Raw genomic sequence first — 110,121 nt, 5'->3', positions numbered from 1 at the left:
CCGCCTCTGCGCCGCCGACGACTGCGAGGCCGTGCTCGTCGACCTCTCCCGCAACCGCTCCAAGCGCTACTGCGACACCGGCAACTGCGGCAACCGCGCGAACGTCGCGGCGTACCGGGCGCGGCGAGCCTCGGAGTAGCGGGACCTAGCCAGCGGCAGCGTGCGCCTGTATACTCCTGCGGTCGGCTCTTGACTCCGTGCGCTGACGCGCGGATGGGTTTGTCAGTCAAGCGGGCCGGATCCACGACAGTCGTCGTCGGATAAATCACATGTGTGAATCGGCCCCGATCAGCGATCGCCCGCTCGGCACTCTCGTCCACGAGAGCAGGAGCGGCCTGTCGCCCGGGTTCTCGCAGGCCTGCGCTCGAACGCCCCCACGAGGGTGCTGATCGCCGCAGTCTGCTCGCGCACGACCTGAACCCAGGAAGCAGCAGTCATGCCCAAGAACAAGAAGCCCGCCGGCGGGCGCCCCGCCAAGAACTTCGAGCCCAACCGCTTCGGCGCGTCCAGCGGCAAGTCGCAGCTCGGAGGCCGCTCTCGCTTCCCCGCCGCGAAGCCCGGTGCGCGCAGCGAGGGCCACCGCGGCTACCGCCCCGTCGACGAGAACGCGCCCAAGAAGGCGCGCTGGAACGCCGACGAGCGCGCCGAGCGCGCGTCCGAGCGGAGCGAGCGCCCCGAGGAGCGCCGCAGCTACGACCGCAGCGAGCGCCCGGCGCGCTCGTTCGACCGCGACGCCCGGCCCGCGCGCTCGTTCGACCGCAGCGAGCGTCCTGGGCGCTCGTTCGACCGCGACGAGCGCCCCGCGCGAAGCTCCGACCGCACCGAGCGTCCGGCGCGCGGCTACGACCGTGACGCCCGTCCGGCGCGTTCGAACTACCGTGATGAGCGCCCGGCCCGCTCGTACGATCGCGATGCCCGCCCGGCGCGCTCCAACGACCGTGATGAGCGGCCCGCCCGCTCGTTCGACCGCGACACCCGTCCCGCCCGCTCGCACGATCGCGGCGACCGCCCGACGCGGAGCTTCGACCGTCACGACAAGCCCTCGCGCCGCGACTCCGGTTCGGACTTCTACCCGAGCCGCACCTCGCGCCCGGGCCACCAGGCCGACGACGTCGTGCTCGAGCGCCTCGAGGCGACCTCGACCCTCGCGGTCGACGTCGAGGGCGTCACCTTCGGCGACCTCGGCCTGGGTGCCAACATCGTTCGTCAGCTGACCGAGATGGGGGCGGCCGCGCCGTTCCCGATCCAGGCCGCGACCATCCCCGAGGTGCTCGCCGGCAAGGACGTCCTCGGCCGCGGAAAGACCGGCTCGGGCAAGACGATCGCGTTCGGCGCCCCCGTCGTCGAGCGCCTCATGGAGAACAACGGAGCCAAGGGTCGCAAGCCCGGCCGCGCACCCCGCGCGCTGATCCTCGCGCCCACCCGTGAACTGGCCATGCAGATCGACCGCACGATCCAGCCGATCGCGCGCTCCGTCGGCCTCTTCACGGCGACCATCTACGGCGGCGTCCCTCAGTACAAGCAGGTCGGCGCCCTCCAGCGCGGGGTCGACATCATCATCGCGACGCCGGGTCGCCTCGAGGACCTCATCGAGCAGGGTCGCCTCGACCTCTCGAGCATCACGATCACGGTGCTCGACGAGGCCGACCACATGTGCGACCTCGGCTTCCTCGAGCCGGTGCAGCGCATCCTCCGCGGCACGGCGACCGGCGGCCAGCGCCTGCTGTTCTCGGCGACCCTCGACAAGGGCGTCGCGACGCTCGTCGAGGAGTTCCTCGTGACGCCGAGCGTGCACGAGGTCGCGGGCGAGGACCAGGCGTCCTCGACCATCGACCACCGCGTCCTGCTGATCGAGCACCGAGACAAGGGCCGGATCATCGAGGAGCTCGCCGCTCGCGCAGGCAAGACGCTGATCTTCGCCCGCACGCGCGCGTTCGCGGAGCAGCTCGCTGAGCAGCTCGAGCACGCCGACATCCCCGCGACGAGCCTGCACGGCGACCTCAACCAGTCGCGTCGCACGCGCAACCTCGCATTGCTCACGAGCGGTCGCGTCGACGTCCTCGTGGCGACCGACGTCGCGGCTCGCGGCATCCACGTCGACGACATCGACTTGGTCATCCAGGCCGACGCGCCGGACGAGTACAAGACCTACCTGCACCGCTCCGGCCGCACCGGCCGCGCGGGCAAGAAGGGCACGGTCGTGACGCTCATCACGCGCAACCGCCGCCACCGCATGGAGGAGTTGCTCGAGCGCGCCGAGATCGAGGCCGACATGGTCTCCGCGTTCCCGGGCGATCGCGTGCTGGCCGAGATCAGCGCGCCCGCCGAGTAAGGGCGACAGGCACGGTGAACGGCGCGGATCCTGCGGGATTCGCGCCGTTCGTCGTCTCGCCGACGCTGGGGCCCGGTCTCAGACCGCCGGCGGTGTCTCGTCGAAGCTCGGTCGCGGCGGTGGCCCCGGCGCCTTCCCGAGAAGCACGGTCGGCCGGGTCGTCACGCGTCTCCCGGTCGGTGTCGTCCAGTCCGCGACGCCGTCGGGATGGAGGACGTACGTCCAGCGATCGCCGTGGCGGACGTGGTGATGTCCGGTGCAGAGCGAGGCCACGTTCTGCAGGGCGGTCTCGCCTCCGTTGCGCCATTCGATCGTGTGATCGGCCTCCGCGGTGGAGGCGGGTCGGGTGCAGCCGGGGAAGCGGCAGGTCTGATCGCGGAGCTGCAGGTGCAGTCGCATGCGCGGCGGAGGGACCCGGTGGGTCCGGCCGACGGAGGTGACGGTCCCGGTGTCCGGGTCGGTCAGGATGCGGGTGAAGGAGGCACCGACTCCGACGAGGTCGCGGGCGACGTCGGCGGGGATCAGTCCGTAGCCGTCGAGGTCGGCCGGCGCGTCGTCGGCAGTGGTGGCGGTGCTCGCGGCGAGCGTCAGCCGCACCTCGGCGCGCACTCCGGACACGAACGTTGCAGCGGCGGTCTCGGGCCCGCTCACGGGGGTCGTGCCGGCGATGTCGCCGTCGGTCAGCAGATCGGCGAGCGCGTCGGCGCGCAGGTGTGCAAGTGTCCGCTCTTCGCTGTCGGTGTGGTCGCGGAGGGTTCTGGCGATGCGGTCGATGCGGTCGATGCGGTCGAAGGCGCCCATCGTGACCGTGGCCGGCAGCACGGCGCAGAATGTCGCCATCCCGTCGATCCTCGGGCTCACCCACACGCTCCGATCGGCGCGGGCGCGCACGTGCCGGGCGGCGAGCGGTTCGTCGTGCAGCTCGTCCCGCATCCGCATGACAGCCCTCTGCAGCTGCGAGGGAGTCGCGGTCAGCGCCACCTCGGCCGCGCGCTCGTCGAACTCGATCAGCGACGCCTGCGGGAGGGTGAGTGCGGTGTCGCAGATCACCTCGCTCGCCTCCCACAGGATCGCGCCGGCCGCGAGAGCGGCGCGGGTGCGCGGGAGCTCCTCGGTCAGCAGCTGCGCATGAGCGAGAGTGCGCGTGATGAGCCGTTCGGTGGTCCGCATCGCGACCGCCAGATCCGCCCTGATCGACCTCTCGAACAGATCATCGGATCCCCTGCGGGGCAGGCGGGTACCGAGCGCGAACGCCTCCGGGATCAACCGCGCCGCCCGGTACGCCGCGTACAGCCCTGTGGCGCGGGTGAGGGATGCGAGAGACGACATGACGCCCGCGGCGACGGCGACGTCGGTGAGCGCTCTGACCGTGTCGGGCGTCACCTCCGCCGCTGCTTCCTTGCCTGTTCTCTCCATGTGGACATCGAATCAGAGAGGTCCGCCACCGGACCGGCCGCCGGCTCCGAACGGGACGACTCGCCCTCGCATCGTGCCTGTGGAGGAGTCCGGGCGCCCTAGCCGCGCTCGACCTGCGACAGCTCTCCCGAGACGTCCTCGCCCGGCACCCGCGCCGTCCGCCAGGTGTCGATCGCGATGACCGATCCGAGCATCACGAGCGACAGCGAGAACGACGCGAGGGTGTCGGTCAGCCAGTGGTAGCCCAGGTAGAGGCGGCTGACGATCTGGCAGACGATCATCCCGAGGGCGAGCGCGTACCCTCCGATCGCCCAGAGGGGCGACGAGCGTCGCGAGGCGAGCAGGAACGTCGTGATCAGGAAGAAGTCGCAGACGCCCATCACGTGTCCCGACGGGTACGAGAAGGTCAGGTCGGGCCCGAGCAGCATGGTCGCGATCGGCGGGCGGGAGCGCTCGACGAGGAACGCGGCGAGCTGCACGCTGATCACGCCGACGAGCATGAAGACGGCGAGGAGCACCGGTCGCCAGAGGTGGCGCGCGAGGGCGATCCACAGCACGAGCACGACGGCGATGATCCCCGGCAGGTAGACCGGCCCGAAGACCGTGGCGAGCACGTCCATCACGACGGTGCCCTCGGCGAACCGCCGCTCGCGGAACCACTCGGCGATCGGGACATCGAGGGCGGCCAGCCCGGAGCGGGTCATCACCTGGGCGGTGAGGGCCGCGAAGGCGAGCAGCCCGACGGCGATCAGCGATCCGGCGGACCTGTTCAGCCGCCTCCGCGCCGGGGCGGGCATGTACCGCTCCTCGACGATGAAGCGCTGGTGGAACCGGGTGCGGCGCGAGAGGGCGGAGTCGGGGGACTGCATCCGCACACCGTAGGGCGGTGCGGCCCCGGGCACACGGAAGGGGCGGACGCTTGCGCGCCCGCCCCTGTCGGTGTTACTGCCGTGGTGACTAGCTGGCCGGGGGGGTCAGCACCGTGTCGATGAGGTACACGGTCGCGTTGGCGGTCTGGACGCCTCCGCAGATGACCGAGGCGTCGTTGACCTTGATGTCGTCGCCGGAACCGGTGACGGTGACGTCGCCGCCCTGGACGGTGGTGTGCGTGCCGTCGATGTCGTCAGGGGCGATCTGGCCGGGGACGACGTGGTAGGTGAGGATCGACGAGAGCGTCGCAGCGCCCTCGGGGGTCTTCAGCGTCTCGAGGGTCGCGGCGTCGAGCTTGGCGAACGCGTCGTCGACGGGGGCGAAGACGGTGAACTCGCTGCCGTTCAGCGTGTCGACGAGGTTGACGTCGGGGTTGAGCGCACCCGAGACCGCAGCGGTCAGCGTGGTGAGCAGCGGGTTGTTCGACGCGGCGGTGGCCACCGGGTCGAGGGCCATGCCGGCGACCGAGCCGGAGCCGTCCGGGACCTGCTCGGCATAGGCGGCGCAGCCGGAGCCGACGAGGTTGGCGGCCGGGTCCATCGTGGCCGACGAGGTCGCCATGGGGGTCGACATCTCGGTAGCGGCGTCGGAGGACTCGGTGGTGCTTCCGCTGCCGCTCGAGCAGGCGGTGAGGCCGAGGGTGGCGGTGCCCAGCAGGGCGAATGCGGCGAGCATGGTGCGCTTGGTGGATCGCATGGGGTTTCTCCTTCGTGAGACGGTCTCCACGGGGGAGCGGAGGACCTGAACTGTGTGGACCGTTTCGCGGCCGTTGTCATGTCTTCGGAGCCCTCCGTGAGGGGGTTTGGAATTCGCTCGTTCATCTAGGTAACGGCTTCGTAACGCGGCCGGATCCCCGGAAAGACGCGGGTCCGGGTCTGCCCCGGCGTCGATTACCCTGGGAGAAGGCCTGCGCACGGTGCGCTCATCGGCCGTCGGACGCAGGAGGCGGGCAGGTGCAGACGCGAGGAGCACGAGTGGCACGCGGCTCCGTCGCGGCCCTCACGGCGACCGCTACGGCCGCCGCCTCCCACACGCTCGCCGGGGCCGAGGCTCCCTCTCTCGCGATCCTCGCCCTCGCGATCGCCTTCTCGGCCGTCGTCTGCGTGCTCCTCTCGGGTCGGCGCCTCTCGCTGACCCGCCTGGCCGTCTCGGTGCTGCTCAGCCAGCTCGCCTATCACGGCCTCTTCCTGATGACGGGCGGCAGCGGAGACGTCAGCGTCGCGGGCTCCACGTCGACGGGCGCGCACTTCCACGACGGCGGCACCGTCGAGCTGATCGCGGCGGGCGGCGGCCACGCGGCGCACTCGCCCGGCATGCTGGGCGCGCACCTGATCGCGGCCGTGCTCACCATCGCCGCCCTCCGGCGCGGCGAGCGCCTCTTCTGGACGCTCGGCGCGGGCCTCCTCCGCGCCGTGGTGCGGATCGTCGCGCGCGCCTCGGCCCTCCTCGCTCCTGCCTCCCCGTCGATCGCCCTCGTCGGCACGCCAGAGCCGCGCGCTCCCCGCGCCCTCGACGCGGTCCTGTCTCTGCTGCGGCACCGCGGCCCGCCCGCGCGCGCACTGCTCGCCGCCTGACGTCGCTCCCGCGCGGGACGACTCCGGTCGGCGTTCCCGCGCGCACCGCGATCCCGCGCTGCGTCCTCCTCTCCGGCGACCCGCCGGTCTCTCTTCAAGGACTCCGCACTCATGACCACGTCTTCCTCCTCCCTCTCCCGTCTGCGCCTCGTCGGTGGCGGCTCGCTCGCCGCAGCCGGTGCACTCGCCGTCGCGCTCTCGGCCCCCGCCGCCGCGAACGCCCACGTCACCGCCGCGGCGAGCAGCACGGCCGCGGGGTCGTACACCGTCGTCACCTTCTCGCTCGCGCACGGCTGCGACGGCTCGCCCACCACCGGGCTGACGATCACGATGCCCGACGGCGTCGACTCGGTCAGCCCGACCGTCAACCCCAACTGGGACGTCGTCAAGAACGAGGTCGCGATCGCCGACCCGGTGACCGACTCGCACGGCAACACCGCGACCGAGCGCGTCTCGGACGTCGTCTACACGGCCAGGACCCCGCTCGCCGACGGCTACCGCGACACGGTCTCGCTGCAGCTGCAGATCCCCGAGGACGCCGCCGGGCAGACCCTCGAGTTCCCCGTGCTGCAGACCTGCGAGACCGGCTCGACCGCTTGGGACCAGCCGACCGTCGAGGGTGAGGACGAGCCCGAGCTGCCCGCGCCGGCCGTCGTCGTGACTGCCGCGGAGGAGGGTGCCGGCCACCACGACGACGACGGCGACGGGGACGACGCGGTGGCGACCGCCGCCTCCGCCACGACCGCCGTGTCCTCCGGTGACGACGTCGTCGCGCGCGTCCTCGGCGTCGGCGGTCTGGTGGTCGGAGCCGTGGGCGTCGCCGTGGCGCTCGCCTCGCGTCGCCGGGGCCCGAAGGCGTCCGCGTGACGCGCAGTCCCCGGACGCGCGGCCGCCTGCTCCTCGCCGCCACCGCGATCGGCCTGCTCGGCTCGGTCGCGGTGGCGACGCCGGCGAGCGCGCACAACTACCTCGTCTCGAGCACCCCGGCGGCGGACTCCACCGTCACGGAGCAGCCCGAGACGCTGTCCCTCACGACGAACGACGACCTGCTCGTGCTCGGCACCGACGGCTCGGCGGCGGCGCTGCGCGTGGTCGGACCCGACGGTCTGTTCTACGGCGACGGCTGCGTCACCGTGCGCGGGCCGGAGGCGTCCATGCCGCTCGAGCTCGGCGCCGCCGGCTCGTACGAGGTGACCTGGCAGGTCGTCTCGACCGACGGCCACCCCGTCTCGGGGGAGTACTCGTTCGACTGGCAGCCCGGTGCCGGCGTCGCACTCGCGGAGGGATCGGAGTCGGTCCCCGACTGCAACGGCACGGTCGACGTGTCGAACCAGTCGGCCGAGGGCTCCGACGACTCCGCGAGCGCCTCGGCGGCGGACCCGGCACTGCTGGGCGACGTGCTCTGGATCGGCGGCGCGCTGGTCGCGGTCGTCGCGGCCGTGGGAGTCACGCTTCTGGTGCTCCGCCGCCGACCGCAGGGCTGAGGCGCCGCGGGCCTCCTGAGCGCGTCAGCTCAGGAGGCTCGCGAGCGGCCCGGAGTCGAGGTCGGCGAGGACCGCTGCGGCGTCCTCGTAGACCGCGACGGCGCCCGCCTCGCGCAACTCGTGCTCCCCGGTCCCGCCGGACATCACGGCCACCGTGGCGAGCCCGGCCCGCTCGGCGGCGATGACGTCCCATGTCGCGTCGCCGACCATGATCGCGTGGTCGGTCGTGACTCCGGCTCGCTCGAGAGCGATGTTGAGGAGGTCGGGGCTCGGCTTGGCCGTCTCGACGTCCTCGCCACTGGTGATCGCGTGCACCGAGTCGCCGAGGTCGAGGACGCGCAGCAGCACGTCGAGCTCCGCTTGCGGCGCCGAGGTCGCGAGCACCACACGGGCGCCGCGGTCGGCGATCGCCGCGATCAGTGCGCGGCCTCCGGGCAGCGGTTCGATGCGCGCCGACAGCTCGGCGTAGTTCTTGGTGTGCAGGGCCTTCAGCTGGGCGCGCGTCGTCTCGTCCACGTCGTCCTCGACGAGCATCCCGAGGAGTTCGCCCGCGTCGGCGCCGATCGCGCGCTGGATCCGCCACGACGCGACCTCGAGGTCGCACTGCCAGAACGCCCGCGCCCACGCCTCGATGTGCAGGAAGTTCGAGTCGGCGAGAGTCCCGTCGATGTCGAAGAGCACGGCGGTGGCCGTCGCGACGCCGGTCGAGTCTGCTGTCATGAGTGTTCCTCTCTTCGTCGGTGCCCGCCGTCACCAGGCCGAAGTGGGAACGCTACGCCGTCGCCCCAATGGCACAGGACCCCCTTGACGGCGTTCGATGGGATGACGCCCGTCGACGGGCGGAGTCGCGTCGCCCGTATCCGGAGGGGTACCTCGCGCGAGCCCGCGGACGAGCGCCGCCACCCGCAGGACGCCGGTGGGATCCGCGGGCAGGATCACCCTCGCGTACTCGAGGTTCACGACGATCTGCTCGGATCCCGCGGCCCAGTGCACGGCCCCGGCTCCGGTCGCCACGGGGAGGAGGCTCGCCTTCCTGCCGCCTTCCACCGGTCGGATGCGCACGGTCGCCGTACTCGGAGTGGAGCGCACCCAGCAGCGCATGCAGACCGGCGACCACCTCCCCGGGCGCCGGCGGGGGCACCTGCCCAATCGCCGGTGTGCGCGGCTCCCGAGGCGGGGGCAGCTCCTCGTCCGCGCCGATCTCGAGGGCGGCGCGCAGGGTCCAGCTGCCGCGCGATCCGTCGAACCCGTCGAACCGCCTCAGGATCCGCTCCGACCGGTCGGACGTCTGCACGCCTTCGCCGATCGCGAGCCGCCTGCCGGTGACCAGCAGCCCTACGAGCGACCTCACGACCCCTGTCACCTCGAGGACGGGAAGCGAGGATCCGTGCCGTTCCTCGAGGTATCGGATCGGGCCGGCCGTGCGCTGCGGGAGGGTCGCCAGTATCCAGGTGACCTCGTCGCCGACCTGGAACGGCTGCCCGCAGCAGTCCAGCGACCAGCCCTCGAGCTCGACCTCGATCAGTCGCGTGGTCTCGATCGTCACCGTCCTCCCCCCTTGGCCGGCTCCGGACTCCGTTCCCCGGACTCCGTTCTCGCTTCGATCCTTCCATCGGCCCTTGCGGAAGCACCGCTGTGCGACTCCCTCTCCGGCAGAACCTTCTCCGGCAGAACCTTCTCCGTCAGAACGGCGGCGGCCCCTCCGCTCCGGGCCGGTCTCGCTCCATTTCCCTTCCTCCTTTCGGTTCTCGTCCTCCTTCCGGTTCTCCTTCTCGCGCGAACGGCTGCTCCGGCTCGACCGGGCGGGTGAGGTGCCTCCGGCCGGTGGGGCTGGTCCACTCCAGGACCCCTCCGGGCCGATGCCGAAGCGTCCAGGTGGTCGTGTGACGGAGGCGGTGGTGGTGCCGGCAGAGGTGGGCGAGGTTCTCGACGTCGGTCCCGCCGCCGTTCTGCCACTCGATGCCGTGGTCGACGTCGCTGTCCGCCGCCGAGCGGACGCAGCCCGGGAAGCGGCAGGTCCCGTCGCGGTGCTGCAGGTGCCGCCGGAGATCCGCGGGGACGCGGTAGGAGTCGCGCCCCACGGAGAGCACCGCCCCGGACTCGGGGTGCGTGAGGATCCGGGTGAACGAGGGAGCGTCCGCTGCGAGCCGGCGTGCGGTCCCGGGGTCGATCGGCCCGTACCCGTCAAGGGTGCCCGGCTCCTCCGAGCGCCCGAGGAGAGTCAGCACGGGAACCGTGACCGACACGCGAGGTCGGATCCCCGCCGGCACGGACGTGATGGTGGTGCGGTGCTCGTCGTCGGACGAGGTCTCGCCGTCCAGCAGGAGCGAAGCCGCGATGTCTGCCCGCAACTGTCCGACCGTCCGCGCCTCCGCCGGCGCCGCTGCGAGCGCACGTGCTGCCCGATCGACGCGGTCGAACGCGCCGTGCGCCTCCGGGGCCGGCAGGTGGAGGTGGAGGGTCGCCATCCCGTCGGCCTCCCCACCGAGCCACACTCCTCGGCGTTCCGCGCACCGCCGGTGCCGCGCCGTCGCCGACTCCGGATGCAGCCGCTCCCGGACCGTGCGGAGCCGGCGCCGCACCTGCCCGGCGGTGAACGCCACCGCCAGCACCGCCGCCTCCTCATCGAGGCGCTCGCGGACCTCCGCGGGGACGTCCCACGCGGCCTTCACGATCACCCGGACGTGCTGCGGGGTGCAGCGCCCCTCCCGCAGCGCGGTCAAGGTGTCGGGCAGCTCGTTCACGAGCAGCGCGCTCTCCTCGATGAGTGCGGCGGCGTCGGCCTCCGTCATCCGCATGCCCGTCGCGATCTCCGCGACCAGCGCACGCTGCGCCGCCTCCATCACCTCGACATGCCTCTGCACGCTCGGATCGACGAGCGCCTCGGGCAGCGCGACCGCCGCCAGCCGCGCGAGCTCGACCAGCTCGTAGCGCTGCGCCTGGGCCTGCGACAGGAACGCGTCCACCGCGCAGGCCGCACCCACCGCCGACACGAGCGCGTCGTCGAAGCGCTCGCGCACCGACACCCCGCCCGGCGGTCTCGCATCCACATCCAGAAGAACCATACGAGGATGACACCACGGACCACTGACACTGGACCGACCGCACAGATCGACCGGTGCATGATTCCGATGAGTCGAGTCTGTGGAGGACGACCGCCCGCTCGCGCTCGTCAGCGCACCGAGAAGTCCCCCGTCGGGCTCGCGCAACTCGCCGAGTCGGGGCAGTGCGAGAAGTCCCACCCGTCGATCCCGCCGAACGCCTCTCCGGCGGGGAAGCCGGGCGGCAGCGGGATGGCGACAGAGAAGCCCTCGTCCAGGTCCGCCGCGACGGTGCTCCGGATCGCGGACTCGAACCGCCCCACCGGTGCGACCATCACCTCCCACCCACCCTCCGGCGCCTCGAGATCGCAGTCATCGTCGACGATCACCGTCACCGTGTCGCCCGGAGAGGCGACCCGCGGCTCGATCCGCACGAGCGGCACGCACGCCGCCGCCCCGGCGTCATCGACCGGTGGCGAGGACGTCGCGCACCCTCCGAGCATCAGCGTGCAGGCGAGCAGGCCCAGCACCCGGACATCCGCGCGACTCCGCATCGTCCCAGGCTACGAGGCCACTCGCCGCGGCACCGTGAAGACCGTCTCGACGCCCGCGGAGTACAGCACCGAGTCGGGCGCGCGCCCAGCGAGCCCGGGGAACCCGGCCGCGTCGAGCAGGCCGTCGTCGAGCGCCAGGAGGGACGCGCGCTGCAGCGGCCACGGGCGGTGCAGGTTGCGGCCGTACCAGGTCGAGCCCAGGTGGGTCTCGTGGTAGGCCCATCGCGAGGTCAGGAACGAGGCGAGCGGATCCTCCGACGCGTCGCTGCCCGGGGTGGGGCGCACCACGATGCGCGAGCGGGCGGCCGGGTCGCCGATGCGCTCGGTGGAGTAGACGACGGCGCCGTGGCGGTGCTCGATGCCCATCCGCGCCCAGCGGTAGGGCAGCCCGAAGACGGCCTGCGCGGTGAGCACGGGCAGCAGGTGCGAGGCGTCGAGCGAGACGAACACCACTCCGCGGCGCCCCTGCTCGTCGACGGAGTAGAGCCGCACGTTGACCTCGGGGAAGGTGCCGAGCCACGGCACCCGGGGGCCGCCGAGGAAGGCCGTGCGTGAGAGCCGGAAGGGGATCAGGCCGACCCAGGACGAGCCGTCGTGCTCGTCGGGTCGCACGCCGCGGGGGAGGTGCGGCGCGACCAGCGACGGGTCCACGCGCCAGTGCAGGAAGGACGCCTCGGTCCAGCGCTGACGGAGGATGCGCGGCCCGCCGAGCGCGGGCGCGGTGCGGGTCAGCGGCTCGACAGGGGTCAGCGGCTCGACAGGGGTCAGCGGCTCGACAGGGGGCACCGGATCGACGGAGGTCACCGGCTCATCGTGCTCCGCGCTGCTGCGAGGACACCTGGGCGGGCGCGGAACGCGGGGCCGCGGGCACGAGACGATAGGGACGTGACCAGCACCACGACCCGCTCCAGCTCCTCCCTGCACGGCGCCACGCTCCTCTGGCTCGCGATCGCGACCACCGTGATCCTCTGGGCGTCGGCGTTCGTCGGCATCCGGATCGCGGGCGAGCACTTCGGCGCCGGCGCCCTCACGCTCGGCCGGATCGCGATCGGCTCGGTGGCGCTCACGATCGTGCACCTCGTGCTCACGGCGCGCAGGTCGGCGGAGGAGCGCCGACCCCTCCCGCGCGGGCGCCTCCTCGCCCTCGTGATCGTCTGGGGAGTCGCCTGGTTCGGGCTCTACAACCTCGCCCTCAACGCCGCGGAGCAGCACGTCGACGCGGGCACCGCCGCGCTGATCGTCAACATCGCCCCGATGATCACCGCGGTCCTGGCCGGCCTCCTCCTCGGCGAGGGCTTCCCCCGGCGACTGCTCGGCGGGATGCTCGTGGCGCTCGTCGGCGTCGCCGTCATCGCGATCTCGACCTCCACCGGGCAGTTCGACGCGATCGGGGTCGTCCTGGCGCTCGCGGCGGCCGTGCTCTACGGCGGCGCCGCGACCCTCCAGAAGCGGCTGCTCGGGCGGATCGACGCGCCGACCATGACCTGGATCGGCTGCCTCGCCGCCACGGTCGCGTGCCTGCCGTTCGCGCCGGAGCTCGTCCAGTCGCTCGCGGACGCCCCGGTCGCCTCGATCCTCGCCGTCGTCTACCTCGGCGTCTTCCCGACCGCGATCGCCTTCACGACCTGGGGCTACGTCCTCACCCGCACCAGCGCGGGACGCACCGCGGCGACGACCTACGCCGTGCCCGCGGTGGTCGTGCTGCTGTCGTGGCTCGTGCTCGCCGAGACTCCACCGCTCGCCGCTCTGATCGGAGGCGTGATCGCGCTCGGAGGCGTCGCCGTCGCGACCCTGCGTCGTCGCTGACCGGGGCCCGCTCGCACCGCCTCGGGATACACTGTCCCGACGTTCATCCGCAGTCGGCGCCGAGCGCCACAGAACGGTGAGGATCCCGATGACCGAGGCCCTGCAGCCGCCCCAGAACGCCCTCTCGCTCACGCCGCCGGCCCCGGTCGACGCCGTGTCGAGGACGTCGGCACCGTCGATCGCGCCGAAGGTGCCCGAGCAGGCTCTGCCCGGCCTCGAGGCCAAGGTCGAGGGCTACCTCGACTCGCTGATGGCGACCGAGGCGCGCAGCCCCGAGTTCGCGGCGAAGGCCAACGACATCCGCACGATGGGCGACGCCGACATCCGCTCGGCCGCCGACTCGTCGAACCGGCTGCTCAAAACTCCGGTGCGCGCTCTGCAGGAGGGCGGCCTGAGCGAGGGCTCGAACATCGGGAAGACGCTGCTGGAGCTCCGCCGCACGGTCGAGGACCTCGACCCCTCCGAGGACAACATCCAGAAGAAGATCCTCGGATTCATCCCCTTCGGCAACAAGATCACCGACTACTTCCGCCGGTACGAGAGCGCGCAGTCGCACCTCAACGCGATCATCCAGGCGCTGTACGACGGGCAGGACGAGCTCCGCAAGGACAACGCGGCGCTGAACCTCGAGAAGCAGAACCTGTGGGACACGATGACGCGTCTCAACGAGTACATCTACGTCGCCGAGCGGCTCGACGTGAAGCTCTCGGCCAAGATCGCCGAGCTCGACGCGACCGACCCCGACCGCGCCCGTGCGCTGCGCGAGGACGTCCTCTTCTACGCCCGCCAGAAGCACCAGGATCTGCTGACGCAGCTCGCGGTGTCGATCCAGGGCTACCTCGCGATCGACGTGGTGATCAAGAACAACGTCGAGCTGATCAAGGGCGTCGACCGCGCCACCACGACCACGGTCTCAGCGCTGCGCACGGCGGTCATCGTCGCGCAGGCGCTCGCCAACCAGCGCCTGGTGCTCGATCAGATCACGGCGCTCAACACGACCACCTCGAACATGATCGAGGCGACCTCGCGGATGCTCGCCGAGCAGTCCGCGAGCATCCAGTCGCAGGCGGCGTCGGCCACGGTCGGACTGCCCCAGCTGCAGGCGGCGTTCGCGAACATCTACCAGACGATGGACTCGATCTCGGACTTCAAGATCAAGGCGCTCGACAGCATGGCCCAGACGGTCGGCGTCCTGCAGACCGAGACGGCGAAGGCCGGCGAGTACGTCGAGCGGGCTCGCCGCAGCAACTCCGACATCGACGCGACCTCCGCGCTCGATCTCGGCCGCTAGCCGATGGGCTGGCTCTCCCGACTGTTCGGCGGCGACGAGCCGGCCGCTCCGGTGGAGACCGCGCCGGCCCTCCCGCGCGTGCCGTCGAGCGACGACATCCTCGCCGCCCTCGACCGGGTCGCGGCGACGACGGCCGGCCGCGTGCCGCCGCTCGTCTCGGCGCGCATCCGCCGGGTCGACGAGACCGTGCGCGAGATGATCCCGCGCCTGGACCGCCTCGGCGGGATGAGCCAGCAGGGGCACACCGTCGTCGCGACGGCCACCAGCTACCTGCCCGAGGCGGTGGAGGGCTACCTCCGCCTGCCGCGCGACTTCGCCGACCGCCGCGCCGTCTACAAGGGGAAGACCTCGCTGATGATCCTCTGCGACCAGCTCGACCTGCTCGGGGCGACGCTCGACCGCATCTCCGACGCCGTCTCGCGCCAGGACGCCTCGGCGCTGATCGCGCACGGGCAGTTCCTCGCCGAGAAGTTCACGGAGTCGTCGCTCTCGCCGAGCGGGCTGGACGCGTCGGGCACCCCCGGCGCGCCGAGCACCCCCGGCTCCCTCCAGCCGCCGAGCGCCTCGTGACCGCGCTGTCCGCGGCGCTCGACGCGCTCGTGCTCACCGGATCCGCGGCCGGCCTCGACGCCGCCGCCGTGCGCGAGGAGGGCGGCCGGCTCGCAGCCGCGGTCGCCGAGTCGATCACCGGCGCGGGCCAGGACTGGCTGGCGCAGACCGGCACGTCCGGCGGTCTCGAGGCCTTCTTCACGGCGGCCTCCCGCGGGCGACGCTGGCGCAGCTCGCCCACCGATCTGCTCGCCTCGCTCGTCGCGGTGCGCTCGGAGCACGCGGCCGCCTACGCCCGGGCGCTCACCGAGGTCGTCTCGGCCGCGAGCGCGCTGGGCGAACCCGGCATCGGAGGCATCGCCTCCGCCTCCGCGACCGCCGCGGCCCAGCTCGGGGCGCTGCCGTCGACGAGCACGCCGGCTCCGCGGACGCCGGCGCCGACGCCGACCTTCCCGACGCCGTCGCTCCCGACCGATCTGCCCGCGGGGGTGCCGGGCGTCGACGAGATCCTGGCGCGACTGCGCCGCACCGAGCACGACGGACCGCAGGACGAGCCCGACCCGGCCGGTCCCGCGGCCGCGTCTCCCGTCGCGCCCGCCACGGAGGAGGAGCCCGAGCCTCTCCCGCCGCCCGAGGCGATCGAGGACCTCCTCGCCGAGCTCGACGCGCTGATCGGGCTCGACCGGGTGAAGAGCGAGATCAAGCGGCAGACCCAGCTGCTCCGCATCGACACGCTGCGGCAGGCCGCCGGCCTCACGACGCCCACGCTCACCCGCCACCTCGTCTTCACCGGCAACCCGGGCACCGGCAAGACCACGGTCGCGCGGCTCGTCTCGCGGATCTACCGCTCGCTCGGCATCCTCTCGAAGGGCGTGCTCGTCGAGGTCGACCGCTCGGAGCTGGTCGCCGGCTACCTCGGCCAGACCTCGATGAAGACCGCGGAGGTCATCGCGAGGGCGCGCGGCGGCGTCCTCTTCATCGATGAGGCCTACGCCCTGGCGCTCGACCAGTACGGCGCGGAGGCGGTGACCACGCTCGTCAAGGACATGGAGGACCACCGCGGCGATCTCGTCGTCATCGTCGCCGGCTACTCCGGCCCGATGCAGGGCTTCCTCGACACGAACCCTGGTCTCGCGAGCCGCTTCTCGACGACGATCGACTTCGCCGACTACTCCGACGACGAGCTGTCGGCGATCTTCGGGCGCCTCGCCGCCTCCGCCGATTTCGAGCCGACCGAGGAGGCGCTCGCCGCCTTCGCCGAGCTCGCCGCGGCCCAGCAGCGCACCGAGGCGTTCGGCAACGGCCGCTGGGTGCGCAACGTGCTCGACGCCTCCATCGCCCGCCACGCCTGGCGCCTGCGCGACACGGAGGAGCCGACGCTCGACGAGCTGCGCATCCTCGAGCCGGAGGACGTGGTCGAGGCCGAGCCGGAGGAGCCCGAGTCCGAGTCCGCGCCCGGGATCGCCCCCACGGAGGAGACCGCATGAGCACCGCTCCCGTCGCGACGGCGACCGCCGCGCCGCCCGCGCCCGCCGCCGCGCAGCAGTCCGCCGCGCAGCCCCCGGCCCGGGCCGGGAAGCCGACCCTGCTCGCCCGCGCGACGTCGACCACGCCGCGCACCCTCCGCCTCCTGCTCGTGCTGACGGCCGTCGCCGCGGTGCTCTTCGGCCTGTTCGCCCAGCAGGCGGGCGCGCTGCAGGCCCGCGCCGCCGCCGAGGCGCGCGAGCAGTCGGCGCAGATCGTCGGCGTGCAGGAGGTGCGGAACCTCCTGGTCGACGCGAACGCGATCGCGGCCAACACCTTCCTCGTCGGCGGGCTCGAGCCGGCCGATCAGCGGGAGGAGTTCACGAGCTCCGTCCAGGCCGCGGCCGCGCAGCTGGCGACGCTCTCGTCGTCGGAGCCCCGCGACGCCGAGGCCCTCGCCGCCGTCGCGCGCGACCTGACCACCTACAGCGGCCTGATCGAGCAGGCCCGGGCGAACAACCGCCAGGGCTTCCCGGTCGGCTCCGCGTACCTCGACCAGGCGTCGGCCGTGCTCACGGCCGAAGACGGTGTGCTCGCCGACCTCAACGAGCTGGTCGAGACGGGCGCCGACCGCGTGGCGAGCGCCTACGACACCGTGCGCTGGAGCGTGCTGCTGCTCGTCGGCTCCCTGGCGATGCTGCTGCTGATGGTCGGCGCGCAGATCTGGCTGGCCCGGCGCACGCACCGCTACCTCAACCGCTCGCTGGCGACGGCCACCGTCCTGCTGCTCGTGCTCGGCATCGCCGGCGGAGTCGCCTTCGGCACGACCTCCTCGAACGCCGCGGCCGTGCGCGGCGACTCCTACCGCGCGACCCTCGCGGTCTCGCAGGCGCTCACCGCGGCGAGCGAGGCGAAGTCGCTCGAGAGCTTCACCCTGATCAAGCGCGGTTCGGGGGCGGCTCTCGAGGCGCAGTTCCAGGCGTCGGCGACGGAGGCGACGACGAAGCTCCAGGACGGCGTCGATGAGGGCATCGTCGACACCGCGCTGGTCACCGAGCTCGAGGCGTGGCTCGAGCTGCACAGGGCGATCCGGGACGCGGACGACGGGGGGACCTGGGAGAGGGCCGTGCAGCTCGCCGTGTCCACCGAACCCGACTCGGCGAACGTCGCCTTCGCGGCCTTCCAGGAGGACGCGAAGAAGGCCGTCGAGGACGGCGCCACCACCACCCGCGCCACGCTCGGCACGTGGGGGGCGATCTCGTCGATCGCCTCGTGGATCCTGCTGGCCGCCGGCCTCGTGGGCGCCGGCCTCGCCTGGCGCGGGGTCTCGCAGCGACTGGAGGAGTACCGATGAACCGCCCGAGCCTCACGCGACTGCGCACCGCCACCCTGGCCCTCGTGCTCGGCGCGACCCTCGCCGTCTCGGGCTGCACGACCGGCGCCGACGACCTCGGCGCGGTCGCGGTCGGCACCGCGACTCCGACCGCGGCACCCACTGCGACCGCGAGCGCCGCGCCGGCAGCCACCGAGTGCTCGCCGTCGGCGGTCACCTCCTACGCGCCCACCGGCGTCACCGACAGCACGCGGCTCGCCGAGATCCGCGCCAACGGCGCCCTCCGGGTCGGAGTCTCGGCCGACACGCTGCTGATGAGCGCGCGCAATCCGCTCACCGGCACGATCGAGGGCTTCGACATCGACATCGCCCGCGAGATGGCCCGCGCGATCCTCGGGAACCCCGACGCGATCACCTTCGTCGTGATCACCTCGGCCCAGCGCCTGCCCGCGCTGACCGGCGGCGAGGGAGCACCGCAGGTCGACATGGTCGCGCGCACCCTCACGATGACCTGCGACCGCTGGAGCAGCATCGCCTTCTCCTCCGAGTACTACGACGCGGGGCTGAAGGTCCTGGTGTCAGAGGACAGCGACGCCACGAGCATCGACGGGCTCGCCGATCAGAAGGTCTGCGCCCCGCGCAGCACCACGACGCTCAGCCGCCTCGAGAACGACTACCCCGATGTCGAGGCCGTCGCCGCCGACACCCACACCCAGTGCCTCGCGCAGTTCCAGGAGGGATCGGTCGACGCCATCGCCGGCGACGACACGATCCTGGCGGGCTTCGTCGCGCAGGACCCGTACGCGAAGGTCATCGGCGAGCCCCTCAGCTCCGAGCCGTACGGCCTCGGCATGCCGGCCGACGACCCCGACTACGTGCGGTTCGTGAACGCCGCGCTCGAGAGCCTCCGCGCCGACGGGCGCTGGCAGAGCATCTACGACCGCTGGCTGGGCGAGCTCGGGGCGGCGTCCCCTCCCGCGGCGACCTACGGGCGATGAGCGTCACCGGAACCGCCGAGGGGAGCCCGGTCGCGCCGGGGCGTCTCGGTGAGGCGGTCCCGCAGCGCGAGCTGTTCGAGTACCTCGCCGCGCTCGGGCGCTGGCTCGACCGCACCACCCGTGAGCTCTCGCGCCTGGATGCGGCCGCGCTCGCGTCCCCGCAGGCCGACAGCTACACCTCCGACGTCGTGCTCGCGCAGTCGCTGCGCGAGGCCGTGACGCGACGCCTCGCCGAGCTCGAGGTCGTCTGGGACTCGGGGCGGGTCGACGTCGTCGCCCGCGAGCGGATGTCGCAGCTGATCTGGGGCCGGCTCGATTCGTCCGGCTCGGGCGCGAGCGCCGCGGTCTCGCTCGTCGAGGCGGTGCGGCTCTGCGACGCCGTCGTCGGGCAGCTGAAGTCGCGCCTCGAGCTCGATCCCAGCGGCACCGATGTGGCGGGGCGGATCGTCGGGGTGCGCGCCGAGATCGAGCGCTGCCGCGACCTCACCCGCGACAACCGGGGGACCGTCGACCAGGACGCCGCGAAGCGCGTCGCCGTGCTGCGCTCGCGCCTCGACGCCCTGGCCGAGAAGGCCGGCAGGGGAGCGGATGTGTCCGGCCCGCTCGGGCAGCTCGAGAGCGACTCCGCCCGCCTCGAGCGCGACCTGATCATCGCCGCCTCCGAGCGGCGCGGCCTCGACCGCGACCGCCGGCGCGCGATCGAGCTGGCCGAGGCGGCCGAGAGGCGCGAGGCCCCGCTGCGCGAGCTCGTCGCGCGCTGCCGGCGCGAGATCGCCGACCCCCCGCGGCTCGCGGTGCCCGATGTCTCGAGACTCGGCGAGCCGCCCTCGAACCGGCAGGCGCTCGACGCGCACCTCGCTCGGCTCACCGCGGTGGGGCGCGCCTTCGACGCCGTCGAGGCCGCGTACACCTCGCCGCTGCGCGAGCGGGCGGCCCTCGGGTTCCGCCTCCGCGCCCTCCGCGAGCGGGCCGCCGCGAACGGCCGCGCCGCCTCTGCGGTGGGAGTCGCCGCCGACGAGGAGGTGCGCGCCGCCCTCGACGCCGTGCCCTGCTCGGTGCCGCTCGCCCGCCATCTCGTCGAGCAGTACGACGTCGTCACCCGCGATCTGCCGAGCCCCACTCCCACCCGGAAGGCCACCCCATGAACGGCGCACCCTGCACCTCGACCCCGGGCTGCACCGGAGTCATCGAGGACGGCTACTGCAACGTCTGCGGGCTGCCGCCCGAGACGGGCACGGCACCCGCCGCCTCGGCTCCGACCGCCCGCCGCTCCGCTCCGGCTCCCGCGACCGCCTCCGCCGCGTTCGGCACCGGCTTCGTCGAGGGCACGCCCGACGCCTCGGCCGCACCGGACGCCGAGGAGGCGGCGACCGCCCGGAGCGGACGCACCTCCTCCGCCCGCCTCGCGACCGCCGCGCTCGGCTCGGCCCGCACCGCCCAGACCGGCTCGAAGGTGACCCGACGGGTCGGCACGACGTCGACGCGCCTGCGCGGACCGCGCCTGGGCGCCGGACTCACCACCGTCCCCTCGCGCCCCGCCGCCGACCCGATGGCGGCGCTGATGAGCGAGGCGGTGCTCCCCGAGCGCAAGCGCTTCTGCTCGAACTGCGGCACCGCCGTCGGCCGCGGCCGCGACGGCAAGCCGGGGCGCACCGAGGGCTTCTGCCCCAACTGCCGCACGCCGTTCTCGTTCACCCCGCAGCTGAAGCAGGGCGACGTGGTCGGCGGTCAGTACGAGGTCGCCGGCTGCCTCGCCTACGGCGGACTCGGCTGGATCTACCTCGCCCGCGACCAGAACGTCTCGGGCCGCTTCGTCGTGCTCAAGGGCCTGCTCAACTCCGGCGACCCCGACGCGTACGCGGCCGCGATCACCGAGCGGCAGTTCCTCGCCGAGGTGGAGCATCCGCTGATCGTCGAGATCTACAACTTCGTGATGCACGACGGCGCCGGCTACATCGTGATGGAGTACGTCGGCGGCCCGAGCCTCAAGCAGATCCTGAAGGAGCGGCTCGACGCCAACGGGGGAGCGGCCGACCCGCTGCCCGTCGACCAGGCGCTGGCCTTCGTGCTCGAGGTGATGCCCGCGTTCGCCTACCTGCACGACCACGGGATGCTCTACTGCGACTTCAAGCCCGACAACATGATCCAGGTCGGCGACCAGGTGAAGCTGATCGACCTCGGTGGAGTGCGGCGGAGCGACGACGAGGAGTCGGCCATCTACGGCACCATCGGCTACCAGGCGCCGGAGGTGCCGGAGGTCGGGCCGTCGATCGCCTCGGACGTCTACACGATCGGGCGCACCATCGCCTCGCTCGTGCTCGACTTCCGCGGGAACCAGACCACCTACGTCGCCTCGCTGCCGCCCGTGTCCGAGACGCCGCTGTTCCAGCGCTACGACTCCTTCTACCGCCTGGTCGCCAAGGCGTGCGCGCCGGACCCGCAGGACCGCTTCGCCACCGTCGACGAGATGCGCGGGCAGCTGCTCGGCGTGCTGCGCGAGGTCGTCGCGACCGACCGCGGGCCGGGGCACCCCGCACTGCACTCGACCGAGTCGGCGCTCTTCGAGGCGCCGGTGGCCGACGTCGTCGACCGGCCGCTGCCGTGGGACGCGCTGCCGCTGCTCAAGATCGACGAGTCGGACGCGGCGAAGGCGTGGCTGGCCGGCGTGAACGTCGCCGACCCGATCGTCCGCCTCCGTGCGCTCGCGCTGGCACCGACGGTCACCGTCGAGGTGCGCCTCTCGCGCGCCCGCGCGGCGATCGAGGCCGAGCGCTGGGACGACGTCGCGCGGGCGACCGGCGAGATCCTCACCGAGGACCCGTGGGAGTGGCGCGCCGTGTGGATGAGCGGGCTCGCCCAGCTGGCGCGGGGCGACTCCGTCGGTGCCCGGGCCTCGTTCAACACCGTGTACGGCCAAGTGCCCGGCGAGCTCGCGCCCAAGCTCGCGCTCGCCGCGGCGTGCGAGGCGAGCGGCGAGCCCGAGGTCGCGGAGTCGCTCTACGTGATCTGCGCGCGAGCGGATGCGAACTACACGGCTCCGGCCGCCTTCGGCCTCGCCCGCGTGCGGCAGCACCGCGCCGATCTCGACGGGGCGCTCGACGCCCTCGACATCGTGACTCCGACGCGCTCCTCCTACGTCGACGCGCGCCGCCGCCGGGCCGAGCTGCTCGCGGGCTCGGGACGCGGTCTCCCGTCGCTCTCGGCGGCGCTGTCGAGCATCGACTCGGTCGCGATCGACCAGCGCACCCGGCTCGAGCTGACGACGGGCGTGCTCGAGTCGGCCCTCGAGCTCGTCCGCCGCGACGGGCCCGCCGAGGGCGCGTCGATCGGCGGAGTCGAGGCGAACGAGGCCGCGATCCGCGACGGCCTCGAGGCGTCGTACCGCGCCCTCGCGAGCTCGACGCGCGAGAAGGACGAGCGGCTCCGACTCGTCGACCGGGCCAACGACGTCCGCCGCTGGACGCTCACGTGAGCGGCGAGCTCGCGACCGCCTGCCCGGTCTGCGGCGAGCCGGTGACCACCGGCGACGCCTTCTGCGAGGCCTGCGGGAGCGCGCTGATCGTGCGCGCGCCCGAGCCGCCGGCGCCCGCCGCCGCGGCGGCCCCGTGCGTCTACTGCGGGGGAGCGGTGGCCGACGACGGCTACTGCGAGCAGTGCGGGCAGCGGGCGCCGACCGAGCGCGAGCACTGGGCCGAGGCGCCGCACCCGCTGGTCGGCGGAGTCTGCGACCGCGGGATCCGCCACGCGGCGAACGAGGACGCGATGGCACTCGGCGCGGTCGACGCGGAGGGTGCCCTGCGTACCGCTCTGCTGGTCGTCTGCGACGGCGTCTCGTCGACTCCCGACTCCGATCGCGCCTCGCTCGCCGCGGCACGCGCCGCGCTCAGCGCTCTGCAGGCCGAGGTCGCCGAGGAGGCCCGCGGGGCCGAGCGCTGGGGCGCGCTGCTGCAGATGGCGGTCGCCCGCGCGGCCGGAGCGATCGACGCCGCCGTGCCGGAGAAGCGCGAGAACCCTCCGTCGTGCACCTTCACGGCCGCGATCCTCGACGGAGCTCTGCTCGTCACCGGCAATGTCGGCGACAGCCGCAGCTACTGGATCCCCGACGCCGGGGAGCCCCGGCAGCTGACCGTCGACGACTCGTGGGCGCAGGAGCAGATCGCCTCGGGCACGAGCCGGGAGGAGGCGGAGTCGGCTCCCGACGCGCACGCCATCACCAAGTGGCTGGGCGCCGACGCGCACGACGAGTCGCCGACCATCGCCTCCACCGTGCTCGACGAGCCCGGCTGGGTGCTCGCGTGCTCGGACGGGCTCTGGAACTACGCCTCGCCCGCCGACGACCTCGCCCGCGTGCTGCACGAGGCCGAGGCCCGGGTCGGCAGCGATCCGGTGACGCTGGCGGAGGCGCTGGTCGCCTGGGCGAACGAGCGCGGCGGCCACGACAACATCACGGCGGCGCTGGCGCGCTTCGCGCCGGAGGTCCCGGGTGCGAACCTGCCGACCGAGCAGCCCGCGAGCTCGCTGATCGAGTAGCGCGCCGACAAGCCTGCTGATCGAGTAGCGCGCGCAGCGTGCGTATCGAGATCCGTCCCCAGCGCGGATCCGTCCAACGAACCCCCACCGCATTGGACGAATCCGTCACACCGCCCTGCCCCGCCCCGCCTACAGTCGACCCCATGAGCATCGCCGAGCCCCGCACCACTCCGTCCACCGACGGCCTGTCCGTCGTCGGCCACTGGATCGACGGGGCGCCGTCGGCGTCGTCGTCGGGCCGCACCTCCCCGGTCTACGACCCCGCGCTGGGAGTCGTGACCAAGGAGGTCGCACTCGCCGACGCCGCCGAGATCGACGCGGCCGTCGCCTCCGCCAAGGCCGCGTTCCCCGCCTGGCGCGACACGTCGCTGGCGAAGCGCCAGCAGATCGTCTTCAAGTTCCGCGAGCTGCTCGAGGCCAAGAAGCAGGAGCTCGCCGAGATCATCACCTCCGAGCACGGGAAGGTCGTCTCGGACGCGCTGGGCGAGATCACCCGCGGCCAGGAGGTCGTGGAGTTCGCGACGGGCCTCGCGCACCACCTCAAGGGCGAGTACTCCGAGCAGGTGTCCACCGGCGTCGACGTGTACTCGACCCGGCAGCCGCTCGGTGTCGTCGGCATCATCTCGCCGTTCAACTTCCCGGCGATGGTGCCGATGTGGTTCTTCCCCATCGCGATCGCCGCGGGCAACTCCGTCGTCGTGAAGCCGTCCGAGAAGGACCCGTCCTCGGCGATCTGGCTCGGTGCGCTGTGGAAGGAGGCCGGCCTCCCCGACGGTGTCTTCACCGTGCTGAACGGCGACAAGGTCGCGGTCGACGGCCTGCTCGAGCACCCGGACGTGAAGTCGATCTCGTTCGTCGGCTCGACTCCGATCGCGCAGTACGTCTACGAGACGGGCACGAAGCACGGCAAGCGCGTGCAGGCTCTCGGCGGGGCGAAGAACCACATGCTGGTGCTGCCGGACGCCGATCTCGACCTGGTCGCAGACTCGGCGATCAACGCGGGCTTCGGCTCGGCGGGAGAGCGGTGCATGGCGATCTCGGTCGTCGTCGCGGTCGAGCCCGTCGCCGACGAGCTCATTACGAAGATCCAGGAGCGCGCGTCGAGGCTGCGCATCGGCGACGGGCGTCGCGGCTGCGACATGGGTCCGCTGGTGACGCAGGTCCACCGCGACAAGGTCGCCTCCTACATCGCGATCGCGGAGGAGGACGGCGCGAAGGTCGTCATCGACGGGCGCGGCATCGAGGTCGACGGCGATCCGAACGGCTTCTGGCTGGGCCCGACGCTGATCGACGACGTGCCGATCACGTCGAAGGTGTACACCGAGGAGATCTTCGGCCCGGTGCTCTCGATCGTGCGCGTGCAGTCGTACGAGGAGGGTGTGGCGCTGATCAACAACGGCGCGTTCGGCAACGGCACGGCGATCTTCACGAACGACGGAGGCGCGGCACGGCGCTTCCAGAACGAGGTCGAGGTCGGCATGATCGGCATCAACGTCCCGATCCCGGTGCCGGTCGCGACGTTCTCGTTCGGCGGCTGGAAGTCGTCGCTGTTCGGCGACACCAAGGCCCACGGCGCGGAGGGCGTCCGCTTCTTCACCCAGCAGAAGGCGATCACGAGCCGCTGGCTCGATCCCAGCCACGGAGGCATCAACCTGGGCTTCCCGCAGAACTGACCGCTCGCCATCTGACGCTGGTGGATCTCGATACGCCCGCTCCGCGGGCTGCGGGCTCGATCAGCATGCAAGGGCAGCGGGCAACGGGCGCAGCAGCAGCCCGCGGCTCCGCCCGCCAGAATGCTGGTCGAGTAGCCGCCACAGGCGGCGTATCGAGACCCACGTCGTACGGACGCCGGGAGGCAGGGCCCCGCGCCCGCGTCCCGACGACGAGGGAACCCCGGACCGTCGAGGGGGCCCGCCCTTCCAGGCGGCCTCGACGGTCCGGGGCTCCCTCGCCCAGGAGGTACCGCCGTCAGCTGCGGATGAAGGCGAGCAGGTCGGGGTTGATGGTGGCGGCGTGCGTGGTCAGCATGCCGTGCGGGTAGCCCTCGTAGATCTTGAGGGTGGCGTTCTGCAGCAGCTCGGCCTGCTTGAGGGCGGCGTCCTCGTACGGCACGACCTGGTCGTCGTCGCCCTGGGTGACGAGGACCGGGACGGTGATGTCCTCGAGGTCCTGGGTCTGATCGGTCTCCGAGAACGCCTTGATGCCCTCGTAGTGCGCCAGCGCGCTGCCCATCATCCCCTGACGCCACCAGTTGTCGATCACGGGCTGCGACACGGTCGCTCCGTCGCGGTTGAAGCCGTAGAACGGGCCGGCGGCGACGTCGCGGAAGAACTCGGCCCGGTTGGCGGCCAGCGCCTCGCGGAACCCGTCGAACACCGAGATCGGCGTGCCGTCGGGGTTCGCGTCGGTCTGCACCATCAGCGGAGGCACGGCCGAGACGAGGATCGCCTTCGCGACCCGGTCCTGCGGCTGTCCGTACCGGGCGACGTAGCGGGCGACCTGTCCGCCTCCGGTGGAGTGGCCGATGTGGACCGCGTTGCGAAGGTCGAGGTGCTCGACGACGGCGGAGACGTCGCTGGCGTAGTGGTCCATGTCGTGGCCGGTCCCGATCTGGGAGGAGCGGCCGTGCCCGCGGCGGTCGCTGGCGACGACGCGGTAGCCCTCGGCCAGGAAGAACAGCATCTGCGCGTCCCAGTCGTCCGACGACAGCGGCCAGCCGTGGTGGAACACGATGGGCTGCGCGTCGTGGCTTCCCCAGTCCTTGTAGTAGATCTCCGCACCATCGTCCGTGGTCAGAAACGCCATGATCAACCTCCACGCTCGCGTCGCGACGAGCCGTCGCGACGATCTCTGCTCGACTCACGATCCCGTGAGACGTGGCCGCGCGCCACGACGGTGGAGCGCTTTCACGACCTCCACCAGCGTGTCCTCGTCCGCTGCGGCGGCCCGCGGAATGCGCGTGACGTCACGCCTCCGTTCGCGCAGGGTCACGAGGTCGAGCGGTCTCGGACCGCGGCGGAGGAGCCCGCATCGTCCCGCCAGGAGCGCGGCGAGCGGCCCGAGTGCTGGGCGAACGCCCGGCTGAACGCCGACGCCGACCGGAAGCCGCTGCGCTCGGCGACCGCGCGGATGCTGACCGCCTCGGGAGCCGAGCGCTCCAGCAGGGCGCGAGCGCGGGCGAGGCGGGCCGACAGGATCTCGGCGGCGACGGTGGATCCTTCGCGCTCGAACAGCTTCTGCAGCGTCCGCACCGACACCGCCATCTGCTCGGCGACGACGGAGGGCGTCGTGGACGGGCTGGCGGCGTGGCGGACGATGTAGTCCCGCGCCCGCCCGAGCAGCAGCCGGCGCTCGATCGACGGCTCCGTGCGCTGGTCGAGGACGTCGTCGACGAAGGCGCGGGTCAGGTCGATCACCGATTGCGCGAAGGCCGCCTCCGATGCCGGGCCCAGCGGCGTCCGGAGGGACATCACGTACGACGCCATCGACCCCAGCAGCCGGGGCGCGCCCTCCTCGACGAGGAACGTCGTCGTCGACATCGCCTCGACCTCCGTGGGGGACAGCGGCAGGGCCGTGCTGGCGATCCGGATCGACAGGCTCCGGAAGCCCGGGGTGAGCTCGAACCCCGACACCTGCGGCATGTGACTCACCGCGAGCTGTCCCGCCTCGCACGGGATCTCGAGCGACCCGCGGTGGCTGATGATCGCGCCCGAGGTGACGAACGCCCACACGAACGCGTCCTTCGGATCGCTGTACCCCGACCCGGCGTCGTCCCGGCCCTTCGGCGCCGTCACCTGCGCGAGCTGGACGGGCCCCAGGGTCTTCGACGCCTTCATCCGCGCCGCCGCCGGCGAGAAGCCCTGCGACGAGCGCTGGGCCTGCTGGAGGAAGACCACCGCCATCTCCTCTCTCCGGAGCCGCTCGCCCCGACGGACGCGGGTCGCCCGCCGGGCCACCAAGAGAAATGTGCCACGTCCGCCGGGGCGCCTCCACTCCGCGGATCGGGGCCCGCGCCGTCAGAGGAAGCGCATGGCGGTCCAGAGCTCGCTGCGGGCGCCGAAGTCGTCGAAGTCGATGCCGAGGGCCCGCTCCACCGCGGTGATGCGGTTGCGGAGCGTGTGCCGGTGCACGCCGAGCTCGCGGGCGGCCGGGTCCCAGGCGCCGTTGCGCCGGAGCCAGACGCGTGCCGACTCGAGCAGCACGGTGCCCTCGGGCGTCAGCAGCGGCTCGAGCATCCGCCGGGCGAGCGGCTCCGCACCGGAGGCGGCGAGCAGGCCGAGCATGCCCTGCTCGGCCACGTCCTCGAAGCGCAGCAGCGGGCGGTCGGGGGTGGCGCGCTCGGCCGCGCGCCGCGCCTCCGCCAGCCCTCGATCGAGGTCGGCCCAGACGATCGGGGCGGATGCGCCGGCGGTCGCGCCGTGGCGCTCCAGCACTCCCGCGATCAGGTCCAGATCGTCGGCGCCGGTGACGACCACGAGGGCGGAGTCGCGCTCGGCGAAGAAGAGGCGCGCACCGTCGTCCTCGGCGAAGACCTCCAGCTCGTCGAGCAGCGAGTCGCCGAGGACCGGCTCGCTCAGCACGCTGATCCGCACCGGCTCGGCGGGGAGCGTGCCCCAGAGCTGTCGCGCGGTGCGGGCGGCGACGTCGAACGCCCCCGCGGCGAGCAGCTCGAGCAGACCCGAGCGCAGCTGTCGGCGGGAGGTGTCGAGCGCCCGCCGCTGCTCGAGAGCGATGCTCGCGAGTCCGATCACACTCGCGACCAGGTCGTTGCCCGCCGGGTCGAGCGGAGTCCCGGTGCCCACCGCGAGAACGCCGCGCAGGTGGTCGCGCTGCCCCAGGGTCTGCAGGGTGACCCCTCCGCCGTCGTCGAGGCGCAGGCCCGCGCGGCTGCCGCGGGAGAGGGCGTGCCGCACCGCCGCGGCGACCGACGCCTCCGCCGCCTCCGGCACGTCGAGTCGCGTCGGCAGGTGCACGCGCTGCCCGACCGCGTCGTAGAGCGCGACCCAGCAGTCGAGCTGGCGCTCGAGCTCCGAGAGGATCGCCGCGAGCCCGTCGGGGCGCAGCGCCGCCCGCGCGACGCGCCGCTGCGCCTCGAGCGACCACTCGAGCCGTTCGCGCTGCTCGCGCGAGATGACGTCGGCCACGAAGCGGATGATGCCCATGAACGGGGTCCGCTCGGCGACCTCGAGCAGCGGCAGGCCCTGCCGCTCGCACGCCGCCACGAGGCGGGCCGGCACCTCGTCGTGCACGATCTCGGTCGCGAAGCCGAGCGCACGGATGCCGCGGCCGCGCAGGCGGGCGACGTAGCCCTCCGAGAACTCGGCCGGGTGCTCGCCCGTGAAGTGCACGCCGTCGGTGAGCAGCAGCTGTCCCGACTCGAGCCACGGAGTCGGGTCGACGAGGTCGGACGAGTGCGCCCAGACCAGCGGGGCGTCGAGCGCCGCCTCGTCGTGCACGCCGGCGAGGATCCGGAGCCGGAAGGCCGGCTCGGCGAGCAGATCGCGGACGGTCGCGGGCATGGGCGGCTCCAGTCGTGACGGTGTGTCCATCGTAGAGCTGCAGGTTGGACGGATCCGGCAGTCGCTGAGTGGCCCCGAGGCGGCACGATGGAGTCATGACCCTCTCGACGACTCCGAACGACGTCCACGACGGCTCCGTCCGCGACAACGCCTCCGTCAGCGCCGCCGACCGCTCGCGCGTGTTCCACTCGTGGTCGGCCCAGGGCTCGCTGAACCCGCTGCCGATCGCCGGCGGCCTCGGCTGCGAGGTCTGGGACGTCGACGGCACCCACTACCTCGACTTCTCGAGCCAGCTGGTCAACGTCAACATCGGCTACCAGCACCCGAAGGTCGTCGCGGCGATCCAGGAGCAGGCGGCGATCCTCACCACGGTCGGCCCCGCGGCCGCCAACGAGACCCGTGCCGAGGCCGCGCGCCTCATCACCGAGCGGGCCCCCGAGGGCTTCGAGAAGGTCTTCTTCACCAACGGAGGCGCGGACGCCAACGAGAACGCGATCCGCATGGCGCGCCTGTACACCGGCCGCGACAAGGTCGTCTCGCTCTACCGCTCGTACCACGGCAACACCGGAGCGGCCATCGTCTCGACCGGTGACTGGCGCCGCATCCCCAACGAGTACGCCCGCGGACACGTGCACGCCTTCGGCCCGTACCTCTACCGCAGCGAGTTCTGGGCCGAGACCCCCGAGCAGGAGTGCGAGCGCGCGCTGCACCACCTCGAGCGCGTCGTGCAGGCCGAGGGTCCGGAGTCGATCGCCGCGTTCCTGATCGAGACGATCCCCGGCACCGCCGGCATCCTGACCCCGCCGCCCGGCTACCTCCCCGGCGTCCGCGCGATCGCCGATCGCTACGGCATCCAGCTCATCCTCGACGAGGTGATGGCCGGCTTCGGCCGCACCGGCGAGTGGTTCGCCTTCGACGCGTTCGACGTGCGCCCCGACCTCATCACCTTCGCGAAGGGCGTCAACTCGGGCTACGTGCCGATCGGAGGCGTCGTCATCTCGGACCCGATCGCGCACCACTTCGACGAGCGCGTCTTCCCGGGCGGGCTCACCTACTCCGGGCACCCGCTCGCTGCGGCGAGCGTCGTCGCGACGCTCGAGGCGATGGCGGAGGAGGGCATCGTCGACAACGCGAAGACCATCGGATCGGAGCACCTCGCTCCCGGCCTGGCAGCGCTCGAGGCGAAGCACGACGTCATCGGCGAGGTCCGCGGCTCGGGCGTCTTCTGGGCGCTGGAGCTCGTGACCGACCGCGCGACCCGCGAGCCGCTGCCCGCCGCCGCCGTCGGCCGCCTGAAGGCCGACCTGCTCTCGCGGGGCCTCCTGCCCTTCACCGCCGACAACCGCATCCACGTGGTGCCCCCGGCCGTCGTGACGCCGGCGGAGGTCGCCCGCGGGCTGGGCATCCTCGACGACGCGCTGACCGCCTTCAGCGGCTGAGACGCGCGCCAGTGGCGCACCTCCGGCTCGCCGAATCTCGTTCGGCTCGTCGATCCGGCCGATTCCAGCGAGCCGAACCGGATCTCACGAGCCGGAGCTCCCTCCCCTGCCAGCAGTGCGCTTCCCGGCTCAGCTCCTCGACGAGCGGGCAAGCCGTCCAGACTGCGGGGGAGCGCACACCATCAGCTGAGAGGGGGCGGCCTCCGCTGTGGGGCGACGCGCTCGGCTGATGGCGTGCGCCGCTGCCTGCTGATCGAGTAGCCCGCGGAGCGGGCGTATCGAGATCCCCGTCGTCAGTGGGCGAGGTCTGCATACCCGCTCTGCTGACGGTGACGGGTCTCGATACGCCCTTGCGGGGCTACTCGACCAGCGAGCTACCCGAGGCGCCGTACCCAGCAGACCTCCCTTGCAGACCAGCCCTCACCCACGAGGCGCATCCGGAGATCCGCGTCTCAGCGGATTTCCGTCGCCGCAAGCGGGACGCTCTGCGGGAACCGGCCACCTGCTCCGCCGACCGCGGAACGCCGTTTCGCGGCGTTCAGATCGAATGCAGCGTGAACGCGGTGACGAATCCGAGCACGGAGTACAGCCCGGTCAAGACGTCGTTGCGGTCGAACGCCTCGGGGATCATCGTGTTCGAGATCATCGCGAGGATCGCGCCGGCGGCGACCGTCGTCACGAACGCGACCACCGCTCCCGGCGCCGTCGCGAAGACGAGGAAGCCGACGAGCGCGGCGATCGCGGACAGCCCCGCGATGCCTCCCCAGACCGTGAAGACGTAGCGGGCCGAGCGCCCGTCGGTCTTCATGCCGACGGTGGAGGAGAGGCCCTCGGGCAGGTTCGAGATGGCGACGGCGGCGACGATCGGCACGCTGATCGCGGCTCCTGCACCGCCCTGCGCGACCGAGAGGCCGAGCACGATCGACTCGGGGATCCCATCGATCAGCGCGCCCGCCGCGATCGCCGCGCCGCCGCCTCCGCCCGAGCCCTTCGAGCTCTTGCGGTCGCCGGCTCCCGCGCGGGTGAGCAGGGCGTCGGCTCCGACGAAGACGAGGGCGCCGACGAGGGTGCCGAGCACGGTCGGCAGCAGCCCACCGTCGTCGGCCGCCTCTTCGACGAGTTCGTAGGCGAGCGCCGAGATCAGCACGCCGGCTCCGAACGCCGAGATCGCGGCGGTGAGCTTCGGAGGCACGCGGACGAACCATGCGAGCGCGGCGCCGATGAGGAGGGTGGCGCCGCCGATGGCGCCGCTGAGCAGGGCGAGGGACCAGGGAGGCACGGCCGACAGCCTGTCAGGCCGCGGCGGCCCGCGGTCCGGGCTTGACGGAGGAGTCATCTCACGTCGGCGTGTACAAGGAACAGGCGTATCCGGGAATCCGCGTTCGAGCGGATTCACGTCGCCGGACGCAGGACGCTCTACGGAACGCGGCCATCCCGGGAAGCCGACTGCGGGGCGCCGCTCTGCGGCGACCGAATCGGCACAGCGAAGGCGACCAGCGCGAAGGCGACGAGCAGCGGCATTCGGTGCGTCCCGCGGTGCACGCGGTAGACCATCGTCGTCCGGAACCACAGCAGGGCCACGAAGACGAGGATCAGCCAGCGCGCGTCGGGCAGGAAGTGGTGGCTGAAGAAGTTGACGTAGATCAGCACGGCGGCCGTCGCCGTCAGCCAGCCGGAGGGCCAGCGGTCGAAGCGCAAGTCGAAGAGACGGTGGATCCGCACCATGTACGAGCCCACGGAGGCGTAGAGGAACCCGCTGAACAAGGGGACCGCGCCGATCCGCAGCACCCCGTCGGCCGCGTAGCTCCACGAGCCGACGTCGGTCTTGAAGAGCTCCATCCCCGTGCCGACGAGGTGGAAGATCACGATCACCCACAGCTCGCGTCCGGTCTCGAGGCGGGTCGCGATCATCACGATCTGCAGTGCGACCGCAGCCAGAGTCAGCGCGTCGTTGCGGGCGAGGGCCGCGTCATCCGGGTACCAGAGCCGCGCGGCGACGATCACGACCAGCAGCGCCGCACCGAACACGCAGGCCCAGGCCTGCTTCGCGCCGAACACCAGGAACTCGATCACTCCTGCGCGCAGCCCGGAGGCGGGCCCGCGGGCGAGCAGGCGCCGCGCGACGTCGTCGATCCGCTGCTCGAGTGGCGTGTACTGCCGCATGCGACCCCCTGTCGGAGCCGCCGATGCTACCGGTCGCGGTCCGCCGGGCCCTGGTCAGGCGACGACGCCCGGGATCGAGCTCGCCAGCGCGCGCACCTCGTCGGCCGTCAGGTCGTCGGCGTAGTAGCGGTAGATGGTGCGGCGCGAGATGTCGGCCGCCTCGCGCGGTGAGCGCCTCCGCAGTGCGTCGACGAGGGTCTCGCCGTCGGCGGCGCTCTGCCGCATCCGGGCGAGCCGGTCGGTCTCGGTGACGAGCCGCCCGTCGGCGAGGTGCGCCATCACTCCGCCGACGACGTTGCCGCAGACCTCGATCAGCTGGTTGCCGGAGGCGTGCCGGATCGCCGCGTGGAAGCGGTTCACCCGCTCGCCGAAGCCGTCGGCCTCGCCGCGGGCGACCTCGTGCAGGGCGGCCAGGTGCTCCTCGATGAGCGCGAGATCCTCCGCGGTGCGGTTCTCGGCCGCGAGCAGGCACGACTGCCCCTCGAGCAGGAGGCGGAACTGGAGCAGCTCGACCCGGCTGATGCTCTCGAGGTGGGCGAGGCGCGCCATCGACTTCTCGAGCATGCGGGGGGAGTAGGCGGTGATCATCGGACCGCGGGGGTCGCCGGGTCGGGACTCGAGGATCCCGGTCGCCTGGAGGACGCGGAGCGCCTCGCGGACGGTGGCGCGGCTGACCGAGAAGTCGGCCATCAGCTGGCGCTCGCCGGGCAGGCGATCACCCGGCTTCAGGTCGCCGGCTTCGACCGCCCGCTCGATCTGCTCGACGATCGACTCGTAGGCGCTGACCTTCTGCACGGCGATGAACGTCATGGGTCTCCCTCTCATCGACGGGGTCGGGCACGTTACATCTTTGTTTCCTCGCTTGACCCGCGTCGCAGCGCCATCCTACCGTTCCTTCTACTGGTCAGACCAGTACCGCGCCACCCTGACGACCCCCTCACCTCCCTGCACCGCCCGACCCCTCGGAGCCGCTCCCGTGACCACGACACCCCGCCGCCTCGCGCTCGCCGCGACCGCCCTCCTCTCGGCCCTGGCGCTCTCCGCCTGCAGTGCCGGCGCCGGCAACTCCTCCTCCTCCGGAGCCGGCACCGAGGCGCACGACCCGACCGCGATCGTCGGCCTCACCGGCGAGCCGGCGAACTTCGACTTCACCACCACGGCGGGCGCCGCCATCCCGCAGGCGCTGATGAACAACGTCTACGAGGGTCTCGTCGCCGTCGACCAGGACGGCGAGCTGCAGCCGAAGCTCGCGACGTCGTGGACGGTCAGCGACGACGGGCTCGAGTACGACTTCGTGCTCGAGGAGGGAGTCACCTTCTCGAACGGCGCCGAGTTCACCGCCGACGACGTCAAGTTCTCGCTCGAGCGCGTGAAGACCGACTGGAAGATCAACCAGGCCAAGATGGCGGTCCTCGACCGCGTCGACGTCGTCTCGCCCACCGAGGCGAAGGTCGTGCTCACCCGGCCCAGCAACTCCTGGCTCTTCGACATGGGCGGCAGCGTCGGCCTGATGTTCGACGAGAGCGGAGTCGCCGACCTCGCCAACACGCCCGTCGGCAGCGGCCCGTACACCGTCACCGAGCGCGTGACCGGCGACCACATCTCGCTGGCCGCCCGCGACGGCTACTGGGGCGAGGCCCCCGCGGTGACCGACGTCACCCTCCGCTACTTCGCCGACGCGGTCGCCTCGACCAACGCGCTGCGCGCCGGCGACGTCGACATGCTCTACAACATGCAGGCGCCCGACCTCGTCGCGCAGTTCGAGACGAACGACGAGTACCAGGTCATCCAGGGCACCTCGAACGGCGAGATCATGCTCTCGATGAACAACGCCGAGGCGCCGTTCGACGACCTGCGGATCCGCCAGGCCATCGCCTACGCCCTCGACCGCCAGGCGATCATCGACACCGCGTGGGCCGGCTACGGCGAGCTCATCGGCGCGATGGTCCCCCCGACCGACCCGTACTACGAGGACCTGACCGACGAGTACGCCTACGACCCCGAGAAGGCCCGCGAGCTGCTCGCCGAGGCCGGCGCCGAGGACCTCTCGATCACCTTCGACGTGCCGACCCGCCCCTACGCCACCGCCGTCTCCGAGGTCGTCGTCTCGCAGCTGGCCGAGGTCGGCATCGACGCGACGATCGCGTCGGACGAGTTCCCCGCCGTCTGGCTCGACAAGGTGTTCACCCGCCACGACTACGAGATGTCGGTCATCCTCGCCGTCGAGCCGCGCGACTTCCTCGCCAACTTCGGCGACCCGGAGTACTACCTCGGCTACGACGACCCCGACGTGGTGACGAAGGCCACCGCGGCCGACGCCGCCTCGCAGGAGGAGTGGGTCGCCGGCATGAAGGACGTGGTCGCCGAGGTCGCCACCGACGTGCCGGCCGTGCCGCTGTTCCTCTTCCCCAACATCGTGATCGCCGACTCCGGCCTCACCGGCATCGCCGGCAACTCGGTCACGGAGTCGCTCGACCTCACCGGTCTCGCCTGGTCCTGACCACCCGGCGGCGGTGCCGAGAGGCGCCGCCGCCCCACCCGTCCCGACCCCACTGAAAGGAGGCGACCATGGCGCTGCGGATGCTCGCACTCGTCGGCAACTTCCTCGCGACCGTGCTCATCTCGACGATCGTCGTGTTCCTCCTCCTGCGCGTGATGCCGGGCGACGCCGCGACGGTGGCCCTCGGGATCGAGGCCACTCCGGAGCAGCTCGACGCCTGGCGGGCCGCGAACGGCACGGACGCCCCGCTGGTCGTGCAGTACCTCGACTGGCTGGCGGGGCTCCTCCGCGGTGACCTCGGCACCTCCGCCGTCACGGGCCAGGCGATCTCGCCGATCGTGTCCGACCGCTTCCAGGTGACGCTGATCCTGGTGGTCGTCGCGATGCTGATCGCGCTGGTCGTCGCGATCCCGCTCGGCACTCTCGCGGCCATGCGGCAGCGGCACGCGTCGGGAGTCGTCATCTCTGGTGTCTCGCAGATCGGCGTCGCCGTCCCCAACTTCCTCGTCGGGGTGCTGCTGATCGCGTTCTTCGCGATCGGGCTCGGCTGGTTCCCCTCCGGCGGGTGGGTGCCGCCGTCCGACCCGGCGTTCCTCTCGCACATCGCCCTGCCCGCGATCGCGCTCGGCTCGGTGCAGGCGTCGATCCTGACGCGGTACGTCCGCTCGGCCGTCCTCGAGATCATGCGCGAGGACTTCCTCCGCACCGCCCGCTCGAAGGGGCTCACCGCCGGTGGCGCGCTCGTCCGTCACGGGCTGCGCAACGCCGGGATCCCGGTGCTGACGATCGTCGGCGTGCAGCTCGCCGGCCTCTTCATCGGCGCCGTCGTGATCGAGCGCGTCTTCAGCATCCCCGGGCTCGGCAGCTACCTCGTCGACTCGGTCGGCAACCGCGATCTGCTCGCCGTGCAGGCGGTCGTCGCCGTGCTCGTGGTCGCGATCGTCGCGATCAACTTCCTGGTCGACCTCGCCTTCACGCTCCTCGATCCCCGACTCCGGAGGGCCTCATGACCGCCACGCTCCCGCCGGGCACCGAGCCCGGCCGTCCGGTGCCCCCGCGCACCCGGCTGATCACGCAGGTCCCCGGCCGGTTCCGCCGGTTCCGGCCCGGAGCCGACGCCCAGCTCTGGATCGGCGCCGCGCTGATCCTCCTGGTGCTCGTCACCGCCCTGGTCTCGCTCGTCTGGACGCCGTACGACCCCGAGCGCTCGGTCGCCGCCGACCGCCTGCTGTTCCCGAGCGCCGCGCATCCGTTCGGCACCGACCGCTACGGGCGCGACGTGCTCTCGCAGATCATGGTCGGCGCGCAGATCACTCTGCTGGTGGGCACCGTGGCGGTCGCCATCGCCGCGGTCATCGGAGTCCCGCTCGGGATCCTCGCGGGCATGCGCCCCAAGAAGACCGGCGCCCTGATCATGGGCGGCAGCGACGTCGTGATGGCGTTCCCCGGCCTCCTGCTCGCGATCGTCTTCGGCGCGGTCTTCGGCGCCGACACCACCACCGCGATGGTCGCGCTCGGCATCGGAGCGGCTCCGGCCTTCGCCCGGGTCGCCCGCGCCGGCACCCTGCAGGTGATGAGCACCGACTACGTGTTCGCCGCCAGGGCCGCCAACCGCTCCGGCTCCGCGATCGCGATCCGGCACGTGCTGCCCAACATCGCCGGCATCCTCGTCGTGCAGTGCTCGGTCAACTTCGGCATCGCGGTGCTGGCGGAGGCGGGGCTGTCGTTCCTGGGGCTGGGCACCAAGCCGCCCACCCCCTCGTGGGGTCGCATGCTGCAGGACTCGCAGCAGTTCCTCGGCGCCTACGACTACCTGGCCGTCGTGCCCGGCCTGGCGATCGCGCTGGCGGTCCTCGGCTTCAACCTGCTCGGCGACGGTCTGCGCGACCGCTTCGACCCGAAGATGAGGAACCGCTGATGCCCGCTGTGCCCACCGATCCCCGTCCCTTCGCCCTCGACGTCGCCGGCCTCTCGGTGCACGCCGGTGAGCGCCTCCTCGTCGACGACCTGACCTTCCGCATCGGTGCAGGCGAGCGCGTCGGCCTGATCGGCGAGTCGGGCTCGGGCAAGTCGCTCACCTCGCTCGCCGTGATGGGGCTGCTCCCCGACACGGTCACCGCGACCGGCCGCGTGCGCGTCGGCGGGGCCGACACCGACATCGTGAGCCTGGGCGAGCGGGCCGCCGCACGCCTGCGCGGCTCGTCGATGGCGATGGTGTTCCAGGAGCCGATGACCGCGCTCAACCCGCTGATGCGGGTCGGCCGCCAGATCGCCGAGGTGATGGAGATCCACCGCACCCAGCCCGATCGCCGCGCGGCCCGCCGCCGGGCGGTCGAGCTGCTCGCCGATGTCGGGCTCCCGTCTCCCGAGGAGGCGGCGCGCGCCTACCCGCACCAGCTCTCGGGCGGTCAGCGGCAGCGCGTCGTGCTCGCCATCGCCCTGGCGAACGACCCCGCGCTGCTCGTCGCCGACGAGCCGACGACCGCGCTCGACGTCACCGTGCAGAAGCAGGTCCTCGATCTGGTGCTGCGCACGGTGTCCGAGCGCGGCACCGGGCTCCTCTTCATCACCCACGATCTCGCCGTCGTCGGCGAGACCTGCGACCGCGTGCTCGTGATGAACGCCGGCGTCGTCGTCGAGGAGGGCCCGATCGACCGGGTCTTCACCCGGCCGGAGCACCCCTACACGCGCGGTCTGCTGGCCGCCTCCGACCTCGACGCCACCGACTCCGCCGGCCGCCTCTTCACCGTCGCGACCTCGGAGGGGTACACCCCCGGGATCTCGGTCGACCGGATGGACGCGGGCCGGGCCGAGCGCGAGGCCGCCCCCGCGGCACCCGCCGTGGTGCGCGCCTCCGGACTCACCAAGACCTACGACCGCGGCCGCTCCTCCCTGTTCGCCGCGTCGCAGAAGGTGCACGCCCTCCGCGGCCTCGACTTCGAGATCCGCGCCGGCGACCGTTTCGGGATCGTGGGGGAGTCGGGATCGGGCAAGTCGACCCTCCTCCGCCTGCTCTCGGGGCTCGACACCCCGACCGCCGGAGCGCTCGAGGTGGTCGGCCGCGACCTGAGCACCCACAAGAAGGCCGACCTCGCCGAGGTGCGCCGCAGCCTCCAGATCGTGTTCCAGGACCCGATGGCCTCGCTCGACCCGCGGATGCGCGTCGGCGACATCATCGCCGAGCCGCTGCTGAACGCCGTGAACACGGGGGAGGCGGTCGGCAGGGCCGAGCGCGCCTCCCGCGTCGCCGAGATGATCGCCGCGGTCGGGCTGCCCGCCGACTCGGTCGACCGCTACCCCCACCAGTTCTCGGGCGGGCAGCGCCAGCGGATCTCGATCGCACGCGCCCTGGTCTGCCGCCCGAAGATCCTCGTCGCCGACGAGCCCGTCAGTGCGCTCGACGTCTCGGTGCGCGCGCAGGTGCTCAACCTGCTCGCCGACCTCGTCGAGGAGTACCGGCTCACCCTGATCTTCGTCTCGCACGACCTCGGCGTCGTCCGCTACCTCTGCGACCGCGTCGCCGTCATGCGCCAGGGCGAGATCGTCGAGCAGGGCGCCACCCGCGCCATCTACGAGAACCCGGCCGACGACTACACCCGCGCCCTGATCGCCGCGACCCCCTCGATCCGCCACCGCCAGGAGATCCGATGACCCCCGCCACCCGCACTGCTCCGTCCCGTTTCGACGGCGCCCGTCTCGCTGCCGGCTACGAGTCCGGCGAGCTCTCGCCGGTCGAGGTGACGGAGGAGATCCTCGCCGACATCGCGGTGCGGAACCCCGCGATCAACGCGTTCAGCGACCTCGACCCCGCGCTCGCGCTCGCCGCGGCCCGGGCGAGCGAGCAGCGCTGGCGCTCCGGCGAGCAGCGCGGACCGGTCGACGGCGTGCCCGTGACCGTCAAGGAGAACCTCTACCGCGCCGGCCTCCCCGCGCGCGCCGGGACCGCCGCCGCCGCGGCGACCGTGCCGACCCACGACTCTCCCGCCGTCGCCCGCCTGAACGAGGCCGGGGCCGTCATCCTCGGCTCGACCACGATGCCCGACTGGGGGATGCTCTCCTCCGGTGTCTCGAGCGCGCACGGCATCACCCGCAGCCCGATCGACCCCGCCCTCACCGTCGGCGGCTCGTCGTCGGGAGCGGGCGCCGCCGCGGCCGCCGGTTTCGGCACCTTCCACGTCGGCACCGACATCGGCGGCTCCGTCCGCCTGCCCGCCGCCTGGCTCGGCCTCGCCACGCTCAAGCCGAGCGACGGGCGCATCCCGCTCGACAACCCCTACCAGGGCCGCGCCGCCGGACCCCTCGCGCAGTCGGTCGCGGATGTCGCCCTCGGCATGTCGGTGCTCTCGCGCCCCGATGCCCGCGACTACACCTCGCTGCCGCCCGAGACCATCGACTGGAACGACCTCGACCTCGACGTGCGCGGCCGCCGTGTCGCCGTGCACGTGGACCCCGGAGCCGGCATGCCGGTCGACCCCGAGATCCGCGCCGCCGTCCTCGCCGCGGCCGACGCCTGGTCGGACGCGGGCGCCGAGGTCGTCGAGCTGCCCGCCTTCATCGACGACGGCGTGCTCGAGCAGGTCGACCTCTTCTGGCGCGTGCGCTTCTGGCGCACCTACTACGAGCTGCCGACCGAGGCGAAGGCGCGCGCCCTGCCCTTCATCACCACCTGGGTGCACGGCGGAGCCGACGTCTCGGGACGCCGCGTGCTCGAGGCCACGGAGGCGATCAGCGAGCTGCGCCGCCGCACCGTCGAGGCGACCCTGCCCTTCGACGCCGTGCTCTCGCCTGTCGCCCCGGTCGCGGCGTTCCCCGCTGAGTGGCCGATGCCGTGGGGTCACGAGGACCGCGGCATGGCGCACATCGCCTTCACCCTGCCCTACAATATGTCGGGCCAGCCGGCCGCGAGCATCAACGCGGGCACCACCTCCGACGGCCGCGCCATCGCGCTGCAGATCTCGGGCCGCCGCTTCGCCGACCTCGAGGTCCTGCGCCAGGCGGCGTGGTGGGAGGCGGCGCGCCCGGCGTCGGCGGTGCAGGCCTTCCCGGCGGGCTGAGCGGTCAGCAGCCCTCCGAGGCGAAGCCGGGGTCGCCGGGGGTGAGCAGGTCGCGGTCGCGCTGCAGCACGCCGATCCGGTCGCCGCGGAGCGAGCAGGCGCGGTCGAACACCGCCTCCGCGCCGGGCTCGTCGGTGTACTCGACCTCGTAGACGCGCTCGCCGTAGACGTCGGTGTACGCGTCGCACTCCTCGAACACCTCGCACTCCTCGGTGATCGCGAAGTCGAAGCCGAGCCCGCGCATCTCCTCCACCCGCTCCGAGGCGTTCTTCTGGCCGATCGCGAGACCGGCGTCGTGCGCCGCCTCGACGAGCGCCTCGGCGAAGGCGCCGGTCTGCTCGTCGCTCAGCAGGCCGTCGGAGCGGGTCGCGGAGTCGAGGTTGTCGGCCTCGACCGCGTCGAAGCCGCTCGCGGCGCAGCCCTCGATCCAGCCGCCCACGATCGCGAGCAGGGCGTCGCGCTTCGCCGCGGTCGACACGTCGAGGAGGGTCTCGTCGGGCCAGTCCGGATCGACGACCGGCGCGCCCGCCCCGTCGCGCAGCAGCAGCTCGGCCCGCTCGCCCGTCCACTGCGCCTCCTCGCCGGGCTGCGTCTGGAACGCGTTCACGTAGCAGACCGAGTACGCGCCCGGTGCGGGCTCGTCGGAGCGATCGCGCACCACGAGATCGACGCCCTCGGTCGGCGGGTAGCCGCCGCCCAGCTGGTAGTCGAAGCGAGCGCCCGCGGGAGGCGGTGCCGGGCTTGCTGCGCATCCGGCGAGGAGGGCCACGACGGTCAGCCCGCACAATAGGCTGAGCGAATGGCGGAGTTCAGCGCGAGTGTCTTTCAGAACGAGTTCCTCTCGGACGGCGCCACGGATGTGCACGCGATCGTGACGGTGACCGCGTCGGGCACCGGCGTGGCCGGCAGCGACGGTGCGGCGGCCGAGATCATCATCGTCGACTGCTCCGGGTCGATGACCGGCGAGAACATGACCGCCGCGAAGCGCGCGGCCGCCGTCGCGGTCGATCAGATCCTCGACGGCACGTTCTTCGCGGTCGTCGCGGGCTCCGAACGCGCCGACCGCGCGTTCCCGTACCCCAACGCCTCCGTGCCGATGGTGCGGATGGAGCCGGGCGCGCGCGCCGCGGCGAAGGAGGCGATCGGCTACCTCCAGGCCGATGGCGGCACCGCGATGGGCACGTGGCTCACGCTCGCCCGCCAGCTCTTCTCGAGCGTCCCGGAGGCGTCGCAGCGCCACGCGATCCTGCTCACCGACGGCAAGAACGAGCACGAGTCGCGGATGCAGCTCGACGCCGCGATCCGCGCGGCGGGCGGTGTCTTCCAGTGCGACGTCCGCGGAGTCGGCTCGCGCTGGGTCGTCGAGGAGGCGCGCACCATCGCGAGCGCGCTGCTGGGCACCGTCGGTCTCATCGCGAACCCCGCCGACATGGCCGCCGACTTCGAGCAGCTGATGCAGGCGTCGATGGGCCGCGGAGTCGCGAACGGCGAGCTGCGCGTCTGGACGCCGCAGGGCGCCCAGCTCCTCTTCGTCCGCCAGGTCGCGCCCACCCTCGAGGACCTGAGCTCCCGCCGCACGTCCGTCAATCCGCTGACCGGCTCGTACCCCACCGGCGCCTGGGGAGACGAGTCGCGGGAGTACCACGTGGCCGTCCGCGTCGCCTCGAAGCCCGTCGGCGCCGAGCAGCTCGCCGCGCGCGTGCAGCTCAGCGTGCGCGACGAGGTCGTCGCCTCCGCCCTGGTCAAGGCCCGCTGGACCGACGACTCCGCGCTCACCGCCCGCATCGACCCTGCCGTCGCGCACTACACCGGCCAGACCGAGCTCGCCTCGGCGATCCAGGACGGCCTCGCGGCGAAGGCCGCGGGCGACGACGCCACCGCGACCGTCAAGCTGGGTCGCGCCGTGCAGCTCGCCGCCGTCACCGGCAACGACGAGGCGACCGCCAAGCTCCGCAAGGTCGTCGAGATCGACAACCCCAACGAGGGCACCGTGCGTCTCAAGCGCGGCGTCGCCAAGCTCGACGAGATGGCGCTCGACACCGCGTCGACCAAGACCACGCGGGTCCGCAAGTGAGCTTCCGCTGCCCCGAGGGGCACACGTCGAGCTCCGGCGACTACTGCGACGTCTGCGGTGCTCCGATCGCCGCCGCGCAGGCTCCCGCGCCGGCCGCCTCGAGCCCCGCCGCCCCGACCACGGCGATCCCCACCGGGGCCGCGGTCTGCCCGAACTGCTCGTACCCGAACGAGGCGGGCGCGCTGTTCTGCGAGAACTGCGGCTACGACTTCACCACCGGCTCCCTCCCCGAGGCCGACCCGTTCACCTCGTCGGGCGCGGTGCGCTCGCCGGCCGAGGTCGGCGGCTCCGCCTCGCCCGCCGGCGACCCCGGGGCCCACCTCGGCGAGGTCCCCGCGGCGGCGGCTCCGGAGTCGGCGGCTCCTCCGACCGAGCTGGTGCCGGAGGAGGAGGCCGGGTTCGACGTTCCCGTCGCCACCGCGCCGCCCGCTCCGGCGACCGAGGTCCTCGCGGAGGCGGTGCCCGTCGAGGCTGCTGATCCGTCGAGCGCTGATCCCTGGATCGCCGAGCTCTGGATCGACCCCGACTGGTACGCCGAGCAGCGCGCGGAGGATCCGATGCCCTCTCCCGGCCCGCCGACGACCGTCGTGCTGCGCGAGCGCTCCCTGCTCGTGGGCCGCCCCTCCGTCTCGCGCGGCATCTCGCCGCAGATCGACTGCGGCACCGACTCCGGAGTCTCGCGCCGGCAGTGCCAGCTCACGACCGACGGACTGCGCTGGTGGGTCGAGGACCTCCAGTCGGCGAACGGCACCTACCTCGCCGAGGCCGGCACCGGCCTCCCGCAGACGCCGATCCCGGCCGGCCAGCGGCGCGAGGTCGACGAGGGCGACCGCCTCTACGTCGGCGCTTGGACGCGCATCGTCCTCCGCCGCGCCCTCCCCGGCGAGGTCTGAGGGAGAAGTCGGCGCTCGCGCCCTCCAGCATGCTGGTCGAGTAGCCCCGCAGGGGCGTATCGAGACCCACCAGCGTCAGCAGATCCGTCTTCTGTCCTCGCCTTCTGAAGGACGTGGATCTCGATACGCCCGCTGCGCGGGCTACTCGATCAGCGAGGGAGGGGCCACAAGCAGATGCACCCGCCGCGCAAGCTACGTGCTCGATCAGTGAGGCTTGTCACTCCGCAGAGCGCTCAGCGCTCAGCGCCCGGCGAGCACTCCGAGCATCCACGACAGCGCGGCCACGGCGCCGACGCCGACCACGCTCGAGCCGATGATCACCGTGCGGCGCACGCGCGACGACGGCGTCAGCGACACCGGCGCCAGCGCCATCGGCGCCGTCGTCCCCGAGGCCAGACCGCCCCGCAGACGCTGCGCGACCTGCTCGGCCGTCGGGCGCTGCGCGGGGTCGCGCTGCGTCATCGCCGTCAGCAGCTCGCGCCACGCCGTCGGCAGCGAGTCGGGCACGGAGGGGCTGCGGTGCAGCCGCGCGATCGCCGCCTCGAGGACCGTGCCCTCGTACTCCCGGTGGCCGGTGAGCGCCTCCAGCAGCACCAGCCCGAGCGAGAACACGTCGCTCGCGCCGCTGATCGGCTCGCCCGCGACCTGCTCGGGGCTGACGAAGCTGGCCGTCCCGATCACGATGCCGTCGCTGGTCAGTCGCGAGCCGTCCATGAAGTGGGCGACGCCGAAGTCGGTGAGCTTGGCCGTGTGTTCGTAGCCGCTGGATCCGACGTCGCTGACGAGGATGTTCGCGGGCTTCACATCGCGGTGCACGACGCCGCGCGCGTGCAGGTAGGCGAGCGCCTCCGCGAGCTGCGCACCGATCGCACCGACCTCGTCGGCGGCCATCGGACCCGCCTCGAGCCGGCGCTCCATGGTCGGATCGGCGACCAGCTCCATGACGACGTAGCGGCGCACCTCGCCGCCGAAGTTGTGCAGGCCCGCGTCGAAGAGGTTGACGATCCCGGGGTGCGCGAACGACGACAGCATCCGCACCTCGCGCTCCTGGCGCGCGACGTCCTCGGGGCTCGAGGCCTCGGCGCGGAACACCTTCACGGCGACGTCGCGCTGCACGGTCTCATCGCGTGCGCGGTAGACGGAGCCCATCCCACCGGAGCCGATCCGCTCGATGAGGTAGTAGCGGCCCGCGACCTTCTGCTGGGCTGCGTTGGCGGCGATCACACTCACGACGACCTCGCCTCTCGCTGGACAACCCGTCACGGGACGCCCCGACAGGGGCGCCTGTGGTAGACGGTACCGCGCGCACCCTTTCCTGTGGAGTCACAGGTCGGGTCTTGACAAGAGTGGCCAGCCGGGGTGCTCTCAGCGCAGTCCGCTGCGCGCGAACCCCTGCACGAAGTAGCGCTGGAAGACCAGGAAGAGGATGACCATCGGCGCCACGTTCACGAGTGCGAACGCCATCGTCGCCCCGTAGTCGCTGCCGAACTGGCCCTGGAGGAACAGCAGCCCGATCGGGAGGGTGAACAGCACGTTCTCCTTCAGCGCGATCAGCGGCCAGGCGAAGTCGTTCCACGAGCCGAGCAGCGTCATGAAGAACAGCACGGCGATCAGCGGCTTCGAGAGCGGCAGCACGATGCGGGTGAAGACGCGGAAGTGCCCCGCGCCGTCGATCCGTGCCGCCTCGATCAGATCGCGGGGGATCGCGAGGATGAACTGCCGCGCCAGGAACAGCCCGAACGCCGACGCCGCCGTCGGCAGGATCACCGCCCAGTAGCTCCCGTAGAGCCCGAGGTCGGTCACGAGCCGGAACAGCGCGACCATGATCACCTGCACCGGCAGGGTCAGCGTCGACAGCGCGAGCAGGAAGAGCGCCCCGGAGCCGCGGAACCGCAGCTGCGCGAAGGCGTAGCCGCCGAGCAGGTTGATCGCGACGGTGATCAGCGCCGTCACGAGGCTGATCGCGAGGGAGTTGCCGAACCAGGTCGCCACCGGGAACGACGAGAAGACGCGGTCGAAGTTGACGAGCGTCAGCTCCCGCGGCCAGAGGCGCAGGGTCCCGCCGAGCAGCTCGGCCCGCGACGAGAACGCGACGACGACCATCCAGTAGAGCGGGAAGAGGATGACCAGCGACACCACGATCGCGAGGACCAGCCGGAGGAAGCGCGTGCTGCGCGAGGCGGTGCTCATTCGACGAGGTCCCTGCTGCGGTTGGTGCGCCACTGCACGGCGGTGAAGATCATCGTGACCACGAGCAGCACGATGCCGATCGCCGCCGCGTAGCCCTGGTCGCGCGTGACGAATCCGGTGTCGTAGGCGTAGGTCACCAGCACCGAGGTGGCGTTCTGCGGCCCGCCGCCGGTCAGCACGAAGACGATGTCGAACACCTGGAACGAGTAGATGACGTTGAGGATCAGCAGGAAGAACGTCGAGGGGCCGACCATCGGCACCGTGATGTGCCGGAACTGCTGCCAGCCGTTCGCCCCGTCGAGGCGGGCGGCCTCGTACAGCGCCGGGTTCACGCCCTGCAGCCCCGCCAGGTAGATCAGCATGTTGAAGCCCATGCGCCACCACAGGGTGACCAGGACGACCGAGGCGAACGCCGCGGCGCCGCCCGACTGCCACGCGATCCGCGGCAGGCCGACGGTCTGCAGCAGCCCGTCGAGGACTCCGCTGTTCTCGTCGAAGATCAGCACGCCCATCAGCGCCGTCGCGACGCCCGACACCGCCATCGGCAGGATCAGGATCGACCGGAACACCGCTCGCGCCGGCAGCACCGAGTTCAGCAGTACCGCCGCGCCCAGCCCGAGCGCCATCGACAGCGGAGTCACGATCAGCGTGAACAGCGCTGTGTTGAGCGTCGAGCGCCAGAACAGCGGATCCGAGAGCAGCCGTGCGTAGTTGTCGAGCCCGATGAAGACGCCGTCGCCGAATCCGTTCGTGCTCTGGAAGCTGATCAGGAACGCGCCGCCCAGCGGCACGAACACGAACAGCCCCAGCATCAGGAGGTTCGGCGCGAGGAACGCGTAGGCGGCGGCGGTCTCGCGCGCCGCCGGTGCTCCCGAGCGGCGCCGGGGCGGAGCGGAGACCGGCGCCGGTGGGGCGATGCTCACTGGGTGGCGGCCGCGATGCCGGCCGTGAGCTTCGCGATGGTGTCCTCCGTGCTCTGCCCGCCGACGAAGGCGGCCTCGAGCTGCTCCTTGAGCACCGCGATGATCGCCGCCATGTCGGGCGAGGCGACCTGGGCCGAGTCGGAGGCCTGGACGGTGCCCGCCTGACCGAGGAACACCTCTGCCAGCTCGGGGCGCACCTCGAACTCGATGCCCGACTCGGTGAGGTCGCGGCGGGTGGGCAGCAGCGAGGCGCCGGCGCAGAAGTCGCTCATCGCCTCCTCCTCGGTCACGAACGCCAGGAACGCGGCGGCCAGCTCGGGCTGCGCCGTCGCCTTGGTGGCGACGAGGGCGTTGCCGCCGAAGTCGCCGCCGCCGCGCACGTTGCGCGGCGAGTACGTCGCGCCCCACTCGAAGTCGAGGGTCGCGTCGGCGTCGGGGACGAGGAAGGCGCCCGCGAAGGTCATCGCGGTCGTCTGCGAGTACCAGAGGTCGCTCGCGTAGGTCGTCGCCTGGATCGAGCTGCTCGGCGGGACCAGCCCGTCGGTGAAGAAGCTGCGGCTGAAGTCGATGGCCGCGCGTCCCGCCGCGCTGTCGATGGCGGGCCCCGAGAGGTCCTCGGTCAGGAACCGGCCGTCGGCCTGGAACAGCAGGCTCAGCCAGCGGGTGACCCCGTTGCCCTGCCAGTTGTAGGCGAACGGATAGCGCTCGGCGGGCAGCGAGGCGCGGAGCTTCGCGCCGACCTCGGAGAACTCCTCCCAGGTCCACGCCTCCTCCGGCGAGGACGGGAAGTCGGTGATGCCCGCGGTGGCCAGCGCCTCGGTGTTGTAGAGGATGAGCGACGTGTCGGTGTGGTGCGGCACCCCGAACGGGCTGCCGTTGCTCTGCACCGCGGCCCAGGCCGCGTCGGTGAAGCGGTCGGCGACGTCGGCTTCGAGGTGCGGGGTGAGATCGAGCAGCTGGTCGCGCCCGGCGTAGCTGCCGAAGGTGTAGTACGGCACGCGGAAGACGTCGGGCGGGTTGCCGGCCTGCAGCTGCGCGTCGATGTTCGTGAACATCTGCTCGTAGGGCACGGCGTTCAGCGTGACCGTGGCGCCGGAGTTGGCCTCCTGGAAGCGGTCGATCGCGCGCTGGAACCCGGCGAGCTCGGCGTCCGTGCCCCAGGTGGTGAAGGTGAGGGTGCCGCTGTCGGCGCTGGCCTGCGGGCCGGCCGGCGCGAAGCCGCAGGAGGCGAGCACGGGCACGGAGGCGGCGACGCCCAGGGCGCCGAGGAACCGGCGCCGATCGAGAACGGCCCGCTCGAAGACGGATCTGTCGGCACCGGTGCTGTTGCGGACCACGAAGGCCTCCCCTCCGGGGGCCACGGCGGGCTCCCCGGGAGGGAGGCTAGCCCGGGCGAGCGCCCGGGCACCGGTACTGGACGAATGCCGGTTCCTGTGAGAGAAGCGGCCGGTCAGCCGCGCTTGCCCAGCAGCCCCTCGAAGTCGCCGTCGAGCGCCCAAGGGTCGCGCACCGCGCCCGAGCGGGTCGAGCGGGCGGCCTCGTCGGCCAGCTCGCGGCCGGCGCGCTCGATGCGGGAGGGGAGCGCCCTGCCGTCCTCGGTCGCGCCGCCCCAGTCGTCGGTGGCCGCGAAGACGGAGGTCGACAGGGGAGCGGCGTGCAGGTAGCTGAACAGCGGTCGCATCGCGTAGTCGATCGCGAGCGAGTGACGGGGCGACCCGCCGGTCGCCGCGAGGAGCACGGGGAGCGAGCGGAGCGCCTCCGTGTCGAGCACGTCGACGAACGACTTGAAGAGGCCGCTGTAGCTGGTGGTGAAGATCGGCGTCACGGCGATGAGGCCGTCGGCGCCGGCGACCGCGTCGAGCGCGGTCTGCAGGGCGGGGCTCGCGAAGCCGGTCAGGAGGTTGTTCGTGACGTCGTGCGCGAGGTCGCGCAGCTCGATCACGCTCCGCTCGACGGCGAAGCCCTGCTCGGCGAGCGCGGCCTCGGTCGCGTCGCCGAGGCGGTCGGCGAGCAGGCGGGTGGAGGACGGCTGGCTGAGGCCGGCCGAGAGGACGGTGAGGCGGCGGGTGTCCATGGGGCGTCTCCTAGGCGTTGACGGCGACGGGCTTCTGGTCGCGGGCGGCGACGAGCGAGGTGTGGGTGGGGGCGTCCGGCACGTGCGCAGGGCGTCCCTCGGCGAAGCCCGCGCGCAGCGCCGGCAGGATCTCGCCGAGCATGTCCATCTGCTCGAGCACCGTCTTCAGCGGCAGGCCCGCGTGGTCGATGAGGAACAGCTGGCGCTGGTAGTCGCCGACGTACTCGCGGAAGCCGAGGGTGCGGTCGATGATCTGCTGCGGCGAGCCGACGGTCAGCGGGGTCTGCTCGGTGAAGTCCTCGAGCGAGGGTCCGTGGCCGTAGACCGGGGCGTTGTCGAAGTACGGGCGGAACTGCTTCACGGCATCCTGCGAGTTCTTCGCCATGAAGATCTGCCCGCCGAGGCCGACGATCGCCTGGTCGGCGCTGCCGTGGCCGTAGTGCTCGAAGCGCTCGCGGTAGAGCTGCACCATCTTCTGGGTGTGCGAGGCGGGCCAGAAGATGTGGTTCGCGAAGAAGCCGTCACCGTAGTACGCGGCCTGCTCGGCGATCTGGGGCGAGCGGATCGAGCCGTGCCAGACGAACGGGGCGATGCCGTCGAGCGGGCGCGGGGTCGACTGGAAGCCCTGCAGCGGAGTGCGGAACTGGCCCTCCCAGTCGACGAACTCCTCGGTCCAGAGGCGGTGCAGCAGGTCGTAGTTCTCGATCGTCAGCTCGATCCCGCGGCGGATGTCCTTGCCGAACCACGGGTAGACGGGGCCGGTGTTGCCGCGGCCGAGCATGAGGTCGACGCGACCGCCCGAGAGGTGCTGGAGCATCGCGTAGTCCTCGGCGAGCTTCACCGGGTCGTTGGTGGTGATGAGGGCCATCGCGGTGGTGAGGAGGAGGCGCTCCGTGCGCGCGGCGATGTAGGCGAGGGTGGTCGTCGGTGAGGACGACCAGAACGGCGGGTTGTGGTGCTCGCCGAGGGCGAAGACGTCGAGGCCGATCTCCTCGGCCTTGTCGGCGATCGCGAGGGTGGCCGCGATCTTCTCCGACTCGGTCGGGGTCTGCCCGTTCGTGGGGTCGGTGGTGATGTCGCTGACCGTGAAGATGCCGAACTGCATCAGGCGCTCCTTCTCTCCTGGCCCCGTCCTGGCGAGACCTTTTCCATGCGTTTGCATGTACATCACCATCCAACCATCCCGCGTCCGATCTATTCCCACGGGCGCACCGGTCTGGTGGTCCTGCTCCCGACCCCCGAAACATCCCCGCAATACGGCCCGCACTAGAGTCGTGCCATGGGTGACCTCTTCGACGGATACGGGTCCCAGAAGGTCGAGCGGCGCCGCGCAGGCGCGCCACCCTGGGACGAGATGTTCGCCGATGTCGCGGCGGCCGGCGGCCCCGACGGCGTCCGCGACGCCTACCGCGACATCTACTCCTCACTGGCCCGCATGACCCAGGAGGAGCTGCGCGGACGCACCGACGCACTCGCCTCCTCCTATCTCGCGCAGGGCGTGACCTTCGACTTCGCGGGGGAGGAGCGGCCCTTCCCGCTCGACGCCGTGCCGCGCGTCATCGAGAGCGCCGAGTGGAACGAGGTGCAGAGCGGAATCAAGCAGCGCGTCCGCGCGCTCGAGGCGTTCCTCGCCGACGTCTACGGCCCGCAGAACGCGGTGAAGGACGGAGTGATCCCCGCCGGCCTCATCTCGAGCTCGAGCCACTTCCACCGCCAGGCCGCGGGCATCGTCTCGGCCAACGGCGTGCGGATCCAGGTGTCGGGCATCGACCTCATCCGCGACGAGGTCGGCGGCTGGCGCGTGCTCGAGGACAACGTACGGGTCCCCTCCGGCGTCTCGTACGTGATCTCGAACCGCCGGGTGATGGCGCAGACGCTCCCCGAGCTGTTCGTCTCGATGCGGGTGCGCCCGGTCGGCGACTACCCCAACCGGCTCCTCCAGGCCCTGCGCGCCTCCGCGCCCGAGGGCGTCGACGACCCGACAGTGGTCGTGCTCACTCCCGGCGTCTACAACTCGGCCTACTTCGAGCACACTCTGCTCGCCCGCCTGATGGGCGTCGAGCTCGTCGAGGGCCGCGACCTGTTCTGCACCGGCGGCAAGGTGTTCATGCGGACGACCTCCGGCCCGACCCGCGTCGACGTGATCTACCGCCGGGTCGACGACGAGTTCCTCGACCCGCTGCAGTTCCGCGCCGACTCGATGCTCGGCTCGCCGGGGCTCATGCTCGCCTCGCGGCTGGGCAACGTCACGATCGCCAACGCGGTCGGCAACGGCGTCGCCGACGACAAGCTCGTCTACACCTACATGCCCGATCTCATCCGCTACTACCTCTCCGAGGATCCGGTGATCAAGAACGTCGACACCTGGCGCCTGGAGGATCCGGGAGCGCTCGAGGAGGTGCTCGACCGCCTCGACGAGCTGGTCGTGAAGCCGGTCGACGGCTCGGGCGGCAAGGGCCTCGTCGTCGGCCCCGATGCGTCGGCGAAGGAGCTCGCCGAGCTGCGCTCGCGCCTCCAGGCCGATCCGCGCGGCTGGATCGCGCAGCCGGTCGTGCAGCTCTCGACCATCCCCACCCTCGTCGACGACGGGATGCGCCCGCGGCACGCCGACCTGCGGCCCTTCGCCGTCAACGACGGCACCGACATCTGGGTGCTGCCGGGCGGGCTGACCCGGGTCGCGCTGCCGGAGGGGCAGCTCGTCGTCAACTCGTCGCAGGGCGGCGGATCGAAGGACACCTGGGTCGTCGGCCTCGAGTCGCAGACCCCCGACCGCGACGCCCACGACATCCAGGGCCTCGTCGCCGAGCAGGCCGCGGTGACGAGCTCGATCCCGATCGTCTACCCGCTCAACCACACCCCCGACCACTCGCCGCAGGACGCCGGCAACAGCGACCAGGAGCAGCAGCAGCAGCAGGGTCGCTCGGCGGAGGAGGACGCCTGATGCTCTCCCGGATCGCCGAGTCGCTGTTCTGGATCGGCCGCTACATCGAGCGCTCGGACGGCACCGCGCGCATCCTCGACGTCCATCTCCAGCTCCTGCTCGAGGACCCGTGGATCGACGAGGACACCGCCTGCCGCTCGCTCCTGTCGGTGATGGGGTCGACCCCTCCCGACGACATGAGCGAGATCACCCGCGCCGATGTGCTCACGATCCTCGCGATCGACCGCACGAACCCCGCCTCCATCGCCTACTCGCTCGGCGCCGCCCGCGAGAACGCCCGCCGCGCTCGCGAGATCGTGTCGACCGAGCTGTGGGAGTGCCTGAACACGACCCGCACCCGGATGCCGCGCCGCGTCACGGGCGACCGGGTGTCGGAGTTCTTCAGCTGGGTGCGCGAGCGCTCGGCGCTCGCCGTCGGCATCATCGAGTCGGCGACCTCGCGCGACGAGGCGTGGCAGTTCTTCACTCTCGGGCGCTCGATCGAGCGCGCCGACATGACGGCCAGGCTCCTCGCGACCCGGTCGCTGACCGAGGCGAGCGGACCGTCGTGGACGACGATCCTCCGCTCGTGCGGCGCCTACGAGGCCTACCTGCGCACCTACCGCGGCGTGCCGAGCGCGCGCAACGCCGCGGAGTTCCTCCTCCTCGACCGCCTCTTCCCGCGGTCGATCCTCTTCTCGGTCTCGCGGGCCGAGATGTGCATGCGCGACATCGAGCCGCGCACCGGGCGCGTCGGCCACACCGGCGACGCCCAGCGGGTGCTCGGCCAGATCCGGAGCGAGCTCGAGTACCGGCCGATCGCCGACATCCTCGATGACCTCCCGCGGCACATGGACAGCGTGCAGGAGGCGACCTCGGCCGCGTCCGAGGCCATCCGCCAGCGCTACTTCCCCACCAACGTCATGCCGAGCTGGATCGGGGAGGCGCTGTGAGCAGGCTGCGCATCACGCACACCACGGGATTCACCTACCGGGGCGACGTCGTCGCGTCCTACAACGAGGCGCGGATGCTGCCCGCCTCCTCCGACGGGCAGCTCGTGCTGTCGTCGCACCTCGACATCCGCCCGCTCACCTCGGTGCACACCTACACCGACTACTGGGGCACCAGGGTCGCCTCGTTCGACGTGCTGAACGCGCACCAGGAGCTCTCGCTCACCGCGACCTCGCTCGTCGAGGTGCGGCCGAAGGCGCACCCGGACCACCCCTCCGGCTGGGAGCAGCTCGCCGAGCAGGTCGAGACCCTCACCGAGTACGTCGAGCAGTCGAAGCAGACCACCCGCACCGCGCCTCCGGAGGATCTCGTCGAGCTGGCGCACGCGCTGGCCGATGAGGCGGCGGGCCCCTGCGAGGCGGCGCTGAGCATCGCCGAGCGGATCGGCCGCGAGATGACGTACCGCCAGGGCGTCACGGGCGTGCACTCGACGGCGACGGAGTCGTGGACCGCGCGCGAGGGCGTCTGCCAGGACATCACCCACATCGTCCTCGGGGCGCTGCGCTCGGTCGGCATCCCGGCGCGCTACGTGTCGGGCTACCTGCACCCCAAGCCGAACGCGCCGATCGGCGAGACGGTGACGGGGGAGTCGCACGCCTGGGTCGAGTGGTTCTGCGGAGGGACGTGGCGCGGCTACGACCCGACCAACCTGATCGACATCGGCGACCGCCACGTGATCGTCGGGCGCGGGCGCGACTACAACGACATCGCGCCGCTGCGCGGGGTGTACGCGGGGCCGACCTCGTCGAAGCTGTTCGTGAAGGTCGAGATCACGCGCGAGGCGTGAGCACCTGCTGATCGAGCTCCGGCTCGTCGGCTCCGGTTCGGCTCGCCGGATCCGCCAATTCCGACGAGCCGAACCCTATTCCGCGAGCCGGACGTGCCCCGGCGGCGCTGCGGCGCGTGCGCAGATACCAGCCGAGGCCGATCGCGGCGGCGACGGCTCCGGAGGAGGCGCCGACCAGCATCGCCCAGCGCGGCCCCGCGGCGTTGGCGACCCAGCCGATGAGCGGCGCGCCGATCGGGGTGCCGCCCATGAAGATCGCCATGTAGAGCGCCATCACCCGGCCGCGCATCTCGGGCGCCGTCGAGAGCTGCACGTACCCGTTGGCCGAGGTCATCAGCGTCTGCGCGGCGATGCCGACGAACGGCAGGAGGATCGCGAAGGCCCAGACGGTCGGCATCACGCCGGCGAGCGCGAGGGCGACGCCGAACGCGGCCGCGGCTCCGACGATCAGGCGCAGGCGCGGGCGGTCGCGGCGGGCCGAGAGCAGCGCGCCCACCACCGAGCCGACGGCGATCGCGGAGGACAGCAGGCCGAACTCGCTCGCCCCCATGTCGAACTCGACGGTCGCCATCGTCGAGGCGAAGATCGGGAAGTTGAGCCCGAAGGTGCCGATCAGGAAGACGATCGACAGGACGACGAGGATGTCGGGCCGCTTCGAGACGTAGCGGAAGCCCTCGAGGAGCGCGCCGGGCCCCCGGGTCGCCCGCGGTGCCGAGCGCAGCTGGTCGCGGTGCAGGAAGCGCAGCGAGAGCAGCACCGCCAGGAAGCTGACGGCGTTGAGCAGGAAGACCCAGCCCGAGCCGATCGCGGCGATGAGCACACCCGCGAGGGCCGGCCCGATCATCCGCGCGGAGTTGAACGAGGCGGAGTTCAGCGACACCGCGTTCGAGAGGTGGCTCTCGTCGACCAGCGCCGAGACGAAGGTCTGGCGGACGGGCGCGTCGATCGCCGCGGCGAAGCCGAGCAGCAGGGCGAAGACGTAGACCATCCAGAGCTGGACGACGCCGGTGACGACGATGAGGCCGAGCGCGAGGCCGAGGACGCCCATCGCCGCCTGCGTCGCCATCAGGAGCTTCCGGCGGTCGAAGCGGTCGGCGATGAAGCCCGAGAAGGGGACCATCAGCAGCTGCGGTCCGAACTGCAGTGCCATGGTCACGCCGAGCGCGGTGGCGTCGTGGTCGGTCAGGTCGTTGATGACGATCCAGTCCTGGGCGGTGCGCTGCATCCAGGTGCCGATGTTCGAGACCATCGCCCCCGCGAACCAGATGCGGTAGTTGGGCACCGCGAGCGAGCGGAACATCGCGCTCAACGATCGGCCACCTCTCGGAGCAGCGCCGCGGCGTCGTGCAGCAGGGCGCGCTGGTCGGGGGAGAGCTCGCGGAGGCGGGCCACCAGCCACGCGTCGCGGCTGCGGCGGACGTCGAGGACGAGCTCGGTGCCTGCAGAGGTCGGGCGGATGCGCGTGACGCGGCCGTCGGCGGGGTCGGCGAGGCGCTCGGCCAGGCCGTCGTCGACGAGGCAGGCGACGGTGCGGGTCATCGACGGCGGGCGGACCCGCTCGGCCTCGGCCAGCTCGCCGAGGGTCTACGGGCCGTCGCGGTGCAGCAGGGCGAGGACGCCGAACTGCGCGTCGCTGAGCTCGTGCTGCGCCTTCTCCTGGCGGAGCCGCCGCGCGAGTCGTCCCACGGCGACGCGCGTCTCACCCGCGAGCGCGGTCAACGCCGTCTCGCCCGCTCTGCCCTCATCCACATAGTTAGCCTAACAAAAGAACCGGCCTGCGGGTGGGGCGGCGGCGTACTGCCTCGCCGCTCGCCGCTCGCTGCTCGCTGATCGAGTAGCCCGCTTGCGGGCGTATCGAGATCCACGTCCGTCAGAAGGCCGGGGCAGAAGCCGCGTCTGCTGACGCGGGCGGGTCTCGATACGCCCCTGCGGGGCTGCGGGCTCGACCAGCATGCTGGCGCCCAGCGCCGACTTCTCCCTCACCACTGAGACGCGGAGCGGCTTCGCCGCGCTCAGGACAAGGGACCTCCTTAATGCGGCCCCCCTCGCACGCTCGCTGATCGAGCAGCCCGCGGAGCGGGCGTATCGAGATCCACGTCCGCCAGAAGGCGAGGTCTGCGGACCGCTCTTCTGACGCTCGTGGGTCTCGATACGCCCCTCCGGGGCTGCTCGACCAGCAGGGGGAGGGGCGGACACGGTGACGCGGCGGCGTCACGGCCGCGCCGTGCGGACGGCGCCGACGCTCGCGGCGACGACCAGGGCGATGCCGATCGCCTCCACGACGCTGAGGCGTTGCCCGAGCACGAGGAAGCCCGAGAGGGCCGCGGCGCCCGGCGACAGCGCCATCAGGATCGAGAACGTCGACGAGCGCAGGCGCCGCAGCGCGAGCAGCTCGAGCGCGTAGGGGATGGCGGAGGAGAGCACGGCGACCGCGAGCCCGAGCAGGAGCACGGGCGGCAGGACGAGGGCCGGGCCCGCGGAGGCCATCCCGAACGGCAGCGAGACGATCGCGCCGGCGGTGAGCGCGAGCGCGAGGCCGTCCAGGCGCGGGAAGCGCCCGCCCGTGCGCCCCGCGAAGACGATGTAGGTCGCCCAGAGCGCCGCGGCGCCGAGCGCGAAGGCGACCCCGACGGGATCGAGCGACGAGAATCCACCCTGCGAGAGCGTGACCACGCCGGCCAGGGCGAGGAGCGCCCAGAGGAGGCTGAGCACGCTCCGCCCGGCGATCACCGAGAGGGCGAGCGGACCGAGCACCTCGAGCGTCACCGCCGCTCCCTGCGGGATGCGGGCGATGGCCTCGTAGTAGCACGCGTTCATCCCGCCGAGCGCGAGGCCGTAGACAGCGACGGTGCCCCAGTCGGCCCGTGTGTAGCCCCGGATCCGCGGTCGGCAGACGATCAGCAGGACGGCGGCCGAGAAGACGAGCCGGAGCGTCACGGTGCCGATCGGCCCGGCCGCCGGGAAGAGCAGCACCGCGAACGACGCCCCGAGCTGCACGCTCGCGACCGAGCCGAGCACCAGGGCGATGGAGCCCGCGCCCTGTGGCGCGCGCCGGCCGGCGTTCAGCTCGAGCGCCGCTGCTTCTGCACGGGCGGGACGTTGTAGCCGAGGAGGCCGATGCCCGTCTCGTCCCAGCGCAGCGTGGTCAGCGAGACGTTGTCGACGACCGGGAAGATGTGCCGGTACGACTCGGGGTTGATGCCGAGGTAGGCGCAGAGCAGCAGCCGGATCAGCGTGCCGTGGGCGACGATGAGCACCCGGCCGTCGGGGTGCTCGCGGTGGATCCGGGCGAGCGAGGTGTTGGCCCGCGCCACCGCGTCCAGACCCGACTCGCCTCCGGGCATGGGCTGGATGGCGGGAGCCGCGACCCAGGCCCGGTACGCATCGGGGAAGCGCTTCTCCATCTCGGCGGTGGTGAGGCCCTCGCCCTGGCCGAAGTCGACCTCGACCAGCGCGGGGTCGGGCTGCACCTCGAGGTGCGCCGCGCGCGCGGCGGGGACGGCGGTCCTGACCGCCCGGACCAGGGTGGAGGAGTACACCGCCTCGAGGTCCGCGTCGACGGCCCAGGCTGCGAGCGTGGCCGCCTGGTCCTGGCCCCGGGGGGTCAGCGCGATGTCGGAGGAGCCCGCGAAGCGGTTCTCGGAGTGCCAGACAGTCTCTCCGTGCCTGGCGAGGATCAGCGTCGTCACCCCCCGAGCCTACCGACCGGCGGCCGAGTGCCGGACGGGGTTGCCGCTCAGGCGGCCGGGATCTCGTAGTGCGCGTCGACGAGCACGGGGAGGTGATCGGAGAGGCCCTGCGGCAGGGTCGAGACGCGCTGGATGCGGACGGAGTCGCTGATGGCGAAGTCGAAGTGCCCGCTGAAGTAGCGGTAGCGGGCGTAGGTGGGGGAGTCGCTCCGCGACACGAGGTAGCCGTTCCGCGTCATCTTTCGGTCGAGTCCGCGGAAGAACCAGGGGTAGTTGTAGTCGCCGACCATGAGCGACGGGGTGTCGGGGGCGTACTCGCGGAGGCGGTTCAGCGCCTCGTCGATCTGCTTCCGTCGCAGTGCGTTGCCGGCCGACAGCGGAGCCGCGTGGAACGACGAGACGGCGATCGAGCCTCCGGTGACGTCGTTGAGGCGGACGGCCAGCAGCCGCTCGTGAGCGGGGGACATCACCCGGTCGTGCATCGACTTGCTGAGCTCGAAGGCGGCGCTGCCGGCGAGCTCGAAGCGCTCGTGGGAGTAGTAGATCGCGAGGCCGAGGCGGTTGCGCGCGGTCACGGTGGCGAGGCGCAGATCGCCCAGCTCCTCGGGGAGCCTGGTGGTGTCGCACTCCTGCAGGCAGAGGACGTCGACGTCGTGACGGGCGGCGAGAGGGGCGATCTCGACGTGCGCACGGTGCTCGCGGAGGTTGTACGAGATCACCCGGAGTGCGCGTTCATTCGGCTGCATTGCGCCAGTGTAGGGCCGCCGCGGCGGCGCTCCGGCGTCGTTCCGGCGAACACGGAGGGACCTCTCCGAGTCGAGTCCGGCGTACTCGCCGAGCGGCTGGAGAGGTCCCTCCGAGGTGCGCGGTCAGGGCGTGGCGGTGCCCGAGGCGTCGGTCTCGGCGTCGGTGCCGTGGACTCCGTCGGTGGGTCCCCAGTCGGGAAGCGGCGGGTTCACCTCGTCGCCGTTCGCGTCCACGCCGGCGGCGCCGTCGGGGGAGGAGCCGCCGACCTCGTCGAGACCCGCGGGGGTCTCGGGGGAGGTCGCCGGGTCGGCCTGGCGGGTGGTCTCGTCGGTCTCGATCAGGGTCGGTTCGATGTCGTTGTCGGAGCTGCTCATGAGGGCCACGCTAGGACGCTCGGATCGCGGACGACACCCCCTTGCGCCGCCCCCTGGCCCACGTGCGGGGGACAAGCGGATCGGCCTTCCCTCCTGCGATCCGGATCGGCAGCATCGGCCCAGCACCACCTTCCGAGCACCGCCGCCGGCACCACCCTCCAGGAGGGTCGTCCTCGCCGGGCGGCACCTCCGGGGAGGCGCGGTGCTTCCGACCGAAAGGCACCTCCGTGTCCCACGACTCCACTCCCGCGCCCCTCGACGCCGAGCGCGTCGTCTCCCGCCGCTCCGTCGCCGCCGCCGCCGCCTGGACCGTGCCGGTCGTCGCCGTGGCGATGACGGCGCCGTCCGCCTCCGCCTCGGGCGACGTCGATCTCGGCGCCTACACGCTCACGGGTGACTGCGGCATCCTCAGCGTCATCGGTCCCGGCTTCCTGCTGAAGGCCGGGCCCACGACTCCGCTGCCCGTCGGCACCACGGTCACCATCGTGGGCAGCGGTGTCGGCAACATCGGCGTGTTCAGCGCGTCACCGCTGATCGCGAGCGTCGCGTTCCTGGGCCCGAGCTCCCGCCAGGTGACGCTGACGCAGGCGCTGGCCGCGGGCGCGACTCTCCAGATTCGCACCACACTCTCGATCTCAGTGGCCTTCACCCTGAACGGTGTCACGACGCTGCCGATCGGCTACACGGCGACCGGCGCGAAGCCTGCGGGAAATGTGAACTCGACGCTGATCCTCTGCAGCGAGAACTGATCACGAGCCTCACGGGAGAAGGCCCTCGTTCCCTCCGGGAGCGGGGGCCTTCTCTGTCCGAAGGGCGAGGCCACATCGGGGGGTGCGGATCGACGGTCGGCCGTCCGCCGCGCTGGAACGATCGGAACGACGGCTCCTCCGCCGGATCGCCCCCTCGATCGAGCGGTCTCCGGAGCCGCGTTCTCTCCAGAAAGGCATCCCCGTGTCGCACCACTCCGCTCCCCCTGCCGCTCCCGCCCGCGTCGTCTCACGCCGCTCGGTCGCTGCCGCTGCCGCCTGGGTGGTGCCGGTGGTCGCGGTCACCGTGGCCACCCCCTCCGCCGCGGCGTCACTCACGGATCTGCGCGCGTTCCAGCTCACCGGGACGTGCGGGACCCTCGGCGTGGTCGGCCCCGGTTTCCGCTTGACCGCCGCGACCGTGCCACTCCCTGTCGGTACGACGGTCATCATCACGGGGTCGGGAGTCCGCAACATCGGTGTCTTCAGCTCGACGGGCGACGCGACGGCGACCGTCATGTACCTCGGCCCGACGAGCCGCCAAGCCGTGCTCACCTCCGAACTTCCCGCTGGCGGCACGATGTTCCTCCGCACCACGCTGTCGATCTCGGTCCCGTCCGTGCTGAACGCGGTCGCGTCACCGCCGGACGACGCTCCGGCAACCGGAGCGAAGACGACCGCCGTCGTCACCTCGACCTTGATCGACTGCACGGGAGCCTGAGCTCTTCACGCTCCTGCATCGCGCCGGTCCGTCTGCGCCCCCTCCACGCGACGAAGGCCCTCCCTCTCCTGTGCGGAGGGGGAGAGCCTTCGAGGTGAAGGGAGCCGGGACTCAGCGGCCGTAGGCCGAGGCCGCGGGGCAGTCGAACGGGTCGCCACCGGCCGAGAGGCCGACGTTGTTGAGGTAGCGGATCACGATCGCGTAAGACTCCCGGAGCGAGGTCTCGGTGTACGGGATGTTGTGGGTCGTGCAGTACTCCTTGGCGATGACCTGCGCGTGGCGCAGCGCCGGGCGGGGCATGTTCGGGAAGAGGTGGTGCTCGACCTGGTAGTTGAGACCGCCCATGTAGAGGTCGGTGACCCAGTTGCTCTTGATGTTGCGCGAGGTGAGGACCTGGCGGCGGAGGAAGTCGACGCGCGCCTCCTTGGGCAGCAGAGGCATGCCCTTGTGGTTCGGCGCGAACGAGGCGCCCATGTAGAGGCCGAAGACGCCCATCTGCACGCCGAGGAAGGCGAAGGCCATCCCGAGCGGCAGGGCCCAGAAGATGACGGCGAGGTAGAGGCCGACGCGGGTGACCAGCATGGCGATCTCGACCCAGCGCTTGTCGACCTTGCCCTTGCCGAAGACGGTGCGGAAGCCGTGCAGGTGCAGGTTGACGCCCTCGAGCAGGAGGAGGGGGAAGAAGGCGTAGCCCTGACGGCGGGTGAGCCAGGCGTAGGCGCCGCGCGAGCGGGCCGCGTCCTCGGGGGTGAAGGAGACGACGTCGCGCTCGATGTCGGGGTCCTTGCCGAGGACGTTCGGGTTGGCGTGGTGGCGGCTGTGCTTGGTCATCCACCACGAGTAGCTGATGCCGACGAACAGGTTCGCTAGCGTGCGGCCGGCGATGTCGTTGGCCTTGCCCGACTCGAACACCTGGCGGTGCGAGGCCTCGTGGGCGAGGAAGGCGAACTGCGTGAGCACGATGCCCAGTGCGGCGGCGAGCAGGAGCTGGAACCAGGAGTCGCCGAGCAGGACGAACCCGGTGACGATGCCGCCGGTGGCGAGCACCAGGGCCGAGAACATCAGGTAGTAGAAGCCTCTGCGGCGGCGCAGCAGGCCCGCGTCGCGCACGGTGCTGAGCAGGCCGGAGTACTCGGTGGTCGGATTCACGCGACCATCGGTACGAGGGCGGGTGCGGACGACGCGGGGCTTCGCAGCGCTCGACGTGTCGGTCAGGGTGGTGGGGGTGCTCATCGGCGCCTCGCTCTTCTGGGTGGCCATCGGAGATCGACGGCCGCTCGGTGAGCGGTCCCCGGCTGGGCCCGGTCCGCTCCTGGTTCGCCGCGTCCATATGCCGGACGAGGCATGAATCGACCGGTGTCAGGGGCCTTCTGGAAGAGTAGGGGGTCGGCGGTCCCCGGCGCATCAAGACGATTGCCAGTCTTCGCGGCGTGCCGTGTTCAGGGGGCATTCCGGCGCCCTGCGACGGCGATCCGGCTCCGTGCGACAGACGAGCGCCTCCGGCGGGGGTTGACTTCGCACCCCGCCGGAGGCGCTCGTAGAAGCGGTCAGGAGCCGATCGAGTCCTGAGCGCGCGGTGACTTCAGCGCGGCGAGGCGCGCCTCGACCTCGGTCATCTCCCCGAGGTCCTCGAGCGACTCGAACTGCGCGTCGAGGCTCGAGGACGCGAGCTCCTCGGCGCCGCGGACCCGGGCCTCCTCGCGGCGGATCTTCTGCTCGAAGCGGCTCACCTCGCTGGTCGGATCCATGATGTCGATGCTCTTGATCGCATCCTGGACCTGGCTCTGCGCCTCGACGGTCTTCGAGCGGGCGATCAGCTCATCGCGCTTGGACGAGAGCTGCTGCAGCTTCTCCCGCATCTGGTTGAGACCGGTCTTGAGCTTGTCGACGACCTCGGTCTGGGAGGCGATCGTCGGCTCGGCGTCCTTCGCCTCGCGCTCCGACTGGATCTGGCGCTGCAGGGCGACCTTCGCGAGGGCGTCGAACTTGTCGGCGTCGGCCGTCGTGCCCGAGGCGCGCAGCTCGTCGGCCTTGCGGCTCGCCGCGAGCGCCTTGCCGCCCCACTCGTCGGCGTTGCGGACGTCCTCGCGGTAGTCGTCCTCGAGCAGCCGCAGGTTGCCGATGGTCTGCGCGATGGCGGCCTCGGCGTCGCGGATGCTGTCGGTGTAGTCGCGCACCATCTGGTCGAGCATCTTCTGCGGGTCCTCGGCCTGGTCGAGGAGCGCGTTGATGTTGGCCTTGGTGAGCTGCGCGATGCGGCCGAAGATCGACTGTTTCTGAGCCATGCTGTCTCTCCTTGCGTGGTGGGTGAGGGGGATTCGAAGATCTCGCGGGTCAGAAGCGTCCGCCGCCGCCGCGACGTCCGCCGCCGCCGCCGCTGCGGCCACCGCCGAAGCCTCCGCCGCCGCCGGACCGGCGGGACGAGCCGCCTCCACCGAAGCCGCCCGAGAAGCCGCCGCCGCCGAAGCCGCCGGAGCGGTAGCCCGAGCGGCGTCCGCCGCCGCCGAGCAGCGAGTCGACGAGGATCCCGCCGAGGAAGGCCCCCGTGGTGTTCCCGCCGAAGGGGCTGCCGACGGCGTTCGGGGCACTGTAGGCGCTCGCCTCCGAGCGCGCCCGGTCGAGGGCCTGCTGAGCGAGGGAGGAGGCGCGCTGCGCGGACGCGAGCGCCTCGCGCGGGTCGGTCGCGGCGATCTGGGCCGCGTACTCGGCGGCGCGGGCGGCCTCCGCGACCCGGGTGCGGGCCTCCGAGCCGACGGCGCCGCGGCGGGAGGCGATGAAGTCCTCGGCGGCCGAGACCCGGCTGCGAGCGGCGGTGAGCTCGGCCGTCAGCGCCGCGCGCTCCCGCTGCTGCTGGGCCTGCGCGTCGCGGTAGCCGCCCACGGCGGTGTCGATGGTCGCATCGGCCGCGGTGAGCCGCTCGAGCAGGCCGAGCGGGTCGCGGGGAGTGGCGGAGGCGTCGCGCTCGATCCCGTCGAGAGCGGCCGTGGTCTCGGCGACCGCGGCTCCGACGTTCTGCGCGAGTGCCGCCGACTCCGGGTCGGTCGACGCCGCGGCGAGCGCGCGGCCCTGGGCGACGTCGGCGCGGATCTCGGCGAGACGGGCGGCGAGCGACCCCTCGGCCTCGCGCAGATCCGTCGCTCGGGTGGCGACCGCGTCGAGCAGGCCGGACGCCTGCTCCGCCGCCTGCTGCCCCGCGCGCAGGAGCACGGCGGCGCGTCCCGTGTCGCCGGACGAGATCGCCTCGAGCGCCGAGCCGGCGCCGTCCCGCGCGAAGCGGAGGCGGTCCTCGGCCTCGTCGGCGTCGTCGCTCACATCGTCGATGGCGGAGGGGGCGTAGCGGGCGGCGAGGTCGGCGAGGATCGAGCGGGTGGGCGAGAGGCGCTCCGAGACGGTCGCGACGCGCGCGGAGAGCTGGGCGGCCACCTCCGGAGCGTTCTTCTCGAGGGCCCGGAGCTGCTCGAACGCCTCGGCCTTCTCGTCCAGCACCCGGTCGATCCCGGCGCAGAGCTCGAGGATCCGCGCGTAGCCGTCGCGGCGCTCCTGGTCGGTCTCGGGCTCGGAGTCGTCGAGGCGCTGCTGCAGGCTGAAGGCCTCGCCGAGCACGCCCTTGGCAGTGACGAGCGCCTCGCGGAACGGGCCGGTGGCGTCGCTGCCGAACTGCGCCTCCGCGAAGCCGACCTCCTGCTCGCTGGTGCGGACGGCGTCGTCGGCGTGGACGAGCGCCGAGCCCGCCTGCGTCGCGAGCTCGTCGAGAGAGGCCTCGACCGCCTCCGCGGCCCTCCTGCGCCGGGAGCGGCCGACCAGCAGCCAGACGACGACGCCCAGCACGACGAGCGCGGCCAGGATCCCGAGGGTGATCAGGAGGCCGGAGCCGAGGGTCTCGCCCGCGGTCGGGGCGTCGAGGCGCGTGCCGATGCCCTCGGCCGCGGCGACCGCGGCTCGGGCCCAGTCGCTCTCGACGAGTCGCGGCTCGATGTCGTCGGTCTGCAGGGAGGAGACCTGGGCGTCGTCGAGCGCGAAGCCCTGGGCGACCGAGACCTGGTACTGCCGCTGCTCGACGGCGACGGCCAGCAGGACGTCGTCGGTGCCGAGCCCGTTGAGGGTCGCCGTCTCGTCGGCCCACGCGGCGCGGTCCGACGGGTCGGAGAAGTCGTCGACGAACGCGACGAAGAGCTGCACGCGGTGCTCGTCGTAGAGCGTGGACGCCGCCTGCTCGACCGAGGCGACGTCGGCGGGGCTGAGCGCACCGGCCGCATCGAGCACAGGGGAGGAGGCGAACGAGACCGGCGACTCGGCGGAGGCCGTCATCGCCGGGGCGATCACGAGGGCGACGGCTGCGGCGAGCGCGAGGAGCGCCTCCGGGAGCCGGCGGCGGTGCTTCGCGGGGTGCCCGCGGAGGGGGGACTCGTCGATCGGTCTCGCCGGCATCGCGCACACTCCTTCGTCGTTCGCCTCCCGAGTGTAGACAGCCCACCCCGCGCCGAGCAGGACGGGACGCCGACGGATGGGAGAACGCCGGGAATCGGAATGCCCGGATGGGTGTCGCCGTTGCCGACCGGGGTGCGAGTCCCGCTCGCCCCGTCCCCGTTCCTCTCTGAAAGGCGATCCGTGGATCCGTTCTCCCCCCTCACCGCAGGTGACCTCGAGCTGCCCAACCGCATCGTGATGGCGCCCATGACGCGCCTGCGCGCCGACGAGATGGGCATCCCCGGTGCCCTCATCGCCGAGCACTACGCGCAGCGCGCCAGCATCGGCCTCATCATCAGCGAGGGAGTGTTCCCGAGCGCGGAGTCGAAGGGCTACGCGGGCCAGCCCGGGATCGCCACCCCCGCACAGGCCGAGGGCTGGCGCGCCGTCGCCGAGTCCGTGCACGCCGCCGGCGGACGCATCGTGATGCAGCTGATGAACGCCGGGCGCGTCTCGCACACCGACATCACCGGGACCGACCGGATCGTCGCGCCGAGCGCGATCGCGATCGCCGACGAGGTCCGCGTGCCCGACGGCGACAAGAAGCCGTTCCCCGTTCCGCACGCGCTGACCACCGAGGAGCTCGCCGACGTCCGCGACGAGTTCGTCGCCGCCGCGCGCCGCGCGATCGACGCGGGCTTCGACGGGGTCGAGGTGCACTCGGCGAACGGCTACCTGCTGCACGAGTTCCTCTCCCCGGCGTCGAACGTCCGCACCGACGCCTACGGCGGAAGCCCCGAGGCGCGGGTCGCGTTCCCGCTCGAGGTCACGCGCGCCATCGCCGACGAGGTCGGAGCCGGCCGTGTCGGCATCCGCATCTCGCCGAGCCACAACATCCAGGACGTCCTCGAGACCGACGCCGACGACGTGCGCGCCACCTACGAGGCGCTCGTCGACGGCCTCGCGCCGCTCGGACTCGCGTACCTCAGCGTCCTGCACGCCGAGCCCGCCGGAGAGTTCGTACAGGATCTCCGCACGCGCTTCGGCGGCGTCCTCGTCGCGAACAGCGGCTTCGGCAGCCCGACCAGCCGCGAGGAGGCGACCGCTCTCATCTCGGACGGTCACGCCGACGCCGTCGCCGTGGGCCGCCCCGTGATGGCCAACCCCGACCTCGTCGAGCGCTGGCAGGGCGGGCACGCCGAGAACGAGCTCGACCAGGCCACGGTGTACGCCAACGGACCCGAGGGCTACATCGACTACGAGAAGCTCTCGGCGTAGTCCGAGCATTCGGAAGGCCCGCTCCCTCGAGGGGGAGCGGGCCTTCCGTGCGTCAGGAGGGTCAGTCCTGACCCTTGAGCTTCTTCTCGATCGCGGCGTCCTCTTCGGGCGTCAGCTTCTGCTCGACGTCCTCGGGGCCGGCCGTCTCGCCGACGCGGCCCTCGCCGAGGTTGAGGATCGAATCGATCTCGTCGCCCAGGGCCGGGTCACCGGAGCCGCTCACGACTCGTCGCCGAACTCGCCGGCCGAGACCGCCTCGGCGTACTTGCGGAGGTCCGGGCCGGGCTCGAAGTCGATGAAGCGGTCCTTGAGGCGCGCGTTCAGCTCGGCGAAGACGTCCTCCCAGGGCTCGCCCTTCTTGGTCTTCGCCAGATCGAGGACGGCTTCGCGGAGCACCGCGTCGGAGTCGTCGAGGATCTTGGCCCGTGCTTCGTCGTTCCAGCGGATGTCCTGTGCGTCCATGCTCCGACCGTAGGCGGGGCGGCCTCGGCCACGCAGGGACTTGCGCCGCCGCGACGCGAGGCGTAGGCGGGGGATGCCACCTCGCGCGTGCTCCGCCCGCCGCCCCGTCGCGCGAGCACGCAGCCCACGGCGCCAGTGAGTCTCCCAGGGGCGGCGACTCGCGGATGTGCGGCATCCCTCGCTGATCGAGTAGCCCGCGCAGCGGGCGTGTCGAGATCCATGTCCGTCAGAAGGGCAGGGCTCGAGCCTGATCTGCTGAAGCGGGTGGGTCTCGACACGCGCCTGCGGGGCTACTCGACCAGCATGGAGGGGCAGCGGCTCCGCTGCGAATGCGACCTGGCCCCGTCCTCGCTGATCGAGTAGCCCGCGCAGCGGGCGTATCGAGATCCACGTCCGTCAGAACGGCAGGGCTGAAGCCTGCTCTGCGGGTGGGTCAGCGGGCGCCCCGTCAGGACAGCTTCGACTGCACCTCGCGCTCGAACAGCTCGATGCCCGAGCGGTCGTAGGCGGCGTCCGGGAAGTAGAAGATCCCGTAGTCCATCCCGCGCGACTCCATGTCGCCGAGGCGGTCGAGGATCTGCGCGGGCGTGCCGACCGCGAGCGCGTCGGGGCTGCGGTACTCGCCGACGAAGGCCGCGGCGCCCTCGGCTCCGAGGTACGGTGCCACGCGCTCCTCGAGGCGCTGGAGCCCCTGCTCGACCTCGGCCTCGGTCTCGCCGATCATCACGTTGTAGTTGGCGCTGCGGGTGATCGCCGAGTAGTCGGTGCCCAGGCGCTCGCAGTGACCGCGCAGCACTGCGCTCTTCTGGTCGAACGCCTCCGGAGCCCCGGCGAAGTTGGTGTACTGCGCGTACTGCGCGGCGATGCGCAGCGTGACCTTCTCGCCTCCGCCGGCCACCCACAGCGGGATGCCGTCGCTCTGGAGGGGGAGCGGCCGGTTCTGCGCGCCGTCGACCTGGTAGTGCTCGCCGTCGAGGGTCGAGCTGCCCGTGGTCCACGCCTGACGCATGATCTGCACGCCCTCGTCGAGGCGGCCGAGGCGCTCGCCGATCGACGGAAAGCCGTAGCCGTAAGCACGCCACTCGTGCTCGTACCAGCCGCCGCCGATGCCCATCTCGACGCGGCCGCCCGAGATGATGTCGACCGTCGTCGCCACCTTCGCGAGGTAGGCCGGGTTGCGGTAGCTCATGCAGGTGCACATCTGGCCGAGGCGGACGCGCGAGGTGGTGGCGCCGAACGCGCTCATCAGCGACCAGGCCTCGTGCGTCGCCTCCTCGGTCACCTTCGGGACGGTGTGGAAGTGGTCGTACACCCAGATCGACTCCCAGGCGCCGGCGTCGGCGTGCTGAGCGAGGTCGTTCATGGTGCGCCACTGCTGGGCGGGGTCGATGCCGACGAGGTCGTGGCGCCAGCCCTGGGGGATGAAGAGTCCGAATCGCATGCCGCCGACCCTAGGGCGGCACCGTCGCCGAGTCGAGGGGGTCGACGCCCTCGCGTACGCTCGCAGAAGTGCTCGACTTCACCTCCGACCCGGGTCTCCCGATCATCGCGCTCATGATCCTCGCCGCGTTCGCCGCGGGCTGGATCGACGCCGTGGTGGGCGGCGGCGGCCTGCTGCAGCTGCCCGCGCTGCTCCTCGTCCCGGGGATCTCGCCGGTCCAGGCGCTCGCGACCAACAAACTCGCGTCGATCTTCGGGACGACGACGAGCGCGATCACCTTCTACCGGCGCGCGAAGCCCGATCTGCGCACGGCGCTGCCGATGGCGGCCGTGGCCCTCGCGGGCAGCTACGGAGGCGCGACGCTCGCGGGGCTGCTCCCCTCCTCCGTCTTCAAGCCGATCATCGTCGTGGCGCTGATCGTCGTGGCCGTGGTCACGATCGCCCGGCCGACGATGGGAGCGGCGACGGCGCTGAAGCACGCGGGCCGCCGGCACCTCGTGACCGCGGCGGTGCTCGGGCTGGTGATCGGCTTCTACGACGGGCTGATCGGGCCCGGCACGGGGACGTTCCTGATCATCGCGCTGATCACGGCCCTCGGGTACGACTTCCTGCTGGCGAGCGCCAAGGCGAAGATCGTCAACGTGGCGACGAACCTCGGCGCGCTGCTCTACTTCATCCCCGGCGGCCACGTGATCTGGGTGCTGGGCCTGTTCATGGGCCTCGCCAACGTGGCGGGCGCCTACCTCGGCTCGCGGATGGCGGTGGCCAAGGGGAGCCGGTTCATCCGGATCGCGTTCCTCGCAGTCGTCGGCGCGCTCATCCTGAAGCTCGGGTTCGACGTGTGGAACGAGAACATCGCGCCGCTGCTGGGCTGACGTCACGAGGTCGAAACGCCCGTGACGCGAGGGCGCAACACGCGTCGGACTCAATGGAGGCTCCGCTCACCGGCTCGGGATCGCGTCGGTCCGCCCTCGTCCGACGGAGACTCCGTGAAGCTGGGCATCCTCAAGCACCCCGCCTCCCAGATCGGCATCGCCGCCGTCGCCGGCGTCGTCTTCGGCCTGATCGCCGGCGAGTGGGCCGGGAACCTCGAGTTCCTCGGCCAGATCTTCATCCGTCTCATCCCGATGGCGATCGTGCCGCTGGTGATGGCGTCGGTCATCGTCGCCACAGGATCCATGGGCGGAGTCGGGACGGGGCGCCTGGCGGCCCGCACCTTCGCGTGGATGATCGGCTTCTCGATCGTCGCCGCGTCGCTGGCCGTCGCGCTCAGCGTGCTCCTGCAGCCGGGAGCGGGTGCCACCTTCGAGGGCGAGCTCGACCCCGCGCTCGAGCAGTCGGCGACGGAGGCGGTGGGCTGGCAGGACACCGTGCTCGGCTTCTTCTCGACGAACATCGTCGCGTCGATGTCGACCGCCACGATGGTCCCCATCATCGTGTTCTCGCTCCTGTTCGGCGTGGCGCTGAACAGCTACGTCGCGTCGACGGGCAGCCGGCTCGTGCTCCAGGGCCTCGAGCAGCTCCAGCAGATCCTGCTCGTGCTGATCCGGCTCGTGATGCGCATCGCTCCGATCGGCGTCTTCGCGCTCCTCGCGTCGCTCACCGGCGAGGTCGGCCTCGCGGTCGTCACCACGGCGCTCGCCTACCTCGGCACGACTGCGCTCGGAGTCCTGATCCTGACCGTGGTCTTCGTCGCGGTGGTGGCTCTGCGCACGCGCCTGGATCCTCGTCGCCTGCCGCGCAAGCTCGCCGAGCAGACGGTCATCGCCGTCACCACCACGAGCTCGGCGGTGACGTACCCGACGGTGCTCAGGAACACGGTCGAGAGGATCGGGGTGAGCGAGCGCGTCGCGAACTTCACGCTCTCGATCGGGCTGACGATGGGGTCCTACGGCGCGGTGCTCAACTACACGATCGTCGTGTTCTTCCTCGCCCAAGCGGGGAACGTGACGCTGTCGCCCGCGCAGGTCCTGCTCGGGATGGGACTCGCCATCCTCCTGAACATGGGCACGATCACCGTGCCGGGCGGGTTCCCCGTGGTCGCGCTGTTCCTCGCGAGCACGCTCGGACTGCCGGTCCAGGCCGTCGGGCTGCTCATCGCGGTCGACTGGTTCACCGGGATCTTCCGCACCTTCCTCAACGTGAACGGAGACACGTTCGTGGCGATGCTGGTCGCGAACGCGGACGACGAGATCGACCGGGACGCCTACAACGGCACCCGCGCTCCGGTCGAGGCCGCGCACAACGTCGGCTGAGACCGCTCGTCGCGCACGACGGTGCGCGAGAGGCGGTCCCAGCCGACGATGTGCTGAGGCCGGTCAGCCGAAGGGGATCGCGCCGACCACCACGCCGACCGCGAGCATCACCAGCGAGACGACCACCGCGCGCCAGAGCACCTTGCGGTGGTGGTCGCCCAGGTTGACGGCGGCGAGGGACACCAGCAGCAGGATCGCCGGCACGAGCGGGCTCTGCAGGTGCACGGGCTGCCCGGTGATCGAGGCGCGGGCCATCTCGACCGGGTCGATGCCGTAGTTCGCGGCGCTCTCGGAGAGCACCGGGAGGATGCCGTAGTAGAAGGCGTCGTTCGACATGAAGAAGGTCATCGGGATGCTGAGGATGCCGGTGATGACGGCGAGGAACGGTCCGAGCGCCGGCGGGATGACGTCGACGACCCACTCCGCCATCGCGTCGACCATGCCGGTGCCGTTGAGCACGCCGATCAGGACGCCCGCCGCGAGCACCATCGAGACGACGCCGACGATGCTCGGGGCGTGCTTGACGATCTCGGACGCCTGGTCCTTCATCTTCGGGAAGTTGATGAGCAGCGCGACCGCCGCGCCGACCATGAAGACGTAGGCGAGGGGCAGCACATCGGCCACCAGCAGGGTCATCACGGCGAGGGTCAGCACGAGGTTGACCCAGATGAGCTTGGGGCGGAGGGTCTCGCGCTCGGGGTCGAGCATGGTGTCGGCCATCGCGGTGTCGGCGTCGTCGGCCTGCACGCGGGCGGCGACGGCGACCTGGGCGCCGCGGAGCGACTCCGGGCCCCGGAGGAACGAGAAGCGCTCGCGGGCGACGGTGCGGATGCCGCCGGTGAAGGCGGCGATGCCTCCGCGGGCCTTGTTCGAGGCGCCGACGAGCTCGCGCTCGAGCATCGGCTCGGCGAGGGCGAGCGAGCCGAGGCGGCGGCGCTCGCCGAGTCCGAGGAACCAGGCGAAGACGAGGGTGACGACCAGGCCCACCGCGAGGGAGGGGAGCATCGGCACGAAGATCTCGCTCGGCGAGACCTGCAGGGCGGCGGCGGCGCGCACCGTCGGTCCGCCCCAGGGGACGATGTTGAGGGTGCCGTTCGCGAGACCGGCGACGCAGGTGAGCACGACGGGGTTCATCCCGAGGCGGAGGTAGATCGGCAGCATGGCCGCGGTCGTCACGATGAAGGTGGTCGAGCCGTCGCCGTCGAGCGAGACCGCTCCGGCCAGCAGCGCCGTGCCGAGGACGACCTTGGCCGGGTCGTCGCCGAGCGCGCGGACGATGAAGCGGATCAGGGGGTCGAAGAGTCCGACGTCAATCATGATCCCGAAGTACATGATCGCGAACATCAGCAGCGCGGCGGTCGGGGCGAGGCTGCCGATCGCCTCGAGCACCATGTCGCCGATGCCCAGACCGGCGCCGGCGAAGAGGCCGAAGATCGTCGGCACGACGATCAGGGCGACCATGGGCGTCAGCCGCTTGGTCATGATCAGGGCCATGAAGGCCAGGATCATCGTGAATCCGAGTACTACCAACACTGCTGACTCCTTCGTCGTCGTGCGTCCGGCCGCCGGGGGAGCGTCGGCTCTCCGGGTCGTGGACACACTAGGGAGGCGCGGCCGGGCCGCCGGGGTATCGCTCGTTTGCGCGCGATCTGCGCATAGTGTGGGTTCTGCGCATTCTGCGCAGTGACGACCGGCGAGGAGGCCCGATGCGCTTCGCGACCCACGTGCTCGTGCTGCAGCTCGCGACCGTCTCGGCGGCGGTGCTCGTCTGCGCCGGACTCGTCACGGCGCTCAGCGTGCAGCAGCTCCGCGGCGAGGCGGAGGAGACGGCGCTCGCCATCGCCCGCACCGTCGCCGAGGACTCGGACGTGCGCGACGCCGTCACCGCCTACTCCGCCGACCCGGGGACGCCCTCGCGCGAGCAGCTTCAGGACGGCGTGCTCGAGGACGTCGCCGAAGCGGTCGAGCGGCGCACCGGTGCCCTCTTCGTCGTCATCACCGACGACGAGGGCATCCGGCTGGCCCACCCCGACCCGGCGCGCCTCGGCGAGGTCGTCTCCACGAGTCCGGAGGAGGCGCTCGCCGGCCGCGAGACGGTGTCGTGGGGCACGGGGACGCTGGGGGAGTCGGCGCGCGCGAAGGTGCCGGTCTTCGCGCCGGAGGCCCCGGACGGGGTCGTGGTGGGCGAGGTCAGCATCGGCTTCGCGCGCTCGAGCGTCTTCACCGATCTGCCGACCGCGCTGCTCGGGGTGCTGGCCGCGGCGCTCGCCGGGCTGGCGCTCGCCGTCGTCGCCTCCGTCTTCATCCGTCGCCGCCTGCTGCGGCTCACCCTCGGGCTCGCCCCCGAGGAGCTCACCTCGCTCGTGCAGGACCAGGCCGCCGTGCTCGACGGGGTCGACGAGGGCGTGCTCGCGTTCGACCGCGACGGGCGGATCGGCGTCTGCAACGCCCGCGCCGCCGCGATCCTCGGCTCGGAGGACCCGACCGGGCGCGCCCTGCACGGGCGTCCGCTGGCCGAGCTCGGGCTGCCCACCCCGCTCGCCGACGTGATCGAGGCGTCGCTGCGCTCGCCCGAGCCGCCGGCGGCCGCCGAGGGCTTCGTGGTGCGCTCCCGCATCGTCTACGTCGACATCCGGAGGGTCACCCGCGGCGACCGCGATCTCGGCATCGTGGTCGTGCTGCGCGATCGCACCGATCTGGCGGCCCTCAGCCGCCGCCTCGACGCGGTCGGCGCCATGACCAACGCACTGCGCGTGCAGCGGCACGAGTTCGCCAACCGCCTGCACGTGGTCGCGGGGCTGCTGGACGCCGGCCGCACCGAGTCGGCGCGCGACTACCTCGGCGAGGTGCTGACGCGCGGACCGCTGAAGTACCCCGTGCAGCACGCCGACCGGCTCCAGGAGCCGTACCTCCAGGCGCTGGTCGGCGCGAAGGGGATCGAGGCCGCCGAGCGGGGCGTGCTGCTGACGCTCGGCGAGGAGACGCTCGTGCGCGGAGTCGTCGTCGAGCCGGAGGACGTCGCGACGGTGGTCGGCAACCTCGTCGACAACGCGGTGCGGGCGGCCGTCGAGGGGCGCCGCGACGTGCGCTTCGTCGAGGTCGAGCTGCTCGACGACGGCGAGACCCTGTTCGTGACGGTCGCCGACTCCGGCGACGGGGTGGCCGATCCGGAGTCGCTCTTCTCCCGCGGGGCGACGAGCGGCATCGACGACGACAGGGTGCACGGCCGCGGCTTCGGGCTCCCGCTCTGCCGCGAGGTCGCGGCGCGGCGGGGCGGCGAGGTCTGGCTTGCCGACGCGGGCGGCGACTCCGGGGGAGCGGTGCTCTGCGCCCGCCTGCCCGGGGCCGTCCGGCCGCCCATCGAGGAGGACGACGCATGACGACCGAGGAGCGCACGGTGCTGGTGGTCGACGACGACTTCCGCGTCGCGCAGCTGCACGCCGATCTCGTGGACGCCCGGCAGGGCCTCCGCGCGCTGCCGCCCGTGCACACCGCGAGGGCGGCCAGGGCGGCGGTGCACGAGAGCGCCCCGGATCTGCTGCTGCTCGACGTGCACCTGCCGGACCAGAGCGGGATCGCGCTGCTCCGGGAGCTCGACACCGACGCGTTCGTGGTGAGCGCAGCCTCCGACGGAGCGACCGTCCGTCGCGCGCTGCACGCGGGGGCGCTCGGCTACCTGATCAAGCCGTTCGACGCGCGGCTGCTGGGCGAGCGGCTCGACGCCTACGTCCGCTTCCGCAACGTGCTGCGCGAGGACCGCGTGGCCGATCAGGAGGCGGTCGAGCGCGCGCTGCGCATCCTGCACTCGGGCGACGCGACGGCGGCGCAGCCCTCGCGCTCGGCGACCGAGCAGCTCGTGCTCGCCCGGCTCTCCGACTCCGGCGGCGAGCTCTCGGCCCTCGAGGTCGCCGAGCGCGCGGGCATCTCGCGCGCGACGGCGCAGCGCTACCTCTCGGGGCTCGCGGGGCGCGGTCTGGTCGAGATGACCCTCAGCTACGGCTCGACCGGTCGGCCCGAGCACCGGTATCGCGCGAAGTAGCCGCACAACGAAGGCTGGGACGCGCGATCCGGTCGATCTCTCGACGAATCGGCGTCCCAGCCTCAGTTGTGCGGAGGGATCAGTGCTTGGCGTCCGCGTCGGCACCGGCCGCTGCGGCGACGCGCTGGCGCTCCGCGGCCTCCGCCGCCATCTTCCGGCCCTTCGGGCTGAGGAGCGACGCGATCACGGTGACGGCGAGGACGCCGATGATCACCGTCAGCGAGAGGCCGGTGCTGATCTCGAAGACCTCGACGTGCTCGCCGCCGTTGATGAACGGCAGGGTGTTCTCGTGCAGCGCGTGCAGGATCAGCTTCACGCCGATGAAGGCGAGGATCGCCGCGAGTCCGATGCTGAGGTAGACCAGGCGGTCGAGGAGCCCGTCGATCAGGAAGTAGAGCTGGCGGAGTCCGAGCAGCGAGAACGCGGTCGCCGTGAAGACGAGGTAGACGTCGTTGGTCAGACCGAAGATCGCGGGCACGCTGTCGAGCGCGAACAGGATGTCCGTTCCGCCGATGGCCGCCATGACCAGGATCATCGGCGTGAGGACCTTCTTGCCGTCGATGTGCGTGTAGAACTTGTCGCCGTCGTACTTGTCGCTCGTCTTGAAGAGGCGCTTGGCGAGGCGGACCATCACGTTGTCGCCCGCGTGCTCGTCGCCGGGCTTGACCAGGTTGAAGGCGGTGAGGAGCAGGATCAGGCCGAAGAGATAGAAGACCCAGGCGAACGAGTTGATCAGTGCGGCGCCGAGGAAGATGAAGCCGGTGCGGGCGATCAGCGCGAAGACGATGCCGAAGAGCAGCACCTTCTGCTGGTCGGCGCGGGGCACCTTGAAGCTCGCCATGATGATCAGGAAGACGAACAGGTTGTCGACCGAGAGCGCCTTCTCGGTGATGTACCCGGCGAAGTACTCGGAGCCGGGGGTCGCTCCGCCGAACACGAGCACGCCGATGCCGAAGGCGACGGCGATGCCGACGTAGAGGGCCGACCACTTCGCCGACTCCTTGAGAGTCGGCTCGTGGGCCTTGCGGACGTGGAAGAAGAAGTCGAAGAGCAGGAGCAGGACGATGAAGACGATCGTCAGTGTCCAGATCAGGGGCGACACGGTCATGGGGGGCTGGCCTCGCTCGAGATGGGGTCGGGGACGGTCGCAGGGGTCGATACGTCGCTAGAACGCTAACGATCCCGCTGTTCGGGCACGGTGTCACCGGCTCGATCGTGAGTATCTTCTCAGGTCTCGGTCGCTTAGCGGCGCTGAACGGCCGCGCGGGACGTCCGCCGGGGTGCGCCACACTGGTCGCATGCCCGACACCGCGGTCGACAGGACCTACCAGGACGCCCACGGCGTGACGATCCACTACCGGCACTGGCCGCTCCCGCGGCCCCGGGCGATCGTGCAGCTCGCGCACGGAGTCGGCGAGCACTCCGGCCGGTACCTCGAGGTCGCCGAGACGCTGGTCGCCGCCGGCTACGCGGTCGCCGCCGACGACCACCGCGGGCACGGCCGCACCGGCTTCGAGCAGCACGGCGGGGACGCGTCGCAGCTCGGCCGCCTCGGTCCCGGCGGTCTCCGCGCGACCGAGGACGCGATCACGCTCCTCACCCGCCTGCTCGCCGCGGAGTCGCCCGGCGTGCCGATCGTGCTGCTCGGCCACTCCTGGGGCTCGCTGATGGCGCAGCGGATCGTCGACCGCGACGGCTCCGACTACGCGGCGTTCGTTCTCAGCGGCACGGCGTACCGCCTCCCGGGCTACATGAACGGAGGCGACCTGACCCGCCGCCACCGCGTGCCCGGTGGCCTGAGGCTCGAGTGGCTCTCGCGCGACCCCGAGGTGTGGCAGCGCTTCCAGGACGACCCGCTCACCTTCACCGATCCGCTCGCCAAGCGGGTCGGGGTGCGCGAGACGCTGCGACTGGTGGGGCGGCCTTCGCGGCACCTCGAGCCCGACCTGCCGCTGCTCATCATCGGCGGCTCCGAGGACACCCTCGGCGGCGAGCGCTCGATGCGCGCGCTCGCCCAGGCGTACCGGCGCCGCTCCGGGCTCACCGACGTGAGCGTCCGCGTGTACCCGGAGGCGCGGCACGAGCTGTTCCAGGAGACGAACCGCGCCGAGGTGCTCGCCGACGTGGTCGCCTGGCTCGACGAGCGCTTCCCTGAGGCCCCCGTCGGTCCTCCGGCCTAGGCTGGCGTCATGCATGGCGAGTACAAGGTCCCCGGTGGAAAGCTCGTGGTCGTCGACCTCGACGTGGTCGACGGGAGGTTCGCCGGCTTCCGCCTCGCGGGCGACTTCTTCCTCGAGCCCGACACGGCGCTCGACGACATCGACCGCGCGGTCGTCGGCCTGCCCGCGACGTCCGACGCGAAGACGATCGCCGCGGCCATCCGCGAGGCGCTGCCCGCCGACGCGGTGCTGCTCGGCTTCACTCCCGAGGCCGTGGCCGTCGCCATCCGCCGCTCGCTGCAGCAGGCGACGAGCTGGCGCGACTACGACTGGCGGATCGTGCACGCGAAGGCCGTCTCCCCGGCGATGCACCTCGCTCTCGACGAGGTGCTCACCGCCGCGGTCGGCGAGGGGCGCCGCGAGCCGACCCTCCGCATCTGGGAGTGGGACCAGCCCGCCGTCGTGATCGGCAGCTTCCAGTCGCTCCGCAACGAGGTCGACCTCGAGAACGCGGCGAAGCACGGCGTCGAGGTCGTCCGCCGCATCTCGGGCGGCGGCGCGATGTTCATGGAGGCGGGCAGCGTCGTCACGTACTCGCTCTACGTCCCCGGCGATCTCGTGCAGGGGCTGACCTTCGCCGACTCCTACGCGTTCCTCGACGAGTGGACGATCAGCGCGCTCCAGTCGCTCGGCATCGACGCCGTCTACCAGCCGCTCAACGACATCACCTCGCCGTCGGGCAAGATCGGCGGAGCCGCGCAGAAGCGCCTGGGCTCGGGCGCCGTCCTGCACCACGTGACCATGAGCTACGACATCGACGCCGAGAAGATGGTGCAGGTGCTGCGGATCGGCCGCGAGAAGCTGTCGGACAAGGGCATCGCCTCGGCCGTCAAGCGCGTCGACCCGCTGCGCAGCCAGACCGGGCTCAGCCGCTCCGAGATCATCGACCGGATGAAGGCGACGTTCGTGCAGCTGCACGGGGGCACGGCGGGCGATCTGACCGCCGAGGAGTACGCCGAGGCCGAGGAGCTCGTCCGCACCAAGTACTCGACCGAGGAGTGGCTGCGCCGGGTGCCGTGAGGCGGCGGGCTCAGCTCGCCAGCAGCTCCTGGTAGTCGGGGTGCTCGGCGATGAACTCCGCGACGAAGGGGCAGGCGGGGACGACGTGCCCGCCGAAGCGCTCGTGCGCATCGTCGAGGGCGGCCTCGACGAGCCTGTCGCCGAGGCCCTCGTGCCGGTGCTCGGGGGCGATCTCGGTGTGCAGGAAGACGACGTCGGAGCCGCGGACCGCGTAGTCCGCGAGGCCGACGTTCTCGCCGTCGACCCACAGGGTGTAGCGGGACCGGTCTTCGTCGTGCAGCACCTCTGAGATCATCGCGTCACTCTACGCCGGAGGCTCCGCGAGCCCCGTCAGGGCCCTCCCGGGTTCGGCGGCGTGTCGGGCGACTGGCACACTGGCACGATGCCCAGGACGATCCAGATCGCGGACGGCGTCCCGGAGTCGCGGAGCGCGGTGATCCACGCCGACAACCTCGAGGTCCTGCCGCAGCTGGCGGACGGGGCCTTCACGGTCGTCTACCTCGATCCTCCGTTCAACACGGGGCGGGCGCAGGTGCGCACCTCGACCACCTCCGTGCGCTCCGCCACCGGCACGATCGCGGGGTTCAAGGGGCGCAGCTACGAGCGGATCCGCGGCGATCTCCTCCGCTACGACGACCACTTCGACGACTACTGGTCGTTCCTCGAGCCGCGGCTCGCCGAGGCCTGGCGGCTGCTCGCCGACGACGGCACGCTCTACCTGCACCTCGACTACCGCGAGGCGCACTACGCGAAGGTGCTGCTCGACGCGCTGTTCGGGCGCGAGTGCTTCCTCAACGAGATCATCTGGGCCTACGACTACGGGGCGAAGCCCACCCGGCGCTGGCCGACGAAGCACGACACGATCCTCGTGTACGTGAAGGATCCGCGCGGCTACCACTTCGACTCCGTCGCGGTCGACCGCGAGCCGTACATGGCGCCCGGCCTCGTGACGCCCGAGAAGGCCGAGCGCGGCAAGCGGCCGACCGACGTGTGGTGGCACACGATCGTCTCGCCGACCGGCCGTGAGAAGACCGGCTACCCGACGCAGAAGCCCGAGGGGATCCTGCGCCGCATCGTCCAGGCGTCGAGCCGCGAGGGCGACGCGGTGCTCGACTTCTTCGCAGGCTCCGGGACGACGGGCGCGGTCGCGCACGCCCTCGGCCGCCGCTTCGTCCTCGTCGACGAGCACGCCGACGCCATCGCCGTCATGCGCCGCCGCTTCGCGGCCCTCGACCCGGCCCCCCTCTTCCTCTGACCCTGCGCAGCCCGCGCCGGTCTCGCCGCGAATCCGCAACCCGCCCCATTCCTCAGAAGTTGCGGTAGTCGCGCGCCGCTACCGCAACTTTCGGAGGGTCGGTCGGGCGCGCGACGGGCGACGGCTCCTCCACAGGGGCGTGTCGAGTACGGAGACTGGGGAGAACGGTTCCTGGGGGTCGCGGCGCGGCATCCTCTCGGGATGGATGACGCAACGAACCCGCTCGGCGCCTTCACTCGCGGCGCCGCCATCGCCGCCGGCTGGACGGAGGACCGGGTCCGGAGTCGCATCCTCTCCCGCCCGTTCCACGGAATCCGCACCGTCGTGGAACCGCGCACCCATCTCGATCGGGCGCGGGCCTACCTGCCGCGGCTTCGTGCGGGTCAGTACTTCTCGCACCTGACCGCGGCGATCGTCTTCGAGATCCCGCTCGCGGCGCGACGCGCGGAGGAGGACCCGATCCACGTCTCCGTCCTCGATCCCGCTCGGCCCCCGCGCTGTCGTGGTGTGATCGGGCACGTCATCTCGTCGACGTCCCTCCACTTCGGGGAGCGTCTGGGCCTTCCCGTCACCGATGCCGAATCGACCTGGCTCCTGCTGGGGGCCGAACTGCCGCTGAAGGAGCTCGTCGCCGCGACCGACCACCTCCTGTTCACCCCGCGCTTCGGGCGGGGAGACCGACCGTTCGCGACCAGGGAATCCCTCACCGCTGCGCTGGAGGCGTACCGCGGCCGAGGAAGCAGGGCGCTCCGCTCAGCGCTCGCCGACGCCTCGGAGTCGGCGGCCTCCCGTCCTGAGACCGACCTGCGTCTCGTCATGGTGGACGCCGGCCTGCCGGAGCCGGTCGCGAACGCACCCATCTACGCGGATGGCAGGTTGATCGCGATCGGCGATCTCGTGATCGAGAAGTGGAAGGTGCTGGTCGAGTACGACGGAGAGCACCACCGGACCGGCGACGCGCAGTTCGCGAGAGATCGCCGGCGCCTCCTCGAGCTCCAGCTCGCGGGCTGGATCATCGTCCCGGTGCGTAAGGAGGGGCTCGGCAAGGGGCGCGCGCGCACCATCGCCGAGATCCGCGCGGCGCTCCATGCGCACGGATGGCGCGGTTGACCCGCCATTCCTCGAAAGTTGCGGTAGTCGAGCGCGACTACCGCAACTTTCGAGTAATCGACGGGTCGCGCGGGACGGGTCAGGAGCTCGCGCGGACGACCAGCTCGGTGGGCATCAGCGTCCGGTGCTCGACCGGGGTGCCCTCGATGCGCGCCGTCAGCAGTTCGGCCATGCGCGCGCCGAGCTCGACGGGGATCTGGCGGACCGTGCTCAGGGCGGGCACGGCCGTGCGGGCGAACATGTCGTCGTCGAAGCCGACGACCGAGACGTCCTCGGGGATGCGGCGTCCCGCCTCCCGCAGTGCGGCGTACGCGCCGACGGCCATCTGGTCGTTCGCCGCGAACACGCCGTCGATCGAGGGGTCGCGCTCGAGGAGGCGGCGCATCGCCTCGGCTCCGCTGTCGGGCGAGAAGTCGCCCCACTCGACGAGGCCGTCGTCGAGGCCCGCGTCGGTCAGGGCGCTGCGCCAGCCGATGAGCCGGTCGACGCCCGGCGGCATGTCGGCGGGCCCCGCGATCGTCGCGAGGCGACGGCGGCCGCGGCCGATGAGGTGGGCCGTGGCCACCGCGGCCCCGTCGGCGTTGTCGACGTCGACGTAGTACGAGCCGCGCTCCTCCGGAGACAGCGGCCGCCCGCCGAAGACGATCGGGAGGGAGTTCGAGAGCGCCGCGTACGAGTGGTCGCCCGAGTGGTGCGAGACCACGAGGGCCCCGTCGACGTTGCCGCCGAGGAGGTAGCGCCGGGTCTTCTCGCCGTCGGTCTCCGACGCGATCAGCATCGAGAGCGTGTAGTCGGTGTCGGCGAGGCGCATCGCCGCGCCCTGCACGATCGAGGCGAAGAACGGGTCGGCGAAGACGCGGGCCGTCGACTCCGGCACGATCAGGGCGATCGACTGCGTCCGGCGGGAGGCGAGCATCCGCGCGGCGCGGTTGGGCACGTAGTCGAGCTCGCCGATCGCCTTCTGCACCGCGGCGACGATCTCGGCAGCGACCTGCGGGGCGCCGTTGACGACCCTCGAGACGGTCGCCCGCGACACTCCGGCGCGTGCCGCGACCATCTCGAGAGTCGGCGAGCGGCCAGCCCCGCGCAGTGCCTCGCTCATCTTCTAGTCCAGCGCTGCGGCGGCGCTGCCGCCGATCAGGCGCGAGTAGACCAGGCCCGAGTCCTTCGGGATGCGCTCCTGCGAGTCGTAGTCGACGCGCACGATGCCGAAGCGCTTCTCGTAGCCCCACGCCCACTCGTAGTTGTCGAGCAGCGACCAGACGAAGTAGCCGCGGACATCGGCACCCTGGTCGATGGCGTCGGCCACCTTCTCGACGTGGTCGAGCACGTACTGGGTGCGGTCGACGTCGTGGACGCGGCCGTCCTCGACGACGTCGTCGTAGGCGGCGCCGTTCTCGGTGACGAACAGCGGAGGCAGGTTCTCGTACTCGAGGCCGAGGCGCGTGAGCAGGTAGCGCAGCCCGTCGGGGTGCACCTCCCAGTCCATCGCCGTCCGGGGGAGTCCGCGCGAGGGGAAGGTGATGAACTCCGACCCTACCCACGGCGAACCGACCTCGCGGTCGGTGGCCTGCGCGAAGTCCTCCGCCCCCGCGGGGAGGGGACGGGCCGAGACGTTGTCGTCGTGGTAGTGGTTCACGCCGAGGAAGTCGAGCGGCTGCGCGATCACGGCGAGGTCGCCGTCGGCGATCAGCTCGTCGAGCCCGAGGCCGGCGACGTCCTCGAGCAGGTCCTCGGGGTACTCGCCGAGCAGCAGGGGATCGAGGAAGATGCGGTTCTGCAGCGCGTCGAAGCGGCGGGCGGCGTCGAGGTCGGCCTCGTCGTCGGGGTCGTCGGGCACGGCGTTGGAGAGATTGAGCGTGATGCCGAGGTTCTGCGCGCCGAGATCGCGCAGGGCCGAGACCGCGAGGCCGTGCGCGAGGTGGGTGTGGTGCACCGCCGCGAGCGCCGCCTGCTGCGAGATCACTCCGGGAGCGTGCACGCCCGCTCCGTACGAGAGCAGGGTCGAGCAGAAGGGCTCGTTGAACGTCGTCCAGTGCTGCACGCGGTCGCCGAGGCTCGCGTGCACCGCCTCGGCGTAGTCACGGAAGCGCTCGGCGGTGTCGCGGTTCGCCCAGCCGCCCTTCTCCTCCAGCGCCTGCGGCAGATCCCAGTGGTAGAGCGTGAGCCAGGGCAGGATGCCGGCGCCCAGCAGCTCGTCGACGAGGCGGGAGTAGAAGTCGAGGCCCTCGGCGTTCACGGCCCGGTCGCCCGGCTTGACCCGCGCCCAGCTGACCGAGAAGCGGTAGGAGCCCAGGCCGAGCTCCTTCATCAGCTGCACGTCGGCGGGCATCCGGTGGTAGTGGTCGACGGCCACCTCGGGGGTGTCGCCGTTCGCGACGGCTCCCGGAACGCGCGAGAACGCGTCCCAGATGCTGTCCTCCTTGCCGCCCTCGTGACCGGCACCCTCGATCTGCGCGGCGGCGGTCGCGGACCCCCACAGGAACCCGACGGGCCAGTCGCGGACGGCGAGGCCCTCCGCACGGGCGGTCTGCTCCGAGAGGTCGGGAGTGGGGGTGCGGGCATCGCTCATGGGCGGACTCCTTCGGCAGCGGTCACCCCACATCCTAGGGCGTTCGTAGAGCGCTCTCTCGGTGCGGGGGCCGGGGAGGCGCCCGGCGGAGGACCACCGGGCGACCGGGAGTCAGCGCGAGTGCCGGTCGCCCGCGTCGTCACCCGCCGTGCGCACGGAGTCGGTCCGCAGGTCGGGCTCGATGCTGCCGGCCGCGAGGTCGGCGCCGGCGCGTGCCGCGAGCTGCGGATCGGTGCGGCGCAGCTCCTCGGCGGCGTCCTCGGTGGCGAGGTCGTGCGCCTCCTGCATGGCCGACTTCGCGCGCAGCGGCGGGGTCTTGAGGAACCACGAGAGCACGAAGGCGAGCAGGACGACGGCCAGCGCCACCCAGAACACGGTGACGGTGGCGTCGTTGAAGCCGGTGAGGAACGGCGCCGAGAGCGCCTTGTCGGCGGTGTTCAGGAAGGAGGTGTCGCCGTCGAGAGCCGAGCCGATCGCCGAGGAGTCCTGCGACTGCAGCAGCTTCAGGATCCCGGCGTTCGCCGGGTCGGCGGCGACGGTCGGGTCGGAGGCGGCGGCCTGGAGGTTCGCGGCGATCGTCGGGTTCTTGAAGGCGGCGGCGATCGTCTCGGGGATGCGGCTGAACAGCACCGAGAAGATGACCGCGGTGCCCAGCGTCCCGCCGATCTGCCGGAAGAACGTCGAGGCGCTCGTCGCGACGCCCATGTTGGCGACGTCGACCGAGTTCTGCGACGCGAGCGTGAGCGTCTGCATCATCTGGCCGAGACCGAGGCCGAGCATCAGCATGCCGCCCATCATGAAGATCACCGGCTTGTCGATCGTCACGAAGGTGAAGTAGAAGAACGCGGCCGACATCAGGAAGGTGCCGACGATCGGGAAGGCGCGATAGCGGCCGGTGCGCGAGATGATCTGGCCCGAGACGATCGAGGAGATCATCAGGCCGAGGATCATCGGCAGCATCAGGAAGCCGGACTCGGTCGGCGTGGCTCCGTTGACGAGCTGCAGGTAGAGCGGGATCGACATCATGCCGCCGAACATGCCGAAACCGACGAGCACACCCAGGACGGTCGCCATCGAGAAGGTCGGCGAGCGGAACAGCTTGAGCGGGATCAGCGCGTCGTCGCCCATCATGCGCTCGGCGAGGATGAAGCCGAGGATGCCCAGCGCGCCCACGACGTAGCAGACCCACGCGACGGGGGAGCCCCAGCCCCACTCGCGGCCCTGCTCGGCGATCAGCAGGAGCGGACCGGCGGCGATGATGACGAGGGCGGCGCCCCACCAGTCGATCCGCACCGAGCGCTGTCCGGCCGGCTTCGGGAGGTGCAGGAAGCGGACGACGATGAACAGCGCGATCGCGCCGATCGGCAGGTTGATCAGGAACACCCAGCGCCAGCCGGTGATGAAGAGGATCTCGGGGGTGCCGGCGAGGAGGCCGCCGATCAGCGGGCCGACGACGCTCGAGACGCCGAACACGGCGAGGAAGTAGCCCTGGTACTTGGCGCGCTCGCGCGGAGGCAGGATGTCGCCCATCACGGTGAGGGCGAGCGACATGAGTCCTCCGGCGCCGAGGCCCTGCACGGCGCGGAAGCCGGCGAGTCCGAGCATCGAGGTCGAGAAGCCGGCGAGCGTCGAGCCGATCAGGAAGAGGACGATCGCGATCAGGTAGAGCGGTCGCCTCCCGAAGATGTCGGAGAGCTTGCCGTAGATGGGCGTGGCGATCGTCGAGACGATCAGGTACGCCGTGGTGACCCAGGCCTGCTGCGAGAGACCGTCGAGGTCGTCGGCGATCGTGCGCATCGAGGTGCCGACGATCGTCTGGTCGAGGGAGGAGAGGAACATGCCCGCCATCAGGCCGAAGATCACGAAGAGGATCTGCCGGTGGGTCATGATCGCGCGCGAGGGCGTCGGCTCGGCGGCGGCCGAGGCCCCCCGCGAGGTCGAGCGAGGTGCGGTGTCTGCCATTGGTGTCCCCTTGTCTGGCGGGACGCGTTCCAGGCACGGCGAGCCGCCGCAAACGTTGCGTGCTGCGCAAAGTTACACCTCGTGCGACGGCCCGCCCAGGGGCACCGGCGAGCCTGAACGGGATCTCAGGCGCTGCCGAGCGGCGTCAGACCGGGGACGGGACCGCCTCGTCGGCCCAGCCCGCCTCGCGCAGCGCGGCGCGCGCCTCCGCCCGGGCCGAGTAGGGAGTGCGCACCCCCTGGATGTCGCGGTAGTTCTGGTGCCCCGGGCCCGCCCAGAGGATGGAGTCCCCCTCCTCGGCGAGCGACACGGCGACCCGGATCGCGCGCTTGGGGTCGTCCACCTCGTGGATCTCGCCGTCGGGTCGAGCGGCCCGCGCCGCCTCCACGAGGGTGCGCCGGATGGAGGCGGGCTCCTCGAAGCGCGGGTGGTGATCGGTGATCACCAGGATGTCGCTCCCGGAGACCGCCGCCTCGGCCATCGCGGGCCGCTTCAGGGCGTCTCGGTCGCCGTCGGCGCCGAAGACCATGATCACGCGACCCGGCGTGACCTCGCGGACCGCCTCGAGGGTGCGCTGGAAGGCGTCGGCGCTGTGGCCGAAGTCGACGTAGACGGTGGGCCCTCGGTCGCCCGAGACGCGCTCGGTGCGGCCGGGGAGCGACACGTCGATCCCGCCGTCGCGGTGCAGCGCCGCGCGGATCTCGCCGATGGGCCGGCCCGCCTCGATCAGCATGACGACGGCGAGCGCGGCGTTCGCGGCCATGTGCGCGCCGATGATCGGCACGGAGGTGGTGATCGCCCGCGACTCGCGGTTCTGCAGGCGGAAGTGGGTCCGCCCGAACTCCTGCTCGAGGATCGTCACCGTCCAGTCGGCGTCGACGCCCTCCCGAGAGGTGATGGTCACGAGCGGGATCCCCGCGGCCTCGACGAGGCGGGCGCCCGACGGCGAGTCGAGCGAGACGACGGCCCGGCGCGCGCGGTCGGGCTGGAACAGCTGCGCCTTCTCGGCGAAGTAGGTGTCCATGTCGCCGTAGTCGTCGAGGTGGTCGTGGCTGAGGTTCGTGAAGCCGGCGACGTCGAAGACCACTCCGTCGACCCGGTGGCGGGTGAGCGCCTGGGCGCTGACCTCGATGGCGGCGGCCCCGACTCCCTCCTCGTGCATGCGCGCGATCAGGGCGTGCAGCTCGCTCGCCTCGGGAGTGGTGAGTCCGCTCGTGACGGAGGTGTCGCCGATGTGGCGCTCGGCCGTGGAGCTGAGGCCGGGGACCACGCCGAGCTGGCGGAGGATCCCCTCGATCATGTGCACGGTCGAGGTCTTGCCGTTGGTGCCCGTGACCCCGAAGAGCAGGGGAGCGCGCTCGGCGGTGCCGTAGACGGCGGCGGCGACCGCGCCGAGGCGGGCGCGGGGCTCGTCGACGACGAGGACGGGGAGCCCGGTCGCGCGGGCGGCCGCCTCGCCGGCGGCGTCGGTCAGCACGGCGGCGGCCCCGCGCTCGCGGGCCTCGTCGACGAAGTCGGCTCCGTGGCGGTGCACGCCGGCCAGGGCGACGAAGAGGTCGCCCGGCTCGACGTCCGAGGCGGTGAGGGTGACCCCGCTGATCGCCGCGGCGGCGGGGGAGGCGCCGGGGAGGTCGAGGAGGCTCGTCAGGTCGGCGAGGGGGAGCGCCGGCGCGTGTCGAGGTCGGAGCATGGGGTCCTTTCGTTCGGGACCGAGGGTTCGCGGATCCTAAGGGGGGCGGAGCCGCGTGGTCGCCGAGGCTGACACACAAGCTAGGGGAGTCGCTTATGTGAATCCTTAGAGGATATTGGAGAGCCCCGCGAAGGGGCGCGCCCGGACACGGCGTGGGAGGAGAGCGGCGGAGGGCCGCGCGTAGGCTCGGAGGATGACCTCGAGCGAGAACCAGCCGCCCCGCTCCCGCCCCGTCCGTCGCCGGGTGCTCGTCGTCGGAGGCGTCGCCGCGGCCGCCGGCGTCGCCGCGTTCGGCGTGGGCGCGGCGATCGGGGGCGGGCGCGACGCGACGCCGACCGCGACGCCGACGGCCGCCGGGAGCGCGACGCCGACCCCGACGCCCACCGCGACTCCCACACCCACCGCGGCGCCGACGCCCACGGCGACGCCGACCCCCACTCCGGGGATCGACCTCACCGCCTACTCCGTCGACGACCCCGCCAGCCCCTGGGTGGTCGTCAACAAGCTGCGGACCCTCACGCCCGTCGACTACGTGCCGGCCGATCTGGTCTATCCCGACGTGTCCTACGTCAACCGCCAGCCGATGCGCCAGGCGACGGCCGATGCGCTCGTCGCCCTGTTCGCCGCGGCGTCGTCGGAGGCGGGGCTCTCGCTCGCCGTGCAGAGCGCCTACCGCTCCTACGACACCCAGGTCAGCGTCTACGCCGGGTGGGTGTCGACGCGCGGCCAGGCGGGGGCGGATGCGACCAGCGCGCGCCCGGGGCACAGCGAGCACCAGACCGGGTGGGCCGTCGACGTCGTCGGCTCCTCGGGAGCCTGCGCGCTCGAGATCTGCTGGGGCGACACTCCGGAGGGGCAGTGGGTCGGCGCGAACGCCCACCGCTTCGGCTTCCTGGTCAGGTACAAGCCGGACGCGACGCCGATCACCGGCTACGAGTCGGAGCCGTACCACCTCCGACACGTCGGGGTCGAGCTGTCGCAGCACCTGCACGATGCGGGCATCGAGACGCTCGAGCGTCTGTTCGGACTTCCGGATGCGCCCGATTACGCGCCCGGCACCACCGGCTGAGCCCCGAGCGATCAGATCCGGACGCTCTCGGGGGTGACACCCGCCGGTTGTTACCGTACTGTTACTCGGAGTGTTTTCGGAGGGCCGTCGAACGGTCCTCCCACTCCCGCCTGGTGACATGGCCGCTTCCCCCGCTCAACAGCGCGCGATCCCCGCCGCGCGCCCCTCGATCCGTGAGATACCCCTGTGCCCCAAAGCTCCACCCGCTCCACCCCTGATGCACCCTCCGAGCAGACTCCGCTCGATGCGACCACCGCTCCGATGACCCGCCGCGAGGCCCGCGAGCGCGAGGGCCGTCGGCGATCCGCCGATGTCCGAGTCGTTCCGGAGGCCGCGCCCACCGCGCCCGCCGCCTCCCGGCCGCCGCACGCCGTGGGCGAGCAGGTCTTCGCGTCGCGCCGCGACCGGCGCGCCGCCGAGGGCCACCAGGCGAAGGTCGACCCGGCTCCCCGGGGCTCCTCGTTCTTCCGACCGTCGCGCAAGCACCTCGTGCTGGCGATGTCGGGCGGCCTCGTCGTCGTCGCGGTCGCCACCGGGGCGAGCCTCACCGTCGGAGCGACCGGATCGGCGGAGTCCGCGTCGGCCACCGGGACCCCGTCGTCGAGCCCGACCACCGTCGCCGTGCTGCCCGCGACCACCGCCTCCGCCCGCGTCGTGCTCAGCGCCGTCTCGACCACCTCCGGCACCGTCGCCGGAGGCACGAGCGTCACGCTCTCGGGATCCAACCTCGACGCCGTCGCCACGGTCCGCTTCGGCGACGCCGAAGGGGCGGTCGCCGTCGAGAACGCCGACCAGATCACCGTGACCGCGCCCCCCGCCTCGGGCGAGGCCGAGGGAGTCGTGCCGGTCGCCTTCTTCGACGCCGACGGGCAGCCGATCACCTTCGACGCCGTGACGGACGAGGCCGCCGCCGTGACCGTCGACGGCACGCCGGCCGAGACCGCGCAGCCGGCCGTCGACACCGCGACGACGGAGGCACCCGCGACCACCGGCACCGCGCCCACCGAGCCCGCGGCGACCGAGACCGCCGACGCCGACACCGCGGCGACCGGAACCGCCACCGCGGAGCCCGCGAGCGACCTCGAGGCCCCCACCGCCACGGCGTCGCCGAGCCCCACCGCGACCGGCGTCCTCGCCACGACGAAGGTCGTCGCCTCCGCGATCACCTTCGCCTACACGCCCGACCCGGCGATCGAGGCCGCCAAGGCCGCGGCCGCGCTCGACGCCAGCCGCCTCGCCTCGCAGCTCGACTACCTCGAGACCTACTGGTCCGACTACAACTCCGCGCAGTACGGCGTGATCTCGGGCAACGACTGCGTCAACTTCGCCTCGCAGTCGCTCATCGCCCGCGGCTGGGCCATGGACGAGGAGTGGAACTACTCCTCGACGGGCGGCTACAGCTCGGCCTGGGCCTCGTCGACGGCGTTCAACTCGTACCTCGCCGCGCACCCGGAGCGGGCGACCCCGCTCTCGAACACGCAGCGCGACCAGGTGGAGGTCGGCGACGTCGTGCAGTTCGACTGGGACGGCTCGGGCGACTGGGATCACACCGGCATCGTCACGAGCGTCGACGGCGACACGATCCTGTACTCCTCGCACACGGTCGACAACTTCGACCAGAGCATCGACTCGGCGTCGGCCGCTCGCATCATGTTCTGGAGCGTCTGACCACGACGAGAAGAGGCCGCCACCGCTTCGCGATGACGGCCTCCGCCGGTAATGGGTCGGTCAGTTCTTGAAGACGTCCTTGACGTCCTCGCCGACCTTCTTGGCCGATGCCTTGGTCTGGTCGGCCTGGCCCTCGGCCTCGAGGCGCTCGTTGTCGGTCAGCTTGCCGACCGTCTCCTTCGCCTTTCCGACCAGGTTCTCTGCGGCGTTGCGGATCTTGTCGTCTGCACCCATGAGGGGCTCCTTCCGTTCGGTGTGGTGGTCCTCCGGCGGGGACGCCGGGGGAGTCGTGGGCGGGCGCCGTGCGGCGTCCGCGGTCCTACGCGACGCGGTCCTCTTTCGAGAAGCCGGCGCGGGCGCTCGAGGCGACCTCGAGCACGACGGGCAGTCGGGCACCCAGCAGGCGGTCGAGCTCGACGACCTCCTGGTGCACGGCGTCCACGACGGTGCGCGGCGAGACGCCGGCCCGGGGGAGCACGCGGACCTTCAGCGCCGAGGCGGAGCCGTGCCGGTAGGCCGACACCGTCACGTCGAGCAGGTCGGTGCGACCGGCGAGCGCGTTCTCGAGGACGTCCTCGGCGAAGCCGGTCGCGATCTCGATCTCGCCGGCCGGGCCGTCGCCCTGCGCGACATCGGTGAGGACGGTGCCGGTACGGCCGCGACCGTGCGCCACCGCGAGGGCGATGCAGATCACGATCGCCAGGAGGCAGACGCCCACGATCGCGTAGAGCGGCCACAGGACGGCCGCGTCGCTCCAGGGCGTGCCGTCCTCGGGGGAGAGGCGCGAGACGAGGGCGGCGCCCTCGTCGGAGCCGAAGCCCGACACGGCGTCCCTGGCGGGCTGGGAGACGGCGACCAGCACGAGGCCTGCGGCGACCGCGGCGAGCACGAGGCCGAGCAGGAACAGGACGAGGCGGTTGACGAAGCGGTTGCTCGTGGTCATCAGATCCTCCCGGACGAGGCGACGCGGACGGACGCCCGAGTGGCGGGCTGGGGGGCGATGCGGGTGATCTCGTCGTCGACGGCCGACTGGACGGCCGCCTGGTCGACGGCGATCCCGGACGCCGGGGTGATCTCGATCACCGCGGTGCGGCGGCCGAGCGAGGCGCTGGTGTCCTCGCGGCGCGAGCGGGCGACGGTGCGGGCCGAGCGGGCGAGCGCCGAGGCGATCACTCCGTCGTCCACGACGACCGCGAGACGGTCGTCCTCGATGGTGTGCCGCGCCCGGTGACCCGGGCCGAGGGCGAGGACGAGGAGGATCAGCGCGAGGACGGCCACTCCGGCCGCGATGCCGAGGAGGGCGACCTGGGCGAGGTCGCCTACTCCGACGATCGCTGCGAGCAGCGCCGAGGGGGCGATCAGGAGGGGAGCCGCGCCGAAGACGGCGAGCACCGCCTCGGCCCCGACGTAGGCGGCGACCAGTGCGACGAGCAGCAGGACGACGATCTGCGCGGCCGAGCGCGAGCTGTGGGTCTCCCGGCGCAGGAAGCGGCGGTAGCGCGCGTCCGGTGCCGCGTCGCGCGGTGACGGTGCGGGGCTCATGCGACTCTCCTCGTGCTGCGGGTGCGGGTGCCGGTGACCCGGATGTCGACCCGGGTGACGGTGCGGCCGGTGAGCGCCTCCATGCGGGCGGCGATGCGGGCCCGGTCGCGGTGGAGGCGGTCCAGCACCGTGCCCGTGGAGGCCCCCGGCGCGTCGGCGAGGGCCGGCTCGAGGACCACCGGAGTGGAGACCGCGAGGGCGAGACCGCCTCCGTCGTCCGACAGGCGGATGCGGATCGCGGAGACCTCGACGTCCAGCTCCTCGTGGACGATCGCCAGCGCGGTCCGCTCGATCGAGCGGACGTTGATGGTGACGGTGCCCGCCACGGGCGATGTCGCCGCGCGGTCGGCGACGGGGCGAGGATCGAGAGCGGTGGTCATGCAGGACTCCTAGCGGGAGGTCGTGCGCCCGCGGAACACGTCCACGAGGCTGCGCACGTCGAGCGAGCCGTCGAGCATGCGGGCGATCACGACGCCGAGGGCCATGAACACGGCGGTGAGGACGAAGCCCCAGAAGCCGAAGAGCAGGGCCGCGAAGGCGAGGATGGCGCCGACCGCGACACCGAGCACGGTGCTGCGGTTCGCCGGCGCGGGGGTCGGGATTCGGGGGTCGGTCATCGGACGCGGCTCTCGGCATCGGTGTCGCTCGAGTCGTCACCGGGGATGTGCACGTCGACGATCGCGACGTTGATCTCGGCCACGCTCATGCCGACGAGGTCGGTGATGGCGTCGGAGACGGACTCGCGGACGGCGTCGGCGACCGACTGCATGGGGACGGGGTACTCGACGACGAGGGTGACGTCGACCGCGACCTGGGTCTCGCCGACCTCGACGCGGACGCCCTGCGACAGGTCGTTGCCGCCGACGGCCGAGCGGATCGCGCCGAAAGCGCGGGCGGCGTTGTTGCCGAGGGCGAAGACTCCGGGGACCTCGCGGGCCGCGATGCCGGCGACCTTCGCGATGACCGCGTCGTCGATGACGGTCTTGCCCTGGGCGACGCCCGAGGCGGTGCTGCTGCCCAGGCTGGTCACGGTCTCGACGGACGACTTGTCGACGCGGGGCGTGGTGGCGGGGGTGCGGGTGGTGTCGCTCATGGTGACTCCTGTACGTCAGTGCCGGCCGCCTGTCGTGCAGCGTGCCGGATGCGGAAGCCCGGCGGATCGACCGGCGGGCTGTGCTTTCATGAGTGAGACGGAACCCGGAGGGTGATCGTCACGGTGCGGATCGGGAATTATCCTGAGCGTTGCCTGATAGTGCTGGATGCTCGAGTGGAGAGGTGCGCCGTGCGCGGTCTGGAGTCGGCGAGCGATGCGCTCCTCGCCGAGCGCTCGGCCGAGGGCGATGTGCGCGCCTTCGAGGTGCTCGTCAAGCGGCACCAGTCGATCCTGCGCGCCTACGCCTGGCGACTGACCGGCTCGCAGGCCGACGCCTCGGACGCGGTGCAGAACGCGCTGATCACGGTCTGGGCTCAGCTCCCGCAGCTCAAGGAGCCCGCGAGCGTGCGGAGCTGGATGATGCGGATCGTCAGCCGGGCGAGCGTCGACCTGCTGCGGCAGCGCCGCCCCACCGACGACGTCGACGCGGTCGAGCATCCGCCCGCCCGCGAGCCGGGCCCGTTCGAGTCGGCGGAGCAGAGCGACGCGATGAAGGCGCTCGCGCACGCGCTCGCAGAACTGCCCGAGTCTCAGCGGCAGTGCTGGCTGCTCCGCGAGGTCGGCGGCGAGTCGTACGGTGAGATCGCCGAGCACCTGGGGATCACGGCGACCGCGGTGCGCGGGAAGCTCGCCCGGGCGAGGGAGTCGCTGGTCGTTGCGATGGAGGACTGGCGATGAAGGAGCAGGCGCGATGAACGCGGACGAGACGCCGGACGTCCCGGGGGCCGACGTGGCCGGCGCCGGTGCGCCCGCCACCGAGGAGCGCGGGATGGCCGAGCTCAGCGACTACCTCGACCGCGGCCGGATCCCCTACGACCCGGTGATCGAGGAGTCGCCCGAGTACCGGCGCACGCTGCGAGCGCTCGAGCGCGTCCGCGCCCTCTCCGGAGCGCTGATCGACGACGACGCCGAGCGCCTGCCCGCACCCGACGAGAGCTGGTTCGGCTCGATCCTGACCCAGGCCCGCCGCGAGGCCAGGGCCGGGCGCGACATCCCGCTCGCCAGCGTCGAGCCCGAGGTCGCCCTGACCATCACCGAGGGCGCCGTCCGCGGCCTCGTGCGCGAGGCGGGCGACAGCGTTCCCGGCGTCCTGGTCGGACGGTGCCGCCTGATCGGCGACATCGACGAGCCGGGGGCCGACGTCGTGGTCGACGTGACGATCTCGGTCTTCTGGGGCGTCCCGATCGCGGACGCGGCCCAGCAGGTGCGCGAGCGCATCCACTCCCGGCTGCTCACCCAGACCGAGCTGCGGGTCGTGACCATCGACGTGCGCGTCGAGGACGTCTACCTGCCCGGGACGGAGGAGTCGTGAGCGAGCTGACCCCGCGCGAGCCCAGCGCCTCCGCGACCGTGGCGGCCCTGCTGCGCTCCGTCGACGGAGTGGTGATGCTGGTCCCCGCGCGACCCGAGGTGCGCGACGTGATCGCGCACGCCGCGACCGCATTCGTTCCGTCATCGGTGCCGCTGGCCTCGGGCCCGCTCGGCGCGGCCACGGGCGGCACTTTCGCCGAGCCGGTCCTGATCCGGATCAGCGGCGACGAGGTGTCGGTGGCGGTCGACGTCTGCGCGAGCGCTGAGGCGTCGGCGCCGGACGTCGCCCGGTCGGTCGGAGCTGTCGTCCGCGAGTGGTGCTCGCTCGAGCACCCGCAGCGTCGCGCCCGCGTCACGGTGCGGATCGCCGCGGTCGACTAGAGCGGACCCGCCGGCCGGTCAGCGCTCGGCGAGGAACGCCTCCGTCTCGACCGCGGTCGGCGCCGACACGGCTGCCCCCGCCCGGGTGACCGAGATCGCTGCGGCGGCGGTCGCCCAGCGCACCAGCGGCACGAGCGCCGACGGGTCGTCGAGGTCGGCGCCGGTGGCGGCGAGGCGGGCCGCGAAGGCGCCGCAGAACGTGTCGCCCGCACCCGTCGTGTCGACGACCTCGACCCGGAACGCCGGCGCGACGACGGGCTCGCGGTCGCGCACGGCGATGACGACGCCGTCGGAGCCGAGCGTGACCAGCACGAGCGGCACCAGTGCGGTGAGCGCCGCCGCGAGAGCCGCGTCGTCGGCGGCGTCGATGGCGCGGTCGGCGGCGAGCTCGCGAGCCTCGTGCTCGTTGACGATCAGCACGTCGAGTGCGGCGAGGAGCCCCTCGGGGAGCGGGCCGATCGGGGCGGCGTTGAGGATCGTGCGGGTCGACGACGCGCGGGCGGCGACGGCCGCCTCCTGCACGGTCGCCACGGGAATCTCGAGCTGGAGGAGCAGGGCGGACGCACCGGAGATCAGCGTCCGCTCGCCCTCGGTGAGTCCGACGAGGGCCGCGTTCGCCCCGGAGTCGACCACGATCGCGTTCTCGCCGCGGTCGTCCACGGTGATCTGCGCGGTCCCGGTGCGCTCGTCGATCCGCCGGCGTGCAGCGCGAGCGGCTCGCCGGCGAGAACGGTCGCCAGCTCGTCGCCCCCGGCGTCGCGGCCGAGGCTCGTCACGAAGGCGGTGCCGGGGGCGGTGCGGGCCGCGGCGACGGCCTGGTTCAGCCCCTTGCCGCCCGGGTACGTGCGGTAGTCGAGGGCGAGCACCGTCTCACCCGGGGCGGGGATGCGTGCGACGCGGTGCACGTGGTCGAGGTTGGCGCTTCCGAGGACGACGAGGCTCATGACCTCGACGTTAGGCCACGCGCAAGGGGGCTCCGCGCTCCGGTGCGCGCACCTACGGTGGAGGCATGGACACTCGAACCCTCGGACGCACTGGTGCGCCCGTCTCCGTCGTCGGCCTCGGAACCTGGCAGCTCGGTGCCGACTGGGGGGACGTCGCCGAGAGCGACGCCCTCGCCATCCTCGACGCCGCGGTGGAGTCGGGGGTCACGCTCTTCGACACCGCCGACGTCTACGGCGACGGCCGCAGTGAGCGCACGATCGGCGCGTACCGTGCCGCGCACCCCGACGCGGAGGTGTTCGTCGCGACCAAGATGGGCCGCCGCGTCGACCAGATCCCCTCGAACTACGTGCTCGAGAACTTCCGCGCCTGGACGGACCGCTCGCGGAAGAACCTCGGCGTCGACACCCTCGACCTCGTGCAGCTGCACTGCCCGCCGACGTCCGTCTACTCCGACGACGCCGTCTTCGACGCGCTCGACACTCTCGTCTCCGACGGAGCGATCGCGAACTACGGCGTCTCGGTCGAGCGCACGGACGAGGCGCTCACCGCGATCGCCCGGCCGAACGTCGCGAGCGTGCAGATCATCCTCAACGCATTCCGCCTGAAGCCGCTCGACGAGGTGCTGCCGGCCGCTCGGGAGGCGGGCGTCGGGATCCTCGCGCGCGTCCCGCTCGCCTCGGGTCTGCTCAGCGGTCGCTACACGACCGAGACGACGTTCGCGGCGGACGACCACCGCAACTACAACCGCGACGGCTCCGCGTTCGACGTGGGCGAGACGTTCTCGGGCGTCGACTTCGCGACCGGAGTCGCGGCCGCGCAGGAGTTCTCGGCTCTCGCCGACAGCCAGGGCCTCGCGCCGGCCGCCGCCGCCCTCGCCTGGATCATCCAGCAGGACGGCGTCACCGCGGTCATCCCCGGCGCCCGCTCCGTCGAGCAGGCCCGCGCCAACGCGGCCGCCGCCTCCGCCGCCCCCCTCGGCCCGCGCTTCATGGAGTCGGTGAACGCCCTCTACGACACCCACTTCCGCCCCACCGTGCACCCCCGCTGGTAGCAGCCCCAGGAGGCGACACGACCTGCGGGTCGGCGGGCTGTCGGAGTCCTTTCTCGGCGGCATGACGCGCGCGGACCCGAGACGGGGAGGGAGAAGTCGGCGCCTGTCGCCGTCCATGCTGGTCGAGTAGCCCCGCAGGGGCGTATCGAGACTCACCAGCTCCAGCCGAACGGTTCTCTGCCCCGGCCTTCTGACGCCGGTGGATCTCGATGCGCCCGCTGCGCGGGCTACTCGATCAGCGAGGACGGGGCTCAGGCGTGAGGTGCTGTCTCCTGAAAGGACTCGCCACTCCAGCGGATCGGGACGTCGCCCCGGCCCTCTGACGTCGGTGGATCTCGATACGCCCGCTGCGCGGGCTACTCGATCCGCGAGGGACGGCCATCCGCAGGAAGGCGCGTCTCGCAGGAGGCGCGCCCTCCCTCCGCTGATCGAGTCTCCTCGCCGGCTCAGGGCCGAGCTACGAGCCCAGGGCGCCGTCGACGATGGTGCGGGCCTCGGCCTGCACCTCGTGCAGGTGGTCGAGGCCGCGGAAGCTCTCGGCGTAGATCTTGTAGACGTCCTCGGTGCCAGAGGGGCGCGCGGCGAACCACGCGTTCTCGGTGACGACCTTGACGCCTCCGACGCCGGCGTCGTTGCCCGGCGCCTTCGAGAGCTTCGCGACGATCTCCTCGCCGGCGAGGGTGGTCGCCGTGATCGCGTCGCCGTCGAGCTTGCCGAGGGCCGCCTTCTGCGCCTTGGTGGCGACGGCGTCGACGCGCTCGTAGACCGGGTCGCCGAACTGCTCGGTGAGCTCGCGGTAGAGCGCCGACGGGCTCTTGCCCGTCACGGCCACGATCTCGGACGCGAGCAGCGCCAGCAGGATGCCGTCCTTGTCGGTGGTCCACACGGTGCCGTCGAAGCGCAGGAACGACGCGCCCGCCGACTCCTCGCCGCCGAAGCCGACCGAGCCGTCGACCAGGCCGGGCACGAACCACTTGAAGCCGACCGGCACCTCCCAGAGGCGGCGCCCGAGCGACTCCGCGACCTTGTCGATGATCGACGACGACACGAGCGTCTTGCCGATCGCGGCGTCCTCGCGCCAGCCGGAGCGGTGGCGGTAGAGGTAGTCGATCGCGACGGCGAGGTAGTGGTTGGGGTTCATCAGTCCGCCGTCGGGCGTGACGATGCCGTGACGGTCGGCGTCGGCGTCGTTGCCGGTCAGGATGTCGTACTCGCCCGCGCGCGCGACGACCGAGGCCATCGCACTCGGCGAGGACGGGTCCATCCGGATCTTGCCGTCCCAGTCGAGGGTCATGAAGCCCCAGGCGGGGTCGACCTCGCCGTTGACGACGGTCAGGTCGAGCTCGTACATCTCGGCGATCAGCTGCCAGTAGTGCACGGAGGCGCCGCCCAGCGGGTCCGCGCCGATGCGCACTCCCGCCTTCTTGATCGCGTCGATGTCGATGATGTTCTTCAGGTCCGCGACGTAGTGGGTGCGGTAGTCGTAGGTCTCGACGGCGCTCGGCTCGGCCGACTTGACGTCGCGGTTGCCGTCGGCGATCAGCTCGTTGGCGCGGTTCGCGATCCAGGTCGTGGCGTCGGAGTCCGCGGGTCCGCCGTGCGGCGGGTTGTACTTGAAGCCGCCGTCGCGGGGCGGGTTGTGCGAGGGCGTGACGACGATGCCGTCGGCGCGGTCGGTGTGCGAGGGGTCGTTGTTGTAGCGGAGGATCGCGTGGCTGAGCGCCGGGGTCGGCACGAAGTCGTCGAACTCGTCGACGAGCACGCGCACCTGGTTGGCGACGAGCACCTCGAGCGCGGTCGTCAGCGCCGGGCGCGAGAGGCCGTGGGTGTCGGCTCCGATGAAGAGCGGGCCGGTGATGCCCTCGTTCGTGCGGTACTCCACGATCGCCTGCGTCACCGCCGCGATGTGGTCCTCGTTGAAGGCCGTGTCGAACGAGGATCCGCGGTGCCCGGAGGTCCCGAAGACCACCTTCTGCAGCGGGTCGGACACGTCCGGCTTGTTGTCGTAGTAGGCCCTCACGAGGGCTTCGACGTCGATGAGATCGGAGGCCTGTGCCGGCTTCCCTGCGCGATCGGTCATGGGGTCCATAGTGTCAGCCCGGCGGCCGCGCGGGTACCGCCCTGGCTAGGCTGTCCGCCATGCCCGACAGCTCTTCGCATCCCCGCACCTACAGCTATCTCGGGCCCTCCGGCACCTTCACGGAGGCGGCGCTCGCGCAGGTCCCCGAGGCGCGCGGCCACGAGTGGCGCAGCGTCTCGAACGTGGGGGAGGCGCTGGGCGACCTGGTCTCGGGCCGCAGCGTCGGAGCGGTCATCGCGATCGAGAACTCGGTCGAGGGAGGCGTGACCGCCGCGCAGGACGCGCTCGCGAAGATCCCGGGGCTGCGCATCGTCGGCGAGTACCTCGTCCCGGTGTCGTTCATCCTCGTCGGGCGCCCCGGCACCCGGCTCGAGGACGTGCGGGTGGTCGCCGCGCACCCGGTCGCCTACGGGCAGTGCCGGCTCTGGCTCGACCGCGAGATCCCGAGCCACGAGTACCTGCCGGCCTCGAGCAACGTGCAGGCCACGATCGACCTGCTCGACGGGGCGCCCGCGCAGGCCGCGATCGCGCCTCCGGGGATCGTCGCCCACCACGACGTCGAGGTGCTCGCCGAGAGCATCGGCGACAACCCGAACGCGGTCACGCGCTTCGTGCACGTCTCGCGCTCGACCGCGCTCCCCGAGCCCACGGGCGCCGACAAGACGAGCCTCATCGTCGAGCTGCCCTCCGACGAGCCGGGCTCGCTGCTCGACATGCTCGAGCAGTTCGCGACCCGCGGAGTGAATCTGAGCATGATCCAGTCCCGCCCCATCGGGGACGCCCTCGGCCGCTACCGCTTCGTGATCGATCTCGACGGACACGCGCACGACGAGCGGGTCGCCGACGCGCTGCTGGGCCTCCGCCGCTTCAGTCCGCGGGTGATCTTCCTCGGCTCGTATCCCCGTGCGGATCGCCGTCAGGTCTCGTACGTGCGACGCTACGACGACGAGGTGTTCATCGAGGCCCGCGACTGGCTGCGCGGGATCCTGAGCAACGAGCCGGAGGTCGATGATGACGGAGCGCGACGGTAGCGATCGGAAGACGGTGGATCCGCGGTACGACGCGGCGTTCCAGCGCGGCTTCGCGGGCGGCGTCGACCGCGTGCGCGGCGACGAGCGGGCGTTCGCCCGGCCGGGGACGGGGCCGACCCGGACGGCTCAGACCGTCGCTGGGCTGCCTCCGATCGGTGCCGCGGCCCGGACTCGTCGGGAGCTCCGGGCGACGCCGCCCGCTCCGAGCCGGGCGCCGCTGAGGCTGCCCCCGGCCGATGAGCAGCCCGCACTCCCGACCACGCCCGAGGCGCCGTGGGAGTCGTCGGCCGAGGACGAGACCCGACCGGGTCCGCCCGAGGCGTCGCGCCGGACCTCGTTCCTCCGCAACCCCTGGCTCCTGGCGCTGCTGCTCGCGGGGCTCGCCGGCAGCGCACTCGGGCTCTTCGTCCTCTACACGGGCTACTCGTCGCCGCCCGCGTCGTACTACGGCGACTCCGACACCCCGTCGCCGGCGTGGATCCAGCGGCAGATCCTCTACTACGCCTCGATCCCGCTGCTCGGCTGCCTGCCGTTCTCGCTGCTGCTCGCGATCGCGGTCGGAGCCGTCCAGTGGAAGGGCAGGGCGGTGCGGACTCCGGATGCTCAGACCCCGGAAGCGCCGAACAGCAGCCCGAGCAGGTAGGTCACGAGCGCCGCCCCGTAGCCGATCCCGAGCTGGCGCAGCGCACGGGCGAGGGGCGGAGCGCCCGAGAGCAGCCCGACGATCGCGCCCGTCGCCAGCAGGGCGAGGCCGACCAGTACCGAGGCGAGGATCACGGCCGCCAGCCCCGACATCCCCAGCAGGTACGGCAGCACGGGGATGATCGCGCCCGACGCGAAGAAGCAGAAGCTCGAGAGCGCGGCGCCCATGCCGGTGCCGATCGACTCGTGCTCGTCGATCGACGGGTCCGCCCTCGGGCCGCCGATCGTGATCGGGGAGGTGGGTGCAGCCCCTCCGCGCAGGCCCGAGAAGACGGTGGAGGCGCGCGCGTCGGCCTCCTCCTGCGTCATCCCGCGGGCGCGGTAGACCAGGGCGAGCTCGTTGGCGTCGACGTCGAGATCGGGGACGACGCGGTTGGTGTCGAGATCGGGGTGGGACGCCGAGAGCAGCTCGCGCTGCGATCGCACCGAGACGAACTCTCCCGCGCCCATCGAGAGCGCGCCCGCGAGCAGGCCGGCGATGCCGGTGAAGAGCACGACGCTCGTGGCCACGCCGCTCGCTCCGACGCCGAGCACGAGGGCGAGATTCGAGACGAGCCCGTCGTTCGCGCCGAAGACCGCGGCGCGGAACGTGCCCGAGAGCCGGCTGCGTCCGCGCTCGGCGAGCCCGCGGACCACCTCGCCGTGGATCCGCTCGTCGGCCGCCATCGCCTCGGTCGCGTCGTCGTCGTCGGCGTAGGGCGAACGGGCCTCTGCGCGCTGGATCAGCGCCAGCACGAACACCGAGCCGAAGCGCCGGGTGAGGAACCCGAGCAGGCGCGTGCGCACGTCCGGCCGGGGCGAGGGCTCCGCCGCCGGGCCGAGCAGCTCGCGCCAGTGCTCCTCGTGCCGTCCCTCGGCCGCGGCGAGGGCGAGTAGGATCTCGCGCTCCTCGCCGGTGCGGCGCTGCGCGAGGTCGCGGTAGGTCGCGGCCTCCGCGAGCTCGTCGGCGAGGTAGCGCCGCCAGCGCCGGATCTGCGTGGGGGTGGGGTCCTGTGCGGTGCTCGCCATGGGATCTCCTGGGATCGGGCCCGCCGACCCGCGCGAGAGGACCGGTCAGGACGTGCGTCGACTGACCGAAGGTCTCGTTCGCCCGGACCGATCAGGATCCGGGTGGCGCGCCGGGCCCGGTTCGTTCCGGGCCAGCATGTCGACACGCACTCGTCGTCCGCACTGCGGACGGTGGGAACTACTCCCCTTCGCGGCCCCTACGGTAGCCGAGTTCGACGACAGACCCTAGGGCGTGTCGAACAAGATCTCGCGTGCTCCGCTCGGCCTGATCGCACGATCTGCGGCGTCGGAGACCTCGGTCGATGCCCGCATCGACCTTCGGCTTCCTCCTTGCAGCTCGCACGATCAGGCCGTGCTCGCGACGGCGATCTCTTGTTCGACACGCCCTAGTGTCGAGGTGCGATGGCGTCCCGTCGCGAGAGGGAGGCCGCTGATGACCACCGGGAGCGCGGAGTCGCGTCGACGCATCGGCGAGCTCGAGGAGCGCGCCAGGGAGGCGCTCCCGTGGTTCGTCGCCGACTACTACGGCGCCGTGGCGGGGGACCACCGCGAGCGCGACGCCGACCTCGCCGCGTGGGACGCCGTCCGCTTCCGCCCCGCCGCGCTCAGGGGCGCCCTCGACGCGTCGACGGCGACCACGGTCCTCGGCACGAGCGTCGCGACTCCGCTGCTCGTCGCGCCGATGGCGCAGCAGGTGGCGGCCGACCCCCGCGGCGAGATCGCGATGGCGGAGGCGGCGGCCCGCGCCGGCACGCTCCTCGGCGTCTCGACGAACACGGCTCTGCCCTTCGACCGGATCGCGGCCGAGGGCGCGCCCTGGTGGTTCCAGGTGTACCTGCTGTCGGACGCCGACGTGACGCACGCGCTCGTCGAGCGCGCCGCTTCCGCCGGTGCCCGCGCCCTGATGCTGACGGTCGAGATGCCGGTGCTGCGCGGCGATCGCCCCGGGATCGAGCCGCTCGGCTGGCCCGACATCCCCGGCCGCGCGCGGCTCGGCAATCTGACCGAGGCGGAGCGGGAGCGTGTGCTCGCGCAGCCCATTCCCAACCCCGGTCTCGACGACATCGGGAGGCTCGCCACCGTCTCGGGCCTGCCCGTGCTGGTCAAGGGCGTGCTGCGCGGCGAGGACGCCCGGCGCGCGGTCGACGCGGGCGCCTCCGGAGTGGTCGTGTCGACGCACGGCGGGCGGCGGATGGACGGCTCGGTGACCGCGGTCGGCGCGCTCGCCGAGGTGGTGGCCGCGGTCGGCAGCGACGCCGAGGTGTACGTCGACAGCGGCGTCCGCTCGGGTCGGCACGTGCTCGCGGCCCTCGCGCTGGGCGCTCGCGCCGCCTTCGTCGGCCGCCCGCTGCTGTGGGCGCTCGCCGCGGGGGGCGCCGACGAGGTCGCCGCGCTGCTGGCGCTGCTCGGCGACGAGTTCCGGGTGATGCTGAAGCAGTCGGGGGTCGCGTCGCTCGACGATCTCGCGGGTCTGGCCGTCGCGCCCTGACCCGGGCCTCAGGCGCTCTCGGCGACCCGCACGAGCAGCGACGCGGGATCGACCCGGATCCGCACCGCGGAGGCGAGGCCGAACTCGTCGCCGTCGAGCTGGATCTCCTGCGGCTCGTCCACGCGGATCCGGATGTCCTCGCCGCGGAGGTAGGTGACCTGGCGCGCGTCCCGGCCCAGGTCGATGAGCTTCCGCCCCGCGGCGGAGCGGCGCAGGACGCCGTTCTCCCAGGTCAGGGTGTTCCAGACCTTCAGCCAGCCGAACGGCCCCCGAGGACGCAGCGCGACGATGTCGAGCACTCCGTCGTCGGGGGCGGCGTCGGGGATGAGCAGGATCCCGCCGGGCAGCACTCCGCAGTTGCCGACCATGACGGAGTGCACCGAGACCGAGCGCGACGCCGATCCGTCGAGCGAGTAGCGCAGCTTCACCGGTCCGAGCTCGGCCAGGGCCCGCATCCCGCCGTCGACGTAGGCGAGCCAGCCGACGGCCTTCTTCAGCTTCGTGCTCGTCTTCGCGATCATCTTCGCGTCGATGCCGAGCCCCGCCATCACGACGAAGGCGTGCTCCTGCCGGGTCCCGTCGGGCCGGTCGACGTCGACGACTCCGGTGTCGATGCGGCGCTCGCCGCCGCCGAAGGCGATGCGCACCGACTCCTCGACGCCCAGCGGCAGCCCGAGGTTGCGCACGAGCAGATTGCCGGTGCCGAACGGGACGACCGCGAGGGCCGTCCCCGACCCTCGGAGCCCCTCGACCACCGCGCGGACCGTGCCGTCTCCGCCGACCGCGAGCACCACGTCGACGCCGGACGCGGCGGCCGCCCTCGCCTGGGTGCTGCCCGGCTCCGACGGCGTGGTCTCGAACCAGACCGTCGGCTCCCAGCCGTGCGCCTGCTCGGCGGCGGTCACGAGCTGGCGGAGCCGGGCCTGGTCGCCCTTCGTGGGATTGGCGACGACGGCCGCTCGTCGTGCTGCGGTCGGGATCATGCCGGTCACGCTAGCGGGCGGCACCTGACGCTAGACCGCGGCGGCGACCCTCCGGGGCCGCGACGCGCGTCGGCGCTGGCGCTCGTGCTCGGCGTCGAGCAGCGCGCGCGTGGCGGGCACGGCCAGCAGCTCGATCAGGGTGTCGGTCTCCTCGGCGGCCCGCTCGGTGCGGTGGGCGGCGTCGGTCCGGAGCAGGCGCTTGGCCGCCGCGGCCACGTGCGCCGGGCGCGCGGCGAGGGCGGTGACCCGCTCGCGCATCCGGTCGGCGAGCTCGGCCCGGGGGACCACCTCGGTGACCAGCTGCCACTCCAGGGCCTCGCTCGCGCGGACGGGACGGCCCGAGAGCACGAAGTCGAGCGCCCGTCGCCGCCCGATCGCGCGGGGCAGGGAGTCGGTCACCCCGCAGTCCGGGACCAGGCCGACGTCGCCGTAGGCGCTGACGAACACGGCGGCCGGAGTCGCGACGACGATGTCGGCCGCGAGAGCGAAGGCGATGCCCGCCCCCGCGGTCATGCCGTCGATGGCGCACACGACGACGGCCCCGGTCGTCTCGAGGAGGTGGAACGCCTCCGCCGCCGTCGTGGCGAGGTCGCGCAGGTAGTGGTCGGGGCGCGCGGCGCTCATGATCGCCGAGACGTCGCCGCCGGTGCAGAACGCGCGCCCGGTCGACTCCACGACGATCACCGAGCACGCCGGGTCGGCGTCGAGCTCGAGCACGGCGCGCAGCAGGAGCCGGGCGGTGCCGAGGTCGATCGCGTTCAGCGCGTCGGGCCGGTCGAGCAGGATCCGGCCCACGGAGCCGTCGCGCTCGACGCGGAGGGGGAGGGCCTGGTCGGCCGAGGTGCTCGGGTCAGTCATGGTTCGGGTGCGCCTTCGTCGGGTGGGGCAGGGGGTCGAGAGGTGTTCGCGGCCGTCGCCGCGAACGGATCGGGCGGCACGGCCGATCATCAGGTGCCGCGGGCCGGGCGATGCGCCCGTCTACACTGCTGGGGTGATTGATCCCGTACTTCTGCGCGAGAACCCGGACGTCCTGAAGCGCTCGCAGGAGGCGCGCGGCGACTCCGTCGAGCTGGTCGACGAGGCGCTCGAGGCCGATCGCGTGCGCCGGTCGGCGATCACCGAGGCGGAGCGGCTGCGCGCCGAGCAGAACGCCTTCGGCAAGACCGTGGCGAAGGCTCCGAAGGACGAGAAGGCCGCGCTCGTCGCCGAGGCCCAGCGGCTCGCCGCGGGCGCGAAGGCGGCGCAGACGGAGGCGGCCGAGGCCGACGAGCGCTTCACCTCGCTCGTCAAGCGCCTCGCGAACCCGATCATCGACGGCGTCCCCGCCGGCGGCGAGGAGTCGTTCGACGTGCTCCGGACCGTCGGCGAGCGCCCCGTCTTCGACTTCGCCCCGCGCGACCACCTCGAGATCGGCGAGCTGCTCGACGGCATCGACATGCAGCGCGGCGCCAAGGTCAGCGGCGCGCGCTTCTACTTCCTCAAGGGCCTCGTCGCCCGTCTCGAGATCGCGCTGATGAACCTGGGCCTCGAGCGCGCGCTCGAGGCGGGCTTCACGCCGATGATCACGCCGACGCTGGTGCGCCCCGAGATCATGGACGGCACCGGGTTCCTCGGCGAGCACGACGACGAGGTGTACCGCCTCCGCGACGACGACCTGTACCTCACCGGCACCAGCGAGGTGGCGCTCGCCGGCTACCACAGCGACGAGATCCTCGACCTCTCCGGCGGCGCCAAGCGCTACGCCGGCTGGAGCACCTGCTACCGCCGCGAGGCGGGCTCGGGCGGTCGGGACACCCGCGGCATCATCCGGGTGCACCAGTTCTCGAAGCTCGAGATGTTCGTCTACGCGCTCCCCGAGGACGCGGAGGCCGAGCACGAGCGCCTCGTCGCGCACCAGGAGGCGATGCTGCAGAGCCTCGGCCTGCACTACCGCGTCATCGACGTGGCCGCCGGCGACCTCGGCCAGAGCGCCGCGCGCAAGTTCGACGTCGAGGCCTGGGTGCCCACGCAGGACGCCTACCGCGAGCTCACCTCGACCTCGAACTGCACCACCTTCCAGGCCCGCCGCCTCGACACCCGCTACCGCACGGAGTCGGGGAAGACGGCGCCCGTCGCCACGCTGAACGGCACGCTCGCGACCACCCGCTGGATCGTCGCCCTGCTCGAGACGCACCAGCGCGCCGACGGCTCGGTGCTGGTGCCCGAGGCTCTCCGCCCGCACCTCGGCGGCCTCGAGGTCCTCGAGCCGGTCCGCCCCGTATGAGCGCCTCCTCCGGCCGCCGCCTGATCGCCCTCGACATCGACGGCACCGTCATGCACGAGGACGGCACCATCACCGACGCCGTGAGCGGTGCCATCGCCGACGCGGTCGCCCGGCACGACGAGGTCATGCTCGCGACCGGTCGCTCGCCCGCGTCGACCCTGCCGGTCGTCGCGCGGCTCGGCATCGCGCCCGAGTACGTCGTCTGCTGCAACGGCGCGGTCACGCTCCGGCGCGACGCGTCGGGCGAGTACCAGCCCGACGTGGTCGAGACCTTCGATCCCACCGGCGTGCTCGAGAACATCCGCCGCTTCCTGCCCGACGCGCACTACGCCGTCGAGGACGCCGAGGGTGCCTTCTTCTACACCGAGGCCTTCCCCGGAGGAGCGGTGATGGGCGTCGAGACGACGCACGTGCCGTTCGAGGAGCTGCTCGGCCGGCTCTGCACCCGCGTGGTCGTCATCTCTCCCGGCACCGACATCGACGAGTTCTCGGATCTGGTCGAGCAGATGGGCCTGCACCAGGTCAGCTACGCGATCGGCTGGACTGCGTGGCTCGACATCGCCCCGCACGGAGTGAACAAGTCGACCGCGCTCGAGCTGGTGCGCCAGGAGCTCGGCATCGACCGCGCCGACGTGGTCGCTCTCGGCGACGGCCGCAACGACATCGAGATGCTGGCCTGGGCCGCAGAGGAGGGGTCGGGCCTCGCGATGGGCCAGGCTCCGGACGAGGTCCGCGCCGTCGCCTCCGCCGTCGTGCCGACCGTGCACGAGGACGGCGTCGCGGCGGCGCTGGGCGCGCTGCGCTGAGGAATCTCTCCTGGAGCTGACCGGGGGACCGGCGTATCCTGTATTACGTCCACCACGTATTACGGAGGCGCGCGTGAAGCTCAACAGCAAGGGGCAGGTCACCATCCCGGCGGATCTGCGCCACGCCTACGGATTCGTCGAGGGCGACGAGGTGGACGTCGTCGCCGACGGGGCGACGCTGCGGATCGTGCACAGCACCGAGGGCGGACGCGGAGCCCGTGTCGTCGAGCGTCTGCGCGGGCGAGCAGGCACTGCGCGATCCACCGATGAGCTGATGGCACTTCTGCGCGGTGAATGACGCGACCCTCGTCGACTCGAACGTGCTCCTCGACGTTCTGACGGACGATCCCACCTGGTCCGACTGGTCGGCCGCCGCTCTCGAGGAGGCTCTCGACCGCGGACCCGTCGTGATCAACCCGATCGTCTACTCCGAGGTGTCGGTCGGCTTCGATCGGATCGAGGAGCTGGAGGAGGCTCTGCCGCCGACGCACTTCCTCCGCGAGGCCCTGCCGTGGGCGGCGGGCTTCGTCGCAGGCAAGGCCTTTCTCTCCTACCGTCGGCGCGGCGGCACGAAGACCGCCCCGCTGCCCGACTTCTTCATCGGCGCACACGCGGCAGTGTCGGGTCACCGACTCCTGACCCGCGACCGCGGACGGTACGGCACATACTTCCCCGGAGTGACGGTGGTGTCGCCAGACGCCCGCTGACCGGCTGTTCTTCGCCAGGGGATCGGCCGTCCGTTACCATCGACTGTCGCTGCCCTCGGGGAGCGGCGAGGAGGGCTGTCCGAGCGGCCGATGGAGCCAGTCTTGAAAACTGGTGGGCAGAGATGTCTCTAGGGTTCGAATCCCTAGCCCTCCGCCAGGTAAACACTGGGATCCGCTGGGGTCTGGTGGCCTGCCGACCAGGACGGCCCGGAGGCGATCCCCTCCAAAACCCCGCGACCCGGACCACTACGCTCGATACATGGGTGAAGTGCAGGACGCGCTAGAGGCGCATCTCAAGCCGTTGCCGGGTCCGTTCTTATTTGTTGGAGCTGGTCTCACGCGGCGATTCGCGGGGCTGCCTAACTGGGAAGGGCTCTTGCGGGAGTTCGCCAAGCACACTCCGAAGTCCTACGAGTACTACTTTGGCCTCGCCGACGGCGACCTGCCAAAGACGGCATCGTTCATCGCGGCCGACTTCTACGAGGTCTGGTGGAAGTCCGCAACCTTCAAGGAGTCGAAGGAGAAGAACGAGTCCTCAATCACTGAAGGCTCCTCGGCGCTGAAGATCGAGATTTCACAGTTCGTGGCGGAGCAGCTTGCTTCCAGCTCGGTGCCCTCAGATTTGCTGGATGAGTGGAATCTGCTGCGTGCAGCAACAATCGACGGAGCTATCACCACTAATTATGATGGCCTGCTATCGCTAGCCTTCCCCGACTTCGAGGTGTTCGTCGGGCAGGATGAACTGCTTTTCTCTGATACTCAAGGAATCGCCGAGATCTACCATATTCACGGTGCCGCGACTGACCCGGGTTCTCTAGTTCTCACTGACGCCGACTACTTGGACTATGCCAAGCACAATCCCTATCTGGCCGCGAAGCTCCTGACGATTTTCGTCGAGCACCCGGTCATATTCTTGGGGTACAGCTTGGGCGACAAAAACATTCAAGCCATACTACAGAGCATTGTCTTCGCGCTGAGAGCAAAGAATGTCAGTAAGCTGCAGGACAGGCTCATCTTCGTTGAGTGGCAAAGTGCGGTTGCGCCGTCGATTTCCGAGAGCGTCATCCTCGTGGAGGGCGTGTCGATTCCTATCACTCGCGTGATAGTGCCCGACTTTCTTGAGGTCTTTGGCGCGCTGGGTGCGCGGCCCAGAGCGATCCCAGGCAAGATGGTGCGCTTGCTCAAGGAGCAAATTTATGAGTTGATTCTCACGAACGACCCGCAAGGTCGCCTTGTCGCTTACTCTGACGTGGACTCCGCCTCGGCGGAGAATATGTCGGTAGTGTTTGGAGTTGGGGCGAAAGCGGCCCTCATGGGCATCGTTGGACTCAACCGTGCCGCAATCTTCGCAGACGTACTAAGCGTCTCCGGAACCGCTTATCCTGCCAAAGAGGTGCTGGACATGCACATCGGTCAGGTGCGAATCACGGACTGGTATCCCGTATTCCGATATCTTGCTGCCGCGGGGCACCTAACGACTTCGGGGCACATTCGGGATGAATCGGTACTGCCGCCCAAGGTAGTGGGTCACGCCAAGCGAACGATTTCGAAGGTCACCATGAAGGTTAGGTATCGCCGGAGGGTTCCCATGGCGAAACTCCTCGATCAGCATGACTGGAAGTGGATCCTCACGAGAATCTTAGAGTTGCCAAGTTATACAAATGACGTCGAAGGGCTGAGAGAGTTCCTGGTCCAGCACGCGGATAAAGAGTCGTCATCGCGGTGGGGCACCGACTACGCGAAAGGTGTCGTCGTCTACGATCTCTTGAAATTTGGACCCAATTCAGCTTAGAACTGAATGTACTCCGCGTTCATCGAGTGGCGACGAACGCCTCGAACTGGTCGATCTGTGCGTTGTAGTCGGCCTGGTAGAGGTGGCCGTAGATGCCGTCGGTTGTGGCGACGGAGCCGTGGCCCATCCAACGGCTCACCTTGTAGGGCTCGAACCCCGCGGCGAGCATCAGCGACGCGTAGGTGTGGCGAAGGTCGTGGAAGCGCATGTGGTCCGCGATGCCGAGGCGGCGGGCCGCGGGAACCAGGTGGTACCGGCGCACCCGGCCCGTGTCGAGCGGCTGTGTCCAATCCAGGCGGCGCGACGCGTGAGTGTTCCCCGGGAAGAAGATCGCGTTGCCGTCGCCGGAGGCGGGGTGGGCAACCAGCAGGCGGCGTAGCTCAGCGGTCAGCGCCCGGCTCAGCAGCGGAACGTTGCGCGTGCTGCGGGCGGACTTGGGCGTGCCCACGGCCCACTCCCCGTTGAGGCGCTTCACGGTCTGACGAACCTCAACGTGCCCCGCTGCAAGGTTCACGTCGCGGATGCGCAGGCCGGAGATCTCGGCGGAGCGGAGCCCCGTCTGCGCGGCGAAGCGCACCACAGTCCCGTACGGGTGCACGGCGTCCAGCTCAGCGGCGACAGCTTCCACCTGCGCAGCGGTCAGGAATACGGGCGCGAAGTCCGCCGCCGAGCCGGCACGGGGTAGCTGCACCGCGTCGCAGGGGTTGTGGCTCACAATCCGGTGGCGCACGGCGTATCGGAACACCTTCGACACCGCGACGTAGTGGTTGCGGATGGTCGAGGTGGCGAGCCCTTCCGCCGTCAGCCCCGCAATCCACTGCTCGACGTGCTCAGAGGTGACCGCGGCGATGCGCTGCCTCCCGAACCGGGGCAGGATGCGCGCCTTGTACAGCAGCAGGTAGCCCTCGTACGTGGTCGGCTTCAGCCGCGGGCGGCTCGCTGCCAACGAGGCGTCGAGAACCTCCTGGAAGGTCTTGCCGCGCCCGGCCAGCGGCTCGGTGCTCGCGCCCGCGGCCTGCTCGCCTTCCACCTTCAAGGCGAACCGTTCCGCCTCGCGCTTCACCGGGAACGTGCGCTGGCGCTCCTTGCCGTGCTCTCGCCAGCGCACCTCGTACGCCCGCCCCGCCTTGCGCTCGACCTGTCGAACGTTCGCCATCAGACGGCCCTTTGGAAGACGTCGTCGGCTTCGAAGTCACCGAGGATCCAGGAGGGGTCGTTCGGGTCCGCCCAGACGTATCGGCAGTACACGGTGTGGACCTCGACAATTCGCGCAGCCGTGCTCGCTCGACCAGGAATCTTGATGGCGTGCGCGTAGCCGACGTGCAGGATGACGACCGGGTGGTCCCGGTGCTGCATCACCACGTCGCCTACCTTCAACTGGTCGAGGCAGGCGGGTTCGGTAGGCGGGTTGGCCTTCCGACGCCGGGTCCCGAGCGCGTCCGAGCGCTTGCGGCGGGCCAGGGCTGTTGGGTCGTGGTGCTCGCTCATGCGACGGCCCTCTCGGCGGGGTGGCGGGACAGGATGCGGGAGACGATGGCGCTCGACCACTGACCTCCACGCTTGGTGAGGTGGCCCTCGGCGGTGAGCGTGGAGGCAATCAGGCGGGTGGGCGCACCTTCCGACCGCAGGGTGCGCATGCGCTCCAGGGCTGCCTGCTCGTGCGGGATGGGGATCAGGTCGCCGTCGATGGCGCGCCATCCGTACGGGGACCGCCCGACCGCATGGCCGCCGCGTGCAGCCTTGGCCTTGCGGCCGTCGCGGAGGCGCTTAGAGATCATGGCGCGCTCCAGCCCGGCGAACACCCCGACCATCTCGCGCATGGCCGTGCGGAGCGGGTCGTCCGGGTCGTCGCGTTGCACCTCGCCACTGCTGACGGTGAACACGCGAGACTCGGGGCGGCGCCACACCTCAGCCAGGAGTGCTTCCTGCGTGGTGACGGAGCGGGCCAGGCGGTCGAGGTCCTTCACGACGATGCCGTCCGCGGCGCCGGTCTGTACCAGGTGCAAGGCGCTGGCCAGGCCGGGGCGCTCGGTGACGGGCTTCACGCCGGAGATACCCGCGTCCACCTCGGTGGCGACGACGTCGTGCCCGTGGCGGGTTGCCCAGGCGGCGATCATCCGCTCCTGCACGTCCAGGCCGTTGCCCTCCTCGACCTGGGTGTCCGTGGACACGCGGAGGTAAGCGACGAGCCGCATCAGAGCACCGCCGCCTGGAGGCCGACGAGACGGTCGACCAGCAGGTCGCGGACGCTCGGGCTGTGGGCCTCGGCCGGGTCGACCACCTCAGCGCGGAGGGCCTGCTCAATCATGTAGTCCACCGCCGCGTGCACGTCGCCCCGGTGCTGGTCGTTGACGACAAGGTCGAGCGAGTGGTGGTCGATGGTTTCCGACAGGATGTCGAGGGCGACGATCTCGTAGTTCTGGCTCATGATTTCTCCTTGGTTTTCGTGGGGCGCCGCTATTTCTTCAGAATTGGCGGCGGAGCTACCTTCGCCTGCCCGCCACCGGTTCAAAAGGCCAGGTCAGGAATCCGATTCTCTGGCCAGAGAATCCCTCCGCTCACCCCGGAGGGCGCCCTGTGGGTCCTCGTGGGCGTATGGGTGGGTTCTGGGCCAGCGGGGCACATGCCCGCGCCGCGGTCGGCGGGCGGGTTCCGCCGCTGGCCCTCTCGTCACGCCTTCCGGCGACGCCCGGTCACCCTCGACCGCTTCCGCGGACCGTCCGATTCCCGGGCGTTGGGGTCGGCCTCGACGGGCGGGTGCGCTGGCGGCGCGACCGTGTCCCGCCTGGACTGCGCTGCCCCTAGCTGCCGAGGCGCGTCCCCGCTCGACTGCATCTTGGGTGGGACGTTGCCCGACCGGCGCGACGGAACCTTCCGCGGAGGGTGGACAGGATCGGACGCGTCGGTCCGAGCAGGGGTGTGGTTGCGCCGGTGGTAGGCCTGCTCCTCCGCCCACTCGTCCTCCGTCGCCGTCCGCGGGGCGGGAACCTTCCGGGCGGGCAGGGCGATCTCTTCGTCAACGACCGAGGCGCGAGCGTAGGCCTCCATCTGCTCGTCGGTCCGTGTCGGCATCCGCATCTGCTTGGGCTCGTCGTCCTCCACCTCGTCGGCGTCCACGATGTCCTCGTAGTCGAAGGTGGGGGCTGGCCCCAGGTTCTCGACGTCCATCACGATGTCGGCCGCGATCTGGTCGAACTTGGAGATCTTCATGTCGACGGAAAGCTCCTGCTTGCCAATGAATCCGTTCCTGTCCAGAAGGTCCTTGGCAGCGGCGATCTTGTCACGATCCGAGGTCTTCGGATTC

Annotated in this window: 109 protein-coding genes and 1 tRNA gene (2 of these 110 cut by a window edge); 52 read left to right on the top strand and 58 right to left on the bottom strand. The window is 71.9% G+C overall.

Annotation, left to right across the window (positions count from 1 at the left end):
- Both GRS92_RS01660 and GRS92_RS01655 read left to right on the top strand, forming a co-directional pair.
- Window positions 1–139, top strand: the 3' portion of a protein-coding gene (locus GRS92_RS01660; RefSeq protein ID WP_159852672.1) for a CGNR zinc finger domain-containing protein. Its footprint begins 419 nt before the window's first position; 139 of the gene's 558 nt are visible here — the last part of the coding sequence; its start codon lies beyond the left edge, outside the window; the stop codon is at window positions 137–139.
- A gap of 297 nt (window positions 140–436) precedes the next feature.
- Window positions 437–2,332, top strand: coding sequence for a DEAD/DEAH box helicase (locus GRS92_RS01655; RefSeq protein WP_159852670.1), 1,896 nt, complete (start codon window positions 437–439; stop codon window positions 2,330–2,332).
- A 78-nt stretch (window positions 2,333–2,410) separates the two neighbouring features.
- On the opposite strand, the gene GRS92_RS01650 is transcribed toward GRS92_RS01655, so the two are convergent.
- The 3 genes from GRS92_RS01650 to GRS92_RS01640 form a co-directional block, all read right to left on the bottom strand.
- On the bottom strand, window positions 2,411–3,748 hold the full coding sequence (locus GRS92_RS01650; RefSeq protein ID WP_159852668.1) for an HNH endonuclease signature motif containing protein: 1,338 nt from the start codon (window positions 3,746–3,748) through the stop codon (window positions 2,411–2,413).
- 98 nt (window positions 3,749–3,846) lie between these two features.
- Window positions 3,847–4,617, bottom strand: coding sequence for a phosphatase PAP2 family protein (locus tag GRS92_RS01645; protein WP_159852666.1), 771 nt, complete (start codon window positions 4,615–4,617; stop codon window positions 3,847–3,849).
- Window positions 4,618–4,705: 88 nt separating this feature from the next.
- Entirely contained in the window at window positions 4,706–5,374 is a 669-nt protein-coding gene (locus GRS92_RS01640; RefSeq protein WP_159852664.1) for a fasciclin domain-containing protein, read from the bottom strand.
- A gap of 278 nt (window positions 5,375–5,652) precedes the next feature.
- On the opposite strand from GRS92_RS01640, the gene GRS92_RS01635 reads away from it, so the two are divergent.
- The 3 genes from GRS92_RS01635 (at window position 5,653) to GRS92_RS01625 (ending at window position 7,736) form a co-directional block, all read left to right on the top strand.
- Complete coding sequence (locus GRS92_RS01635; RefSeq protein WP_159852662.1) at window positions 5,653–6,252, top strand: hypothetical protein; 600 nt, start codon at window positions 5,653–5,655, stop codon at window positions 6,250–6,252.
- 111 nt (window positions 6,253–6,363) lie between these two features.
- On the top strand, window positions 6,364–7,119 hold the full coding sequence (locus tag GRS92_RS01630; RefSeq protein ID WP_159852660.1) for a YcnI family copper-binding membrane protein: 756 nt from the start codon (window positions 6,364–6,366) through the stop codon (window positions 7,117–7,119).
- Window positions 7,116–7,736 (top strand): copper resistance CopC family protein, encoded by a 621-nt coding sequence (locus tag GRS92_RS01625; RefSeq protein ID WP_159852658.1) that lies wholly within the window; start codon window positions 7,116–7,118, stop codon window positions 7,734–7,736. The genes GRS92_RS01630 and GRS92_RS01625 overlap by 4 nt, the downstream gene beginning before the upstream one ends.
- 24 nt (window positions 7,737–7,760) lie before the next feature.
- Here GRS92_RS01625 and GRS92_RS01620 read toward each other — a convergent pair whose 3' ends face one another.
- The 5 genes from GRS92_RS01620 to GRS92_RS01605 all read right to left on the bottom strand — a co-directional run bounded on the left by GRS92_RS01620 (window position 7,761) and on the right by GRS92_RS01605 (window position 12,135).
- On the bottom strand, window positions 7,761–8,456 hold the full coding sequence (locus GRS92_RS01620) for an HAD family hydrolase (RefSeq protein ID WP_159852656.1): 696 nt from the start codon (window positions 8,454–8,456) through the stop codon (window positions 7,761–7,763).
- Between the two features lie 52 nt (window positions 8,457–8,508).
- Window positions 8,509–9,282 carry a DUF6578 domain-containing protein gene (locus GRS92_RS19200; protein WP_442966214.1) on the bottom strand — a complete coding sequence of 258 codons (774 nt, stop codon included), beginning with the start codon at window positions 9,280–9,282 and terminating at the stop codon, window positions 8,509–8,511.
- A 136-nt stretch (window positions 9,283–9,418) separates the two neighbouring features.
- On the bottom strand, window positions 9,419–10,786 hold the full coding sequence (locus GRS92_RS01615) for an HNH endonuclease signature motif containing protein (RefSeq protein WP_159852654.1): 1,368 nt from the start codon (window positions 10,784–10,786) through the stop codon (window positions 9,419–9,421).
- A gap of 122 nt (window positions 10,787–10,908) precedes the next feature.
- Window positions 10,909–11,331 carry a hypothetical protein gene (locus tag GRS92_RS01610; protein WP_159852652.1) on the bottom strand — a complete coding sequence of 141 codons (423 nt, stop codon included), beginning with the start codon at window positions 11,329–11,331 and terminating at the stop codon, window positions 10,909–10,911.
- Between the two features lie 9 nt (window positions 11,332–11,340).
- Window positions 11,341–12,135, bottom strand: a complete 795-nt coding sequence (locus GRS92_RS01605; RefSeq protein WP_235021759.1) for a YqjF family protein — start codon at window positions 12,133–12,135, stop codon at window positions 11,341–11,343.
- A gap of 81 nt (window positions 12,136–12,216) precedes the next feature.
- Here GRS92_RS01605 and GRS92_RS01600 point away from each other — a divergent pair, with 81 nt between their 5' ends.
- The 10 genes from GRS92_RS01600 to GRS92_RS01555 all read left to right on the top strand — a co-directional run bounded on the left by GRS92_RS01600 (window position 12,217) and on the right by GRS92_RS01555 (window position 24,975).
- Complete coding sequence (locus GRS92_RS01600; protein ID WP_159852650.1) at window positions 12,217–13,137, top strand: DMT family transporter; 921 nt, start codon at window positions 12,217–12,219, stop codon at window positions 13,135–13,137.
- A gap of 88 nt (window positions 13,138–13,225) precedes the next feature.
- A complete protein-coding gene (locus GRS92_RS01595; protein WP_159852648.1) occupies window positions 13,226–14,428 on the top strand; it encodes a toxic anion resistance protein in 1,203 nt (400 codons plus the stop codon).
- A gap of 3 nt (window positions 14,429–14,431) precedes the next feature.
- The gene (locus tag GRS92_RS01590) at window positions 14,432–14,998 is read left to right on the top strand and encodes a hypothetical protein (protein ID WP_159852646.1); all 567 of its coding nucleotides are present in this window, start codon (window positions 14,432–14,434) and stop codon (window positions 14,996–14,998) included.
- On the top strand, window positions 14,995–16,464 hold the full coding sequence (locus GRS92_RS01585) for an AAA family ATPase (protein ID WP_159852644.1): 1,470 nt from the start codon (window positions 14,995–14,997) through the stop codon (window positions 16,462–16,464). Before GRS92_RS01590 ends, GRS92_RS01585 begins: the two co-directional genes overlap by 4 nt.
- Window positions 16,461–17,795 carry a hypothetical protein gene (locus GRS92_RS01580; protein ID WP_159852642.1) on the top strand — a complete coding sequence of 445 codons (1,335 nt, stop codon included), beginning with the start codon at window positions 16,461–16,463 and terminating at the stop codon, window positions 17,793–17,795. Before GRS92_RS01585 ends, GRS92_RS01580 begins: the two co-directional genes overlap by 4 nt.
- Window positions 17,792–18,772, top strand: a complete 981-nt coding sequence (locus GRS92_RS01575) for a glutamate ABC transporter substrate-binding protein (RefSeq protein ID WP_159852640.1) — start codon at window positions 17,792–17,794, stop codon at window positions 18,770–18,772. Before GRS92_RS01580 ends, GRS92_RS01575 begins: the two co-directional genes overlap by 4 nt.
- Window positions 18,769–19,917: a hypothetical protein gene (locus GRS92_RS01570; RefSeq protein ID WP_159852638.1), complete on the top strand. Its 1,149-nt coding sequence runs from the start codon at window positions 18,769–18,771 to the stop codon at window positions 19,915–19,917. Before GRS92_RS01575 ends, GRS92_RS01570 begins: the two co-directional genes overlap by 4 nt.
- Entirely contained in the window at window positions 19,914–22,244 is a 2,331-nt protein-coding gene (locus tag GRS92_RS01565) for a serine/threonine-protein kinase (RefSeq protein WP_159852636.1), read from the top strand. The genes GRS92_RS01570 and GRS92_RS01565 overlap by 4 nt, the downstream gene beginning before the upstream one ends.
- Window positions 22,241–23,302, top strand: coding sequence for a PP2C family serine/threonine-protein phosphatase (locus GRS92_RS01560; protein ID WP_204162340.1), 1,062 nt, complete (start codon window positions 22,241–22,243; stop codon window positions 23,300–23,302). The genes GRS92_RS01565 and GRS92_RS01560 overlap by 4 nt, the downstream gene beginning before the upstream one ends.
- A 143-nt stretch (window positions 23,303–23,445) precedes the next feature.
- Window positions 23,446–24,975, top strand: a complete 1,530-nt coding sequence (locus GRS92_RS01555; protein WP_159852634.1) for a CoA-acylating methylmalonate-semialdehyde dehydrogenase — start codon at window positions 23,446–23,448, stop codon at window positions 24,973–24,975.
- Between the two features lie 295 nt (window positions 24,976–25,270).
- Here GRS92_RS01555 and GRS92_RS01550 read toward each other — a convergent pair whose 3' ends face one another.
- The 3 genes from GRS92_RS01550 to GRS92_RS01540 all read right to left on the bottom strand — a co-directional run bounded on the left by GRS92_RS01550 (window position 25,271) and on the right by GRS92_RS01540 (window position 28,821).
- Window positions 25,271–26,107 (bottom strand): alpha/beta fold hydrolase, encoded by an 837-nt coding sequence (locus GRS92_RS01550; RefSeq protein WP_159852632.1) that lies wholly within the window; start codon window positions 26,105–26,107, stop codon window positions 25,271–25,273.
- 182 nt (window positions 26,108–26,289) lie between these two features.
- Window positions 26,290–27,198, bottom strand: coding sequence for a helix-turn-helix domain-containing protein (locus tag GRS92_RS01545; protein WP_159852630.1), 909 nt, complete (start codon window positions 27,196–27,198; stop codon window positions 26,290–26,292).
- 120 nt (window positions 27,199–27,318) lie between these two features.
- A complete protein-coding gene (locus GRS92_RS01540) occupies window positions 27,319–28,821 on the bottom strand; it encodes a PucR family transcriptional regulator (protein ID WP_159852628.1) in 1,503 nt (500 codons plus the stop codon).
- A 95-nt stretch (window positions 28,822–28,916) separates the two neighbouring features.
- Between GRS92_RS01540 and GRS92_RS01535 the strand changes: the two genes are divergently transcribed.
- Window positions 28,917–30,260, top strand: a complete 1,344-nt coding sequence (locus GRS92_RS01535; protein ID WP_159852626.1) for an aspartate aminotransferase family protein — start codon at window positions 28,917–28,919, stop codon at window positions 30,258–30,260.
- Between the two features lie 538 nt (window positions 30,261–30,798).
- Here GRS92_RS01535 and GRS92_RS01530 read toward each other — a convergent pair.
- From GRS92_RS01530 to GRS92_RS01520, 3 genes are all read right to left on the bottom strand, one after another.
- A complete protein-coding gene (locus tag GRS92_RS01530; protein WP_159852624.1) occupies window positions 30,799–31,539 on the bottom strand; it encodes a ZIP family metal transporter in 741 nt (246 codons plus the stop codon).
- 137 nt (window positions 31,540–31,676) lie between these two features.
- Complete coding sequence (locus tag GRS92_RS01525; protein ID WP_159852622.1) at window positions 31,677–32,423, bottom strand: DUF817 domain-containing protein; 747 nt, start codon at window positions 32,421–32,423, stop codon at window positions 31,677–31,679.
- Window positions 32,424–32,477: 54 nt separating this feature from the next.
- The gene (locus tag GRS92_RS01520; RefSeq protein ID WP_159852620.1) at window positions 32,478–33,233 is read right to left on the bottom strand and encodes a FadR/GntR family transcriptional regulator; all 756 of its coding nucleotides are present in this window, start codon (window positions 33,231–33,233) and stop codon (window positions 32,478–32,480) included.
- 166 nt (window positions 33,234–33,399) lie between these two features.
- On the opposite strand from GRS92_RS01520, the gene GRS92_RS01515 reads away from it, so the two are divergent.
- From GRS92_RS01515 to GRS92_RS01495, 5 genes are all read left to right on the top strand, one after another.
- Window positions 33,400–34,923: an ABC transporter substrate-binding protein gene (locus GRS92_RS01515; protein ID WP_235021758.1), complete on the top strand. Its 1,524-nt coding sequence runs from the start codon at window positions 33,400–33,402 to the stop codon at window positions 34,921–34,923.
- 68 nt (window positions 34,924–34,991) lie between these two features.
- Complete coding sequence (locus GRS92_RS01510) at window positions 34,992–35,933, top strand: ABC transporter permease (protein ID WP_159852616.1); 942 nt, start codon at window positions 34,992–34,994, stop codon at window positions 35,931–35,933.
- Window positions 35,930–36,841 (top strand): ABC transporter permease, encoded by a 912-nt coding sequence (locus tag GRS92_RS01505; protein WP_159852614.1) that lies wholly within the window; start codon window positions 35,930–35,932, stop codon window positions 36,839–36,841. Before GRS92_RS01510 ends, GRS92_RS01505 begins: the two co-directional genes overlap by 4 nt.
- Window positions 36,841–38,574 (top strand): dipeptide ABC transporter ATP-binding protein, encoded by a 1,734-nt coding sequence (locus GRS92_RS01500; RefSeq protein ID WP_159852612.1) that lies wholly within the window; start codon window positions 36,841–36,843, stop codon window positions 38,572–38,574. Before GRS92_RS01505 ends, GRS92_RS01500 begins: the two co-directional genes overlap by 1 nt.
- Window positions 38,571–39,977 carry an amidase gene (locus tag GRS92_RS01495; protein WP_159852610.1) on the top strand — a complete coding sequence of 469 codons (1,407 nt, stop codon included), beginning with the start codon at window positions 38,571–38,573 and terminating at the stop codon, window positions 39,975–39,977. The genes GRS92_RS01500 and GRS92_RS01495 overlap by 4 nt, the downstream gene beginning before the upstream one ends.
- 4 nt (window positions 39,978–39,981) lie before the next feature.
- On the opposite strand, the gene GRS92_RS01490 is transcribed toward GRS92_RS01495, so the two are convergent.
- Window positions 39,982–40,746 carry an endo alpha-1,4 polygalactosaminidase gene (locus GRS92_RS01490; RefSeq protein WP_235021757.1) on the bottom strand — a complete coding sequence of 255 codons (765 nt, stop codon included), beginning with the start codon at window positions 40,744–40,746 and terminating at the stop codon, window positions 39,982–39,984.
- A 30-nt stretch (window positions 40,747–40,776) separates the two neighbouring features.
- Here GRS92_RS01490 and GRS92_RS01485 point away from each other — a divergent pair, with 30 nt between their 5' ends.
- A complete protein-coding gene (locus GRS92_RS01485) occupies window positions 40,777–42,051 on the top strand; it encodes a VWA domain-containing protein (protein ID WP_159852608.1) in 1,275 nt (424 codons plus the stop codon).
- Window positions 42,048–42,944 carry an FHA domain-containing protein gene (locus GRS92_RS01480; protein ID WP_159852606.1) on the top strand — a complete coding sequence of 299 codons (897 nt, stop codon included), beginning with the start codon at window positions 42,048–42,050 and terminating at the stop codon, window positions 42,942–42,944. The genes GRS92_RS01485 and GRS92_RS01480 overlap by 4 nt, the downstream gene beginning before the upstream one ends.
- A gap of 240 nt (window positions 42,945–43,184) precedes the next feature.
- Here the strand turns inward: GRS92_RS01480 and GRS92_RS01475 are convergent, their stop codons facing one another.
- The 6 genes from GRS92_RS01475 to GRS92_RS01450 all read right to left on the bottom strand — a co-directional run bounded on the left by GRS92_RS01475 (window position 43,185) and on the right by GRS92_RS01450 (window position 49,236).
- Window positions 43,185–44,174: a serine/threonine-protein kinase gene (locus GRS92_RS01475; RefSeq protein ID WP_159852604.1), complete on the bottom strand. Its 990-nt coding sequence runs from the start codon at window positions 44,172–44,174 to the stop codon at window positions 43,185–43,187.
- 135 nt (window positions 44,175–44,309) lie between these two features.
- Window positions 44,310–45,134: a carbohydrate ABC transporter permease gene (locus GRS92_RS01470; protein WP_159852602.1), complete on the bottom strand. Its 825-nt coding sequence runs from the start codon at window positions 45,132–45,134 to the stop codon at window positions 44,310–44,312.
- The gene (locus tag GRS92_RS01465; protein WP_235021756.1) at window positions 45,131–46,057 is read right to left on the bottom strand and encodes a carbohydrate ABC transporter permease; all 927 of its coding nucleotides are present in this window, start codon (window positions 46,055–46,057) and stop codon (window positions 45,131–45,133) included. Before GRS92_RS01465 ends, GRS92_RS01470 begins: the two co-directional genes overlap by 4 nt.
- Window positions 46,054–47,418: an ABC transporter substrate-binding protein gene (locus GRS92_RS01460; RefSeq protein ID WP_235021755.1), complete on the bottom strand. Its 1,365-nt coding sequence runs from the start codon at window positions 47,416–47,418 to the stop codon at window positions 46,054–46,056. Before GRS92_RS01460 ends, GRS92_RS01465 begins: the two co-directional genes overlap by 4 nt.
- An 89-nt stretch (window positions 47,419–47,507) precedes the next feature.
- Window positions 47,508–48,131 (bottom strand): FMN reductase, encoded by a 624-nt coding sequence (locus GRS92_RS01455; RefSeq protein WP_159852600.1) that lies wholly within the window; start codon window positions 48,129–48,131, stop codon window positions 47,508–47,510.
- 10 nt (window positions 48,132–48,141) lie between these two features.
- Window positions 48,142–49,236: an LLM class flavin-dependent oxidoreductase gene (locus GRS92_RS01450; RefSeq protein ID WP_159852598.1), complete on the bottom strand. Its 1,095-nt coding sequence runs from the start codon at window positions 49,234–49,236 to the stop codon at window positions 48,142–48,144.
- A gap of 174 nt (window positions 49,237–49,410) precedes the next feature.
- Here GRS92_RS01450 and GRS92_RS01445 point away from each other — a divergent pair, with 174 nt between their 5' ends.
- Genes GRS92_RS01445 through GRS92_RS01435 form a run of 3 tightly spaced genes read left to right on the top strand, consistent with a single transcriptional unit; the run spans window position 49,411 to window position 52,849 of the window.
- The gene (locus GRS92_RS01445) at window positions 49,411–51,072 is read left to right on the top strand and encodes a circularly permuted type 2 ATP-grasp protein (protein ID WP_159852596.1); all 1,662 of its coding nucleotides are present in this window, start codon (window positions 49,411–49,413) and stop codon (window positions 51,070–51,072) included.
- The gene (locus tag GRS92_RS01440) at window positions 51,072–52,004 is read left to right on the top strand and encodes an alpha-E domain-containing protein (protein ID WP_159852594.1); all 933 of its coding nucleotides are present in this window, start codon (window positions 51,072–51,074) and stop codon (window positions 52,002–52,004) included. Before GRS92_RS01445 ends, GRS92_RS01440 begins: the two co-directional genes overlap by 1 nt.
- On the top strand, window positions 52,001–52,849 hold the full coding sequence (locus GRS92_RS01435) for a transglutaminase family protein (protein WP_159852592.1): 849 nt from the start codon (window positions 52,001–52,003) through the stop codon (window positions 52,847–52,849). The genes GRS92_RS01440 and GRS92_RS01435 overlap by 4 nt, the downstream gene beginning before the upstream one ends.
- Here the strand turns inward: GRS92_RS01435 and GRS92_RS01430 are convergent.
- From GRS92_RS01430 to GRS92_RS01405, 7 genes are all read right to left on the bottom strand, one after another.
- Window positions 52,833–54,158, bottom strand: a complete 1,326-nt coding sequence (locus tag GRS92_RS01430) for an MFS transporter (RefSeq protein ID WP_159852590.1) — start codon at window positions 54,156–54,158, stop codon at window positions 52,833–52,835. The genes GRS92_RS01435 and GRS92_RS01430 overlap by 17 nt on opposite strands.
- A complete protein-coding gene (locus GRS92_RS18915) occupies window positions 54,155–54,421 on the bottom strand; it encodes a hypothetical protein (protein WP_268817132.1) in 267 nt (88 codons plus the stop codon). The genes GRS92_RS01430 and GRS92_RS18915 overlap by 4 nt, the downstream gene beginning before the upstream one ends.
- Window positions 54,422–54,433: 12 nt before the next feature.
- Window positions 54,434–54,598, bottom strand: a complete 165-nt coding sequence (locus GRS92_RS18910; RefSeq protein ID WP_235021753.1) for a hypothetical protein — start codon at window positions 54,596–54,598, stop codon at window positions 54,434–54,436.
- Between the two features lie 462 nt (window positions 54,599–55,060).
- Window positions 55,061–55,867, bottom strand: a complete 807-nt coding sequence (locus GRS92_RS01420; RefSeq protein WP_235021751.1) for an EamA family transporter — start codon at window positions 55,865–55,867, stop codon at window positions 55,061–55,063.
- 44 nt (window positions 55,868–55,911) lie between these two features.
- A complete protein-coding gene (locus tag GRS92_RS01415) occupies window positions 55,912–56,538 on the bottom strand; it encodes a histidine phosphatase family protein (RefSeq protein ID WP_056037552.1) in 627 nt (208 codons plus the stop codon).
- A 47-nt stretch (window positions 56,539–56,585) separates the two neighbouring features.
- The gene (locus tag GRS92_RS01410; protein WP_159852588.1) at window positions 56,586–57,284 is read right to left on the bottom strand and encodes an endonuclease/exonuclease/phosphatase family protein; all 699 of its coding nucleotides are present in this window, start codon (window positions 57,282–57,284) and stop codon (window positions 56,586–56,588) included.
- A 123-nt stretch (window positions 57,285–57,407) separates the two neighbouring features.
- Complete coding sequence (locus GRS92_RS01405) at window positions 57,408–57,659, bottom strand: hypothetical protein (protein WP_159852586.1); 252 nt, start codon at window positions 57,657–57,659, stop codon at window positions 57,408–57,410.
- Window positions 57,660–57,886: 227 nt separating this feature from the next.
- Between GRS92_RS01405 and GRS92_RS01400 the strand changes: the two genes are divergently transcribed.
- Together GRS92_RS01400 and GRS92_RS01395 are read left to right on the top strand one after the other, a co-directional pair.
- Entirely contained in the window at window positions 57,887–58,408 is a 522-nt protein-coding gene (locus tag GRS92_RS01400; RefSeq protein ID WP_159852584.1) for a hypothetical protein, read from the top strand.
- Window positions 58,409–58,610: 202 nt separating this feature from the next.
- Window positions 58,611–59,126, top strand: coding sequence for a hypothetical protein (locus GRS92_RS01395; RefSeq protein WP_159852582.1), 516 nt, complete (start codon window positions 58,611–58,613; stop codon window positions 59,124–59,126).
- 111 nt (window positions 59,127–59,237) lie between these two features.
- On the opposite strand, the gene GRS92_RS01390 is transcribed toward GRS92_RS01395, so the two are convergent.
- The 3 genes from GRS92_RS01390 to GRS92_RS18810 form a co-directional block, all read right to left on the bottom strand.
- Window positions 59,238–60,386: a fatty acid desaturase family protein gene (locus GRS92_RS01390; RefSeq protein ID WP_235021749.1), complete on the bottom strand. Its 1,149-nt coding sequence runs from the start codon at window positions 60,384–60,386 to the stop codon at window positions 59,238–59,240.
- A 287-nt stretch (window positions 60,387–60,673) separates the two neighbouring features.
- The gene (locus tag GRS92_RS01385) at window positions 60,674–61,411 is read right to left on the bottom strand and encodes a PspA/IM30 family protein (RefSeq protein ID WP_159853239.1); all 738 of its coding nucleotides are present in this window, start codon (window positions 61,409–61,411) and stop codon (window positions 60,674–60,676) included.
- 49 nt (window positions 61,412–61,460) lie between these two features.
- On the bottom strand, window positions 61,461–63,554 hold the full coding sequence (locus tag GRS92_RS18810) for a TPM domain-containing protein (protein WP_204162339.1): 2,094 nt from the start codon (window positions 63,552–63,554) through the stop codon (window positions 61,461–61,463).
- Between the two features lie 180 nt (window positions 63,555–63,734).
- On the opposite strand from GRS92_RS18810, the gene GRS92_RS01370 reads away from it, so the two are divergent.
- A complete protein-coding gene (locus GRS92_RS01370) occupies window positions 63,735–64,811 on the top strand; it encodes an alkene reductase (protein WP_159852580.1) in 1,077 nt (358 codons plus the stop codon).
- Window positions 64,812–64,872: 61 nt separating this feature from the next.
- Here the strand turns inward: GRS92_RS01370 and GRS92_RS01365 are convergent, their stop codons facing one another.
- The 3 genes from GRS92_RS01365 to GRS92_RS01355 form a co-directional block, all read right to left on the bottom strand.
- Entirely contained in the window at window positions 64,873–65,034 is a 162-nt protein-coding gene (locus tag GRS92_RS01365; protein WP_159852578.1) for a hypothetical protein, read from the bottom strand.
- Window positions 65,031–65,273, bottom strand: a complete 243-nt coding sequence (locus GRS92_RS01360) for a hypothetical protein (protein WP_159852576.1) — start codon at window positions 65,271–65,273, stop codon at window positions 65,031–65,033. The genes GRS92_RS01365 and GRS92_RS01360 overlap by 4 nt, the downstream gene beginning before the upstream one ends.
- Before the next feature lie 448 nt (window positions 65,274–65,721).
- Window positions 65,722–66,714, bottom strand: coding sequence for an LLM class F420-dependent oxidoreductase (locus GRS92_RS01355; RefSeq protein WP_159852574.1), 993 nt, complete (start codon window positions 66,712–66,714; stop codon window positions 65,722–65,724).
- Window positions 66,715–66,827: 113 nt separating this feature from the next.
- Between GRS92_RS01355 and GRS92_RS01350 the strand changes: the two genes are divergently transcribed.
- Window positions 66,828–67,589: a sulfite exporter TauE/SafE family protein gene (locus GRS92_RS01350; RefSeq protein ID WP_159853237.1), complete on the top strand. Its 762-nt coding sequence runs from the start codon at window positions 66,828–66,830 to the stop codon at window positions 67,587–67,589.
- Window positions 67,590–67,703: 114 nt separating this feature from the next.
- The gene (locus GRS92_RS01345) at window positions 67,704–68,969 is read left to right on the top strand and encodes a dicarboxylate/amino acid:cation symporter (protein WP_204162338.1); all 1,266 of its coding nucleotides are present in this window, start codon (window positions 67,704–67,706) and stop codon (window positions 68,967–68,969) included.
- 63 nt (window positions 68,970–69,032) lie between these two features.
- Here the strand turns inward: GRS92_RS01345 and GRS92_RS01340 are convergent, their stop codons facing one another.
- Complete coding sequence (locus tag GRS92_RS01340) at window positions 69,033–70,478, bottom strand: CitMHS family transporter (RefSeq protein WP_159853233.1); 1,446 nt, start codon at window positions 70,476–70,478, stop codon at window positions 69,033–69,035.
- 197 nt (window positions 70,479–70,675) lie between these two features.
- On the opposite strand from GRS92_RS01340, the gene GRS92_RS01335 reads away from it, so the two are divergent.
- Window positions 70,676–72,349 carry a sensor histidine kinase gene (locus tag GRS92_RS01335; RefSeq protein ID WP_159852572.1) on the top strand — a complete coding sequence of 558 codons (1,674 nt, stop codon included), beginning with the start codon at window positions 70,676–70,678 and terminating at the stop codon, window positions 72,347–72,349.
- The gene (locus tag GRS92_RS01330; RefSeq protein ID WP_159852570.1) at window positions 72,346–73,008 is read left to right on the top strand and encodes a response regulator; all 663 of its coding nucleotides are present in this window, start codon (window positions 72,346–72,348) and stop codon (window positions 73,006–73,008) included. The genes GRS92_RS01335 and GRS92_RS01330 overlap by 4 nt, the downstream gene beginning before the upstream one ends.
- A 79-nt stretch (window positions 73,009–73,087) precedes the next feature.
- Here GRS92_RS01330 and GRS92_RS01325 read toward each other — a convergent pair whose 3' ends face one another.
- Window positions 73,088–74,116 carry a TerC family protein gene (locus GRS92_RS01325; protein WP_159852568.1) on the bottom strand — a complete coding sequence of 343 codons (1,029 nt, stop codon included), beginning with the start codon at window positions 74,114–74,116 and terminating at the stop codon, window positions 73,088–73,090.
- Between the two features lie 190 nt (window positions 74,117–74,306).
- On the opposite strand from GRS92_RS01325, the gene GRS92_RS01320 reads away from it, so the two are divergent.
- The gene (locus GRS92_RS01320; protein ID WP_159852566.1) at window positions 74,307–75,188 is read left to right on the top strand and encodes an alpha/beta fold hydrolase; all 882 of its coding nucleotides are present in this window, start codon (window positions 74,307–74,309) and stop codon (window positions 75,186–75,188) included.
- A gap of 9 nt (window positions 75,189–75,197) precedes the next feature.
- A complete protein-coding gene (locus GRS92_RS01315; protein ID WP_159852564.1) occupies window positions 75,198–76,247 on the top strand; it encodes a lipoate--protein ligase family protein in 1,050 nt (349 codons plus the stop codon).
- 10 nt (window positions 76,248–76,257) lie between these two features.
- Here the strand turns inward: GRS92_RS01315 and GRS92_RS01310 are convergent, their stop codons facing one another.
- Window positions 76,258–76,542, bottom strand: a complete 285-nt coding sequence (locus GRS92_RS01310) for a GNAT family N-acetyltransferase (RefSeq protein WP_056037503.1) — start codon at window positions 76,540–76,542, stop codon at window positions 76,258–76,260.
- An 87-nt stretch (window positions 76,543–76,629) separates the two neighbouring features.
- On the opposite strand from GRS92_RS01310, the gene GRS92_RS01305 reads away from it, so the two are divergent.
- Both GRS92_RS01305 and GRS92_RS01300 read left to right on the top strand, forming a co-directional pair.
- Window positions 76,630–77,502, top strand: a complete 873-nt coding sequence (locus GRS92_RS01305) for a DNA-methyltransferase (RefSeq protein WP_159852562.1) — start codon at window positions 76,630–76,632, stop codon at window positions 77,500–77,502.
- Window positions 77,503–77,703: 201 nt separating this feature from the next.
- Window positions 77,704–78,612 (top strand): hypothetical protein, encoded by a 909-nt coding sequence (locus GRS92_RS01300; RefSeq protein ID WP_159852560.1) that lies wholly within the window; start codon window positions 77,704–77,706, stop codon window positions 78,610–78,612.
- 79 nt (window positions 78,613–78,691) lie between these two features.
- Here GRS92_RS01300 and GRS92_RS01295 read toward each other — a convergent pair whose 3' ends face one another.
- The 4 genes from GRS92_RS01295 to GRS92_RS01280 form a co-directional block, all read right to left on the bottom strand.
- Window positions 78,692–79,714: a LacI family DNA-binding transcriptional regulator gene (locus tag GRS92_RS01295; protein ID WP_159852558.1), complete on the bottom strand. Its 1,023-nt coding sequence runs from the start codon at window positions 79,712–79,714 to the stop codon at window positions 78,692–78,694.
- 3 nt (window positions 79,715–79,717) lie between these two features.
- Window positions 79,718–81,184, bottom strand: a complete 1,467-nt coding sequence (locus GRS92_RS01290) for a GH1 family beta-glucosidase (protein WP_159852556.1) — start codon at window positions 81,182–81,184, stop codon at window positions 79,718–79,720.
- A gap of 111 nt (window positions 81,185–81,295) precedes the next feature.
- On the bottom strand, window positions 81,296–83,071 hold the full coding sequence (locus GRS92_RS01285) for an MDR family MFS transporter (RefSeq protein WP_159853231.1): 1,776 nt from the start codon (window positions 83,069–83,071) through the stop codon (window positions 81,296–81,298).
- Window positions 83,072–83,291: 220 nt separating this feature from the next.
- A complete protein-coding gene (locus GRS92_RS01280; RefSeq protein WP_159852554.1) occupies window positions 83,292–84,836 on the bottom strand; it encodes a Mur ligase family protein in 1,545 nt (514 codons plus the stop codon).
- Window positions 84,837–85,029: 193 nt separating this feature from the next.
- Here GRS92_RS01280 and GRS92_RS01275 point away from each other — a divergent pair, with 193 nt between their 5' ends.
- A complete protein-coding gene (locus GRS92_RS01275) occupies window positions 85,030–85,905 on the top strand; it encodes a M15 family metallopeptidase (protein ID WP_159852552.1) in 876 nt (291 codons plus the stop codon).
- A 261-nt stretch (window positions 85,906–86,166) separates the two neighbouring features.
- Window positions 86,167–87,573 carry an amidase domain-containing protein gene (locus GRS92_RS01270; RefSeq protein ID WP_159852550.1) on the top strand — a complete coding sequence of 469 codons (1,407 nt, stop codon included), beginning with the start codon at window positions 86,167–86,169 and terminating at the stop codon, window positions 87,571–87,573.
- Window positions 87,574–87,633: 60 nt separating this feature from the next.
- On the opposite strand, the gene GRS92_RS01265 is transcribed toward GRS92_RS01270, so the two are convergent.
- The 6 genes from GRS92_RS01265 to GRS92_RS01240 form a co-directional block, all read right to left on the bottom strand.
- Window positions 87,634–87,807, bottom strand: coding sequence for a CsbD family protein (locus GRS92_RS01265; protein WP_159852548.1), 174 nt, complete (start codon window positions 87,805–87,807; stop codon window positions 87,634–87,636).
- Between the two features lie 85 nt (window positions 87,808–87,892).
- On the bottom strand, window positions 87,893–88,516 hold the full coding sequence (locus tag GRS92_RS01260) for a hypothetical protein (protein WP_159852546.1): 624 nt from the start codon (window positions 88,514–88,516) through the stop codon (window positions 87,893–87,895).
- Window positions 88,516–89,115: a DUF6286 domain-containing protein gene (locus tag GRS92_RS01255; RefSeq protein WP_159852544.1), complete on the bottom strand. Its 600-nt coding sequence runs from the start codon at window positions 89,113–89,115 to the stop codon at window positions 88,516–88,518. Before GRS92_RS01255 ends, GRS92_RS01260 begins: the two co-directional genes overlap by 1 nt.
- Window positions 89,112–89,495 carry a hypothetical protein gene (locus GRS92_RS01250; protein ID WP_159852542.1) on the bottom strand — a complete coding sequence of 128 codons (384 nt, stop codon included), beginning with the start codon at window positions 89,493–89,495 and terminating at the stop codon, window positions 89,112–89,114. Before GRS92_RS01250 ends, GRS92_RS01255 begins: the two co-directional genes overlap by 4 nt.
- Before the next feature lie 9 nt (window positions 89,496–89,504).
- On the bottom strand, window positions 89,505–89,732 hold the full coding sequence (locus GRS92_RS01245) for a DUF2273 domain-containing protein (RefSeq protein WP_159852540.1): 228 nt from the start codon (window positions 89,730–89,732) through the stop codon (window positions 89,505–89,507).
- A complete protein-coding gene (locus tag GRS92_RS01240) occupies window positions 89,729–90,208 on the bottom strand; it encodes an Asp23/Gls24 family envelope stress response protein (RefSeq protein WP_159852539.1) in 480 nt (159 codons plus the stop codon). Before GRS92_RS01240 ends, GRS92_RS01245 begins: the two co-directional genes overlap by 4 nt.
- Before the next feature lie 189 nt (window positions 90,209–90,397).
- On the opposite strand from GRS92_RS01240, the gene GRS92_RS01235 reads away from it, so the two are divergent.
- From GRS92_RS01235 to GRS92_RS01225, 3 genes are read left to right on the top strand one after another with little or no spacing between them, the layout of a single operon-like run.
- Window positions 90,398–90,946, top strand: a complete 549-nt coding sequence (locus GRS92_RS01235; protein WP_159852538.1) for an RNA polymerase sigma factor — start codon at window positions 90,398–90,400, stop codon at window positions 90,944–90,946.
- 13 nt (window positions 90,947–90,959) lie between these two features.
- Entirely contained in the window at window positions 90,960–91,580 is a 621-nt protein-coding gene (locus GRS92_RS01230) for an Asp23/Gls24 family envelope stress response protein (RefSeq protein ID WP_235021747.1), read from the top strand.
- On the top strand, window positions 91,577–91,960 hold the full coding sequence (locus tag GRS92_RS01225) for a hypothetical protein (RefSeq protein ID WP_159852537.1): 384 nt from the start codon (window positions 91,577–91,579) through the stop codon (window positions 91,958–91,960). Before GRS92_RS01230 ends, GRS92_RS01225 begins: the two co-directional genes overlap by 4 nt.
- Before the next feature lie 18 nt (window positions 91,961–91,978).
- On the opposite strand, the gene GRS92_RS01220 is transcribed toward GRS92_RS01225, so the two are convergent.
- Both GRS92_RS01220 and GRS92_RS19095 read right to left on the bottom strand, forming a co-directional pair.
- Window positions 91,979–92,620 carry a PfkB family carbohydrate kinase gene (locus GRS92_RS01220; protein WP_268817129.1) on the bottom strand — a complete coding sequence of 214 codons (642 nt, stop codon included), beginning with the start codon at window positions 92,618–92,620 and terminating at the stop codon, window positions 91,979–91,981.
- A complete protein-coding gene (locus GRS92_RS19095; protein ID WP_268817128.1) occupies window positions 92,533–92,904 on the bottom strand; it encodes a PfkB family carbohydrate kinase in 372 nt (123 codons plus the stop codon). The genes GRS92_RS01220 and GRS92_RS19095 overlap by 88 nt, the downstream gene beginning before the upstream one ends.
- 65 nt (window positions 92,905–92,969) lie before the next feature.
- Between GRS92_RS19095 and GRS92_RS01215 the strand changes: the two genes are divergently transcribed.
- Complete coding sequence (locus GRS92_RS01215; RefSeq protein WP_159852536.1) at window positions 92,970–93,956, top strand: aldo/keto reductase; 987 nt, start codon at window positions 92,970–92,972, stop codon at window positions 93,954–93,956.
- Between the two features lie 457 nt (window positions 93,957–94,413).
- Here the strand turns inward: GRS92_RS01215 and pgm are convergent, their stop codons facing one another.
- Window positions 94,414–96,036: a phosphoglucomutase (alpha-D-glucose-1,6-bisphosphate-dependent) gene (gene pgm, locus GRS92_RS01210; protein ID WP_159852535.1), complete on the bottom strand. Its 1,623-nt coding sequence runs from the start codon at window positions 96,034–96,036 to the stop codon at window positions 94,414–94,416.
- A 59-nt stretch (window positions 96,037–96,095) separates the two neighbouring features.
- Between pgm and pheA the strand changes: the two genes are divergently transcribed.
- Window positions 96,096–97,067: a prephenate dehydratase gene (gene pheA / locus GRS92_RS01205; RefSeq protein WP_159852534.1), complete on the top strand. Its 972-nt coding sequence runs from the start codon at window positions 96,096–96,098 to the stop codon at window positions 97,065–97,067.
- Between the two features lie 13 nt (window positions 97,068–97,080).
- Complete coding sequence (locus GRS92_RS01200; protein WP_159852533.1) at window positions 97,081–97,710, top strand: hypothetical protein; 630 nt, start codon at window positions 97,081–97,083, stop codon at window positions 97,708–97,710.
- Here GRS92_RS01200 and GRS92_RS01195 read toward each other — a convergent pair.
- Window positions 97,671–98,777 carry a VIT1/CCC1 transporter family protein gene (locus GRS92_RS01195; RefSeq protein WP_159852532.1) on the bottom strand — a complete coding sequence of 369 codons (1,107 nt, stop codon included), beginning with the start codon at window positions 98,775–98,777 and terminating at the stop codon, window positions 97,671–97,673. The two genes, GRS92_RS01200 and GRS92_RS01195, sit on opposite strands and share 40 nt — an antisense overlap.
- A 433-nt stretch (window positions 98,778–99,210) precedes the next feature.
- Here GRS92_RS01195 and GRS92_RS01190 point away from each other — a divergent pair, with 433 nt between their 5' ends.
- Window positions 99,211–100,266 (top strand): alpha-hydroxy-acid oxidizing protein, encoded by a 1,056-nt coding sequence (locus GRS92_RS01190; RefSeq protein WP_159852530.1) that lies wholly within the window; start codon window positions 99,211–99,213, stop codon window positions 100,264–100,266.
- 8 nt (window positions 100,267–100,274) lie between these two features.
- On the opposite strand, the gene GRS92_RS01185 is transcribed toward GRS92_RS01190, so the two are convergent.
- A complete protein-coding gene (locus tag GRS92_RS01185; protein WP_159852528.1) occupies window positions 100,275–101,249 on the bottom strand; it encodes a diacylglycerol/lipid kinase family protein in 975 nt (324 codons plus the stop codon).
- A 30-nt stretch (window positions 101,250–101,279) separates the two neighbouring features.
- On the bottom strand, window positions 101,280–102,107 hold the full coding sequence (locus GRS92_RS01180; RefSeq protein WP_159852526.1) for an enoyl-CoA hydratase/isomerase family protein: 828 nt from the start codon (window positions 102,105–102,107) through the stop codon (window positions 101,280–101,282).
- Window positions 102,108–102,240: 133 nt separating this feature from the next.
- Here GRS92_RS01180 and serS point away from each other — a divergent pair, with 133 nt between their 5' ends.
- The 6 genes from serS (at window position 102,241) to GRS92_RS01150 (ending at window position 106,817) form a co-directional block, all read left to right on the top strand.
- Window positions 102,241–103,512, top strand: coding sequence for a serine--tRNA ligase (gene serS, locus GRS92_RS01175; protein ID WP_159852524.1), 1,272 nt, complete (start codon window positions 102,241–102,243; stop codon window positions 103,510–103,512).
- Window positions 103,509–104,318, top strand: a complete 810-nt coding sequence (locus GRS92_RS01170) for an HAD family hydrolase (RefSeq protein WP_159852522.1) — start codon at window positions 103,509–103,511, stop codon at window positions 104,316–104,318. The genes serS and GRS92_RS01170 overlap by 4 nt, the downstream gene beginning before the upstream one ends.
- Before the next feature lie 73 nt (window positions 104,319–104,391).
- Entirely contained in the window at window positions 104,392–104,616 is a 225-nt protein-coding gene (locus GRS92_RS01165) for an AbrB/MazE/SpoVT family DNA-binding domain-containing protein (protein WP_159852520.1), read from the top strand.
- On the top strand, window positions 104,609–105,025 hold the full coding sequence (locus GRS92_RS01160) for a type II toxin-antitoxin system VapC family toxin (protein ID WP_159852518.1): 417 nt from the start codon (window positions 104,609–104,611) through the stop codon (window positions 105,023–105,025). The genes GRS92_RS01165 and GRS92_RS01160 overlap by 8 nt, the downstream gene beginning before the upstream one ends.
- A gap of 69 nt (window positions 105,026–105,094) precedes the next feature.
- Window positions 105,095–105,182: transfer RNA gene (locus tag GRS92_RS01155), tRNA-Ser, on the top strand.
- Window positions 105,183–105,284: 102 nt separating this feature from the next.
- Window positions 105,285–106,817 (top strand): SIR2 family protein, encoded by a 1,533-nt coding sequence (locus GRS92_RS01150; protein ID WP_159852516.1) that lies wholly within the window; start codon window positions 105,285–105,287, stop codon window positions 106,815–106,817.
- 19 nt (window positions 106,818–106,836) lie between these two features.
- Here the strand turns inward: GRS92_RS01150 and GRS92_RS01145 are convergent, their stop codons facing one another.
- The 5 genes from GRS92_RS01145 to GRS92_RS01125 form a co-directional block, all read right to left on the bottom strand.
- Window positions 106,837–107,973: a tyrosine-type recombinase/integrase gene (locus GRS92_RS01145; RefSeq protein WP_159852514.1), complete on the bottom strand. Its 1,137-nt coding sequence runs from the start codon at window positions 107,971–107,973 to the stop codon at window positions 106,837–106,839.
- A complete protein-coding gene (locus GRS92_RS01140) occupies window positions 107,973–108,305 on the bottom strand; it encodes a hypothetical protein (protein ID WP_159852512.1) in 333 nt (110 codons plus the stop codon). The genes GRS92_RS01145 and GRS92_RS01140 overlap by 1 nt, the downstream gene beginning before the upstream one ends.
- The gene (locus tag GRS92_RS01135; protein ID WP_159852510.1) at window positions 108,302–109,012 is read right to left on the bottom strand and encodes a recombinase family protein; all 711 of its coding nucleotides are present in this window, start codon (window positions 109,010–109,012) and stop codon (window positions 108,302–108,304) included. Before GRS92_RS01135 ends, GRS92_RS01140 begins: the two co-directional genes overlap by 4 nt.
- The gene (locus GRS92_RS01130; RefSeq protein WP_159852508.1) at window positions 109,012–109,245 is read right to left on the bottom strand and encodes a hypothetical protein; all 234 of its coding nucleotides are present in this window, start codon (window positions 109,243–109,245) and stop codon (window positions 109,012–109,014) included. Before GRS92_RS01130 ends, GRS92_RS01135 begins: the two co-directional genes overlap by 1 nt.
- A gap of 242 nt (window positions 109,246–109,487) precedes the next feature.
- Window positions 109,488–110,121, bottom strand: partial view of a hypothetical protein gene (locus GRS92_RS01125; protein WP_159852506.1) — the 3' portion only. It continues 17 nt past the right edge of the window; the window shows 634 of its 651 coding nt (coding positions 18–651); the start codon falls outside the window, past its right edge — the gene reads right to left on this strand; its stop codon occupies window positions 109,488–109,490.

Origin of the sequence: Rathayibacter sp. VKM Ac-2754, from assembly GCF_009807095.1 — a bacterium.
Classification (GTDB): domain Bacteria; phylum Actinomycetota; class Actinomycetes; order Actinomycetales; family Microbacteriaceae; genus Rathayibacter.
The sequence above is the reverse complement of the archived record's forward strand: the minus strand, read 5'-3'. Positions and strand labels throughout refer to the sequence as shown.

What these genes read in the sequence shown, in the direction of transcription:
- GRS92_RS01655 (WP_159852670.1), top strand. Translation starts at nt 437, where the DNA reads ATGCCCAAGAACAAGAAGCCCGCCGGCGGGCGCCCCGCCAAGAACTTC.
- GRS92_RS01650 (WP_159852668.1), bottom strand. Translation starts at nt 3,748, where the DNA reads ATGGAGAGAACAGGCAAGGAAGCAGCGGCGGAGGTGACGCCCGACACG.
- GRS92_RS01645 (WP_159852666.1), bottom strand. Translation starts at nt 4,617, where the DNA reads ATGCAGTCCCCCGACTCCGCCCTCTCGCGCCGCACCCGGTTCCACCAG.
- GRS92_RS01640 (WP_159852664.1), bottom strand. Translation starts at nt 5,374, where the DNA reads ATGCGATCCACCAAGCGCACCATGCTCGCCGCATTCGCCCTGCTGGGC.
- GRS92_RS01630 (WP_159852660.1), top strand. Translation starts at nt 6,364, where the DNA reads ATGACCACGTCTTCCTCCTCCCTCTCCCGTCTGCGCCTCGTCGGTGGC.
- GRS92_RS01620 (WP_159852656.1), bottom strand. Translation starts at nt 8,456, where the DNA reads ATGACAGCAGACTCGACCGGCGTCGCGACGGCCACCGCCGTGCTCTTC.
- GRS92_RS01610 (WP_159852652.1), bottom strand. Translation starts at nt 11,331, where the DNA reads ATGCGGAGTCGCGCGGATGTCCGGGTGCTGGGCCTGCTCGCCTGCACG.
- GRS92_RS01595 (WP_159852648.1), top strand. Translation starts at nt 13,226, where the DNA reads ATGACCGAGGCCCTGCAGCCGCCCCAGAACGCCCTCTCGCTCACGCCG.
- GRS92_RS01590 (WP_159852646.1), top strand. Translation starts at nt 14,432, where the DNA reads ATGGGCTGGCTCTCCCGACTGTTCGGCGGCGACGAGCCGGCCGCTCCG.
- GRS92_RS01580 (WP_159852642.1), top strand. Translation starts at nt 16,461, where the DNA reads ATGAGCACCGCTCCCGTCGCGACGGCGACCGCCGCGCCGCCCGCGCCC.
- GRS92_RS01575 (WP_159852640.1), top strand. Translation starts at nt 17,792, where the DNA reads ATGAACCGCCCGAGCCTCACGCGACTGCGCACCGCCACCCTGGCCCTC.
- GRS92_RS01570 (WP_159852638.1), top strand. Translation starts at nt 18,769, where the DNA reads ATGAGCGTCACCGGAACCGCCGAGGGGAGCCCGGTCGCGCCGGGGCGT.
- GRS92_RS01565 (WP_159852636.1), top strand. Translation starts at nt 19,914, where the DNA reads ATGAACGGCGCACCCTGCACCTCGACCCCGGGCTGCACCGGAGTCATC.
- GRS92_RS01555 (WP_159852634.1), top strand. Translation starts at nt 23,446, where the DNA reads ATGAGCATCGCCGAGCCCCGCACCACTCCGTCCACCGACGGCCTGTCC.
- GRS92_RS01550 (WP_159852632.1), bottom strand. Translation starts at nt 26,107, where the DNA reads ATGGCGTTTCTGACCACGGACGATGGTGCGGAGATCTACTACAAGGAC.
- GRS92_RS01540 (WP_159852628.1), bottom strand. Translation starts at nt 28,821, where the DNA reads ATGCCCGCGACCGTCCGCGATCTGCTCGCCGAGCCGGCCTTCCGGCTC.
- GRS92_RS01535 (WP_159852626.1), top strand. Translation starts at nt 28,917, where the DNA reads ATGACCCTCTCGACGACTCCGAACGACGTCCACGACGGCTCCGTCCGC.
- GRS92_RS01525 (WP_159852622.1), bottom strand. Translation starts at nt 32,423, where the DNA reads ATGCGGCAGTACACGCCACTCGAGCAGCGGATCGACGACGTCGCGCGG.
- GRS92_RS01520 (WP_159852620.1), bottom strand. Translation starts at nt 33,233, where the DNA reads ATGACGTTCATCGCCGTGCAGAAGGTCAGCGCCTACGAGTCGATCGTC.
- GRS92_RS01510 (WP_159852616.1), top strand. Translation starts at nt 34,992, where the DNA reads ATGGCGCTGCGGATGCTCGCACTCGTCGGCAACTTCCTCGCGACCGTG.
- GRS92_RS01505 (WP_159852614.1), top strand. Translation starts at nt 35,930, where the DNA reads ATGACCGCCACGCTCCCGCCGGGCACCGAGCCCGGCCGTCCGGTGCCC.
- GRS92_RS01500 (WP_159852612.1), top strand. Translation starts at nt 36,841, where the DNA reads ATGCCCGCTGTGCCCACCGATCCCCGTCCCTTCGCCCTCGACGTCGCC.
- GRS92_RS01495 (WP_159852610.1), top strand. Translation starts at nt 38,571, where the DNA reads ATGACCCCCGCCACCCGCACTGCTCCGTCCCGTTTCGACGGCGCCCGT.
- GRS92_RS01485 (WP_159852608.1), top strand. Translation starts at nt 40,777, where the DNA reads ATGGCGGAGTTCAGCGCGAGTGTCTTTCAGAACGAGTTCCTCTCGGAC.
- GRS92_RS01470 (WP_159852602.1), bottom strand. Translation starts at nt 45,134, where the DNA reads ATGAGCACCGCCTCGCGCAGCACGCGCTTCCTCCGGCTGGTCCTCGCG.
- GRS92_RS01455 (WP_159852600.1), bottom strand. Translation starts at nt 48,131, where the DNA reads ATGGACACCCGCCGCCTCACCGTCCTCTCGGCCGGCCTCAGCCAGCCG.
- GRS92_RS01450 (WP_159852598.1), bottom strand. Translation starts at nt 49,236, where the DNA reads ATGCAGTTCGGCATCTTCACGGTCAGCGACATCACCACCGACCCCACG.
- GRS92_RS01445 (WP_159852596.1), top strand. Translation starts at nt 49,411, where the DNA reads ATGGGTGACCTCTTCGACGGATACGGGTCCCAGAAGGTCGAGCGGCGC.
- GRS92_RS01440 (WP_159852594.1), top strand. Translation starts at nt 51,072, where the DNA reads ATGCTCTCCCGGATCGCCGAGTCGCTGTTCTGGATCGGCCGCTACATC.
- GRS92_RS01410 (WP_159852588.1), bottom strand. Translation starts at nt 57,284, where the DNA reads ATGCAGCCGAATGAACGCGCACTCCGGGTGATCTCGTACAACCTCCGC.
- GRS92_RS01405 (WP_159852586.1), bottom strand. Translation starts at nt 57,659, where the DNA reads ATGAGCAGCTCCGACAACGACATCGAACCGACCCTGATCGAGACCGAC.
- GRS92_RS01390 (WP_235021749.1), bottom strand. Translation starts at nt 60,386, where the DNA reads ATGGCCACCCAGAAGAGCGAGGCGCCGATGAGCACCCCCACCACCCTG.
- GRS92_RS01385 (WP_159853239.1), bottom strand. Translation starts at nt 61,411, where the DNA reads ATGGCTCAGAAACAGTCGATCTTCGGCCGCATCGCGCAGCTCACCAAG.
- GRS92_RS18810 (WP_204162339.1), bottom strand. Translation starts at nt 63,554, where the DNA reads ATGCCGGCGAGACCGATCGACGAGTCCCCCCTCCGCGGGCACCCCGCG.
- GRS92_RS01360 (WP_159852576.1), bottom strand. Translation starts at nt 65,273, where the DNA reads ATGGACGCACAGGACATCCGCTGGAACGACGAAGCACGGGCCAAGATC.
- GRS92_RS01355 (WP_159852574.1), bottom strand. Translation starts at nt 66,714, where the DNA reads ATGCGATTCGGACTCTTCATCCCCCAGGGCTGGCGCCACGACCTCGTC.
- GRS92_RS01350 (WP_159853237.1), top strand. Translation starts at nt 66,828, where the DNA reads ATGATCCTCGCCGCGTTCGCCGCGGGCTGGATCGACGCCGTGGTGGGC.
- GRS92_RS01340 (WP_159853233.1), bottom strand. Translation starts at nt 70,478, where the DNA reads ATGATCCTGGCCTTCATGGCCCTGATCATGACCAAGCGGCTGACGCCC.
- GRS92_RS01335 (WP_159852572.1), top strand. Translation starts at nt 70,676, where the DNA reads ATGCGCTTCGCGACCCACGTGCTCGTGCTGCAGCTCGCGACCGTCTCG.
- GRS92_RS01330 (WP_159852570.1), top strand. Translation starts at nt 72,346, where the DNA reads ATGACGACCGAGGAGCGCACGGTGCTGGTGGTCGACGACGACTTCCGC.
- GRS92_RS01325 (WP_159852568.1), bottom strand. Translation starts at nt 74,116, where the DNA reads ATGACCGTGTCGCCCCTGATCTGGACACTGACGATCGTCTTCATCGTC.
- GRS92_RS01320 (WP_159852566.1), top strand. Translation starts at nt 74,307, where the DNA reads ATGCCCGACACCGCGGTCGACAGGACCTACCAGGACGCCCACGGCGTG.
- GRS92_RS01315 (WP_159852564.1), top strand. Translation starts at nt 75,198, where the DNA reads ATGCATGGCGAGTACAAGGTCCCCGGTGGAAAGCTCGTGGTCGTCGAC.
- GRS92_RS01310 (WP_056037503.1), bottom strand. Translation starts at nt 76,542, where the DNA reads ATGATCTCAGAGGTGCTGCACGACGAAGACCGGTCCCGCTACACCCTG.
- GRS92_RS01305 (WP_159852562.1), top strand. Translation starts at nt 76,630, where the DNA reads ATGCCCAGGACGATCCAGATCGCGGACGGCGTCCCGGAGTCGCGGAGC.
- GRS92_RS01300 (WP_159852560.1), top strand. Translation starts at nt 77,704, where the DNA reads ATGGATGACGCAACGAACCCGCTCGGCGCCTTCACTCGCGGCGCCGCC.
- GRS92_RS01295 (WP_159852558.1), bottom strand. Translation starts at nt 79,714, where the DNA reads ATGAGCGAGGCACTGCGCGGGGCTGGCCGCTCGCCGACTCTCGAGATG.
- GRS92_RS01290 (WP_159852556.1), bottom strand. Translation starts at nt 81,184, where the DNA reads ATGAGCGATGCCCGCACCCCCACTCCCGACCTCTCGGAGCAGACCGCC.
- GRS92_RS01285 (WP_159853231.1), bottom strand. Translation starts at nt 83,071, where the DNA reads ATGACCCACCGGCAGATCCTCTTCGTGATCTTCGGCCTGATGGCGGGC.
- GRS92_RS01280 (WP_159852554.1), bottom strand. Translation starts at nt 84,836, where the DNA reads ATGCTCCGACCTCGACACGCGCCGGCGCTCCCCCTCGCCGACCTGACG.
- GRS92_RS01275 (WP_159852552.1), top strand. Translation starts at nt 85,030, where the DNA reads ATGACCTCGAGCGAGAACCAGCCGCCCCGCTCCCGCCCCGTCCGTCGC.
- GRS92_RS01270 (WP_159852550.1), top strand. Translation starts at nt 86,167, where the DNA reads ATGACCCGCCGCGAGGCCCGCGAGCGCGAGGGCCGTCGGCGATCCGCC.
- GRS92_RS01265 (WP_159852548.1), bottom strand. Translation starts at nt 87,807, where the DNA reads ATGGGTGCAGACGACAAGATCCGCAACGCCGCAGAGAACCTGGTCGGA.
- GRS92_RS01260 (WP_159852546.1), bottom strand. Translation starts at nt 88,516, where the DNA reads ATGACCACGAGCAACCGCTTCGTCAACCGCCTCGTCCTGTTCCTGCTC.
- GRS92_RS01255 (WP_159852544.1), bottom strand. Translation starts at nt 89,115, where the DNA reads ATGAGCCCCGCACCGTCACCGCGCGACGCGGCACCGGACGCGCGCTAC.
- GRS92_RS01250 (WP_159852542.1), bottom strand. Translation starts at nt 89,495, where the DNA reads ATGACCACCGCTCTCGATCCTCGCCCCGTCGCCGACCGCGCGGCGACA.
- GRS92_RS01245 (WP_159852540.1), bottom strand. Translation starts at nt 89,732, where the DNA reads ATGACCGACCCCCGAATCCCGACCCCCGCGCCGGCGAACCGCAGCACC.
- GRS92_RS01240 (WP_159852539.1), bottom strand. Translation starts at nt 90,208, where the DNA reads ATGAGCGACACCACCCGCACCCCCGCCACCACGCCCCGCGTCGACAAG.
- GRS92_RS01230 (WP_235021747.1), top strand. Translation starts at nt 90,960, where the DNA reads ATGAACGCGGACGAGACGCCGGACGTCCCGGGGGCCGACGTGGCCGGC.
- GRS92_RS19095 (WP_268817128.1), bottom strand. Translation starts at nt 92,904, where the DNA reads ATGAGCCTCGTCGTCCTCGGAAGCGCCAACCTCGACCACGTGCACCGC.
- GRS92_RS01215 (WP_159852536.1), top strand. Translation starts at nt 92,970, where the DNA reads ATGGACACTCGAACCCTCGGACGCACTGGTGCGCCCGTCTCCGTCGTC.
- pgm (WP_159852535.1), bottom strand. Translation starts at nt 96,036, where the DNA reads ATGACCGATCGCGCAGGGAAGCCGGCACAGGCCTCCGATCTCATCGAC.
- pheA (WP_159852534.1), top strand. Translation starts at nt 96,096, where the DNA reads ATGCCCGACAGCTCTTCGCATCCCCGCACCTACAGCTATCTCGGGCCC.
- GRS92_RS01195 (WP_159852532.1), bottom strand. Translation starts at nt 98,777, where the DNA reads ATGGCGAGCACCGCACAGGACCCCACCCCCACGCAGATCCGGCGCTGG.
- GRS92_RS01190 (WP_159852530.1), top strand. Translation starts at nt 99,211, where the DNA reads ATGACCACCGGGAGCGCGGAGTCGCGTCGACGCATCGGCGAGCTCGAG.
- GRS92_RS01185 (WP_159852528.1), bottom strand. Translation starts at nt 101,249, where the DNA reads ATGATCCCGACCGCAGCACGACGAGCGGCCGTCGTCGCCAATCCCACG.
- GRS92_RS01180 (WP_159852526.1), bottom strand. Translation starts at nt 102,107, where the DNA reads ATGACTGACCCGAGCACCTCGGCCGACCAGGCCCTCCCCCTCCGCGTC.
- GRS92_RS01170 (WP_159852522.1), top strand. Translation starts at nt 103,509, where the DNA reads ATGAGCGCCTCCTCCGGCCGCCGCCTGATCGCCCTCGACATCGACGGC.
- GRS92_RS01150 (WP_159852516.1), top strand. Translation starts at nt 105,285, where the DNA reads ATGGGTGAAGTGCAGGACGCGCTAGAGGCGCATCTCAAGCCGTTGCCG.
- GRS92_RS01145 (WP_159852514.1), bottom strand. Translation starts at nt 107,973, where the DNA reads ATGGCGAACGTTCGACAGGTCGAGCGCAAGGCGGGGCGGGCGTACGAG.
- GRS92_RS01140 (WP_159852512.1), bottom strand. Translation starts at nt 108,305, where the DNA reads ATGAGCGAGCACCACGACCCAACAGCCCTGGCCCGCCGCAAGCGCTCG.
- GRS92_RS01135 (WP_159852510.1), bottom strand. Translation starts at nt 109,012, where the DNA reads ATGCGGCTCGTCGCTTACCTCCGCGTGTCCACGGACACCCAGGTCGAG.
- GRS92_RS01130 (WP_159852508.1), bottom strand. Translation starts at nt 109,245, where the DNA reads ATGAGCCAGAACTACGAGATCGTCGCCCTCGACATCCTGTCGGAAACC.